Annotated in this window: 112 protein-coding genes and 2 tRNA genes (2 of these 114 only partly in view); 60 read left to right on the top strand and 54 right to left on the bottom strand. The window is 64.6% G+C overall.

What is annotated here, in order from left to right:
- Nucleotides 1-351, top strand: the 3' portion of a protein-coding gene (locus tag ACXYN8_RS12865) for a BLUF domain-containing protein (protein WP_458889853.1). The gene continues 42 nt to the left of window position 1, outside the view; 351 of the gene's 393 nt are visible here — the last part of the coding sequence; the start codon falls outside the window, past its left edge; its stop codon occupies nt 349-351.
- On the opposite strand, the gene ACXYN8_RS12860 is transcribed toward ACXYN8_RS12865, so the two are convergent.
- Genes ACXYN8_RS12860 through ACXYN8_RS12850 form a run of 3 tightly spaced genes read right to left on the bottom strand, consistent with a single transcriptional unit; the run spans nt 348 to nt 3060 of the window.
- Nucleotides 348-749: a nuclear transport factor 2 family protein gene (locus ACXYN8_RS12860; RefSeq protein WP_458889852.1), complete on the bottom strand. Its 402-nt coding sequence runs from the start codon at nt 747-749 to the stop codon at nt 348-350. The two genes, ACXYN8_RS12865 and ACXYN8_RS12860, sit on opposite strands and share 4 nt — an antisense overlap.
- Nucleotides 746-2365 carry an FMN-binding glutamate synthase family protein gene (locus tag ACXYN8_RS12855; protein WP_458889851.1) on the bottom strand — a complete coding sequence of 540 codons (1620 nt, stop codon included), beginning with the start codon at nt 2363-2365 and terminating at the stop codon, nt 746-748. Before ACXYN8_RS12855 ends, ACXYN8_RS12860 begins: the two co-directional genes overlap by 4 nt.
- Nucleotides 2362-3060: a dienelactone hydrolase family protein gene (locus ACXYN8_RS12850; protein WP_458889850.1), complete on the bottom strand. Its 699-nt coding sequence runs from the start codon at nt 3058-3060 to the stop codon at nt 2362-2364. Before ACXYN8_RS12850 ends, ACXYN8_RS12855 begins: the two co-directional genes overlap by 4 nt.
- Before the next feature lie 102 nt (nt 3061-3162).
- Between ACXYN8_RS12850 and ACXYN8_RS12845 the strand changes: the two genes are divergently transcribed.
- The 6 genes from ACXYN8_RS12845 (at nt 3163) to ACXYN8_RS12820 (ending at nt 9075) form a co-directional block, all read left to right on the top strand.
- Complete coding sequence (locus tag ACXYN8_RS12845) at nt 3163-3441, top strand: DUF6489 family protein (RefSeq protein WP_458889939.1); 279 nt, start codon at nt 3163-3165, stop codon at nt 3439-3441.
- An 18-nt stretch (nt 3442-3459) separates the two neighbouring features.
- Nucleotides 3460-4737 carry a tRNA uridine-5-carboxymethylaminomethyl(34) synthesis GTPase MnmE gene (gene mnmE / locus ACXYN8_RS12840; RefSeq protein ID WP_458889849.1) on the top strand — a complete coding sequence of 426 codons (1278 nt, stop codon included), beginning with the start codon at nt 3460-3462 and terminating at the stop codon, nt 4735-4737.
- A gap of 71 nt (nt 4738-4808) precedes the next feature.
- On the top strand, nt 4809-6662 hold the full coding sequence (gene mnmG / locus ACXYN8_RS12835) for a tRNA uridine-5-carboxymethylaminomethyl(34) synthesis enzyme MnmG (RefSeq protein ID WP_458889848.1): 1854 nt from the start codon (nt 4809-4811) through the stop codon (nt 6660-6662).
- Nucleotides 6659-7282 carry a 16S rRNA (guanine(527)-N(7))-methyltransferase RsmG gene (gene rsmG / locus ACXYN8_RS12830; protein WP_458889847.1) on the top strand — a complete coding sequence of 208 codons (624 nt, stop codon included), beginning with the start codon at nt 6659-6661 and terminating at the stop codon, nt 7280-7282. Before mnmG ends, rsmG begins: the two co-directional genes overlap by 4 nt.
- 9 nt (nt 7283-7291) lie before the next feature.
- The gene (locus tag ACXYN8_RS12825) at nt 7292-8080 is read left to right on the top strand and encodes a ParA family protein (RefSeq protein ID WP_458889846.1); all 789 of its coding nucleotides are present in this window, start codon (nt 7292-7294) and stop codon (nt 8078-8080) included.
- Nucleotides 8077-9075, top strand: a complete 999-nt coding sequence (locus ACXYN8_RS12820) for a ParB/RepB/Spo0J family partition protein (RefSeq protein WP_458889845.1) — start codon at nt 8077-8079, stop codon at nt 9073-9075. Before ACXYN8_RS12825 ends, ACXYN8_RS12820 begins: the two co-directional genes overlap by 4 nt.
- A 6-nt stretch (nt 9076-9081) precedes the next feature.
- On the opposite strand, the gene ACXYN8_RS12815 is transcribed toward ACXYN8_RS12820, so the two are convergent.
- Together ACXYN8_RS12815 and ACXYN8_RS12810 are read right to left on the bottom strand one after the other, a co-directional pair.
- Nucleotides 9082-9849, bottom strand: coding sequence for a glycine zipper 2TM domain-containing protein (locus ACXYN8_RS12815; protein ID WP_458889844.1), 768 nt, complete (start codon nt 9847-9849; stop codon nt 9082-9084).
- A gap of 126 nt (nt 9850-9975) precedes the next feature.
- Nucleotides 9976-10458 (bottom strand): GAF domain-containing protein, encoded by a 483-nt coding sequence (locus ACXYN8_RS12810; protein WP_458889843.1) that lies wholly within the window; start codon nt 10456-10458, stop codon nt 9976-9978.
- A 62-nt stretch (nt 10459-10520) separates the two neighbouring features.
- Between ACXYN8_RS12810 and ACXYN8_RS12805 the strand changes: the two genes are divergently transcribed.
- The gene (locus tag ACXYN8_RS12805) at nt 10521-11996 is read left to right on the top strand and encodes a PQQ-dependent sugar dehydrogenase (protein WP_458889842.1); all 1476 of its coding nucleotides are present in this window, start codon (nt 10521-10523) and stop codon (nt 11994-11996) included.
- Between the two features lie 3 nt (nt 11997-11999).
- On the opposite strand, the gene ACXYN8_RS12800 is transcribed toward ACXYN8_RS12805, so the two are convergent.
- On the bottom strand, nt 12000-12827 hold the full coding sequence (locus tag ACXYN8_RS12800) for an ATP-binding protein (RefSeq protein WP_458889841.1): 828 nt from the start codon (nt 12825-12827) through the stop codon (nt 12000-12002).
- Nucleotides 12824-14599 (bottom strand): acyl-CoA dehydrogenase, encoded by a 1776-nt coding sequence (locus ACXYN8_RS12795; protein WP_458889840.1) that lies wholly within the window; start codon nt 14597-14599, stop codon nt 12824-12826. Before ACXYN8_RS12795 ends, ACXYN8_RS12800 begins: the two co-directional genes overlap by 4 nt.
- A gap of 14 nt (nt 14600-14613) precedes the next feature.
- Here ACXYN8_RS12795 and ACXYN8_RS12790 point away from each other — a divergent pair, with 14 nt between their 5' ends.
- A complete protein-coding gene (locus tag ACXYN8_RS12790) occupies nt 14614-15552 on the top strand; it encodes an L-threonylcarbamoyladenylate synthase (protein WP_458889839.1) in 939 nt (312 codons plus the stop codon).
- A 2-nt stretch (nt 15553-15554) separates the two neighbouring features.
- Here ACXYN8_RS12790 and ACXYN8_RS12785 read toward each other — a convergent pair whose 3' ends face one another.
- The 6 genes from ACXYN8_RS12785 to ACXYN8_RS12760 form a co-directional block, all read right to left on the bottom strand.
- A complete protein-coding gene (locus ACXYN8_RS12785; RefSeq protein ID WP_458889838.1) occupies nt 15555-15890 on the bottom strand; it encodes a hypothetical protein in 336 nt (111 codons plus the stop codon).
- A 68-nt stretch (nt 15891-15958) separates the two neighbouring features.
- A complete protein-coding gene (locus ACXYN8_RS12780) occupies nt 15959-16723 on the bottom strand; it encodes a head GIN domain-containing protein (RefSeq protein WP_458889837.1) in 765 nt (254 codons plus the stop codon).
- A gap of 174 nt (nt 16724-16897) precedes the next feature.
- The gene (locus ACXYN8_RS12775) at nt 16898-17434 is read right to left on the bottom strand and encodes a CarD family transcriptional regulator (protein WP_458889836.1); all 537 of its coding nucleotides are present in this window, start codon (nt 17432-17434) and stop codon (nt 16898-16900) included.
- A gap of 278 nt (nt 17435-17712) precedes the next feature.
- Entirely contained in the window at nt 17713-18051 is a 339-nt protein-coding gene (gene fdxA, locus ACXYN8_RS12770) for a ferredoxin FdxA (protein ID WP_458889835.1), read from the bottom strand.
- Nucleotides 18048-18371 (bottom strand): RNA-binding S4 domain-containing protein, encoded by a 324-nt coding sequence (locus tag ACXYN8_RS12765; RefSeq protein WP_458889834.1) that lies wholly within the window; start codon nt 18369-18371, stop codon nt 18048-18050. The genes fdxA and ACXYN8_RS12765 overlap by 4 nt, the downstream gene beginning before the upstream one ends.
- A gap of 11 nt (nt 18372-18382) precedes the next feature.
- Nucleotides 18383-20989 carry a helicase-related protein gene (locus ACXYN8_RS12760; protein ID WP_458889833.1) on the bottom strand — a complete coding sequence of 869 codons (2607 nt, stop codon included), beginning with the start codon at nt 20987-20989 and terminating at the stop codon, nt 18383-18385.
- Between the two features lie 204 nt (nt 20990-21193).
- Between ACXYN8_RS12760 and ACXYN8_RS12755 the strand changes: the two genes are divergently transcribed.
- The 4 genes from ACXYN8_RS12755 to ACXYN8_RS12740 are packed head-to-tail and all read left to right on the top strand — an operon-like array spanning nt 21194 to nt 24908.
- A complete protein-coding gene (locus tag ACXYN8_RS12755) occupies nt 21194-22780 on the top strand; it encodes a peptidoglycan DD-metalloendopeptidase family protein (protein WP_458889832.1) in 1587 nt (528 codons plus the stop codon).
- 31 nt (nt 22781-22811) lie between these two features.
- Nucleotides 22812-23807: a porphobilinogen synthase gene (gene hemB / locus ACXYN8_RS12750; RefSeq protein WP_458889831.1), complete on the top strand. Its 996-nt coding sequence runs from the start codon at nt 22812-22814 to the stop codon at nt 23805-23807.
- Nucleotides 23800-24345: a GNAT family N-acetyltransferase gene (locus ACXYN8_RS12745; protein ID WP_458889830.1), complete on the top strand. Its 546-nt coding sequence runs from the start codon at nt 23800-23802 to the stop codon at nt 24343-24345. Before hemB ends, ACXYN8_RS12745 begins: the two co-directional genes overlap by 8 nt.
- Nucleotides 24342-24908, top strand: coding sequence for a gamma carbonic anhydrase family protein (locus ACXYN8_RS12740; RefSeq protein WP_458889829.1), 567 nt, complete (start codon nt 24342-24344; stop codon nt 24906-24908). Before ACXYN8_RS12745 ends, ACXYN8_RS12740 begins: the two co-directional genes overlap by 4 nt.
- 48 nt (nt 24909-24956) lie before the next feature.
- Here ACXYN8_RS12740 and ACXYN8_RS12735 read toward each other — a convergent pair whose 3' ends face one another.
- The 6 genes from ACXYN8_RS12735 to ACXYN8_RS12710 form a co-directional block, all read right to left on the bottom strand.
- Entirely contained in the window at nt 24957-26552 is a 1596-nt protein-coding gene (locus tag ACXYN8_RS12735) for a cisplatin damage response ATP-dependent DNA ligase (RefSeq protein ID WP_458889828.1), read from the bottom strand.
- Nucleotides 26553-26555: 3 nt separating this feature from the next.
- Nucleotides 26556-27065 carry an OmpA family protein gene (locus ACXYN8_RS12730; protein WP_458889827.1) on the bottom strand — a complete coding sequence of 170 codons (510 nt, stop codon included), beginning with the start codon at nt 27063-27065 and terminating at the stop codon, nt 26556-26558.
- Between the two features lie 5 nt (nt 27066-27070).
- Complete coding sequence (locus ACXYN8_RS12725) at nt 27071-27640, bottom strand: hypothetical protein (RefSeq protein ID WP_458889826.1); 570 nt, start codon at nt 27638-27640, stop codon at nt 27071-27073.
- A 63-nt stretch (nt 27641-27703) separates the two neighbouring features.
- Nucleotides 27704-28738 carry a ligase-associated DNA damage response exonuclease gene (locus tag ACXYN8_RS12720; RefSeq protein WP_458889825.1) on the bottom strand — a complete coding sequence of 345 codons (1035 nt, stop codon included), beginning with the start codon at nt 28736-28738 and terminating at the stop codon, nt 27704-27706.
- Between the two features lie 71 nt (nt 28739-28809).
- The gene (clpA, locus tag ACXYN8_RS12715; protein WP_458889824.1) at nt 28810-31191 is read right to left on the bottom strand and encodes an ATP-dependent Clp protease ATP-binding subunit ClpA; all 2382 of its coding nucleotides are present in this window, start codon (nt 31189-31191) and stop codon (nt 28810-28812) included.
- Nucleotides 31192-31347: 156 nt separating this feature from the next.
- Nucleotides 31348-31554: a DUF1192 domain-containing protein gene (locus tag ACXYN8_RS12710; protein WP_458889938.1), complete on the bottom strand. Its 207-nt coding sequence runs from the start codon at nt 31552-31554 to the stop codon at nt 31348-31350.
- 120 nt (nt 31555-31674) lie between these two features.
- Between ACXYN8_RS12710 and ACXYN8_RS12705 the strand changes: the two genes are divergently transcribed.
- A complete protein-coding gene (locus ACXYN8_RS12705; RefSeq protein WP_458889823.1) occupies nt 31675-32691 on the top strand; it encodes an NAD(P)H-quinone oxidoreductase in 1017 nt (338 codons plus the stop codon).
- 6 nt (nt 32692-32697) lie between these two features.
- On the opposite strand, the gene ACXYN8_RS12700 is transcribed toward ACXYN8_RS12705, so the two are convergent.
- Nucleotides 32698-33453: a hypothetical protein gene (locus tag ACXYN8_RS12700; protein ID WP_458889822.1), complete on the bottom strand. Its 756-nt coding sequence runs from the start codon at nt 33451-33453 to the stop codon at nt 32698-32700.
- A 176-nt stretch (nt 33454-33629) separates the two neighbouring features.
- Here ACXYN8_RS12700 and ACXYN8_RS12695 point away from each other — a divergent pair, with 176 nt between their 5' ends.
- Together ACXYN8_RS12695 and ACXYN8_RS12690 are read left to right on the top strand one after the other, a co-directional pair.
- The gene (locus tag ACXYN8_RS12695) at nt 33630-34334 is read left to right on the top strand and encodes a cell cycle transcriptional regulator TrcR (protein ID WP_458889821.1); all 705 of its coding nucleotides are present in this window, start codon (nt 33630-33632) and stop codon (nt 34332-34334) included.
- Nucleotides 34335-34410: 76 nt separating this feature from the next.
- The gene (locus tag ACXYN8_RS12690; protein WP_458889820.1) at nt 34411-36072 is read left to right on the top strand and encodes a long-chain-fatty-acid--CoA ligase; all 1662 of its coding nucleotides are present in this window, start codon (nt 34411-34413) and stop codon (nt 36070-36072) included.
- 7 nt (nt 36073-36079) lie between these two features.
- Here ACXYN8_RS12690 and ACXYN8_RS12685 read toward each other — a convergent pair whose 3' ends face one another.
- Together ACXYN8_RS12685 and ACXYN8_RS12680 are read right to left on the bottom strand one after the other, a co-directional pair.
- Nucleotides 36080-36487, bottom strand: a complete 408-nt coding sequence (locus ACXYN8_RS12685; RefSeq protein ID WP_458889819.1) for a bactofilin family protein — start codon at nt 36485-36487, stop codon at nt 36080-36082.
- Between the two features lies 1 nt (nt 36488).
- Nucleotides 36489-37625: a peptidoglycan DD-metalloendopeptidase family protein gene (locus tag ACXYN8_RS12680; RefSeq protein ID WP_458889818.1), complete on the bottom strand. Its 1137-nt coding sequence runs from the start codon at nt 37623-37625 to the stop codon at nt 36489-36491.
- 258 nt (nt 37626-37883) lie between these two features.
- Here ACXYN8_RS12680 and ACXYN8_RS12675 point away from each other — a divergent pair, with 258 nt between their 5' ends.
- From ACXYN8_RS12675 to wecC, 11 genes are all read left to right on the top strand, one after another.
- On the top strand, nt 37884-39161 hold the full coding sequence (locus tag ACXYN8_RS12675) for a glutamate-5-semialdehyde dehydrogenase (RefSeq protein WP_458889817.1): 1278 nt from the start codon (nt 37884-37886) through the stop codon (nt 39159-39161).
- Nucleotides 39162-39183: 22 nt separating this feature from the next.
- Nucleotides 39184-39852 (top strand): nicotinate-nucleotide adenylyltransferase, encoded by a 669-nt coding sequence (locus ACXYN8_RS12670; RefSeq protein WP_458889816.1) that lies wholly within the window; start codon nt 39184-39186, stop codon nt 39850-39852.
- 54 nt (nt 39853-39906) lie between these two features.
- A complete protein-coding gene (rsfS, locus tag ACXYN8_RS12665) occupies nt 39907-40326 on the top strand; it encodes a ribosome silencing factor (RefSeq protein ID WP_458889815.1) in 420 nt (139 codons plus the stop codon).
- A gap of 20 nt (nt 40327-40346) precedes the next feature.
- Complete coding sequence (locus tag ACXYN8_RS12660; protein WP_458889814.1) at nt 40347-40769, top strand: 23S rRNA (pseudouridine(1915)-N(3))-methyltransferase RlmH; 423 nt, start codon at nt 40347-40349, stop codon at nt 40767-40769.
- Between the two features lie 4 nt (nt 40770-40773).
- The gene (locus ACXYN8_RS12655; RefSeq protein ID WP_458889813.1) at nt 40774-41997 is read left to right on the top strand and encodes a murein hydrolase activator EnvC family protein; all 1224 of its coding nucleotides are present in this window, start codon (nt 40774-40776) and stop codon (nt 41995-41997) included.
- 75 nt (nt 41998-42072) lie between these two features.
- A complete protein-coding gene (locus ACXYN8_RS12650; protein WP_458889812.1) occupies nt 42073-43413 on the top strand; it encodes a S41 family peptidase in 1341 nt (446 codons plus the stop codon).
- An 8-nt stretch (nt 43414-43421) separates the two neighbouring features.
- Nucleotides 43422-43907 carry a disulfide bond formation protein B gene (locus ACXYN8_RS12645; RefSeq protein ID WP_458889811.1) on the top strand — a complete coding sequence of 162 codons (486 nt, stop codon included), beginning with the start codon at nt 43422-43424 and terminating at the stop codon, nt 43905-43907.
- A complete protein-coding gene (locus ACXYN8_RS12640) occupies nt 43904-44425 on the top strand; it encodes a demethoxyubiquinone hydroxylase family protein (protein WP_458889810.1) in 522 nt (173 codons plus the stop codon). Before ACXYN8_RS12645 ends, ACXYN8_RS12640 begins: the two co-directional genes overlap by 4 nt.
- Nucleotides 44426-44489: 64 nt before the next feature.
- Nucleotides 44490-45071: a hypothetical protein gene (locus tag ACXYN8_RS12635; RefSeq protein ID WP_458889809.1), complete on the top strand. Its 582-nt coding sequence runs from the start codon at nt 44490-44492 to the stop codon at nt 45069-45071.
- Between the two features lie 46 nt (nt 45072-45117).
- Nucleotides 45118-46254, top strand: a complete 1137-nt coding sequence (gene wecB, locus ACXYN8_RS12630) for a non-hydrolyzing UDP-N-acetylglucosamine 2-epimerase (RefSeq protein ID WP_458889808.1) — start codon at nt 45118-45120, stop codon at nt 46252-46254.
- 616 nt (nt 46255-46870) lie between these two features.
- On the top strand, nt 46871-48178 hold the full coding sequence (gene wecC, locus ACXYN8_RS12625; RefSeq protein ID WP_458889807.1) for a UDP-N-acetyl-D-mannosamine dehydrogenase: 1308 nt from the start codon (nt 46871-46873) through the stop codon (nt 48176-48178).
- Between the two features lies 1 nt (nt 48179).
- Here the strand turns inward: wecC and ACXYN8_RS12620 are convergent, their stop codons facing one another.
- The 4 genes from ACXYN8_RS12620 to ACXYN8_RS12605 form a co-directional block, all read right to left on the bottom strand.
- A complete protein-coding gene (locus ACXYN8_RS12620; protein WP_458889806.1) occupies nt 48180-48578 on the bottom strand; it encodes a GFA family protein in 399 nt (132 codons plus the stop codon).
- Nucleotides 48579-48640: 62 nt separating this feature from the next.
- On the bottom strand, nt 48641-49450 hold the full coding sequence (fabI, locus tag ACXYN8_RS12615) for an enoyl-ACP reductase FabI (protein ID WP_458889805.1): 810 nt from the start codon (nt 49448-49450) through the stop codon (nt 48641-48643).
- On the bottom strand, nt 49447-50469 hold the full coding sequence (locus ACXYN8_RS12610; RefSeq protein WP_458889804.1) for a YihY/virulence factor BrkB family protein: 1023 nt from the start codon (nt 50467-50469) through the stop codon (nt 49447-49449). Before ACXYN8_RS12610 ends, fabI begins: the two co-directional genes overlap by 4 nt.
- Nucleotides 50470-50510: 41 nt before the next feature.
- Nucleotides 50511-51485, bottom strand: a complete 975-nt coding sequence (locus tag ACXYN8_RS12605) for a DnaJ C-terminal domain-containing protein (protein WP_458889803.1) — start codon at nt 51483-51485, stop codon at nt 50511-50513.
- Between the two features lie 83 nt (nt 51486-51568).
- On the opposite strand from ACXYN8_RS12605, the gene pdxH reads away from it, so the two are divergent.
- Genes pdxH through ACXYN8_RS12590 form a run of 3 tightly spaced genes read left to right on the top strand, consistent with a single transcriptional unit; the run spans nt 51569 to nt 53921 of the window.
- A complete protein-coding gene (gene pdxH, locus ACXYN8_RS12600) occupies nt 51569-52171 on the top strand; it encodes a pyridoxamine 5'-phosphate oxidase (RefSeq protein WP_458889802.1) in 603 nt (200 codons plus the stop codon).
- Complete coding sequence (locus ACXYN8_RS12595) at nt 52144-53130, top strand: cation diffusion facilitator family transporter (RefSeq protein ID WP_458889801.1); 987 nt, start codon at nt 52144-52146, stop codon at nt 53128-53130. Before pdxH ends, ACXYN8_RS12595 begins: the two co-directional genes overlap by 28 nt.
- The gene (locus tag ACXYN8_RS12590) at nt 53127-53921 is read left to right on the top strand and encodes a PhzF family phenazine biosynthesis protein (RefSeq protein ID WP_458889800.1); all 795 of its coding nucleotides are present in this window, start codon (nt 53127-53129) and stop codon (nt 53919-53921) included. The genes ACXYN8_RS12595 and ACXYN8_RS12590 overlap by 4 nt, the downstream gene beginning before the upstream one ends.
- A gap of 48 nt (nt 53922-53969) precedes the next feature.
- Here ACXYN8_RS12590 and ACXYN8_RS12585 read toward each other — a convergent pair whose 3' ends face one another.
- On the bottom strand, nt 53970-55124 hold the full coding sequence (locus ACXYN8_RS12585; protein ID WP_458889799.1) for a serine hydrolase domain-containing protein: 1155 nt from the start codon (nt 55122-55124) through the stop codon (nt 53970-53972).
- A gap of 54 nt (nt 55125-55178) precedes the next feature.
- Here ACXYN8_RS12585 and ACXYN8_RS12580 point away from each other — a divergent pair, with 54 nt between their 5' ends.
- Nucleotides 55179-55532 carry a hypothetical protein gene (locus ACXYN8_RS12580; RefSeq protein WP_458889798.1) on the top strand — a complete coding sequence of 118 codons (354 nt, stop codon included), beginning with the start codon at nt 55179-55181 and terminating at the stop codon, nt 55530-55532.
- Here ACXYN8_RS12580 and mnmA read toward each other — a convergent pair.
- The gene (gene mnmA / locus ACXYN8_RS12575; RefSeq protein ID WP_458889937.1) at nt 55529-56698 is read right to left on the bottom strand and encodes a tRNA 2-thiouridine(34) synthase MnmA; all 1170 of its coding nucleotides are present in this window, start codon (nt 56696-56698) and stop codon (nt 55529-55531) included. The two genes, ACXYN8_RS12580 and mnmA, sit on opposite strands and share 4 nt — an antisense overlap.
- A gap of 153 nt (nt 56699-56851) precedes the next feature.
- On the opposite strand from mnmA, the gene ACXYN8_RS12570 reads away from it, so the two are divergent.
- The 7 genes from ACXYN8_RS12570 (at nt 56852) to ACXYN8_RS12540 (ending at nt 64628) form a co-directional block, all read left to right on the top strand.
- On the top strand, nt 56852-57166 hold the full coding sequence (locus ACXYN8_RS12570) for a hypothetical protein (RefSeq protein ID WP_458889797.1): 315 nt from the start codon (nt 56852-56854) through the stop codon (nt 57164-57166).
- On the top strand, nt 57163-57462 hold the full coding sequence (sciP, locus tag ACXYN8_RS12565; RefSeq protein ID WP_458889796.1) for a CtrA inhibitor SciP: 300 nt from the start codon (nt 57163-57165) through the stop codon (nt 57460-57462). The genes ACXYN8_RS12570 and sciP overlap by 4 nt, the downstream gene beginning before the upstream one ends.
- 172 nt (nt 57463-57634) lie before the next feature.
- Entirely contained in the window at nt 57635-57901 is a 267-nt protein-coding gene (locus ACXYN8_RS12560) for a GlsB/YeaQ/YmgE family stress response membrane protein (RefSeq protein ID WP_458889795.1), read from the top strand.
- A 266-nt stretch (nt 57902-58167) separates the two neighbouring features.
- Nucleotides 58168-59361: an efflux RND transporter periplasmic adaptor subunit gene (locus ACXYN8_RS12555; RefSeq protein ID WP_458889794.1), complete on the top strand. Its 1194-nt coding sequence runs from the start codon at nt 58168-58170 to the stop codon at nt 59359-59361.
- Between the two features lie 7 nt (nt 59362-59368).
- Nucleotides 59369-62824 (top strand): efflux RND transporter permease subunit, encoded by a 3456-nt coding sequence (locus tag ACXYN8_RS12550; RefSeq protein WP_458889793.1) that lies wholly within the window; start codon nt 59369-59371, stop codon nt 62822-62824.
- A 68-nt stretch (nt 62825-62892) separates the two neighbouring features.
- On the top strand, nt 62893-64101 hold the full coding sequence (locus ACXYN8_RS12545; RefSeq protein ID WP_458889936.1) for a DUF445 domain-containing protein: 1209 nt from the start codon (nt 62893-62895) through the stop codon (nt 64099-64101).
- Nucleotides 64098-64628 carry a GNAT family N-acetyltransferase gene (locus ACXYN8_RS12540; protein ID WP_458889792.1) on the top strand — a complete coding sequence of 177 codons (531 nt, stop codon included), beginning with the start codon at nt 64098-64100 and terminating at the stop codon, nt 64626-64628. Before ACXYN8_RS12545 ends, ACXYN8_RS12540 begins: the two co-directional genes overlap by 4 nt.
- Nucleotides 64629-64632: 4 nt before the next feature.
- On the opposite strand, the gene ACXYN8_RS12535 is transcribed toward ACXYN8_RS12540, so the two are convergent.
- The 4 genes from ACXYN8_RS12535 to sucC form a co-directional block, all read right to left on the bottom strand.
- Complete coding sequence (locus ACXYN8_RS12535; RefSeq protein ID WP_458889791.1) at nt 64633-65505, bottom strand: energy transducer TonB; 873 nt, start codon at nt 65503-65505, stop codon at nt 64633-64635.
- A gap of 99 nt (nt 65506-65604) precedes the next feature.
- On the bottom strand, nt 65605-66534 hold the full coding sequence (locus ACXYN8_RS12530; protein ID WP_458889790.1) for an electron transfer flavoprotein subunit alpha/FixB family protein: 930 nt from the start codon (nt 66532-66534) through the stop codon (nt 65605-65607).
- A gap of 31 nt (nt 66535-66565) precedes the next feature.
- Nucleotides 66566-67312: an electron transfer flavoprotein subunit beta/FixA family protein gene (locus tag ACXYN8_RS12525; protein WP_458889789.1), complete on the bottom strand. Its 747-nt coding sequence runs from the start codon at nt 67310-67312 to the stop codon at nt 66566-66568.
- 230 nt (nt 67313-67542) lie between these two features.
- Nucleotides 67543-68742, bottom strand: coding sequence for an ADP-forming succinate--CoA ligase subunit beta (gene sucC, locus ACXYN8_RS12520; RefSeq protein ID WP_458889788.1), 1200 nt, complete (start codon nt 68740-68742; stop codon nt 67543-67545).
- A 112-nt stretch (nt 68743-68854) separates the two neighbouring features.
- On the opposite strand from sucC, the gene ACXYN8_RS12515 reads away from it, so the two are divergent.
- Nucleotides 68855-69649, top strand: a complete 795-nt coding sequence (locus tag ACXYN8_RS12515; protein ID WP_458889787.1) for a 3'(2'),5'-bisphosphate nucleotidase CysQ — start codon at nt 68855-68857, stop codon at nt 69647-69649.
- A gap of 58 nt (nt 69650-69707) precedes the next feature.
- On the opposite strand, the gene ACXYN8_RS12510 is transcribed toward ACXYN8_RS12515, so the two are convergent.
- On the bottom strand, nt 69708-70394 hold the full coding sequence (locus ACXYN8_RS12510; RefSeq protein WP_458889786.1) for an OmpA family protein: 687 nt from the start codon (nt 70392-70394) through the stop codon (nt 69708-69710).
- 199 nt (nt 70395-70593) lie between these two features.
- On the opposite strand from ACXYN8_RS12510, the gene ACXYN8_RS12505 reads away from it, so the two are divergent.
- On the top strand, nt 70594-71892 hold the full coding sequence (locus ACXYN8_RS12505; protein WP_458889785.1) for a hemolysin family protein: 1299 nt from the start codon (nt 70594-70596) through the stop codon (nt 71890-71892).
- A 153-nt stretch (nt 71893-72045) separates the two neighbouring features.
- Here ACXYN8_RS12505 and ACXYN8_RS12500 read toward each other — a convergent pair whose 3' ends face one another.
- The 9 genes from ACXYN8_RS12500 to gpmA all read right to left on the bottom strand — a co-directional run bounded on the left by ACXYN8_RS12500 (nt 72046) and on the right by gpmA (nt 80572).
- Nucleotides 72046-72456 carry a DUF3035 domain-containing protein gene (locus ACXYN8_RS12500; RefSeq protein ID WP_458889935.1) on the bottom strand — a complete coding sequence of 137 codons (411 nt, stop codon included), beginning with the start codon at nt 72454-72456 and terminating at the stop codon, nt 72046-72048.
- 2 nt (nt 72457-72458) lie between these two features.
- On the bottom strand, nt 72459-72995 hold the full coding sequence (gene lspA / locus ACXYN8_RS12495) for a signal peptidase II (protein WP_458889784.1): 537 nt from the start codon (nt 72993-72995) through the stop codon (nt 72459-72461).
- Nucleotides 72992-75781 carry an isoleucine--tRNA ligase gene (ileS, locus tag ACXYN8_RS12490; protein WP_458889783.1) on the bottom strand — a complete coding sequence of 930 codons (2790 nt, stop codon included), beginning with the start codon at nt 75779-75781 and terminating at the stop codon, nt 72992-72994. The genes lspA and ileS overlap by 4 nt, the downstream gene beginning before the upstream one ends.
- Nucleotides 75782-75847: 66 nt before the next feature.
- A complete protein-coding gene (locus ACXYN8_RS12485) occupies nt 75848-76891 on the bottom strand; it encodes a glycerophosphodiester phosphodiesterase family protein (protein WP_458889782.1) in 1044 nt (347 codons plus the stop codon).
- The gene (locus ACXYN8_RS12480; RefSeq protein WP_458889781.1) at nt 76888-77814 is read right to left on the bottom strand and encodes a bifunctional riboflavin kinase/FAD synthetase; all 927 of its coding nucleotides are present in this window, start codon (nt 77812-77814) and stop codon (nt 76888-76890) included. The genes ACXYN8_RS12485 and ACXYN8_RS12480 overlap by 4 nt, the downstream gene beginning before the upstream one ends.
- Nucleotides 77814-78314: a dihydrofolate reductase gene (locus ACXYN8_RS12475; protein WP_458889780.1), complete on the bottom strand. Its 501-nt coding sequence runs from the start codon at nt 78312-78314 to the stop codon at nt 77814-77816. Before ACXYN8_RS12475 ends, ACXYN8_RS12480 begins: the two co-directional genes overlap by 1 nt.
- Nucleotides 78314-79378: a 5-(carboxyamino)imidazole ribonucleotide synthase gene (locus ACXYN8_RS12470; RefSeq protein WP_458889779.1), complete on the bottom strand. Its 1065-nt coding sequence runs from the start codon at nt 79376-79378 to the stop codon at nt 78314-78316. Before ACXYN8_RS12470 ends, ACXYN8_RS12475 begins: the two co-directional genes overlap by 1 nt.
- Complete coding sequence (purE, locus tag ACXYN8_RS12465; RefSeq protein WP_458889778.1) at nt 79378-79884, bottom strand: 5-(carboxyamino)imidazole ribonucleotide mutase; 507 nt, start codon at nt 79882-79884, stop codon at nt 79378-79380. Before purE ends, ACXYN8_RS12470 begins: the two co-directional genes overlap by 1 nt.
- Before the next feature lies 1 nt (nt 79885).
- Nucleotides 79886-80572, bottom strand: a complete 687-nt coding sequence (gene gpmA / locus ACXYN8_RS12460) for a 2,3-diphosphoglycerate-dependent phosphoglycerate mutase (protein WP_458889777.1) — start codon at nt 80570-80572, stop codon at nt 79886-79888.
- A gap of 307 nt (nt 80573-80879) precedes the next feature.
- On the opposite strand from gpmA, the gene ACXYN8_RS12455 reads away from it, so the two are divergent.
- From ACXYN8_RS12455 to ACXYN8_RS12445, 3 genes are all read left to right on the top strand, one after another.
- Nucleotides 80880-80954 (top strand) — tRNA-Thr (locus ACXYN8_RS12455).
- A gap of 80 nt (nt 80955-81034) precedes the next feature.
- Complete coding sequence (locus tag ACXYN8_RS12450) at nt 81035-81517, top strand: PH domain-containing protein (RefSeq protein WP_458889776.1); 483 nt, start codon at nt 81035-81037, stop codon at nt 81515-81517.
- 5 nt (nt 81518-81522) lie between these two features.
- Nucleotides 81523-83058, top strand: coding sequence for a PH domain-containing protein (locus ACXYN8_RS12445; protein ID WP_458889775.1), 1536 nt, complete (start codon nt 81523-81525; stop codon nt 83056-83058).
- A gap of 4 nt (nt 83059-83062) precedes the next feature.
- Here the strand turns inward: ACXYN8_RS12445 and ACXYN8_RS12440 are convergent, their stop codons facing one another.
- Nucleotides 83063-83362, bottom strand: a complete 300-nt coding sequence (locus ACXYN8_RS12440) for a GNAT family N-acetyltransferase (protein WP_458889774.1) — start codon at nt 83360-83362, stop codon at nt 83063-83065.
- A 53-nt stretch (nt 83363-83415) separates the two neighbouring features.
- On the opposite strand from ACXYN8_RS12440, the gene ACXYN8_RS12435 reads away from it, so the two are divergent.
- Both ACXYN8_RS12435 and ACXYN8_RS12430 read left to right on the top strand, forming a co-directional pair.
- On the top strand, nt 83416-84423 hold the full coding sequence (locus tag ACXYN8_RS12435; RefSeq protein ID WP_458889773.1) for a threonine aldolase family protein: 1008 nt from the start codon (nt 83416-83418) through the stop codon (nt 84421-84423).
- A complete protein-coding gene (locus tag ACXYN8_RS12430) occupies nt 84420-85340 on the top strand; it encodes a DMT family transporter (protein ID WP_458889772.1) in 921 nt (306 codons plus the stop codon). Before ACXYN8_RS12435 ends, ACXYN8_RS12430 begins: the two co-directional genes overlap by 4 nt.
- On the opposite strand, the gene ACXYN8_RS12425 is transcribed toward ACXYN8_RS12430, so the two are convergent.
- Nucleotides 85324-86106 carry a Rossmann-fold NAD(P)-binding domain-containing protein gene (locus ACXYN8_RS12425; RefSeq protein WP_458889771.1) on the bottom strand — a complete coding sequence of 261 codons (783 nt, stop codon included), beginning with the start codon at nt 86104-86106 and terminating at the stop codon, nt 85324-85326. The genes ACXYN8_RS12430 and ACXYN8_RS12425 overlap by 17 nt on opposite strands.
- 52 nt (nt 86107-86158) lie before the next feature.
- Between ACXYN8_RS12425 and pepN the strand changes: the two genes are divergently transcribed.
- The 11 genes from pepN (at nt 86159) to ACXYN8_RS12370 (ending at nt 97858) form a co-directional block, all read left to right on the top strand.
- A complete protein-coding gene (gene pepN / locus ACXYN8_RS12420; protein ID WP_458889770.1) occupies nt 86159-88789 on the top strand; it encodes an aminopeptidase N in 2631 nt (876 codons plus the stop codon).
- Nucleotides 88790-88832: 43 nt separating this feature from the next.
- Entirely contained in the window at nt 88833-89531 is a 699-nt protein-coding gene (gene pgeF / locus ACXYN8_RS12415; RefSeq protein WP_458889934.1) for a peptidoglycan editing factor PgeF, read from the top strand.
- A 185-nt stretch (nt 89532-89716) separates the two neighbouring features.
- Nucleotides 89717-90301: a ubiquinol-cytochrome c reductase iron-sulfur subunit gene (gene petA / locus ACXYN8_RS12410; protein ID WP_458889769.1), complete on the top strand. Its 585-nt coding sequence runs from the start codon at nt 89717-89719 to the stop codon at nt 90299-90301.
- A gap of 17 nt (nt 90302-90318) precedes the next feature.
- Complete coding sequence (locus ACXYN8_RS12405) at nt 90319-91608, top strand: cytochrome b (RefSeq protein ID WP_458889768.1); 1290 nt, start codon at nt 90319-90321, stop codon at nt 91606-91608.
- A 22-nt stretch (nt 91609-91630) separates the two neighbouring features.
- Complete coding sequence (locus ACXYN8_RS12400; RefSeq protein WP_458889767.1) at nt 91631-92497, top strand: cytochrome c1; 867 nt, start codon at nt 91631-91633, stop codon at nt 92495-92497.
- An 82-nt stretch (nt 92498-92579) separates the two neighbouring features.
- A complete protein-coding gene (locus ACXYN8_RS12395) occupies nt 92580-93116 on the top strand; it encodes an adenine phosphoribosyltransferase (RefSeq protein WP_458889766.1) in 537 nt (178 codons plus the stop codon).
- 126 nt (nt 93117-93242) lie between these two features.
- On the top strand, nt 93243-95102 hold the full coding sequence (locus ACXYN8_RS12390; RefSeq protein WP_458889765.1) for a cation:proton antiporter: 1860 nt from the start codon (nt 93243-93245) through the stop codon (nt 95100-95102).
- 17 nt (nt 95103-95119) lie between these two features.
- On the top strand, nt 95120-95755 hold the full coding sequence (locus ACXYN8_RS12385; protein ID WP_458889764.1) for an OmpA family protein: 636 nt from the start codon (nt 95120-95122) through the stop codon (nt 95753-95755).
- A gap of 66 nt (nt 95756-95821) precedes the next feature.
- A tRNA-Gly gene (locus ACXYN8_RS12380) sits at nt 95822-95895 on the top strand.
- Between the two features lie 37 nt (nt 95896-95932).
- Nucleotides 95933-96703, top strand: a complete 771-nt coding sequence (locus ACXYN8_RS12375; protein WP_458889763.1) for an SDR family NAD(P)-dependent oxidoreductase — start codon at nt 95933-95935, stop codon at nt 96701-96703.
- Nucleotides 96704-96712: 9 nt separating this feature from the next.
- A complete protein-coding gene (locus ACXYN8_RS12370; protein WP_458889762.1) occupies nt 96713-97858 on the top strand; it encodes a CaiB/BaiF CoA transferase family protein in 1146 nt (381 codons plus the stop codon).
- Here ACXYN8_RS12370 and ribB read toward each other — a convergent pair.
- From ribB to ACXYN8_RS12350, 4 genes are all read right to left on the bottom strand, one after another.
- Nucleotides 97855-99150, bottom strand: a complete 1296-nt coding sequence (gene ribB, locus ACXYN8_RS12365; RefSeq protein WP_458889761.1) for a 3,4-dihydroxy-2-butanone-4-phosphate synthase — start codon at nt 99148-99150, stop codon at nt 97855-97857. The genes ACXYN8_RS12370 and ribB overlap by 4 nt on opposite strands.
- Nucleotides 99151-99212: 62 nt before the next feature.
- Nucleotides 99213-99623, bottom strand: a complete 411-nt coding sequence (locus tag ACXYN8_RS12360) for a cytidine deaminase (RefSeq protein WP_458889760.1) — start codon at nt 99621-99623, stop codon at nt 99213-99215.
- Nucleotides 99620-100318 (bottom strand): glycoside hydrolase family 25 protein, encoded by a 699-nt coding sequence (locus ACXYN8_RS12355; RefSeq protein ID WP_458889759.1) that lies wholly within the window; start codon nt 100316-100318, stop codon nt 99620-99622. Before ACXYN8_RS12355 ends, ACXYN8_RS12360 begins: the two co-directional genes overlap by 4 nt.
- Nucleotide 100319: 1 nt before the next feature.
- Complete coding sequence (locus ACXYN8_RS12350; protein WP_458889758.1) at nt 100320-100805, bottom strand: UPF0262 family protein; 486 nt, start codon at nt 100803-100805, stop codon at nt 100320-100322.
- A gap of 133 nt (nt 100806-100938) precedes the next feature.
- On the opposite strand from ACXYN8_RS12350, the gene ACXYN8_RS12345 reads away from it, so the two are divergent.
- A complete protein-coding gene (locus ACXYN8_RS12345) occupies nt 100939-102450 on the top strand; it encodes a replicative DNA helicase (RefSeq protein ID WP_458889933.1) in 1512 nt (503 codons plus the stop codon).
- Here the strand turns inward: ACXYN8_RS12345 and ACXYN8_RS12340 are convergent, their stop codons facing one another.
- Nucleotides 102451-103674 carry a phospholipase D-like domain-containing protein gene (locus ACXYN8_RS12340; protein ID WP_458889757.1) on the bottom strand — a complete coding sequence of 408 codons (1224 nt, stop codon included), beginning with the start codon at nt 103672-103674 and terminating at the stop codon, nt 102451-102453. It lies immediately after the preceding gene.
- A gap of 111 nt (nt 103675-103785) precedes the next feature.
- On the opposite strand from ACXYN8_RS12340, the gene rpoZ reads away from it, so the two are divergent.
- The gene (rpoZ, locus tag ACXYN8_RS12335; protein ID WP_458889756.1) at nt 103786-104130 is read left to right on the top strand and encodes a DNA-directed RNA polymerase subunit omega; all 345 of its coding nucleotides are present in this window, start codon (nt 103786-103788) and stop codon (nt 104128-104130) included.
- A gap of 86 nt (nt 104131-104216) precedes the next feature.
- Nucleotides 104217-105296: a DUF3667 domain-containing protein gene (locus tag ACXYN8_RS12330; RefSeq protein WP_458889755.1), complete on the top strand. Its 1080-nt coding sequence runs from the start codon at nt 104217-104219 to the stop codon at nt 105294-105296.
- Between the two features lie 22 nt (nt 105297-105318).
- Here ACXYN8_RS12330 and ACXYN8_RS12325 read toward each other — a convergent pair whose 3' ends face one another.
- The 5 genes from ACXYN8_RS12325 to ACXYN8_RS12305 form a co-directional block, all read right to left on the bottom strand.
- The gene (locus tag ACXYN8_RS12325) at nt 105319-105552 is read right to left on the bottom strand and encodes a DUF3072 domain-containing protein (RefSeq protein WP_458889754.1); all 234 of its coding nucleotides are present in this window, start codon (nt 105550-105552) and stop codon (nt 105319-105321) included.
- A gap of 48 nt (nt 105553-105600) precedes the next feature.
- Nucleotides 105601-105993 carry a hypothetical protein gene (locus ACXYN8_RS12320; RefSeq protein ID WP_458889753.1) on the bottom strand — a complete coding sequence of 131 codons (393 nt, stop codon included), beginning with the start codon at nt 105991-105993 and terminating at the stop codon, nt 105601-105603.
- 73 nt (nt 105994-106066) lie between these two features.
- Nucleotides 106067-108037 carry an ATP-dependent zinc metalloprotease FtsH gene (ftsH, locus tag ACXYN8_RS12315; RefSeq protein WP_458889752.1) on the bottom strand — a complete coding sequence of 657 codons (1971 nt, stop codon included), beginning with the start codon at nt 108035-108037 and terminating at the stop codon, nt 106067-106069.
- A gap of 90 nt (nt 108038-108127) precedes the next feature.
- Entirely contained in the window at nt 108128-109255 is a 1128-nt protein-coding gene (locus ACXYN8_RS12310) for a M14 family metallopeptidase (protein WP_458889751.1), read from the bottom strand.
- Nucleotides 109252-109854, bottom strand: a complete 603-nt coding sequence (locus ACXYN8_RS12305; protein ID WP_458889750.1) for a DUF4136 domain-containing protein — start codon at nt 109852-109854, stop codon at nt 109252-109254. Before ACXYN8_RS12305 ends, ACXYN8_RS12310 begins: the two co-directional genes overlap by 4 nt.
- A 102-nt stretch (nt 109855-109956) precedes the next feature.
- Here ACXYN8_RS12305 and galE point away from each other — a divergent pair, with 102 nt between their 5' ends.
- On the top strand, nt 109957-110468 hold the beginning of the coding sequence (gene galE / locus ACXYN8_RS12300) for a UDP-glucose 4-epimerase GalE (RefSeq protein WP_458889749.1). 514 nt of this gene lie beyond the right edge of the window; 512 of the gene's 1026 nt are visible here — the first part of the coding sequence; the start codon lies at nt 109957-109959; the stop codon falls past the right edge of the window.

The following is a 110468-nucleotide window of genomic DNA, read 5'->3' as shown; positions in this document are numbered from 1 at the left end:
GGTCCGGAGGATATCGCGCGGATCGTCGAAACTGCGCAGCGTAACAATCCGCCGCGCGGGATCACGGGCTTCCTGCTCTATAACGGGCGCAACTTCATGCAGCTGCTGGAAGGCGAGCAGGGTTCGCTCCAGTCGCTCATGCTCAGTCTGACGCGCGATACGCGCCATCACGGCATCGTGCGGATAGAAGACATCGCGATCGAGGAGCGGCTGTTTCAGGACTGGAACATGCCGCACCTCAGCATGTCCGGCGACCTGTCCGAAAAACGCAGGGAAATCGACGCCATGCTGCCAGATAACCTTGATCCGCAGGTGCGGCGCACGGTGCTGAACTTTACGGCGCTGAGCTAGCTCTTCTGCTGGCGGTCGAGCTGGGCGGCCATCATTTCCCAGACCTTGTTCACTGCTTTCAGCGGGCGAACCATAACCTTGAAATCGCAGATCATGCCGTCGTCGTCGAACCGGATCAGGTCGATCCCGTTGACGTGCACGCCCTCCATCTCGGTTTCAAATTCGAGCAGCGCCTCGTTCCCGTCCACCAGTTCGCGAACATAGCGAAAGCTGTCGTTGCCGAGGGTCTGCCCCGCCGCACTCAGATAGGCGGTGACGATGGCGCGCCCGTGTTGCGGCTTATGCACGACCGGCGAGTGAAAGACTGCGTCTTCGTGAATGAACGCCGCCAGTTCGCCCGGCTGGTTGCCGTTCTCGACCGCCTGATGCCAGTTCGCCAGCCCCTTGTGCGCGCTCATGCAACCTCCCTGAAACTCTCGGCCTGCGCCGCTGCCCAGGCACGCGCGTAATGCGTTGCGCCCGCGTCATCCAGCAGCTGCCCCTTTTCCAGGAAACCGTAGATATTGTCGATGGTATCGGAACGCGCGGAGTTCTGGCGTTCCGAGATATGGCACGGCGCGATTTCCCACGGTGAATCGAGCCCCATCGCCACCACCATTTCGCGCAGGGCGTGGAGCGTATGTCGCTGGAACCGGGTCACGCGCTCCGCCTTGGTCGGCACCACCAGCCCGCGCTGCCGCGTGGCATCCTGCGTCGCGATTCCCGTCGGGCAGCGGTCCGTGTGGCACTGCATTGATTGCACGCAGCCCAGCGCGAACATGAAGGCGCGCCCGGCATTGCACCAGTCCGCGCCCAAACCGAGGTTCATCGCCATGCCCGCGCCCGAATGCACCTTTCCGGCCGCGGCAACCTTGATTTCGTCCTTCAGGCCGGTCCCGACCAATGCGTTGCGGACGAGGATCAGCCCTTCGCGCAGCGGCATGCCCACACGGTTGGAAAACTCGACCGGTGCCGCCCCGGTGCCGCCTTCGGCGCCGTCGACCACGATGTAGTCGAGCCGGATGCCGGTTTGCAGCATTGCTTTCATCACGGCGAAGACTTCGTGCGGTTTGCCGACGCACAACTTGATCCCGACGGGCTTGCCGCCCGACAGATCGCGCAGCTTTGCCGCCCATTCGAGCATTCCGATCGGCGTACCGAACGCCGAATGCGCAGGGGGTGAGATCACGTCGCGCCCCGGCGGTACGCCGCGGGTCTCGGCGATTTCCTGGGTCACCTTGGGTCCGGGCAATACGCCGCCATGACCGGGCTTGGCACCTTGGCTCAGCTTGATCTCGATCATCTTCACCTGATCGATGGTGGCAAGATCGGCGAACTTGGCAGGATCGAACTTGCCGTCCTCCGTACGGCAGCTGAAATATCCGCTGCCGATTTCCCATACGAGATCACCGCCATGCGCCCTATGATAGCGCGAGAGGCCGCCCTCGCCCGTGTCATGGTAGAAATTGCCGGCTGCGGCGCCCTTGTTCAACGCCATGATCGCATTGGCAGAGAGCGAGCCGAAACTCATCGCGGAAATATTCAGCAGGGAAGCCGAATAGGGCCTGGTGCACTGGCTCGTCCCTACATCGACCCGCCATTCGAGTGGTATGTCCTCCTTCGGCGCGATCGAATGGGCGAGCCACTCGTATTCGTCGGAATAGACGTCCAGTTCCGTGCCGAAGGGGTGCGAATCGAGCTGGCCCTTGGCCCGCGCGTAGACCAGGCTGCGCTCGTCGTGATTGAATGGCCGCCCCTCCAGATCGCCCTCGACGATATAGGCCCGCGCGAACGGGCGCAGATCTTCCATCAACCAGCGGATCCGTGCGATCAGCGGATAATTCCGCCGCAGCGAATGCTTGCGCTGGAAGAAGTCCCATACCGCGATGGCCAGCAGCGGGAGAGTGACGATCAGCCCCCACCGCAACCATGATATGGCGAGGAACAGCACGCTTATCGCCAGCAGCGCCAGCGGGATGCCGAAACGGACAGCCAGCGCGGCCGAATCGCGCCACTTCGCGCGGTTGTGGATCATCCCAGGTGCTCGGCGAAGAATGCGGCTGTGCGGCTGTCCGCCAAGGTTGCCGCCTCTTCGTCACGACGCTTGCCGAATTCGGTGGCGAAGCCATGATCGAGCCCCTCGTAATCGTGCAGAGTGACCTTGGGATGGTCGTCTAGCCCCTCGTTCATGGCTTTCTGCGTGTCCTTGTCCACGAAGCCATCCTCTGTCGGGATATGCAGCATCAGCGGGTGCGCAATGGCGTGCTTCTCGCCCAGCAGACCGTCGATGCCAACCCCGTAATAGCCGACCGTCGCATCGACATCCGTGCGCGCGGCCGTCATGTAGGCGAGCCGCCCACCGAGACAGTAACCGACTGCGCCGACTTTCTCGACGCCTTCGCTGGAGCGTATGAACTTGATCGCCGCTTCGATGTCCTTGATGCCCATGTCCTGATCGAACTCGCCCATCAGCTCCAGGCCGCGTTGCATTTCCGGTTCGACATCCGGGTCCAGTTCGATGCCTGGCTCCAGCCGCCAAAACAGGTCAGGTGCCACTGCGAGATAGCCGTCTTCCGCCAGTCGGTCGCACTTGCGGCGGATGCCGGCATTCACGCCGAAAATTTCCTGAATCACCACGATCGCCGCCTTGGGCGTGTCGGCGGGCCGCGCCACATAAGCGCTGAAGCTGGCTTCGTTGGACAGTGTCGGGACAGTGACGGTCTCGCTCATGGGTGATAATTCTCCGTAGTCAAAAGGGCTGCGCCTGCGATAGCGCTTGCCCGCAGGCGATGGCAAACCCACATGGGTCACAGCGGTAACGGAGAAAACGCGATGAAGGTCCATGTCGAAATCGATTGCTCGCCCGAAGAAGCGCGCCGCTTCATGGGACTGCCCGATGTGCAGAAGGCGAACGAGATCTATGTCGACCAGTTCGCCAAGGCGATGAAGGGCGTATCCAGCGTCGATCAGTTGCAGGATTATGCCAAGCAACTCGCGCCGATGGGTCAGGTCGGCCTCAATCTTTTCAAGAGTTTCATGGAAGCGGGCGCCAATAGCATGGCCGCCAGCGCGGCTTCGGCGGACAAGAAGAGCGGCGACAAGGACGACTGACTGTCGCCTTTGCGACCGATGGACGGGACCGATACGATATTCGCACTGTCCAGCGGTGCGCCCCCGGCAGCTATCGGCATCGTTCGCCTGAGCGGTCCGCGTGCGATCGCTGCGGCGCAGGCATTGGCAGGCGCTGCCATCGAACCACGGCGCGCCAGTCTACGGACGCTGCGTGCCGCCAATGGCGAGGTTCTGGACGAAGCGCTTGTGCTGGTATTTCCAGGCCCGGCCTCACCCACGGGGGAGGATTGCGCGGAGCTGCATTGCCACGGGGGCCGCGCTGTTATTGCAGCGGTGACGGCCGAACTGGCTCGGCACGACGGGTTACGCCAGGCGCGGGAGGGCGAGTTCACCCGTCGTGCCTTCACCAATGGGCGGCTGGACCTCGCAGAAGCCGAGGGCCTGTCCGATCTCCTGTTCGCCGAAACGGAACTCCAGCGGCGAGCAGCTATGGCCAATTCCGGCGGTCAGCTTTCCCGCCAGATCGAAGCGCGCCGTTCGGATGTGCTGCGCCTATCAGCGCTGGTGGAAGCAGCGCTCGATTTTTCGGACGAGGATGACGTTGGCGACTTGCCACCCGCCTTCACAGAATCGCTGCAGGACGTCGTCGCGGACATTGATGCCGTCCTAGCGCTCCCAGCGGCGGAACGTCTGCGCGACGGCTTCCGCGTCGTCCTGGCGGGTCCGCCAAACGTGGGAAAGTCTTCACTTTTCAACGCAATACTTGCGGATGATGCGGCTATCGTCTCCCCGACCCCCGGGACGACTCGAGATTTGATCGAGCGCTCGGTCGCCATCGGAGGTGTGCCTTTCACCTTCGTAGACAGCGCGGGGATGCGCGGCGATGTGGCGGACGAAATAGAAGGAGAAGGCGTGCGCCGCTCAGGGGACGCGATCGCGAACGCCGACTGCGTGCTGTGGCTGGGCGATCCCGCCGCACGCCCTGACAATGCCTGGCTGGTCGCTTCGAAGATCGATCTTGGGGATTCGCACAGTCAGGCCGAGTATCGCGTATCGTCCGTAACGGGTGAGGGTATTGCTGAGTTGGTCGACGCCCTGCGCAATTTCGCTCGCCAGTCATTTTCGGGTGCATCGCGTGGTTCGGTCAACACACGACAACGGGGTCTGCTCGTAGAGGCCCGCATTTGTTTGAACGAGGCCGCGTCGTCCTCAGACTTGCTCATCACCGGTGAATATCTTCGCTCGGCCCGGTCCGCATTCGACCGGGTTGTCGGCCGAGCGAGCACGGAGGACATGCTCGATACCCTTTTCGGTGGCTTCTGCATCGGCAAGTAGGCGCCGCATGTTTCACGTGAAACACCGCGAACTCCTTGAACCAAACAGCGCCGCGGGATAAGCGGCGGTCCATGCAGGATTTCGACGTCATTATCGTCGGCGGTGGCCACGCCGGGTGCGAAGCTGCGGCTGCAGCCGCGCGGATGGGTGTGAAAGTTGCACTGGTGACGTTCGACCGCTCGGCAATCGGCGCAATGAGCTGCAACCCCGCAATCGGCGGTCTCGGAAAAGGCCATCTCGTTCGCGAGGTTGATGCCTTCGATGGTTTGATCGCAAGGGCTGCTGACGATGCTGCTATCCACTATAGAATGCTCAATCGGTCGAAGGGCAGTGCCGTTTGGGGTCCACGCGTGCAAGCTGACCGCAAGTTGTTCAAAGCATCGATCCAGCGCCAGATGGCAGCGTTTGCGAACCTTTCGATCGCTGAAGGCGAGGCGTCTGCTCTCGTCTTAACGGGCGGTCGCGTAAGCGGGTTGGATCTCGCGGATGATACGCGAATCATGGGTCCGCGCGTCGTACTTTGCACGGGCACGTTCCTCGGCGGGAAGTTGTTTCGGGGTGAGGAGCGACTTGATGGCGGGCGTATTGGAGAGAATGCCGCGCATCGCCTGGCTCTCCAGTTACGCGATGACGCTGCCCTCCCCATCCGCCGGCTCAAGACAGGTACGCCGCCACGGCTTGATGGGCGAAGCATCAACTGGGCCGCGCTGGAGGAACAGGCGTCCGACAGCGACAGCTGGACAATGTCGCCACTCACAGGGAAGCGCCGCAACACCCAGCTCTTTTGCGCAATTACGCGCACGACAGAGCGTAGCCATGATGTGATACGGGCCAATCTTCATCGTTCGCCGTTGTTTACGGGAGCGATTGACGCCTCGGGTCCGCGTTATTGTCCGTCGATCGAGGACAAGATCGACCGCTTCGGGGATCGCGATGGGCATCAGGTTTTCCTCGAACCGGAGGGGCTTGATACGCCGCTGGTCTATCCGAACGGAATCAGCACTTCGCTTCCTACGGATGTGCAGCACGACATGTTGCGGGCCATGCCGGGGTTGGAGCGTGTTACGATGGCCGTTCCTGGCTACGCCGTAGAATACGACCATATCGATCCCCGCGCTCTCGACCGCACGTTGCAGGTCCGCGATATTCCCGGCCTGTATTGCGCTGGCCAAATCAATGGTACGACCGGTTACGAAGAGGCGGCGGCGCAAGGACTCCTCGCTGGACTTTCCGCGGCGGCAGCGGTCACTGGAAGCGAAGGACCGGCAATCGACCGGGCGAACAGCTACATGGCGGTGATGGTCGACGATTTGACGTTACAAGGTGTGTCTGAGCCATACCGAATGCTCACAGCACGGGCCGAATACCGACTTCGTCTGCGCGCAAACAACGCAACGAGCAGGCTTACACCAATCGCGATTGCCACCGGTTGTGTCGGTGCGGAACGGGCCGATTGGTTCGAGGAGCGCGACGCAGAGAGAACGAGCTGGATGGACGCGCTTGATCGCGAGGCCAGTGCGGGTGAACTCCAAGCCGAGGGATTGGCAATTAAGGATGGACCAAAGGCGCGCCTATTCGATTGGCTGCGTTACGAGCAGATCACCATCGAAAAGCTGCGAGCACTCCTTCCCCCGGAACTCGACGCCACATCATCGATCGGTGCTGAAATCGCGGAAGACGCTTTCTACGCACCCCACTTGCAGAGACAGGACGCCGAATTGCGCGACCTTCGCGCCAGCGAAATGCTGCGGCTAGCGTCCGAATTCGATTATGCTTCTGTACCAGGCCTCTCGAACGAAATGATTGAACGTCTGACCAGCGCTCGGCCAGAGACCTTGGCCGCTGCTGGCCGCGTGCCGGGCGTCACACCGGCGGCGCTCGCTGCGTTGCTCGTCCATGCACGCCGTCGGTTGGCAGCCGCATGATGATTGATGACGAGCAAAGTGCTGCTGCTTGGGTCGAGGAACACTTCGGTGTGCCAGCCGTACAAAAATTTGAGCAATTGCGGGACCTTCTAGAAGCCGAAAATCGTGACCAAAATTTGGTCGCCGCTGCGACCTTGTCGTCATTATGGCGGCGCCATTTCGTCGATAGTCTCCAACTGCTTTCTCATGTTTCACGTGAAACATCGCAAACTTGGCTCGATTTGGGGTCCGGGGCTGGCTTCCCTGGCTTGGCGGTTGCAATCGCACGCCCGGATATCACAGTCACCATGATCGAACCCCGCAGGCTCCGTTGCGAGTGGCTGGAGAGAGCGTCATCGGCTTTGGAATTGCCTAATACTTACGTTATTTGTGCAAAAGCGCAATCTGTCGCTCCGTTTCCTGCTACCGTCATCTCCGCACGAGCGTTGGCCGCTCTTCCTAAGATTATTGCTATGGCTCGCCCGTTTTCCACACCGGATACGATCTGGGTTTTGCCCAAGGGTCGCAAAGCGGAGCAGGAAGTGGCAGAATTGCCGAAGAAGCTACGCTCCATGTTTCACGTGGAACAGTCGATAACCGATCCGGATGCCGGAATCGTTGTCGGTAACCTTTACCGTTAGGACGGGCACATGATCACCATTGCAGTCGCGAACCAGAAGGGTGGAGTCGGAAAAACGACAACTGCCATCAATCTCGCCACCGCGATGGCGGCAACTGGCTGGAAGACCTTGCTTGTCGATCTCGACCCGCAAGGGAATGCCTCGACCGGTTTCGGTATCGACAAAAACGACCGCGAACGATCAACCTACGACGTGCTGGTCGACAACGCCTCGCTCGACAGTTGCAAGGTTCCGACGGACATCCCGCAGCTCGACATCGTTCCGGCGACCGTCGATCTCTCGGGCGCTGAAATCGAGCTTGTTTCGGTCGAGGAGCGCAGCCAGCGCCTGCGTCTTGCCCTTGAGAACCATGAGGGTCATGATGTTTGCCTGATCGATTGCCCGCCGTCGCTTGGCCTGCTTACGCTGAACGCCCTCTCGGCTGCCGATACGTTGCTGGTGCCTTTGCAGTGCGAGTTTTTCGCGCTCGAGGGGCTGAGTCAGTTGCTGAATACGGTCGAGCAGGTGCAGCAGCGTTTCAATCCCGACCTCGGCATCATCGGCATCGTGCTGACCATGTTCGACCGTCGGAACCGTCTGACCGACCAGGTCGCCGACGATGTGCGCGATTGCCTGGGCCAGCTGGTTTTCGACAGCGTCATCCCCCGCAACGTTCGCCTGTCGGAAGCGCCGAGCCACGGGATGCCGGCGCTGGTCTACGATCACAATTGCGCCGGAAGTCGCGCCTATATTGCGCTCGCGCGCGAGCTGATCACGCGCCTCCCCCCCGAAATTACCGCCCGAAGGAACGCCGCATGAGCGAGGAAGCCAAAACCAGCGAAGCGGCCAAGATCGAAAAGGCGCCCCCCCGCAGGAAGCTCGGTCGCGGCCTCGGGGCACTGCTCGGAGAAACACAGCGCGAAGAGCCGCTCGCAAGGAGCCATGGGCGTGAAACCGAGCTGGATCCCGCGGTCACTTTGGCGAAGTCCGGCACCGGCGGTGAGAAGACGACCGGTGACAGTGTTTCCCGCCTTTCGATTGCCGAAATTTCTCCGAATCCCGATCAGCCGCGCACGCACTTCGACGAAGATGCGCTGGTGGAACTCGCGGCGTCAATTGCTGCGCGCGGCGTCATCCAGCCCGTCATTGTCCGCCCGATGGCGGACGGGCGCTATCAGATTGTTGCGGGTGAGCGGCGTTGGCGCGCCGCTCAGAAAGCACAACTTCATGAAATTCCAGCCATTGTTCGTGATCTCGACACGCGCGAGGTGATGGCAATCGCGCTGATCGAGAACATTCAGCGCGAAGATCTGAATCCCGTGGAAGAGGCTCGTGCTTATCAGGCGCTGGCCGAGGTCGAAGAACTCACCCAGGCGGAAATCGCAAAGCTGGTCGACAAGTCGCGCAGCCACGTCGCGAACATGCAGCGCCTGCTTGGACTGCCCGAGGCGGTGCTCGATCATGTTGCGGCCGGTAAGCTGTCGATGGGCCACGCCCGCGCCTTGATCGGGCAAGAGGACGCGGTGGAACTGGCGGAACAGGCGGTGGCGAAGAACCTTTCGGTGCGCGACGTCGAAAAGCTCGTCCGCCGCGCGAAGAAAGGCGACGCTCCGCCCGCAACCCCGCCCCGTCCGCGCGATGCGACCAAGGATGCCGACATTGCCGCGGTGCAGAGCCACCTCGAGGATTTCCTCGGCATGGCGGTGCGGATCAACGCCGATGCGGACCCGCGCTCCGGCGCGCTGACAATCCGCTATCGCACGCTCGACCAGTTGGACCTGATTTGCCAGCGCCTCACCGGCGGAGCGATCTGATCTAGCTTACTTGCCTTTGACGTATTTCGTTGCGGGCGCGCTCTTCACGTAGCGTTGCGCCTTCACCGACTTGGAGACAGTTCGTTTCGCCGGAGGCGAAATGCTGCGCTGGGCGACCGGAACGTCCTCCCATATCTCCTCGGTGGTAACGATGGTCCGGCACTCGCTGTTGTGCTGGTGCCCCATCTGCATCGGCACCATCATCACCGGGGCCGCATAGCCGTATCCATGGCCATAACCTCCGCGATAGCTTGCCTCGTGCTGCGCGAGGTAGGATTCGCAATAGTCGTAGCCATCGCTCTCGTAATACCCGTCGCGCTGACTTTCGGAGGCCACCGCTGCGCCTGCAGCGGCGCCGACAGCCGCGCCGACGACTGTCCCAACCGTGCGGTTGCCACGCCCGGCGATTCGGTTTCCGGCGATTCCGCCGATCGCACCGCCAACAAGTGCGCCGCCCACCCCGCGCCTGCCGTCACGGCGTCCGCCAAAACTCTGATCGTAGCGACGGCGACATTCGGCGAGCCAGGCGTCACGCTCAGTCCCGCGACTGCCGTACGCATCCGCGTCACCATGATAGGTACCGCGCCACTCGCCTTCGTAGTGGTCGCCATCCTGCCATACACCGACCCATTCACCGTCGTATGGTCCATCGCCATGCCCTTCATAGGCTGGCTCCGCAGGATGATCGGGATGAGCCGCAGCTGCCATCGGTGTCGTGAAAAGCGCCGCACCCGCAAGCAATACTGTCGGGCGGCGAAGCGATGGAAGGGTCATGGGTTAGCTCGCGTTAGTTACCGTTAACGCCGAATTAGCCATGAGTTGGGCAGCAATGCCAGAGCGGAAAGCTCTGCCTCGCGGCCCCGTCCCGAAACGGGAAGCCGGCAATGCTCGATAGATCGCTCAGATACGGGCAGCGAGGATGGACGCGAGAGCCTCAATCCCTGCGGCATCTTCGCTCTCGAACCGCGCGAGGCTCGGACTGTCGCAGTCGATCACTGCAATGACCTCGCCATCGCGAATGATTGGCACGACGAGTTCGGATTGCGTGTCGCCATCGCACGCGATGTGGCCGGGAAAGGCATGGACGTCCGGCACAAGTTGGGTCGCACCGCTCTTTGCTGCCGCGCCGCATACGCCCTGCCCGACGGGGATGCGAATGCAGGCGGGTTTACCCACGAACGGCCCGAGCACCAGTTCCCCGTCGACCATGCGGTAGAAGCCCGTCCAATTGAGATCGGGCAGGAATTGCCACAGCAGCGCCGCGACATTCGCCATGTTGGCAACTCCATCCGGCTCGCCTTCCGTCAGTGCAGCGGCGGCATCGGTGAGCTGGCGGTACAGCTCGGGCTTGGGAAGGGTCTCGTCAGGGCGGAAATCGAACATGGCCCGCCCTCTAGCTCACCCGCCGCTTGTCTGCCAGCGCCGCGAGGCATAGGAAGCGAGGCATGAGCAAACGTCGCAAGATCCTCATCGGATTCCTCGCCCTTATCGTCATCATTGCCGGAGTGGTCTTCTGGATTACCCGCGGCGACACGGCCGAACTGGCAGTGGACGAGGTGGCGGGCACCGATCCCACGCTGACCCAGCCGCGCAGCGAGACGATCCCGACGGTCAATATTGCCGAGCCGGTGGGCTGGGCCGACGGTGAGGCGCCGCTGGCGGCTGACGGTCTCGAAGTAACGCGCTTTGCCGAAGGTCTCGATCACCCGCGCATCGTCTACACAATGCCCAATGGCGACGTGCTGGTGACGCTGACGAACCGCCCGGCGAGCGAGGGCGACGGCGGTATCGTCGACATGATCATGGGATGGCTTTTCGCCAAGGCCGGCGCGGGCGACCCGTCCCCCAACAAGCTGGTGCTGCTGCGCGATGCCGATGGGGATGGCCGTGCCGAAGTGAACCGCGTGCTGCGCGACGATCTCGATTCGCCCAGCGGCATCGCCTGGCGCGATGGAACGCTGTACATCGCGGAACACGATGCCTTGGTATCGTTCGCGTATGAAGAAGGCGCCGATACGCTGGAAGGCGAACCGACCAAGCTGATGGACCTTGCGCCGGGCGGCAATCACTGGATGCGGAACATCGCGATCGATCCGTCTGGTGAGGCGATTTACGTGGCGGTCGGTTCCGCCTCCAACATCGCCGAGAAGGGACTGGCGCTAGAAGAAGGGCGCGCGATGATCTGGGAATACGATCTCGCCTCCAAGCGGCAGAGCCCTTTCGCCACCGGTCTGCGCAATCCCAACGGCCTCGCCTTCAACCCGCAGACCGACGAATTGTGGACGACGGTGAACGAGCGCGACATGCTCGGTTCCGACCTCGTCCCCGACTATCTCACCAACGTGCCGATCGGCGCACAATACGGCTGGCCGTGGGTCTACTGGGGCGACAATGTCGATATGCGGGTGGACCCCGGCGAAAGCCCGATGCCGCGCTATTTGGTCGAATACACGCGCAAGCCCGAATACGCGCTGGGGCCGCACGTCGCAGCGCTGGGTCTGGCCTTCGCCCGGGAAGGCAATCGCATGGGCGCGCAATATGGCAGCGGTGCTTTCATCGCGCGGCACGGTTCGTGGAACCGCAAGCCTGCCTCAGGCTACGACGTGGTCTTCGTGCCGTTCGACAATCGCGGCAATCCGGTAGAGGGTTCGACGCCCGTGCCCATTCTGACGGGCTTCCTGACCGGTGCCGGGACCACGCGAGGGCGCCCGACCTGGGTGAGCTTCGCCAATGATGGCGCCTTGCTGGTGAGCGACGATACGGCCGGGATCATCTGGCGCGTGATCGCGCCGGGTGCCGAAGCTGCGCCGCGGATGGAGCGCGAAAGCTATCAATCGCTACCGCCGCGTCGCGAATTGCGCGGCGATCCTACGGCGGCGTTCGAGGAAGACTACGCGCGCGAAGTCAACGCCACCGACTAAGCGTCAGAGCGCCTTTCCGGCCCGGCCTGCGAGTTCGACGATATAGTGCCAGGCCACGCGACCTGAGCGCGCACCGCGCCGCTTGGCCCATTGCAACGCATCCTCAGGTGCGTAGGCGAGGCCGTGGCGCGCTGCATAGCCTTCCACGATTGCGAGATAGGTCGGCTGGTCGCAATTGTGGAATCCCAGCGAGAGACCGAAGCGGTCGGCGAGCGCAAGCTGGTCGTCCACAACGTCGCGGGGATTCACGGGATCGTCCTGTTCCGCCATGTGACGCTCGACGATGGCGCGCCGGTTGGATGTGACGGCAATGCGCGTGTTGGCAGGCCGCGCCGCGACCCCGCCGTCCAGCACGCTGCGAAGGCGCCGGGGTGCAGCATCCTCGCCAGCACCGAAGCCGAGATCGTCGATGAAGACGATGAAACTGCGCTCCACCTCCCCGAGTTGCGCGAACAGGCTGGGCAGACTGTCGAGATGGTCGCTGGCCAGCTGGATCAGCGCAATATCTCCAACACGGCGCATCTGAGCGTCTCTCACCGCCGCACGCAGGAGGGCCGACTTGCCCATCCCCCGAGCACCCCACAGCAGCATGTCGTGGGCTGCATGGCCCTGCGCGTGACGGGTGACATTGCTCGTAACAGCGGACTTGGCCTGCTCGATCCCGGCCAGAAGGTCGAGTTCCGGCGCCTCGATGGCCGCAACCGGTTCTCCGGTCTCGCCGTTCCAGCGGTAGGCTGGCGCATCCGTCCAGTCGGTCGCTGCGCCTTGTTCCGGCGCAAGGCGGCGAAGCGCCTCTGCGATATCGCGCAGCGCCTTCGCTTTGTCGCTCATCCCGCGAGTTCTTCGCTCGAAAGGGCGTAGAGGAGATCGGAGCCGCCTTTCGCCGCCTCGGCCAAGCCGAGCGCCTCAGGAACGATGTGCGTGCAGAAGTAACGCGTGGTGACCGGTTTGGTCTTCGCCAGCGCCGGAGCTGCGCCGGCGTCGACCGCCCTTGCCTGTCGGACTAGCTGCCAGCCAGCGACCGCCACGGCCACCATGGTGCAGAAGGGCACGCTTCCCGCCAGCTTGTCGTCGAGGCTCGCTTCGGTCACCATCCATGCGCCGATCGCCGCGCAGCTGTTCGCCAGTTCGACGAGTTGCGGATATTCTGCTGCCTCCCCTGCGATTTCATCCATCAACCGGGCGAAGGCGGCGCCCTGCTCGAAGCCGAGCTTGCGCGTAACGAGGTCGGCGGCCTGAATGCCATTCGTTCCTTCGTAGATCGGCGCTATGCGCGCGTCGCGATAGTGCTGTGCTGCGCCGGTTTCCTCGACGAAGCCCATGCCGCCGTGCACCTGCACACCGAGGCTGGCGACTTCGACGCCGATGTCTGTTCCCCAGGCCTTTATCAGCGGAACGCAGATTTCCGCCCGCTGCTGCGCTGCCTCGTCACCGAGTTGTCCGCGATCGACCAGACCTGCGGTGTAGTAGAGCAAGGCGCGGGCAGCTTCGGTCAGCGCGCGCATCCGCAACAGCATTCGGCGCACGTCGGGATGTTCTACGATCGCCACCGGCGTGCGATCCGCCGCACCGGCGCGCGCCGACTGCACGCGGTCGCGGGCATAGGCCATAGCCTGCTGGGTCGCGCGTTCCGCGATATGCACGCCCTGGTTGCCGACGTTGACGCGCGCAGAGTTCATCATCGTGAACATGGCCGCCAAACCGCGGTTCTCTGCCCCGACCAGTTCGCCCACGCATTCGTCATTGTCGCCATAGCTCATCACGCAGGTGGGCGAGGCGTTGATGCCAAGCTTGTGTTCGAGGCTGACGCAACGCAGGTCGTTATGCGCGCCCAGCGTCCCGTCGTCCTTCAGGTGATACTTCGGCACGACGAACAGCGAGATCCCGCGAGAGCCCTCGGGCGCCCCCGGAGTGCGCGCGAGGACGAGGTGAATGATGTTCTGCGCCAGCTGGTGCTCGCCCCAGGTGATGTAAATCTTCTGACCCTTGATCGACCACTTCCCCGCGTGCGCGCCTTCCGTGATCGGCGTGGCGGTGGTGCGCAGGGCACCGACGTCGCTGCCTGCCTGCGGCTCGGTCAGGTTCATGGTTCCGGACCACTTGCCGCTCACCAGATCGGGCAGGTAGCGCGCCTTCTGCTCCGCCGAACCGTGGTGATTTATCGCCTCGATCGATCCGACGGAGAGTATGGGTAACAAAGTGAACGCCATGTTCGCCGCGCCCAGATTTTCGAGCACGTTACACGACATGGTCCAGGGCATCCCCTGCCCGCCATATTCGGTCGGCCCGGAAATCGCGTTCCAGCCCTGCTCGACGTAATGAGCATAAGCCTCGGCAAAGCCATCGGGCAGGCGGACGACGCCATTCTCCAGCTTGGCGCCTTCCAGGTCGCCCGCGCGATTGAGCGGCGCGAATTCTCCGGCGGCGAACTGGCCAATCCCCTCGACGATGGCGGCTACCATGTCGCTGTCGGCCGAAGCGAAGCGTTCGTGCCCGGCCAGCTCCTCCATCCCCGCGTTCACTCCGATGGCCAGCAGCTGGTCGTCGATGGGCGGGGTGTAGGGCGTCATGTGCTTTTCCTTGGCTTTTGCGAGGGTCTGCATATAGCCCCCGCCCCATGGCGGACAAGCGCGCTACGGAAATGCTGGCAGGCGATGCAGGCGGACTGGCGCGTGCGGAGGCGATTCTGAGTCGCGGTGGCCTGGTCGCAGTCCCGACGGAGACAGTGTACGGCCTTGCCGCCCGCGCAGATGACAGCGCTGCCGTGGCCGGGATCTACGCTGCCAAGGGCCGACCGGACTTCAATCCGCTCATCGTCCATGTTGCAGGGCAGGAGCAGGCCGAGCGGTACGCCCACGTCGAAAGTCGCGCCGCGCGACTTTTGGACACTTTCTGGCCGGGGCCGCTGACGCTGGTTCTGCCGAGGCGAGAGGACGCGCAACTTGCACCGGCTGTCAGTGCCGCCCTGCCCACCATTGCCTTGCGCGCGCCGGCTCATCCGCTGATGCGGGCGCTGCTGGAACGCTGCGACTTCCCCCTCGCCGCGCCTTCCGCCAATCGCAGCGGGTTCATCAGCCCGACGACGCCGGAGCACGTTCTCTCCTCGCTCGACGGGCGGATCGATGCGGTGATCGATGGTGGTGCGTGTCGCCAAGGGTTGGAATCGACCATCGTCGCGCTTCGAGACAATGGATGGAGCCTGCTTCGCCCCGGCCCCATCGCCATGGGGGATCTCGTCAGGTTGCTGGGGGAGCCTGTGGAAGCGAGGGCAGGCATAGAGGCGCCCGGCCAGCTTGCCAGCCATTACGCACCGGGAAAGCCCGTTCGGCTCGACGCTCGCACGGCGCAAGACGGTGAGTATCTCATCGGTTTCGGGGAAGTTGCCGGCGATTGCACCTTGTCGCCGGACGGCGACCTCGGCGAAGCCGCCGCGCGGCTCTATGACTGTCTCCACAGCGCTGCGCGCGCACCGCAACCGCGCATTGCGGTCGCTCCGGTTCCGGAGAAAGGCGTCGGTGTGGCTATCAACGACCGCCTGCGCCGGGCTGCGGCCTGAGGTTATTCCGGCTCGCGCAGCGGCAGCGTCTGGCGCACTGCCTCGATCTCGCGACCGACCTCTGTGCGTTGCTCGCAGGCATCACGGTCGCCTTCGCGGCAATCCTCGTCGAGCTTCCAGTACTTGCGTTCCAGCTTGCCGAGCTTTTCTTCGCGCTTACGAAGTTCGCGGCCGCGATTCTCATCGGCTTCGGACTGGCTGGTGGTGGCGAGGTCGACAGCCTTGCCCGCGACCTTCACCGGGGCAGTGACGATATCGGCAGCCGTGCTGACGAGACAGCCCGACAGGGCGAAGCTCATCGCGCAGGCGAGCGGAGCGGCTAGGGAAAAGCGGGCCATGGATACCTCCTGACCCGCTTTTCAGCAGCTTGCAATGATCCGGCGATGAACCGCCCGCAGGTTGCGCCTTAGTCTTCCTTCGTCTCGACCGTCTTGCAGATCAGCTTGCCCGAACCCATCGAGGATACTTCGCAGGTGGCATCGCCCGTCACGCGGACGGTGCCCGATCCCATGATCGTCGCCTTGACCGTCCCGTCGCTGGCGAACCCGGCGTCTCCGGAACCCATGACGGAGACCTCTGCCCCGTCGACCTTGAGGTCGGCCATGTCAGCGGATCCGCTGCCGGCAACGGTCAGGTCGAGCTTCTTCGCCCGCCCGGCAGCTTTGTAACCGCCTGACCCAGCGATGGTGACATCGAGTTCATCGGCATCGACGCCCATCGTTTCGACGGAGCCCGATCCCGCGATCGTGACCGAGGAATCACCGCGCAGCCCTTCGGACCGCAGAGTTCCGCTGCCTGCCAGCACGACTTCACGCAGCGCCGGGATGGTCACGCGAACGACGCTCTTTTCGCTATCGTTCCACTTGCCCTTCACGCGAATGATGCCGAGCGTGTCCTGGTCGAGCGTGAAGCGCATCCTGTCTGTCGCGATTTCAGAGCCTTCGACCACGACCGTCAATTGGTCGCCTCTGCTGACTTCCACCCTGTCGGACGATGCGAGCACTATGCCGCTAGGTGTTGCGCTGGCGAAATCGAGTTCGGACAGCGGAACGCCCTCGTCATCGTTGATCGAGATATTGCTGTTACAACCTGCCAGCGCGCCTGCAGCGGCGAGACCGGCGACGGGAAGCAAGGCCTTGGCCAGCGCGGGAATGAAGCGGAACGGCTGCATGATGATCTCCTCCGTGTGTGTTGGAGATGTAATACAGCGCCACGCTGTCCGCAAGCGAGGTTCGTCGAGCGCCATCACGCGCTCGTCGATGGTGGTCAGAATCGTCCTCTTCGAAACGAAAAAGGGGCGGCCGTTCAGGCCACCCCTTCTGATATCGTTACGTGCGAAGTGCGCTCAGGCTTCTTCTTCGTCCGTATTGTAATATTGCGGCGCGTGGGTGCGCAGCACGTCGAGGATCTTTTCGAGCGCGGTCGGCTCGTCGGTCTTTTCCATCGCGGCGAGTTCGCGCGCCAGGCGGCTGGACGCAGCTTCGAAAATCTGACGTTCGGAATAGCTCTGCTCGGGCTGATCGTCGGGGCGGAACAGGTCGCGCGTCACTTCGGCAATCAGCACGATTTCGCCGGAGTTGATCTTCGCTTCGTATTCCTGTGCGCGACGGCTCCACATGGTCCGCTTGACTTTGGGCTTGCCCTTCAGCGTTTCCATCGCTTCCTTCAGCGTCTTGTCGCTGGAAAGCTTGCGCATACCGATCGCTTCGACCTTGTTCATGGGAACGCGCAGCGTCATGCGTTCCTTTTCGAAGCGGAGGACGTAGAGTTCCAGCTGCATACCGGCGATCTCTTCGTTCTGAAGTTCGATCACGCGGCCCACGCCGTGCTTGGGGTATACGACATAGTCGCCAACATCGAAGGCGAGGTCATTGCCAGCCATGTAAGATAGTCCTTTTCTCTCGGCAGTCACGGTCTGCCCGGCTGTCCGTGCCGCAATGCGCGAGCCCGGTGTTCCAGCCTGTGCAACCCTGCCTGATACGGCTTTTCTCTGCGCCGAAAACGCACGGGGCTAAACGCCGCCGCACCGCATTCGGCTTCGGTTGGTCCGTATTATAACAGATTCGCAACAAAATTGCCAGCGACGCGAAGATTCGCATCGCCAAGCGAGAATCGCGCCTTGCCGTAGGGTCAGGGGTCGTCGCAGCGACCCGGAAGAAACTAGTCGCCTTCGCCCGGTTCGGGGGAGAAGAACTTCTCGAACTTGCCTTCTTCGTCCTTGTGCTCGTCGGCGTCTGCCGGCGGAGCCTTGGACTGGGTGATGTTCGGCCATTCGGCGGAATACTTGGTGTTCAGCTCCAGCCACTTCTCGAGGTTGTCCTCGGTATCGGGCAGGATCGCTTCGGCCGGGCATTCCGGTTCGCAAACGCCGCAATCGATGCATTCGCTGGGGTTGATGACGAGCATGTTCTCGCCTTCGTAGAAACAATCGACCGGGCAGACCTCGACGCAGTCGGTGTACTTGCACTTGATGCAGGCATCGGTGACGACATAGGTCATTTCGGCAGGTCCTCTGTTTCCTCATGGGCCGTTGGTGGCCGCTCGGGCCGTGCTATGGCGGGTTTTGCCCCCGCGTCAAGTTCGAGGTAATGGGCGCGCGCTTCTGCCGGAGGGCCGCGCCGTTCAGGCAACGCCAGCAGTTCGATCACTACCACGCCGCTCTTCAACGGGAGCGTGAGCACATCGCCGACACACACTGGCTGGTTGCACCGCTCTACCCGCGCGCCGTTGCGGCGGATATGCCCTTCACCGACCCACTTCTGCGCAGAAGAGCGGCTGCGTGCGAAGCGCAGCATCCACAGCAGGCGGTCGATGCGCACACCCTCGGACGTCAGTTGTCCCCTTGCTTCAGCAGTTCGGCGAGACCGGCGAAGGCGGAATGTTCGGGGCGCGGCGAAGGCCGCTGTTCCCTGCGGTGATCCTGAGCCTTGGCGCGCGGTGGCTTTCCGGCAGGCTTGCGGCCCTTGCCCCTTTGGCCGTCGCGCTTGCCATCGTGCCGCTCCCGGTTAGGAGAGCCGGCACGCGGCGGCTTCCAGTTGAAACGCGCAGGGGCCGGCGGGCCGTAGGCACCTTCCGCCAGATCGCCGAGCGGCTGCGCTCGGAATCCCGCATCGCGCAGGAAGTGAAGCAGGTTCTCCTGCCGCAGTCCCACCGAGATACCGAGCGACAGATCGCCGACGAAGTCCTTGAGCGCACCCTTGCGTCGATCGTGCGCGGCACGGAGAATCTTCTCCGCCACGTCCACCCGCACGTATTGATCGCCCGCGCGCCGATACCCCGAAGGCGGGCGCCCGTCGCCCGGCTTGACCGATTGCATATCGGCGGCGAGCGGCCGATGGTCCGCGCCAATGGCGTACAGCAGCGCGCGCGGAGCAGGCTTGAGCAACGCCGGCACGAAAATATCGAGAGCACCGATCGCGATGCCGAGACGCCAGATGGCCTTGCGATGTTCGGCAGGCACATGGCCGAGGCCCGACGCGTCGCGCCGCACGAAGCCTGCACCCTCGATCACGGAATGCAGGAGCGCACGCACCTCGCCCGGTGTTTCTGCATTCTCAGCAGCGTCCTCCAGCGCACGCAGGGGCGCCAGCGAGGCGAGTTGCGCATCCAGCCATTGCTCCAGCGCCGCCTGCAGGGCGGAACGCTCCGCCTCGGGCACTGTCGCAGTGTCGGGCTCCAGCGTGACGAGGGGGCGCGAAGGGCTCTTGCCCGCGCTCAACGTCGCCAGCTTCTCGTCATCCCGGAATATCGCGCCATCGCGCAGGGTCAGGTCGTTCATTTGTTCTGTGGTCATCGATCTCGCCTTTATCGCCAGAAGGCGTGGCAGATGTTTCTCCGCCGCGGCAAGCAGCAATTTGCGGTCGGCGTGGCTGGCACGGTGATCTACGGTGAAGCGGAAGCCCTCCATCCGGCCGATTGCCTGGCCCTCAACCAGAACGTCGCCTTCTTCGGACAGCCGCACGTCGAGCAGGCGTGGGTCGCGGCCCAGCGTCTTCATCAGCACTGCGGTTCGGCGGTTGATGAACCGTTCCGCCAGCCGTGCGTGAAGTGCATCCGAAAGGCGGGCTTCCACCGCCCGCGCCCGCGCCGCCATCTCGTCGCGCGCGAGCACCCAGTCGGGTCGCTGCGCGGCGTAGGCCCAGTTGCGGATCGCGGCGATGCGGCCTTGCAGCGTGTCGATATCGCCCTGCACATTGTCGAGCTGAGCGATCCGACCCGCAATGAAATCCGCGCCGAGATAGCCGCCGCGCAGATCCTGCCACAGCCGCGCCACGAGCCGCGCGTGCTGATCGACGCCAAGCTGTCGAAAGTCAGGCAACTGACAAACCTGCCAGAATCTCTCGACCTGCTTGGAAGACGTCACGCTGCTGGCAGTTTCCGGCTCCTCCGCCAGCCGCTTTAGCACGGAGAGGTCGATGGCCTGAGGTGGGGTGCGCAGGCGCGGATCCTGCGGTGGACGTTCCAGGTCGGCAATAAGCCGCTCGAGCGAATCGAAGCGCGGTTCGGCCTCCCGCCAGTACAAGTGAGTCAGCGGGGCGAAGCGATGCTCCTCGATCGCGTAGATCTCTTCCTCGGTGAACTCGGCCTGCCCGCGACCGCCGCTCATGGTTCCGAAGCTGCCGTCGCGCTGGTGCCGCCCTGCCCGGCCCGCGATCTGCGCCATTTCCGCCGGCTCAAGCCGCCGCTGGCGATGGCCGTCGAACTTGCTCAGGCCAGCGAAAGCCACATGATGGACGTCGAGGTTGAGCCCCATGCCGATCGCGTCTGTGGCGACGATGTAGTCGACCTCGCCCGACTGGAACAGCTCCACCTGCTTGTTGCGCGTGGCGGGCGAAAGCGCGCCCATCACCACCGCAGCGCCGCCGCGGAAGCGCCGGAGCATCTCCGCCACGCCATAGACCTGCTCCGCCGAAAAGGCGACGATCGCGCTGCGCGGAGGCAAGCGCGACAGCTTGGCGGCACCGGCGTAGGTCAGGGTTGAAAAGCGCGGCCTTTCGATGATCTCGGCCCGCGGAAGCAGGGCGCGCACCAGCGGTTCCAGCGTGGCAGAGCCGAGCAGCATCGTCTCTTCCCGACCGCGCGTGTTGAGCAGACGGTCGGTGAAGATGTGTCCGCGTTCCGGGTTGGCGGCGAGCTGCGCTTCGTCCAGCGCGACGAAGGCCAGCGGACCATCCGGTCCCCCGCCAAGGCGCGGCATGGCCTCGGCGGTGCAGAGGAAATAGCGCGCACCGGGCGGTGCGATCCGCTCCTCCCCGGTGATGAGCGCGACCTGGCTTTCCCCCTTGATCGCGACGACCCGGTCGTAGACCTCCCGCGCGAGCAGGCGCAGCGGAAAGCCGATCGCCCCGCTCGAATGCGCGCACATCCGTTCGATCGCGAGATGGGTCTTGCCGGTGTTGGTCGGACCCAGGACGGCCTTGATCGTGCTGTCGCTCACACCTGCGATGTGGCACCTGCCCCGCGTCAGGGCAATGGCACGGTTTGCGTGACAGCCAGCTGTCCACCACTGGCCGCGCGGAAACGTCGGTTCGGCAATGGTTGACGAAAAATTCACTTTAATCCGGCAATGGCTTGGCACTATGTCCGGCGACGGATCGAAATTGAGCGGACGGCGATGGTTCGTCCGCAGGGGACAGACGCTTTGACGGCAATCGCCGATCTCGACGGCCCGATGGACTGCGACGCTCTGCGCACGCGGCTCGTGCGGCGGCGTTCGTTGCGCGAGCGGATCGGCGAATTGCGCCACGCGGCCTCCGACACTCTGAACGGCATCGACCTGGCGCCCGACCTCGCGCGCAATATCGGCAGCGCAACCTGGTGGCGCGGTGCTGGAACGCTGGTCGCGCTGTCGGCCGTGGCGTTGGCTTTTTGGCCTGATTTCTCTCCCGCGGAAGCCGCCCCGACCATGCGCGTCGACGAAGGCATCCGCGACGAGTTCCGCACCCAGATGATCATGCCCTTGGCCCTTGGCGCCGACAACGGCCGGCGGATGTCCGCAACCGCGCTGGTCAAGCCGCTCAAGTCCGCGCCCGAACGCCCGCGCCTCGAACTGGTGGCGACGCTGGCACAAGGTGACAGCTTCAGCCGTATGCTCCAGCGCGCAGGGCTGGGAAGCGAGGATGCGGACCGGGTCGAACAGCTTGTCGGGCGAGCCATGCCGGTAGAACAAATCTCCGACGGGACGCGCTTCGACATCGTGCTTGGCCGGCGCCCCTCACCCGGAGCGCCGCGTTCGCTCGAAAGCATAGCGTTTCGCGCCCGCTTCGATCTCGAACTGGGGCTGGAGCGGCGAGGCGGCGGGCTGGTGCTCGATCCCCGGCCGATCCGCGTCGACGCGACCCCGCTGCGGGTTCGCGCGAATGTCGGCAACAGCCTCTACCGGTCCGCCCGCGCGGCCGGCGCGCCATCGAGCGCGGTGCAGGAATTCCTGCGCACGCTGAGCAAGCACGTCAATCTCGACACCATCGCTGCCAGCGACACGTTCGACCTGGTGCTCGATTACAAGCGCGCCGAAACGGGCGAGGCGGAACCGGGCAAGTTGCTCTACGCCGGGCTGGAGCGCGGCGAGAAGCCACGCGCGCAATTGCTGCGCTGGGGCAAGGACGGGCAGTTCTACGAAGCCTCCGGCGTGGGCGAACGTCGTGGCGGCATGGTTGCGCCGGTACCGGGGCGCGTCAGCTCCAACTTCGGGATGCGCCGCCACCCGATCCTCGGTTATCGCCGGATGCACGCCGGAATGGACTTCAAGGCCGGCCACGGCACGCCGATCCACGCAGTGAGCGACGGGGTGGTGGCCAGCTCCGGTCGGGCGGGCGGCTGCGGCAATGCGGTGAAGCTGAACCACGGCAACGGTCTCCAGACCCGCTACTGCCATATGAGCCGCATGGCGGTGCGCGCCGGACAGGGCGTGCGTGCAGGACAAGTAATCGGCTATGTCGGCTCGACCGGTCTCTCCACCGGCGCCCATCTTCATTACGAGGTCTATCGGGGCGGACGGGCGATTAATCCCGCGTCGGTCACCTTCGTCCAGCGCGCGCAATTGGAAGGGGCGGAACTGCAAGCTTTCCGCAACCGCCTGACTCAACTCAAACAGATCGATCCGGGCGCCGCGCTGATCGACCTGAAACCGCGCGAGAATGCGCCTGCCGAGCCGGTGCGCGAAATCGACCGCGTGGACCGCCCCGACCTCGCCGCGCGCTACGACGCAACTGCCCTATCGCGCAATTGAAGCCGCCGGGCTTTTGCGGCAGGGATGCCGCATGACCGGCTCCTATCCCAACACCCGCCTCCGCCGTACCCGCGCCTCCGGCTGGAGCCGCGCGCTGCATCGCGAAAGCCTGCTGACGCCCGCCGACCTGATCTGGCCCCTGTTCGTGACCGGGGGAAAGGGATTTGAAGACCCGATCGCGACGCTTCCCGGCGTCTCGCGCTGGTCGGTGGACGGTATTGCGAAACAGGCGAAGCGCGCGGTCGGACTCGGCATTCCCTGCGTTGCGCTGTTTCCGAACACGCAGGCCGATCGCCGCAGCGACGACGGGGCAGAGGCGTTCAACCCCGACAATCTCATGTGCCGCGCCATCCGCGCTATCAAGGATGCCTGCGGCGAAGAACTCGGCGTGCTGACCGACGTCGCGCTCGACCCCTATACCAGTCACGGGCAGGACGGACTGCTCGACGCTACGGGCTATGTCGCCAATGACGATACCGTGGCCGTGCTCGTCGATCAGGCGATCAACCAGGCCGAAGCCGGAGCTGACATCATCGCTCCTTCGGACATGATGGATGGCCGTGTGCGCGCGATCCGCATGGCGCTGGAGATGAACGGCCATCCCAACGTGCAGATCATGGCCTACGCCGCCAAATACGCCAGCGCCTTCTACGGTCCGTTCCGCGATGCGGTCGGCAGCACCGGTGTGCTGAAGGGCGACAAGAAGACATACCAGATGGACCCGGCGAACCGGCGCGAGGCCTTGCGCGAAGTCGCGTTCGACATTGCCGAGGGTGCGGACAGCGTGATGGTGAAGCCCGGCCTCCCCTACCTCGACATCGTTCGCGACGTGGCGGTGCATTTCGACTTGCCGGTCTTCGCCTATCAGGTGAGCGGCGAATACGCGATGATCGAGGCTGCCGCAGCCGCCGGCGCGGGCGACCGCGACGCCCTGGTTCTTGAAACGCTGACCGCCTTCAAGCGTGCTGGCGCGAGCGGGGTGCTGACCTATCACGCGGCCCACGCCGCCCAGCTGCTCCATGGCTGAGGCCATCCGAATCGAGACCGAACGGCTGGTGCTGCGCGACTGGAGAGCCGATGACGCGGAGGACTTCCATCGGCTCGGCTCCGACCCGCAGGTCATGGCGACGCTTGGCCCGGTGATGAGCTATACAGAAACGGAACAATTGATTTCCCGCCTGCAGGATCGTGCGCGCGAAGACGGGCACTGCATGTGGGCGGCCGAACGTCGCACGGACGGTCGGGTGCTCGGCTTCATCGGCGTGCAGCGCGGGCGGGTCGCGCCTATCGAGGGCGAGCTGGAAATCGGATGGCGCCTTGCGCGCGATTGCTGGGGAGAAGGCTACGCCACCGAAGGCGCGCGCGCCACGCTCGACTGGCTGAACGCGCATCGCCCCGGCGAACGCGTCGTCGCAATTACCTCGCGCAGCAATACGCGCAGCCAGGGGGTCATGGCGCGTCTCGGCATGGTCCGCGATCCCGCGCGCGATTTCGAACACCCGAACGTGCCCGAAGACAGTGTGCTGCGCCCGCACGTCACCTTTGTGAAGGAGCCACCGCTATGAGCGTCCGCCGCCCCGGAGTGAACATCATCCCGATCCACGGCCATACGCCTCGCATCCACGACAGCGCCTTTATCGCGCCGGGGTGTACGATCGTCGGCAATGTCGAGATCGGCGCGGACAGTTCCATCTGGTACAATTGCGTTCTGCGGGCTGATGTCAGCCGCATCGTGATCGGCGAGCGCACCAATGTGCAGGATGGCAGCGTGCTTCATTGCGATCCCGAACGCCCCGGCGACCCGGACGGATCGCCGCTGCTAATCGGCGACGACGTGCTGATCGGCCACATGGCGATGGTTCACGGCTGCCGGATCGAGGATCGCGGCTTCGTCGGCCTCGGCGCGATTGCGATGAACAAGGCGGTCATCGGCTCCGACGCGATGCTTGCCGCGGGCGCGATGCTGACCGAAGGCAAGGTGATGGGCCCGCGCGAGTTGTGGGGCGGTCGCCCGGCTCGCAAGATGCGCGATCTCGACGACATGGCCATTGCGGGCATGCGGATGGGAGTTGCGCATTACGCGGAAAATGCGAAGGCCCACGCAAAGGCGATCGACGGGGCGCTATAGGCCAAACCAAGGCATGAATGTTGCGCGGCGCAACTTTACGGGTCTGCGCTAGTCCCGGATCAAAGCCCGCAAGGCATCTATCCGGTCCGCTTCGTGAACCGGCTTGTCCCAGCGTATGCGATGGATGCGGGGGAAGCGCATGGCGAGGCCGCTCTTGTGGCGCTTGCTTTCATGGACGCTGTCGAACGCGACTTCGAACACGAGGCTCTTGTCGGTTTCTCGCACCGGGCCGAAGCGATTGACCGTCTTCTGGCGTACGTGGCGATCGAGCTTCTTCAACTCTTCGTCTGTGAAGCCGGAGTAGGCCTTGCCCACCGGTAGCAGTTCCGCGCCCGCATCGGGGTCGCCATCCCAGCAACCGAAGGTGTAGTCGGAATAGAAGCTGCTGCGCTTCCCGCTGCCGCGCTGGGCATACATCAACACGCAGTCGACCAGCAGCGGATCGCGCTTCCACTTGTACCAGTAACCGACGCGCCGCCCGGCGATGTAGGGGCTGTCCTTGCGCTTCAGCATCAGCCCTTCGATTGCGTCGTCGCGACTGCCTTCGCGGATTTGCGCCAAGTGGTCGAAATCGCGCGCCTCGACCACCTTGCTGAGATCGAAGTGATTGTCCGGCAGGCGAGGCACGAACTGCTCGAGCGCCGCGCGGCGATCCGTCCATGCGAGCTCGCGCAGATCCTCGCCCTCGCGCAGCAGCATGTCGTAGAGCCTGACGAAGGCGGGACTTTCCGCAAGCATCTTCTTGCTGACGGTCTTGCGACCGAGCCGCTGCTGAAGCGCGTTGAAACTGGCCGCCCCGCCCTCCGCCCCGCCCTGCACTTCGCCGCGGACCAGCAGTTCGCCGTCGAGCACGCAGGGAATGTCGAGTGCGCCGACCATTTCGGGGAAGGTCGCGGAAATATCGTCGCCGCTGCGCGAATAGACGCGCGTTTCGCCGCCGGCGTGAACCATCTGCACGCGAATGCCGTCCCATTTCCATTCGGCCGCGTAGTCGGAGAGATCGACGACCGTTTCCTCCAGCGGATGCGCGAGCATGAAGGGGCGGAACGTCGGCATGTTCTGCGTATCGGGCGGTTCAGCGCCGTCGGCCGCCCAGGCGAACAATTCAGCATAGGGCGGCGAGAGGCCGTGCCAGTATTCCTCGACATCCTCGATTGTTACCTCGAACGCCTGAGAGAACGCGAGCTTGGCGAGGCGGCTGGAAACGCCGATCCGCATCGCGCCGGTTGCCAGCTTCAGCAGGGCATATCGGCCGCTGGAATCGAGCCGGTCGAGCAGGCGGGGCAACTCGCACATGACCGACACGCGCGTCATGGCCGACAGCGCCCCCACCGCTTCGCTGACCGTCGGTGACGGCGCGACCTCTCCCACCGGGTCCGGCCACAGCAGGCTGGCGGTTTCGGCCGTGTCGCCGACGAAATCGCGGCTCAGCGTCCACAGCACGGGGTCGACCCGTTCCTTCATGATGCTTCGGATTGTCGAGCTTTTTACCGCCTTGAAATCCAGCCCGTCGGTCAGTGCGGCAAGCGCCCAGCCGCGGTCAGGGTCCGGGGTCGCGCGCAGATAGTCCGCGACCAGCCGCAGCTTTTCGTTGCGGCTCGTCGTGTAGACCAGGCGGTCGATCAGGGCGGCGAAGGCTTCCATCGATCAGTTGGCAATCACCACTTCGACGCGGCGATTGCGTGCCATGCCCGCGTCGTTGTCCGCGCCTTCGGGCGTGAGGTTCTGCGCGACAGGACGATCTTCCCCGACGCCCTTGGTCGTCATCCGGTTGGCGGCGATGCTGCGGACGTCCTTTAGATAATCGCGCACTGCCATGGCGCGGCGTTCGGACAATCGCTGGTTGTAGGCATCGTTGCCCTTGCTGTCGGTGTGCCCTTCTATCGCGATGGTCTTCGTGTCGTCAGCGGCGATGAGCTGCGCCAGCTTGTCGAGCGTCGGGCGCGCGCTGGCACGAATTTCCGCCTTGTCGAAATCGAACAGGACATCGCCGGGCAGTGCCACGACCGTGCCGCGCGAGGTTTGCTCCGCGCCGAGTTCCGAACGCAGTTGTTCCACTTCGCTCAGCGTCGAATTGGTCACCGCGCTGCCGGTTGCAGCACTGCCCGTTGCAGCCTGCCGCAGCGTGCTGGTCGAGACCTGCCGCCCGTTGGACAAACTACTCAGTTTTTTTTTGAGCCGTCGTCGGAAAATGCAGCATCCCTGACCGGCAGGACCAGGCGAAAGCCGGGGTTCGACGTGTATTCGTTGCTGGTCTGGTTGCCGTTGTTGATCATCAGCGTCGCATCGGTTCCCTTGGGCAGCTCACCCAGGAACACGAGGTCAGCCTCGATCCGCTGGCCGGGCTGGATCGTCAGGTCCGAATTCGTCGGCGGGGCGGAAAGGTATAGCTTCTGCCCGTCACCGGTCACGATGTAGGTGTTGTTCTGGCTGTAGCTGTTGAGCTCGATCTCGCGGTCCCGGCCGTTGCTGATGATTGCATGGATGATCGTTTCCGACGGTTTCACCTGCAGCGAGGTCAGTTGCACGACCGTCTTGTTCGGATGCGCGACCTGTATGTCGAGCGGCATGGGCTCGCCCGCACCGAACAGCCGGGATGCTACGGATGGCCCCTCGGGCGTCATGTCGACCTCTTCCGTGCCCGCTTCTGCTTCCTCGTCGGTCTTGATCGATCCGCAGGCAGACAACGCCAGCGCCATCGTGGCCAGGAGCGGGACGGGTACGAATTTCATGGGCGAGCCTCCATTCCAGAGCTTTGAAACCGTCGATGATGCAGGTGGGTTCCGATCCACGCGTCAGTCGTCCTCGTCCTCATAGCCGACCATGGCCAACGCGCGAGCCCGGCGCTGGGTAAGCTGGCACCAGCGCAGTAGCGCATCCTCGCGACCATGCGTGATCCACGTCTCCTGCGCGCCGACTTCCTCGATGGTGCGGGTAAGTTCGTCCCAGTCGGCGTGGTCGGAGATAACCAGCGGCAATTCGACATTGCGCTGCCGGGCGCGCTGGCGCACGCGCATCCACCCGCTCGCCATGGCGGTGATCGGATCGGGCAGGCGGCGGCTCCAGCGGTCATTGAGCGCGCTGGGCGGGCAGACGACGACTGAGCCGCGCATGTCGTCCTTGGAATGATCGGCGACGAGCCGCAATTCGCCAAGGTCCACGCCGTGGTCCTGATAGAGGCGACACATCTTCTCCATCGCGCCGTGGAGGTAGATCGGCGCATCGTACCCCGCCGCGCGCAGTTCCGCGATGACGCGCTGTGCCTTGCCGAGGGCGTAAGCGCCGAGAAGCACGCAGCGTTCGGGATTCTCTTCCAGCGCGGTCAGCACCTTGCCGATCTCGTCCGCGATGGGCGGATGAGTGAACAGCGGCAGGCCAAAAGTCGCCTCGGTGATGAAGATATCGCAGGGCACCACTTCGAACGGCGGGCAGGTCGGATCGCCGCGGCGCTTGTAATCGCCGGTGCAGACGATCCGCTCGCCATTGTGTTCGAGCAGGATCTGCGCGCTGCCGAGGACGTGGCCGGCGGGGAAATAGGTTGCATCGACATTGCCGGGCAGGCGTATCGTTTCGCCGTATTCAACCGGGATTGCCCTGGTCGGGATCTCGCCGCTCTCGTCCTCGACCCCGGTGCGATAGCGCAGAGCCATGATTGCGAGCGTTTCCGGCGTGGCGTAGGTTTCGCCGTGGCCGCCGCGTGCGTGGTCAGCGTGGCCGTGAGTTACAAGGGCGCGATCCACGGCTCGGCTGGGATCGACCCAGCAGTCGGCAGGCACGACGTGAATGCCCCACGGTTCGGGGCGGATCCAGGAAAAGGGCGCGGCGGGCATGGGTGTGAAATGAAAAGGGGACCTCCCGCGTTCCCGCAGGACGTCCCCTTTCGTGTCGTCAGCGCCAGAGCTTAGCTGTCGCCACTGTCGGCCTTGTCCTTGCCGACTTGCGTGTCGGGAGCGGTTTTGCCCTTCTTCGCCGAAGGCTTCTTCTTAGGCTTGGTTTTCTTCGCCTTGGGCGGTGCAGGGGTCAGTTCGAAGGCGAGCTTGTTGTCCTTCACCTTCACGTTGACCTCGCCGCCATCGGCGAGCTTGCCGAACAGCAGTTCCTCCGCCAGCGGCTGCTTCACCTTCTCCTGGATCAGGCGCGCCATCGGCCGGGCGCCATAGAGCTTGTCATAGCCGCGCGTGCCCATCCATTCGCGCGCTTCGCCGTCGAACTGGATGTGAACGTTCTGTTCGGCCAGCTGCAGTTCGAGCTGGAGGATGAACTTGTCGACCACCCGGCTTACGGTGTCGCGGTTGAGATAGGTGAAAGGCACGACCGCATCGAGCCGGTTGCGGAATTCCGGCGAGAACATCCGCTTCACCGCTTCCTCGCTTGCGTCTTCCTTGCTCACATCGCCGAAACCGATGCCCTGCTTCGCCATGTCGGCGGCGCCGGCGTTGGTCGTCATGATCAGCACGACGTTGCGGAAATCGACCGTCTTGCCGTGGTGATCGGTCAGGCGACCGTTATCCATCACCTGCAGCAGGATGTTGAACAGGTCAGGGTGCGCCTTCTCGATTTCATCGAGCAGCAGGACACAATGAGGGTTCTGATCAACCGCATCGGTTAAAAGACCGCCCTGATCATAACCAACATAGCCCGGAGGCGCACCGATAAGGCGGCTGACACTGTGCCGTTCCATGTATTCGGACATGTCGAAGCGTTGAAGCTCGATTCCCATGATGCTGGCCAGCTGCCGCGCGACTTCCGTCTTGCCGACACCGGTGGGGCCGGAGAACAGGAAGCTGCCAATCGGCTTGTCCGGATCGCGCAGACCTGCCCGGCTCAGCTTCATCGCGGTCGACAGCTTCTGCACTGCCGCGTCCTGGCCGAACACCACGTGCTTCAGATCGCGCTCCAGATTTTCGAGAGCCTTCTTGTCGTCCTTGCTGACCGACTTCGGCGGGATGCGTGCCATCGTCGCGATCACGGCCTCGATCTCGCGCGCGGTGATGGTCTTGCGCCGCTTGCTGGGCGGCTTGAGCATCTGCATCGCGCCGACTTCATCGACCACGTCGATCGCCTTGTCCGGCAGCTTGCGGTCATTGATGTAGCGCGCGGACAGGTCCACCGCGGTGCGCAGGGCGTCCGGGGTGTAGCGGACCTTGTGGTGTTCCTCGAAAGCGCTCTTCAGCCCCTTGAGGATCTTGACCGTATCTTCGATCGTCGGCTCGTTGACGTCGATCTTCTGGAACCGGCGCAGCAGCGCGCGGTCCTTCTCGAAGTGGTTGCGGAATTCCTTGTAGGTGGTCGAACCGATGCAGCGGATCGCCCCGCTCGACAACGCGGGCTTCAGCAGGTTGGAGGCGTCCATTGCCCCGCCGCTGGTTGCGCCCGCGCCGATCACCGTGTGGATCTCGTCGATGAAGAGAATCGCATCGGGCATCCCTTCCAGTTCGTTCACGACCTGCTTCAGCCGCTCCTCGAAATCGCCGCGATAGCGGGTGCCGGCCAGCAGCGCGCCCATGTCGAGCGAGTAGATCACCGCATCGAGCAGCACTTCGGGCACGTCGCCTTCGACGATCTTGCGCGCGAGGCCTTCGGCAATGGCGGTCTTCCCGACTCCGGGATCGCCGACATAGAGCGGATTGTTCTTCGACCGGCGGCAAAGGATCTGCACCGTGCGATCGACTTCCGATCCGCGCCCGATCAGCGGGTCGATCTTGCCTTCTTCCGCGCGGGTGTTGAGGTTGACGCAGAACTGGTCGAGCGCGGTTTCCTTCTTGCCCTTCTCGGCGGTTTTTTCGTCGGCCGGGGCCTGCGCTTCTTCCGCGCCCTGCGGCCCGCGCGCCTCGATCTGGCTGCCGCCCTTGCCGATGCCATGCGAGATGAAGCTGACCGCATCCAGACGGCTCATGTCCTGCTGCTGCAGGAAGTAGACCGCATAGCTATCGCGTTCGGAGAACAGCGCGACGAGGACGTTCGCGCCGGTCACCGTGTCCTTGCCGCTCGACTGCACGTGCAGGATGGCGCGCTGGATCACCCGCTGGAAGCCCGCCGTGGGCTGCGGATCGCCGCCGTCCTCGGTCTTCAGCGACTGGTATTCCTGATCGAGATACTGCTTCACCACCTCGGCCAGTTCGCCCAACTCCACCCCGCAGGCGTTCAACACCTGCGCGGCATCCTCGTCCGCGATCAGCGCGAGCAGGAGATGCTCCAGCGTCGCGTATTCGTGGCTGCGTTCCGCCGCGTTGTTCAGCGCGGTGTGCAGCGTCTTTTCGAGGTTCTGGGCAAAACTTGGCATACGTCTGGTCCTATGAGTCCGCAGGCGGGGATCGGTCTGCGGGGGAGTATGGGCGTGCGCGATGAACGCCCGCGAAACCGGCGGAAATTGTCGTCTCGGTCGCCGGAAAAACGATATAGGAACGCCCCGCCGCGAATGTGAGGGGGCGCAAGACCATCAGTCGCCATCCCTTTGGCGAAACAGCGCCTCCGCCGCGTTGCGGTGGGCACTGGCCTTCGCGCGGTGCGCTTTCACACGCGCAATCTCCGCCTCGAGCAGCGCGATGCGCGCGTCGAGTTCGTCCTGCGAATAAGGGTCGAGCAATTCGGTGGCGAGCTTGCTCGCAGCATCGCCGCGCGGGCGTGGACGGTCATCTTCATCCATCGGTTCCGTCACTTCGCCAGCCGCGGCGCTTGCTGTCAATCCCGCCGTTGGCTAGTCCCCACCGCCAGCGGCGCGCGGTCGCTTTTGGGCAACAGTGCTGCGCGACCCGCGCGGGGGCTTATGACCGGGGGTAAAATGGGGCTGGAACTTCCTTCCACGATGCTGGCGATGGGCTTTGACGAGCCGGGCGGGCCCGAAGTCCTGCGACCAGAAGAGCTTCCGGTTCCGCGGCCCGGACCGGGCGAAGTCCTGCTCCAGGTGAGCCATGCGGGGGTCAACCGCCCCGACGTGATCCAGCGCCGCGGCGCCTATCCGCCGCCACCGGGCGCTTCCCCAATACCCGGACTCGAGCTTTCGGGCACGATCGTCGCGCTGGGCGCTGGCGTGGAGCCGGAGATGATGAACCGCCGCGTTTGCGCGCTGGTGCCCGGCGGCGGCTACGCGCAATACTGCATCGCCGATGCGCGCCATTGCCTGCCGGTGCCCGCTTCCATGCCGATGGAAGAGGCCGCCGCACTGCCCGAAACGCTTTTCACCGTGTGGCACAATGTCTTCCAGCGCGGCCTGGCGCGCGATGGCGAAACGATCCTCGTTCACGGCGGCACCAGCGGGATCGGCACCATGGCGATCATGCTGTGCAAGGCCTTCGACATGACCGTGATCGTGACCTGCGGCAGCGAGGCGAAATGCGATGCTGCACGCGAAATCGGCGCCGACCACGCTATCGACTACAAGGCGCAGGATTACGTCGAGGAGGTAAAGCGCATCACCGACGGGGCAGGCGTCGAACTGGTGCTCGACATGGTGGCGGGCGATTACGTCGCGCGGGACATGGCCTGCCTGATGCCGGACGGGCGACACGTCACCATCGCCGTGCAGGGCGGCTTCAAGGCGGAAATCAACATGGCGGAGGTCATGCAAAAGCGCCTCACCCTGACCGGATCGACACTCCGCCCGCGCTCCGGCGATTTCAAGGCGCTGCTGACGCAGGACATCAATCAGAACGCGTGGCCGCTGTTCGCCAGCGGAGAACTGCGCCCGGTGATGGACCGGATCTTCCCGATGGCGAAAGCCGCCGCCGCGCATCAGCGCATGGAAGCGGGCGACCACATCGGGAAGATCGTTTTGGCGATGTAGTTCGGCTTACCAGTCGCCCGAAGGTTCGCCGAAGTCGCTGTCGAAATCGTCGTCGTCGGACGGGTCGCTGCCTTCGGGGTCGTATCCCGAAGCCGCGCTGCCTTCCACATCGCTCGACGAGATATCGTTGGCTGCGATTTCGCTGCCGTCGGCGTCGTCCATGGCGGAATCGGTGCTGGCCCAGTCGCCCTGGTTGTCCTCGTTCCATTGCGCCTGTTTGGCCCATTCCTCGCTCGCAGCAGTCATGTCGCTGGCGAGAAGTTCCGCCTCCTGCACCTTGGACGGGTCGAGCAGCACTCCGGTGAGGCCGATCAGTTCGCCGATTGCGGCAACCTCGCGCGTGCCGGAGGAGCCGGACTTCATGGATCTGGTCAGCGCCTTCATCGCCTTGCGGACGGCCACGGTCAGCTTCCATTCGGATACGTACATATCCTCCTTGCCGACTTTCAGCTTGACCGCCGGCACGTCGATGGTGGTGTGGACGACCGACTTGCCGGCTTCCACCGCCTCGACGCGGAACGCGTATTGCGCCTGCTCCGACCCGTCGGGGCTGAGGATGGTGAAGGCAATCGTATCGTCGCTCGGCCGGCTGTGCTTGATGGAACTCGCCGCGGTGATGAAGCCGATCTGCGGGCGCGCGTCGATTTTGCCGAGCGCCGCGAGAACGTCTGCCTGCGGACGATCGAAGGATGTGTTGAAATCTTCCTCGCCCCCGCAGGCGGCCAGCAGGCCAGCCAGGAGCATGACGAACAGTTGGCGCATGGGCGCGTCTCCCTTCCCCTAGAACTGCACGCGTATAAGGCATAAGGAGTTACCCAAGCGTTGCTGGAGGCGGTGCGGGGCGAAAGACCTTGCCCAAAGCGCCGCCAGCGCCTACACCGCAAGGCGCAACGGCCGCTCCGAAAGGGGCGGCCCTTCTATTTTTACCGGAGATTCCCGTGGCCGACGAAACCCCGCTGATGCCGCACGCGACAGCCGCATGGCTGATCGACAACACCGCGCTTTCCTTCGAACAGATCGCCGAATTCTGCGGTCTGCACATCCTCGAAGTCCAGGCGATGGCGGACGACCTGGCAGGCGCGAAATACACCGGACGCGATCCGGTTCACGCGGGCGAGTTGAGCCATGTCGAGATCGAGAAGGGTCAGAACGACCCCGAATACCGCCTGCAGATGCAGCGTGCACCGGTCTCCGTCAGCCGCACCAAGGGCCCGCGCTACACGCCCGTGTCGAAGCGCCAGGACAAGCCCGACGGCATCGCGTGGCTGCTGCGCAATCACCCGGAAATCACCGACGCGCAGATCGGCAAGCTGATCGGCACGACGCGCAACACGATCAACGCCATCCGCGATCGCTCGCACTGGAACATCCAGAACATCCAGGCGAAGGACCCGGTCACGCTTGGCCTGTGCTCGCAGCGTGAACTCGACGCCGTCGTCGCCAAGGCCGCGAAGAAGGCCGGTATCGAGGAAACGCCTTCGGACGAGAAGGCGCTGGGCGGTTCGGACAAGGAACGCCTGATCGAGGAACTGCGGCGTGAGCGCCAGGACGCGGAAAAGGCTGCTGCCGAAGCCGCGCAGGAAGCCGAAGCCGCGGCATGGCTCGAAGCCCGCAAGGGCGAAGGCGACGCCGCAGGCTCCTGATAAGACTGCCGAAGCGAGGTGAGGGCGCAGGCGGTTTTGCTTGCGCCATCGCCGCGCCCCGCGCATGATTGCTGACATGGATGTCAGCAAAGCCGATTATCGTCACGCCTGCGCGTGGGACCTCGATCTCCCGCCCCTGACCCTGCCGGAGATGTTCCTGGCTTCGGCAGAGCGCACGCCGGACGCGCCGGCCGTCGACTTCATGGGGCGGCGCTTTACCTATCGCGAACTGGCCGATGCTGCGCGAAGCTTCGCCGCCGGATTGCAGGCCGCAGGCTTTGCCAAGGGCGATCGGATCGGCCTCTTTCTGCCCAATGTGCCGATGTACGTCGCCGCCTATTACGGCGCGCTGATGGCGGGCGCGGTGGTGGTCAATTTCTCTCCGCTCTACACAGCGGACGAGCTGTGCCAGCAGGTAGAGGATTCCGGGGCCAAGGCGCTCGTCACGCTCAACGTGCCCGCGCTGCTGCCCACCGCGCTCGATGTGCTCGACCGTTCCTCGCTGGAAACGCTGGTGGTGGGCCATCTGGCCAATGCGCTGCCCAAGGCGAAGGGACTGGCTCTGCGCCTGCTCGGGCGGAACAAGCTTTTCCCACTCCCGAAACGCGCCGACGTGCTGCGCTGGTCGGACATGCTCGGCGCAGGCGCGCCGCAGCCGGTCGCGCTCGACGCCGTGCAGGACATTGCGCTGCTGCAATATACCGGCGGCACGACGGGCGTGCCCAAGGGCGCCATGCTGACACATCAGAACCTCTCCGCCAATGCGCGTCAGGTGAATGCGATCGACCCGTGGAAGCACGATGCGGATGACGTGATTCTCGGCGTGCTGCCGCTGTTCCATGTCTTCGCCAACACCTGCGTGCTCAACCGCACCATGCTGAAAGGCGGGTGCATTGCCATGCTGCCGCGTTTCGATGCCAAGGACGCGCTCAAGACGCTGGCACGGGTCAAGGCAACCGCGCTTCCGGGCGTACCGACCATGTATCAGGCGCTGCTCGACCACCCGGACTTCGCTTCGACCGACTTTTCATCGCTGAAGATCTGCATTTCGGGCGGCGCACCGCTCAATGCGGTGCTGAAGGCGAAATTCGAGGCAGGCAGCGGAGCGCGACTGGTGGAAGGCTACGGTCTCACCGAAAGCTCCGGCGTGGTCAGCACCAATCCTTACGAGGCGGGCGATATGGCCGGCACCATCGGCCAAGTCCTGCCACGCACCGAAGTCCGCCTGCTCGACAAGGAAGACCCCACCCGTGCCGCGCCCGAAGGCGAGCCGGGCGAACTCGCCGTGCGCGGCCCGCAGATCATGCGCGGATACTGGAACCGGCCCGATGCCGATGCCAAGGTGGTGCAGGACGGCTGGTTACGCACCGGCGATGTCGCGCAGTGGGAGGAGCACGGCTTCCTCCGCATTGTCGACCGGATCAAGGACATGATCGCGGTCGGTGGCTTCAAGGTCTTTCCCAGCGAGGTCGAAAAGGCCGTCCAGCCGCATCCGGCAGTCAAGGAGGTGCTGGTGATCGGCGTGCCCGACGACTACCTCGGCGAGAGGCCACAGGCCTTCGTCACGCTCAACGACGAGGCGCACGATGTTACCGGCGATATGCTGCGCGACTGGGCGAACGGGCGGCTCGGCAAGCACGAGCGGCTTGCCGGCGTCACCATCCGTCAGGAATTGCCAAAGACGATGATCGGGAAGCTCGACCGCAAGACCCTGCGCGAACAGGAACTGCGCGGCTGAGCCTAAATCAGCTCGCGAGCGTCAGGTGCGCCTGGTCGTCGTCAGCCTTGGGCGATTGAGCTGCTGACCTGGCGCCGGGTTGCGCCTTGCGCGCACCGAAGCGGCCTTCGATCTGCGCGCCCTGTTCGACCGTCAGCGTGTCGTAGTTGACGTCGCCCTCGATCTGCGCGCTCTTGAGGATCACCAGTTCGCGCGAGACGACCGAGCCCTTGACCCGCCCTGCCAGCCGCGCGCTTTCCGCCACGACTGCGCCGTTGATCTCGCTCCCCTCGCCCTGGACGAGGTTGGAGCATTCGATATCGCCTTCGATCCGGCCATCGACATGAAGGTCGACCGATGCCGAGATATTGCCGGTGATCGTCACATCCGATCCAATCACGGAGAAGGTGGAGCCGCCTGCCATCGGTTTCGCCATCTTAGGCGCCGCCGCGCTGGGGAAGTCGTCGGGCTTCTTTGAGAACATTGGGGGCTGTCTCCAGGAAGGGACGCGGGTTCACCGCGCGTTCGTTGATCCGCACTTCAAAGTGCAGGTGCGGTCCGGTAGAGCGACCGGTGCTGCCGATCGCCCCAATCACCTCGGCAGCGTCGACCTTCTGACCGACCTTTGCATTGAAGCGCGACATATGGGCGTAGCGCGTCATGAGGCCGTTGCCGTGGCTGATCTCCACCGTGTTGCCATAGCCGGACTTGACGCCGACGAAGCTGACCCGGCCTGCTGCGGCGGCATGGATCGGGGCACCGCGCGGGCCGCGGAAATCGAGGCCTGAGTGCATCGCACCCCCGCCAGTGAAGGGATCGCGGCGGAAACCGAAGCCAGAGGAAATCGAGCGGATGTCGGCAGGCATGACCTGCGGGATGCCGGCAAGCCCACGCTCCAGCGCGTCCATCCGCGCGAGGCTGAGGCCCAGTCGCTCGAAGCGCGGATCGTCCAGCTCGAACTTTTCGAGCGGACCACCCTGCGCGCTGCCTGCGCTGCGGACGATGGCATCGGGATCGAGGCCCAGCTTGCGGATCGCCTGCGCGGCGCTGGCGGCGCGCGCATCGGCGAATCGGGTCAACCGCTCCACCAGAGCGAGCTGGCGGGCTTCGACCTTGGCGAGCGCGGCGGCCTCGGGAAGCGAGGCGCTGACCTTGTCGACCGTCTTCGCAGCTTCGCCGGTGCTGTCGGAATGGGTGGCGTCGCCCGTGATGTCGGCGGGCAGGGCTTCGACCATTTCCTCGATGAAGGCCTGCCGCTTTTCCAGATCGGTCGCGACGGCGTCGATATCGTGGCGATAGGCTGCCACCCGGCTTTCCGACTTGGCGACCTTGGCTTCACGCGCAAGCAGAGAGGCGGCTTCCGACGACGCCCGAACCTGCGCGATCGCCATACCGCCCATGCTCAGCGCCCAGACGAGCAGTGCGGCGGCAATACCGCCGGCTACGAGCATCTGCAATTTCGTGGTGATGGTAATGAAGCGGACCTGTCCCTGCGAGCGCATGAAGAATTCGCGCTCCGGAAACCAACGGGCAATGCGTTGCCCAAGCCGGACCTTGCTGGCTGTATGCGTCAAAAATTAAGTCCCCACGACCCGTTATGTGTGCCGCGGGCCTAGGGAGCGAAGATTAACAGGGCAAACTAACGCGGGGTTATATTGGGTGAGTTGAGTGAGTCCCGGGATGAATCGTTTCATTTGCAAGAATCTCGGGAACGATCAGCCCGCTTGCGCATTTGCAGCGGCTCGGGTCCCGATTCGTTCCTCCCTCCCCCACGGAAAAATGGCGGAATACTGCGGCTGACAAGCTGGCGCAGGGATGTTACGCTCGCGCGTATGGCTACACAGATACAAACTCACACCGACGACAAATCTCAACTGATACAGGCGCTTGGCAAGGCCGGGCGGGCAGCGCAGCGCCAGCTTGCGCGGCTTGGCAGCGATGCCAAGGCCAAGGGGCTGCTGGCGGCTGCCGACCGCATCGAGGCATCGCAGGAAGAGATTCTCGCCGCCAATGCAACGGACATGGCCGCAGGCGAGGCGAAAGGATTGACCGGGGCTCTGCTGGATCGGCTGAAGCTCGACGAAGGCCGCATCGCCGCCATCGCCGACGCGGTGCGGCAGGTCGCTACGCTGGATGACCCGGTCGGCCAGGTCATCGAGCGGACCTCGCGCCCCAACGGCCTCGAACTGTCGCGCGTTCGGGTTCCGATCGGGCTCATCGGCATCATCTACGAAAGCCGCCCCAACGTCACCGTCGATGCGGCCGCGCTCTGCGTTCGGTCGGGCAATGCGGCGCTGCTGCGGGGCGGTAGCGAAGCGGTGCATTCGAACACCGCGCTCGCCAAGGCGTTCGGCGAAGGGCTGGCGGAGGCTGGCCTGCCTGCCGAAGCCGCGCAGCTGGTTCCGGACCAGGACCGCGCGCTGGTTGGCGATATGCTGAAGGCAAGCGGCCTCATCGACATGATCGTGCCACGCGGGGGCAAGAGCCTGGTCGAGCGCGTTCAGAAAGACGCGCGCGTCCCGGTGCTCGCTCACCTCGACGGCATATGCCACACCTATGTCCACGCGGCGGCCGACGCGGAAATGGCGCGGGAAATCGCACTCAACGCCAAGATGCGGCGCACCGGCATTTGCGGGGCGATGGAAACGCTGCTGATCGACGAAAGCTTCGGCGAAGGTGCGGCGGTGGTGGGCGCTTTGCTCGACAGCGGCTGCGCCCTGCGCGGCGATGCAGGCGCGCAAGCGCTCGATCCGAGAATCAGTGCGGCAGCCAATGACGATTGGGACACGGAATATCTCGACGCGATCCTCTCGGTGAAGACCGTCGCCGGAATGGACGAAGCGCTGGCGCACATAGCCGAGCACAGTTCGGGTCACACCGATGCCATCGTGACGTCGGATGACGACGCGGCGGAGCGATTCCTTGCCGAAGTCGACAGCGCCATCGTGATGCGCAACGCTTCCAGCCAGTTCGCCGATGGTGGGGAATTCGGCCTCGGCGCGGAGATCGGCATTGCGACCGGACGGCTCCACGCGCGCGGACCGGTCGCGCTGGAAGGGCTGACCACCTACAAGTGGCAGGTCCGCGGCACCGGCCAGACGCGCCCTTGAGCAGCCGTGTGAGCACACGCCGGTGAGAACCGCGCCGCCGCGCCGGGTCGGCCTGCTCGGCGGCAGTTTCAACCCCGCGCATGGCGGGCACCGACGCATCTCGCTCTTCGCCCTACGTGCGCTGGGGCTGGACGAGGTGTGGTGGCTGGTTTCGCCCGGCAATCCGCTGAAACCGCGTGACGGCATGGCACCGCTGGGCGCGCGGGTCCGCTCTGCGCGCAAGCAGGCCCGACGCGCACCGATCCGCGTCTCCGCGATCGAGCGCGAGCTGGGCTCGCCCTATACGGTGGACACGCTCAAGGCCGTGAAGCGCCGCTTCCCGCGCACCGACTTCGTCTGGCTGATGGGATCGGACAATCTTGCTCAGTTTCACCGCTGGCGAGACTGGCGCGGGATCGCCCGCACCATGCCGATTGCGGTCATCGCCCGTCCGGGCTATGATGCCCGTGCTGCAGCGAGCCCCGCCGCGGCCTGGATGCGCCGCTACCGGATCGACGCCGCCAGTTTTCGCCACTCCGGCAAGTGGAGCGCCCCTGCGCTGATTGCACTGCGTTTCGACCCCGATCCGCGCTCGGCGACGGCCATCCGTCGCGCCGATCCCGATTGGGCCGCACGCCATACCGGCTCGCCGGTCCGCGACCAGCTGACGCGCTCGCTCATCCCACATTCAAATCTGGGGACACAGGCATGACTGCCTGCCGGTTCGCCAGCTTGACATGCGGACCACGGAGCCCAGATCCTTTTCATGAACGCCAGAGCATCCATGCCCATCGATAACGCCAATTCCATCGTCAACGTCCCGCCCGCAGATGCCGGCACGGATTCGGACGCGCTGCACAAACTCGTGCTCGAAAGCCTCGACGACGATCAGGCGCAGGACATCGTCTCGGTCCCGCTCGCGGGCAAAAGCTCGATTGCCGATCACATGGTGATCGCCACTGGCCGCTCCACGCGGCAGGTTGCGGCGATGGCCAGCAAGCTGGCGGAGCGGGTCAAGCACGCGGGCTTCGGCAGTGCGCGCGTCGAAGGCCTGCCGGCCGCCGACTGGGTGCTGATCGACGCTGGCGACGTGGTCGTCCACCTGTTCCGCCCCGAAGTCCGCAGCTTCTACAATCTGGAGCGGATGTGGGGCTTCGGCGAGGGCGCCGCCGCCGGCAACGCCTGACGTCGCTGGGGAGGGCGGTCATGCTCCTCCACATCGTGGCGCGTGGAAAAATAGCGCGCTCGCCAGAGGCCGAGCTGCTGGAGCGGTACGAGACGCGCATCGGCTGGCCATTCAAGCATACAGAACTGCCGGAAAGTGGCGGCAGGATCCCCGATTCGCTGCGCCCGGCGAAGACGGTCCTGCTCGACGAACGCGGGCGCGACTATTCCTCGGAGGCCTTGGCCGGACATCTCAGCCGCTGGCGCGACAACGGCGTGCGTGAGGCGCGTTTCATTATCGGCGCTGCCGACGGCCATGCCGAAGCCGAACGGGCAGAGGCGGACCTGCTGCTGTCCTTCGGCAAGGCGACCTGGCCGCACCTGATGGTTCGCGCGATGCTGGCCGAACAACTCTATCGCGCGACGACGATCATTGCCGGGCATCCCTATCATAGGGCAGGGTAGGGCCATGACGCCACGCTTGCCCGCCATCCTGTTGTTTTCGGTAACCCTTGCCGGTTTCGCCGCGTTCGGCCCGCCGGTATTGGGGCAGCGTAGCGCAGGCTACACTGACGCTGCGCAGTCGCGGGCCGCGCTCGACCGGGCGCTCGCCCAGCAGAGCAGCGCGGCAAAGCGGGCAGAGACGCTAGAACGCCGTGCCCGCTCCGCCACGCAGACGGCGCAGAAGACCACGCAGGAAGCCGCCGCAATCGCCGCCCGCATCCAGCAGAGCGAAGCAGGGCTCGCGGTGGCAGAGGCCCGCATGGGACTCATCGCTGGGCAGCAGCGCGCGATCCGCACCCGCATGGCGAAGCGACAGAAGCCGGTCGTCGGGCTGACCGCCGCGTTGCAACGGTTCGCCCGCCGCCCCGCCGCGCTGTCGGTGTTCCGGCCCGGGTCGGTCAAGGATGCCGTCTATCTGCGCGTCATGCTCGCCAACGCCGCACCCGAAGTCGCACGCCGCACCGCCGATCTGCGCGCCGATCTCGACCGCAGCCGTGCGCTCCAGCGAGAGGCGCAGCAGGCGATCGAAGTCCTGCGCACGGGGGAGGGCGAACTTGCGCAGCGCCAGCAGCAGCTTGCCGCGCTCGCGACGAAGCAGCGGCTGGCGGCGCGCGATCTGGCCGGCACTGCCGGGCGGGAATCGGAGCGGGCGCTCGCGCTTGCGGAAGAGGCGCGCGACCTGGACGCGCTGGTGGACAGGCTCGACGAGGCGGGCGAATTGCGCGAACGGCTAGCCGCTTTGCCCGGCCCCGTGCTGCGGCCCGCGCAACCGCAACGTGCCGTCACTGCCGAGGTGGCGCCGCTTCGCAGCGCTGACCGGGGCGCTCCACGCCCTTACCGCGCTCCCGTCGATGGACGAACGCTCGCTGGGTTCGGCGCCATTGCGGACACGGGCTTGCTGAGCGAGGGTGTGGTGCTCGCCCCGCGTCCCGGCGCGCAGATCGTTACGCCGGGCGCAGGCCGCGTCGCCTTTGCCGGGCCCTACCGCGGATACGGGCGCATCGTGATTGTCGACCACGGCGGCGGCTGGGTCAGCCTTATCACCGGAATGGTTCGCGTCGATGTCGAGGTTGGCGAAAATCTGGTTTCCGGCTCGCCACTTGGCGTCGCCGCGCCGGACCGCCCGGCCGTGGCACTGGAGCTTCGCCGGAATGGCGAGCCGGTCAATCCGCTCGACTATATCGGCTGAACTGCGTCTCCTCATGCAAGCTGGCGTTAAGCGGAGGGGCGCTATAGGCTCGCACCAAGGACAAAAGGACTGCGCATGAAATTTGCTTCGACGATTCGCGCGGCGGCTCTGGTGACCGCTGTGGCGATCCTCCCCGTAACCACCGCCAGCATGGCTGCGGTGGACGGGCGCACCAGTCCGGAATTCGCCAAGCTCTTCGCAGTCTACCAGCGTATCAAGTCGAGCTATGTCGAAGACGTCGAAGACGACAAGCTCGTGCGCGGCGCGATCGACGGGATGCTCGCATCGCTCGATCCGCATTCCGGCTATCTGGATGGCAGCGCGCTGCAGCGGCTCGAAACCATGATCGACGGAAATTACCAGGGTCTCGGCATCTCGGTGACGATGGAAGACGGCGCGGTGAAGATCATCTCCCCGATGCGCGGCAGTCCGGCGGAGAAGGCCGGGCTGAAGGCGGGCGATTTCATCACCCATCTCGACGGCAAGTTGATCTATGGCCTCGACCTCGACGAGGCGGTGGCCCAGATGCGCGGCGAAGCGGGCAGCTCGATCGAGCTGACCATCGTGCGCCCCGGCCGCGATGAACCCTTCGATGCCGTCGTGACCCGCAGCGTGATCGAGCTGGAGCCGGTGACCTACGAATTGCAGACCGGCAAGATCGGCGTCGTAACCGTCAACGAGTTCTCCCGCGATGTCGGACGCGATGTCTACGATGCGGTTACCGCGATGAAGAAGCAGGCCGCAGGACGTCTCAACGGGCTCGTGCTCGACCTGCGCTCCAACCCCGGCGGCTCGCTTGATGAGGCCGTGGCGCTGTCCGACCTGTTCCTGTCCGATGGGCAGATCGTGTCGCAGCGCGGGCGCACGCGGGGTGAGGCGATCTATTACGAATCCGAAACCGTCTATCGCGGCGATGTCGCGTCCGATGTGCCGATGATCGTGCTGATCGACGCCGGTTCTGCGTCCGCATCGGAAATCGTCGCCGGCGCCTTGCAGGATCGCCAGCGCGCGATCATCATGGGCGAACGCAGCTTCGGCAAGGGTAGCGTGCAGACGCTGCTGCCGCTGACCCGCGACAGCGCACTCAAGCTGACGACCGCGCTCTACTACACGCCTTCGGGCCGGGCTGTGCAGGAAGGCGGCATCAAGCCCGATATCACCGTGCCGCAGCTGTCCGATCCCGACGCCGCGAAGCGCGCCAAGTTCAGCTACCGCGAAAGCGATCTGCGTGGTCACCTGATCAACGAACTCGCTCTCGAAGACAAGGATCTGGAAAGCGACAACAAGGACGACCCGCGCTTCACCCAGACCGCCGAGGATCTGGAGAAGCAGGGGATCGAGGACTTCCAGCTGCATTACGCGCTGGAAACCCTGCGTCGCGGCAGCACCGTCGCTGTCGCCCGCCGCCCCAACTGAGGCAGACGATGCGCGCGGATCCGAACCTGCGGCTGGCCCATGCTCTCGCCGTGGCCCTGCCTGCGCTGCTGCTGGGCGGAGCCTATGTTTCGCAATACGGATTTGGCCTGCATCCATGCGAGATGTGCTGGTGGCAGCGCTGGCCGCACTTCGCGGCTGTGGCGCTGGCCCTGGTAGGCTACGTCCTGAAGCCGCGCTGGCTTTTCGTCGCGCTTGCCGCGGGCGGTATATTGACCTCCGGCCTTATCGGCGGCTTTCACGCGGGCGTCGAATACGGCTGGTGGGAAGGGCTGACCTCCTGTTCCACCACTGCCGCGCCGGCACCCGGCGCAGACCCGATGGACGCGATCATGAACGCCCCGCTGATCCGCTGCGATGTCGCGCCGTGGTCCCTGTTCGGCATCAGCCTCGCTGGCTGGAATTTCCTCGTATCGACGCTTGGTGCGCTGGCGATCTTCACACTGCTCGCCAAACGTGACAGGGTCGCGAAATGACTGACTCAAGACGCGAAGCGATGATACGGGTCGACCAGGCAGGCGAATTCGGTGCGAGCCGTATCTACGCCGGCCAGCTTGCCGTGATGGGCGATCGTGGCCCGCACTCGACCGAAATCCGCGCCATGCAGGCGCAGGAGGAACGGCATCGCGAACAGTTCGACGCGCTGCTTACCCGGCGGGGCATCCGCCCGACCGCGTTGCATCCGTTCTGGAACGTCGCCGGCTATGCGCTCGGCGCGGGAACGGCGTTGCTTGGCCCGGAAGCGGCGATGGCCTGCACCGCCGCGATCGAGACCGAGATCGACGAGCATTACTCGCAGCAGCTCGACGCGCTGGAGGCCGATGGCGACGATCCCGAGCTTGCCGACATGATCCGCGAATTCCGTGACGACGAGCGTGAGCATCGCGATGCGGCCCTTGCCGCGGGGGCGGAACGCGCGCCCGCCTATGCGCTGCTTTCCGGCGCGATCCGGCTTGGCTGCCGTCTAGCCATCCGCCTCTCGGAACGGGTCTGACGCTTCAGCCGCAGTTCACCGCCGCCGGAGCTTATCGGCGGCTTATTCGTTGCAAGAGATGATCATGAAAACGCTCCTTCCCGTACTCGCCACTCTCGCGCTGACCGCACCTGTCACTGCCTTCGGGCAGGAGGCCGCGCTCGAAGCGGGCAGCACGGACAGCGACTATACCGTCAACCAGCTGATCATCTACGGCGACGACGAATGTCCGCAGTCGACCGGCAACGAGATCGTGGTCTGTGCCCGTAAGTCCGAGAACGAGCGCTATCGCATCCCTGAAAACCTGCGCCTCAGCGGCGATCCGGCGAACGAAAGCTGGACCAAGCGCGTGCTCAGCTACGAAACCAACAGCCCTTACGGCCAGTACGCCTGTACGCCCGTTGGCGCGACCGGCGCGGCGGGCTGCACGGCGGAGCTGATCGACCAGGCGTTCGAGGAACGCGCCACCGGCCAGAACGTCCGTTTCAGCCAGCTGATCGAGGAAGCGCGGGCGGAGCGTCTCTCGGAAATCGATGAGCGCACGGCTGAAGAGCAGGAGCGGGTCGAACAGATCGAACGTGAATACATGGAACGGATCGAGCGGGAACAGCAGTCCGAAGCCGATGCCGCCGATGCCGAACCGCTGCCCAGCCCGACTCAGCCGTAAGCCGCGCACAACCGCGATTTAACGCTTTTGCGCTAGGGGCGTTGGCATGAGCCAGCCCATACGCATCCTCACCGTCTTCGGCACGCGCCCCGAAGCGATCAAGCTCTTCCCGCTGTGCCACGCGCTGGCCGACGACTCGCGCTTCGACAGCCGCGTCTGCGTGACCGGGCAGCATCGCGGGATGCTCGACCAGGTGCTGGAGATTGCCGGGCTTGTGCCGGACCACGATCTCGACGTCATGCAGCCGGATCAGACGCTCGATGCGCTGACCGCGCGGCTGCTTACCGGGATCGGCGCGGTGATCGACGAGGAGCAGCCCGACTGGGTGGTGGTGCAAGGCGACACGGCGACAGCGATGGCAGGCGCGATGGCGGCCTATTACCGCAAGATCCGCGTGTGCCATGTCGAGGCCGGGCTTCGCAGCGGCAATATCTACCATCCCTGGCCCGAGGAAGTGAACCGCAAGGTCATCGGCAGCATCGCCGCGCTCCACTTTGCGCCGACCGAGACTTCGGCAGCGGCATTGCGGGCGGAGAATATCGACGCAGCCACAGTCCACGTCACAGGCAACACGGTGATCGACGCGCTGCACTGGGTCACGGCGAAGATCGAACGCGAACCCGCGCTGGCGAGCGGCCTTGCCGATCTCGAGGCGCGCTTCGCAGGCAAGCGCATCATCGGCGTCACCAGTCACCGGCGCGAGAATTTTGGCGGCGGGATGGAGGGGATCGCCTCGGCCATCCGCCAGCTCGCCGCGCGCGAGGATGTGGCGGCGATCTTCCCCGTCCATCTCAACCCCAATGTCCGCAAGGTGATGAACTCCACGCTGGAGGGGCTGGACAATGTCGCGCTGATCGAGCCGCTTGACTATCCGCACTTTGCCCGCCTGCTCGACATCGCGACGCTGATGCTGACCGACAGCGGCGGCGTGCAGGAAGAAGCCCCCGCGCTCGGAAAGCCGGTGCTGGTAATGCGCGAAACCACCGAGCGGCCGGAGGGCGTCGCAGCAGGCACCGCGAAACTGGTTGGCACCGACCCCGCCACCATTGTCAGCGAGGCCAGCCGTCTCCTAGACGACGCGGAGGCCTACGAAGCCATGGCCCGCGCGCACAACCCGTTCGGTGATGGGAAGAGTTCAGGCCGGATCGCGGATTTGCTGGCCGGAAATGTGCGCGGCAGTTAGTCTCATTCGTATAGGCGGTAGGGCAGCCAAATCGTGTCGAGCGTTTTGAGGAGAACATTGATGAAACCGATAATCGCTATTTTGCTCCCGTTGGCTGAAATTATTACGTACGCTCCGGGAGATAATGGGCCGTTCACCGAAAACGCTTGGGTATGTCACTTTGAAAATGCCCAATCGTGTGTCGGGAAAGATTGCAGCGTTGTGATGAACCGAGGTCCAGTCATTCTTTCCCATCGTGAGATGACTATATCTCGGTGCAATTCAGACGAGCGTCAATGTCGGCTTTATCGAGCCAGAATATCCTCGAAGTATGAGCAAACGACTTTTGATGCTTATGAATTCTCAGGCGATCATTATCTATATCTTCTCCAAAAGAACCTTGATTTTACCGAGATTATGAGAAGCGGGAACCGAGAGGTATTTGGAAACGGAAAATGCGAAGAAATGCTCACTCCACCGTCAATTTACGTTCCTATTAAATAGTTTGAGATCGGTAGTGGGGTGGGCCAGTCGAACTCTTTTGGATTTTCGTCCAGCCCCGCTCCATCGTTACCGCTAAATTTACCTCTCCCTGCCATGCCCGCATCCGAAGAAATCGCATTCGGGAAGTGAGCGTATGAAAGGGCAGAACGCCCCCCAGGTCTGCGTCGTCGGGCTCGGTTATATCGGGTTGCCCACCGCGGCAGTCATCGCGCGCGCCGGGATGCCGGTTCACGGCGTCGATATCACGCAGGAGGTTGTCGACACGATCAACCGCGGCGCGATCCATATCGAGGAGGTCGATCTGGAGGCGCTGGTGCAGGGGGTCGTGCAGCGCGGGCTGCTCAAAGCCTCGACCGACGTGGCTGAAGCGGACGTGTTCGTCATCGCCGTGCCCACGCCTTTCGCGAAGGACGGCAAGCACACGCCCGACATCTCTTATGTCCTTGCGGCGGCGGAGAATGTCGCGCCGGTGCTGAAGGCTGGCGATACGATCATCCTTGAATCCACCTCGCCCGTCGGCACGACCGAGCAGATGCGCGACCTCATCGCAAAGAAGCGCCCCGATTTGAAGGTGCCGGGCCTGTGCGAAGGCACGCCTGACATTGCCATCGCCTATTGCCCGGAGCGGGTGCTGCCCGGTCGAATCATTGAGGAACTGACGAACAACGACCGCTCGATCGGCGGGATCACGCCGCGCTGTGCGCGAAAGGCGCTGTCCTTTTACAAAAGGTTCGTGCGCGGCGCCTGCGTCACCACCGATGCCCGCAGCGCGGAAATGACCAAGCTGGTCGAAAACGCCTATCGCGACGTCAACATCGCCTTCGCCAACGAATTGTCAGTCATCGCGGATGCGATGGACCTCGACGTGTGGGAAGTCATCAAGCTCGCCAACCGCCATCCGCGCGTGAATATCCTGACGCCGGGGCCAGGCGTGGGCGGGCACTGCATCGCGGTGGATCCGTGGTTCATCGTCAACGGCGCGCCGGAGCATTCGCCGCTGATCCGCACCGCGCGCGGCGTCAACGACAACAAGATCCGCCACGTGATCGCTCGAGCGACCGAGCTGGTCGAAGCGCATCCGGGATCGAAGATCGCCTGTCTCGGCCTCGCATTCAAAGCGAATATCGACGATCTGCGAGAGTCACCGGCCCGGCTCGTTGCGGCAACATTGGCTCGCCAGTTCGGTGAACGGGTGTCCGTGGTCGAACCTTATATTTCGGAGCTTCCCCGCGAGTTCGCGGAGACAGGTGCCGGTCTGACCGATATCGACAGCGCGCTAGAAGATTGCGACGTCTTCATCGTCCTCGTCGATCACGACGTGTTCAAATCCGTCCCCTTGCAGGAACGGATGCGGAAGGCGGTCTACGATACGCGCGGCATCTGGCCCGACCAGCCGAGCGCCGCGGTGGTCGAGGACGAGCTTATCCGCAAGCTCGCCTGACCTACTGGCTGGGGTAGCGTTCGAACTCCGGCAGATCGCCGAGGGTTTGCATCCAGCTACGCCGTTCGGCCGTCTGGATCTGCGCTTGCGGTGTCACGGCGTCTGGATCATCCAGTGTGACCGACTGAACGTCTACCACGCCCGGCAGAGTCTTTTCGTTGATGAAGAACAGCGGCGTGCCGCACGTGCCGCAGAACTGTCGCTGCGAACCGGCGTGCGATTCGTAGCTTTGCGGCTCACCCTTCGTGATGCGGAAATTGTCGGTCGGTATCGCCAGCCATGCGACCATGGGCGACCCGCTCGCCATCTGGCAGTCGCGGCAATGGCACAGCGCATGGTGCACCGCCGCGCCTTCGACCTCGTAACGCACCGCGCCGCAGCGACATCCACCCTGTGCCATCATCATCTCCTGTCAGGTTCCGCATGGAACATAGAGGAAACATAGGCACGAGGAAAGCGCGTTCAGCCCAGTGCGATATCCGGCGCGTCTTCCTGCTTCATGCCGACCACATGGTAACCCGCATCCACATGATGCGTTTCGCCCGTCACGCCCGACGACAGGTCGGAGAGGAAATACAGGCCCGATCCGCCGACGTCCTCGATCGTGACATTGCGGCGCAGCGGGGAGTTCAGCTCGTTCCACTTCAGGATGTAACGGAAGTCACCGATGCCGCTCGCCGCCAGCGTCTTGATCGGTCCGGCGCTGATCGCGTTCACGCGAATGCCGTCGGGGCCGAGATCATTGGCAAGGTACTGCACGCTGGTTTCCAGCGCGGCCTTGGCGACACCCATGACGTTGTAATGCGGGATGACCTTTTCGGCGCCGTAATAGGTCAGCGTCAGTATGCTGCCACCTTCGCGCATCATCGCACTCGCCCGCTTCGCCACGGCGACCAGCGAGTATGCGGAGATGTTCATCGTCATCAGGAAATTGTCGAGGCTGGTGTCGAGATATTTGCCCCGCAGCTCGTTCTTGTCCGAAAATCCGATGGCATGGACGACGAAATCGATCGTTTCCCAGCGTGACTTGAGCGTGTCGAACGCTGCATCGAGCCTGCCCATGTCGGACACGTCGCAATCGAACAGGAAATCGCTGTCCAGTTGCGCGGCCAGCGGCTCGACCCGCTTGCGCAGTGCATCGCCCTGGTAGGAGAATGCGAGCTCCGCCCCGTGTTCGTGCAGCTTCTTCGCGATGCCCCAGGCAAGCGACTTGTCGTTCGCCAGCCCCATGATCAGGCCACGCTTGCCCTGCATCAAACCCGTCTTCGTCATTCCCCGCCTCCTTCTGCGGACACTTCCCTGCGGCGCTTGGCGCGCGCGCGATCGTCCCACTGGCCGAGGACGTTCTCTTCCTCTTCCGGCGTGACGGCGAGCGCGGCGTTAAGCTCAGCACCGATCACCATCCCTAAGCCGACCAGCCAGAAAAAGAAAAGCGCGATCATGATGCCCGACAGCGCACCGTAGGTGAGATCGTAGGCGAAGAAATTGCGGAGCACCATTGGCAGGGCCGTCGTCACCGCCAGCCACCACAGCGTGGTCAGCAGCGCGCCCGGCCACTTGGGATAGCGCCGCTTGCGATAGGCGCTGGGGGTCAGTGTGTAGAACAGCAGGTAGATGGAGCCGAACAGGCCGAGCGCGGGGACGATGCGCGAGATCGACAGCATGCTGAGCGCATCCGCGAACCACGGCACCTGCGCCTCGATCAGCTGTTGCACCGCCCCGATCAGAACCTGCGCGATCAGCGAGACGAGCAGCATGACGACCGCGCCCACGATCAGGCCCGCGGACAGCAGGCGATAGGTCCAGAAAGCCCGCGTCGCCCGTGTGCCGTATGCGCGGCGCAGGATGTCGCGCACGGATTCGATCAGGCTGCCCACCGTCCACAAACCAACCGCGCCACCAGCCCACAGGAACCAGCCGCTGCGCGCATCGATCACGTCGCGGGCAACCGGCTCGATCACGTTGGCGACGACCGGCGGCAAGGCGAACAGGATGGCGTTGATGGATGCGGCGCGCTCCCCTTCCTCACCGATGGCGGAAAAGATCGCAGCCCCGGTGATGAAGAAGGGGAAGATCGCGATCAGCGCAAGATAGGCGAGATTGCCTGCGTGGATCATCCCGTCGTTGAAGGCGCCCACGATGACCCGCTTGGCGATTTCAAACGCCCGCTTCACGAACGGCTTGTCGGCCGCGTTTTCCGCGTGAAGGCGCAGCGCGTCGAGGCGACGTTGTTCGGGGGAGAGGGAGCGGACCTCGCGTTCTTCGCTTTGAGGGAGGTCTGCTTCGCTCATGCCGTCCTTGCCGTAGCCGCTTTCGGTGTCGTGACGGGAGATCAGACCCCCAGCTCGCCGCGAGGATTGCGGTCGTCTGTCCAACCCTCCAGCGCCTTGGCAAGTTCCGAGACATCGTCCGGCAGGTTGATCTCGAGCGTGACGAGCTGGTCGCCGCGCGTGCCGGATTTGGCAGTGAAGCCCTTGCCTTTCAGGCGCATCACCGTCCCGCCGCTGGTGCCGGGCTTGATCGTCAGCATGACCGGGCCGTCGACCGTCGGAACCTTGACCTTCGCACCGGCGACCGCCTCGCTCAATGTCACTGGCAGGTCGAGCCGCACGTCATTGCCCTCGCGGCGAAAGAAGGGATGTTTTTCCACCGCTATCGTCACGATGGCATCGCCCGCGCCGCCGGGGCCGGGTTCGCCCTTGCCCTTTAGCCGCATCTGCGTGCCGTCTTCGACGCCCGCGGGCAGTTTCAGATCGATAGTCTTGCCGTCGCCCAGCGTAATGCGCTGATCGATGCGCGCGGCAGCATCGAGAAACGGGACCTTGAGGCGGTACTGGATATTGGCGCCCTTGGCCGGGGGGCGCCGCGTCTGTTCGAACCCGCCGCCCATCGGCCCTGCACGGCTGCGCGAGGCACCGCCGCCGAACAGCCCTTCGAAAATGTCGCCGAGGTCCGGGCCGCCATCGCCGCCGCCGAAGCCCTGGAAATCTTCTGCCGTGTAATTGCGGCCGCCTGCACCGGGGCGAAAGCCGCCGCCCGTGCCGGAACGCCCGCCACCGCCGCCCATGCCGAAGGGCATCCGCGGATTGCCATCCTCGTCGATCTCGCCGCGGTCGTATTGCGCGCGCTTCGCCTTGTCGGAAAGAAGGTCGTAGGCGTTGGTGACCTTCCCGAACCTGTCCGTGGCTGCGGGATTGTCCTTGTTACGGTCGGGATGAAGCTCCTTCGCGAGTTTGCGATAGGCGCTCTTGATGTCCTTCTCCGTTGCGCTGCGCGCGACGCCCAGGGTTGCGTAAGGATCGGCCATGGCGTGTTAGCTAGGCACGACAGTGGCAAGTGGCAAGCGGGAGGGTTCCCTCGTTTTGCCGGTGGGGCTAGGAGACAGGGGCGATGGACCACGAAAGCGCAATTCCCGACTCCGACCCGATGGGTCTTTTTGACGCCTGGTTTGCCGAAGCCGAGGCGAGCGAGCCGAACGATCCCAACGCCATGGCGCTGGCAACGGCGACGCCTGCGGGTGCGCCTTCTGTGCGCATGGTGCTGCTGAAGGGCAAAGATGCCGACGGCTTCGTGTTCTATACTAATGCCGAGAGCCGCAAGGGCGAGGAAATCCGCGCCAACATGCAAGCCGCGCTTTTGTTTCACTGGAAGAGCCTGCGCCGCCAGATCCGCATCGAAGGCCCGCTGGAAGAAGTGAGCGCAACCATGGCGGATGCGTATTTCCATTCGCGCCCGCGCAAATCGCAGATCGCGTCCGCCGCCAGCGACCAGTCGCGTCCGCTTGCCGAGCGAGACACCTACTTCGCGCGTGTTGCCGCGATCGAGGCCGCGCATCCCGAAGGCGACATACCGCGACCGTCCCACTGGACCGGATTTCGCGTTCGTCCCACGGCGATAGAGTTCTGGCTCGACCGGCCTGGCCGAATGCACGACCGCCGCCGGTTCACCCGCACCGCCGAAGGAGCGTGGTCGAACACGCTGCTCTATCCGTGACCGCCACGACGACTTCCGGCGCTGACAGGCGCGCGGCGCTTACCCGCAGCGCAGCCTTCGCTTCCATCGCTGTGGCCGTGCTGCTGGTGTCGCTCAAGAGCTGGGCGGCGTGGAAGACCGGTTCCACCGCCATGCTCGGCAGCCTTGCCGATTCGGCGCTCGACCTAATCGCCAGCCTGACGACGCTGGTGGGCGTGTGGATCGCGGCCATGCCGGCGGACGAGGATCACCGTTTCGGCCATGGCAAGGCGGAGGCGCTGGCCGCCATCGTGCAGGTCATGCTGATCGTGCTGTCGGCCGGGGGCATCGCCTTTCGCTCCATCGGCCAGTTGTTCGGCAATGCCCAGACCTCCGCTGCGCAGGAAGGCATACTCGTCTCGGTCATCGCGATTGTCGCCACCTTCGCGCTGATCGGCTGGCAGCGCTATGTCATTGCGCGCACCCGTTCCGTGGCCATCGCGACGGACAATGTGCATTACCAGTCCGACCTGCTGCTCAATCTCGCCGTGATCGCAGCGCTGGTGCTGGACCAGTATCTCGGCCTATCTAAGGCGGACCCGCTGTTCGGCCTCGGCATCGCCGCCTGGCTCCTGTGGGGCGCATGGCGCGGCGCGAGCGAGGCGATCGACCACCTGATGGACCGCGAATGGCCGGAAGATAAGCGCCTCGCCTTCGTTGCGGCGGCGGCGAAGCACGACGAACTGTCGAACCTGCACGATTTGCGAACCCGCACCAGCGGCGGGCGCGATTTCGTGCAGTTCCACGTCGATATGCCCCCGCATATGTCGGTCGGCGAAGCGCACGACATCATCGAGCGGGTCGAGCATGATTTGTGCCGCCAGTTTCCCGACATGGAGCTGCTGATCCATATCGACCCGGAAGGTCATGTCGACGAGCCGGACAATCCGCTGGTCGAGAAAGACGAATTCAAGGCGCTGAAGGAGCAGGGTTCCGAATGAGCATTCCTTATCCCTACTGGCACGTCGACGCCTTTGCCGACCGTCCTTTCAAGGGCAACCAGGCGGCGGTCATGCCGCTGGACGAATGGCTTGCCGATGATGTGCTGCTCGCAATCGCCGAGGAAAACAACTTCGCCGAAACCGCGTTTCTCGTGCGGGACGAAAGCGGAGAGGCGGACTGGGAATTGCGCTGGTTCACCCCGGCAATGGAAATCCGCCTGTGCGGCCACGCCACGCTGGCGAGCGGTCACGTGCTGTTGCAGCGCGACGGTGGGGAGCGCGTGACCTTCCGCACGCGCAAGGCCGGCGTTCTCGAAGTGCGGCGGCTTGGCGATGGATACGAGCTGGCGCTGCCCGCTATTCCGACGACCCGGGGGGAATGGCCCGAAGCGGCTGCGTTACTCGGTGCGGAGCCGGAAGAGGTCCATCGCAATCCCGACCGCTACAATATCTTCCTGTTCGAAAACGAAGCGCAGGTCCGGGCGCTCGATCCCGATCTGCGCGGTCTGGGTGCGCTGGGTGATGACCAGTTCATCTGCACCGCGCCGGGCGAGAAGTTCGACGTGGTCAGCCGCGTTTTCGTGCCCGGTGGCGGGGTGGACGAGGACAGCGTCACCGGCTCCGCCCATGCAGCGCTGACGCCGTTCTGGGCCGACCGGCTCGGTCGCGACAGCTTCACCGCGCATCAGGCCAGCGCGCGCGGGGGCGACTTGCAGCTCCGGCTGGAGGGCGAACGCGCCTGGCTGGGCGGACAATGCGTGACCGTGGTCGAGGGCAGCTTCTACTTCTGATTTAGAGCAGGGCCGCGCCTTCGCAACGGAGCGGCTCAGGCACCCCGCCTATCGCTCCGGATAGAGTGCGACGATTTCCGCCAGATCCGCCACCAGCGGACCGCGCAAGGCATCGTCGCTCTTGCCCAAGCGCACCACGGTGAGCCGCTGGTCGGGGGACACCAGAACATATTGTCCGAGATGGCCCACCGCCGCAAACAGCGTCGACGGCCCCTGTTCCGGGAAAAGCACTTGGTCGTCGCCTCGCTCTTGATTGGCGACGTTGAGCCAGGTCTGTCCGCCGTAATCGGGCGCGCGCGGCGAGCTTTGCGTCATGAACTCGATCCAGCCGCGCGGAACCAGCTGCGCGCCCCGGTGCGAGCCCTTGTGGCGCAGGAATTCGCCGAATTTCGCCCAGTCGCGCGCATCGGCATGGATCAGGCTGCCGCCGATCATCGTTCCGCTGGCGTCGTACTCGGGCGTGGCGGAATCCATCCCCAGCGGTTCGAACAGGCGTGCGCGCAGGAAATCGTCGACCGCGCGGCGGCGCTGGTCGGGCGTGCCGTCCGGAGCGAGAACGCGCGCGGCCACGTCGGCAAGGATGACGGTGGTGGCGGTGGAATATTCGAACACCCGCCCGGGTCGCGATTCGAGCGGCTGCTCTTCCGCCCAGGCGGCCATGTCGTCGCGTCCATCGAGGAACAACATCCGCACTTCGGACGACCGGTAGATGGGATCGCCCGCTTCCGTGTGGCGCAGGCCGGAGCGCATCTGGAGCAATTGCCTCAGCGTGATCTCTCCGCGCGGATCGCCTTGCCGCTGCCATTTGGGAATGGGCGGCGTGCGGTCGAGCGAGAGCTTGCCGTCCGCCACGAGCATTCCGATCATCACCGCGGTGACGGTCTTCGCCATCGACCAGCTGATGAACCGCGTCTCGGCGTCGTAATCTTCACCATAGCGTTCGGCGGCGATTTCACCTTCGTACATGATGACGAGAGCGCGGGTTTCTCCGATCCCTTCAGGGTCGTCGAACAACGCATCGATCGCCCGGCCAAGCTGGTCGCGCGGCGCACCGGCCTTGTCGGTGATGGCCGCAAGCGAAGCTTCGCTCGGCGGGGGTGGCCCATCCGGCGCAGCGTCTCCGCAGGAGGTCAGGAGAAGCGCCGCCGAGGTCAGGGCTGGCAGCAGGACGCGCGAGGCGATAGGGGGGCGGGGCGGCGGCATGGTGCGCCGTATTCTCGCAGAGTGGGGCGAATGGCAACCGCAGGCAGACGCAAAATGACGCGCAGCGCTGGCTCCAAGCGAGCCGGAAGGCGCAGCAACCGGCCTCTGTGGCTGGCGGCGCTTGTTCTGGCCGTCGTGGCCGGCGTGCTGTTCTGGTACCGTGCTCCGCTTACCGGCTTCACCCAGACCGGCGCGTCCTATGGTGCGCGGGTGGCCTGTGCCTGCCGCTTCGTCGGCGGACGGGCGCTTGAGGACTGCCGCAAGGACTTCGAGAGCGGCATGGAACTCGCGATCCTGAGCGAAGATGCCGACGAGAAGAGCGTCACCGTGTCATTCCCGCTGCTAGCCAGCCAGACCGCGACGTATCACGAAGGTTATGGCTGCGTGCTGGAGGAATGGGACAGCTAGGTGATTTCGGCAGGCTCGGTCGTGTCGATCCACCCGCCGCCGACCACGCGCTCCCCAGCGTAAATCACCGCGGCCTGCCCCGGCGCAACCCCAAACTCCGGCGCGGCGAAGTGCAGGGTCACTGCGCGGCCGTCACCCAGCGCGCCCTCGATAGTCACCGACACCGGCTTCGCGAGCGAACGAACCTTTGCGGTCAATCCGTCTGATCGATCGGCTCCGATCAAGTTCGTTTCGATAATGCGCGCGCTACCGACACCTAGCAACCGCTTCGGACCCACCTTCACCTCGCGACGGTCGGAGTCCAGGCCGATGACGTAGAGCGGTTCGGGTTGCCCGCCGATGTCGAGGCCACGGCGCTGACCCACGGTGTAATGAATGATCCCCTCGTGCCGCCCCAGCTCCTCGCCGGTCTCGGCATGGACGATCGCTCCGCCCACGATACCTTCGGGGCGGACTTTGCCGATGATCTTGGCGTAGTCTCTGTCTGGCACGAAGCAGATGTCCTGGCTGTCGGGCTTGCCCGCGACGCGCAGCCCCGCCGCCTCCGCCAGATCTCGCACCTGCGTCTTGGGCAGCCCGCCGAGCGGGAAGCGCAGATAGGCAAGCTGCTCGTCCGTGGTGCCGTAGAGGAAGTAGGACTGGTCCCGCGCCGGATCGAGCGCGCGGTGCAGCTCCACGCCTCCCTGGGCATTGACGACGCGGCGGACATAATGGCCGGTGGCGAGGCAGTCCGCGCCAAGTTCGCGTGCCATGCGCAGCAGGTCGTTGAACTTCGGACCCATGTTGCAACGAATGCAGGGGATGGGCGTGCGACCTGCAAGATAATCGTCCGCGAACTGTTCGACCACTTCGTCGCGAAACGCACTTTCATGGTCGATCACGTAATGCGCGATGCCAAGCCGCTCGGCCACGGCCTGTGCGTCACGTATGTCGTCCCCCGCGCAGCAGGCACCCTTGCGGCCCGTCGCCGCGCCGTAGTCGTAGAGCTGCAGCGTGATGCCGATCACTTCCGCGCCGGACTGCGCCGCAAGCGCCGCGACGACCGAGGAATCCACCCCGCCCGACATGGCGACGACGATCCGGCACTCATGCGCGGGGCGCGGCAGGTCGAACAGCGCGGCGGCATCGGGCGCGCGTGCGGCGTCGAGGGTTTCAGCGGTATTCATGACGGTGGCGCGCATACACGCTTCGCCCGGTCCCGTCGACATGGCGCTACGTTCCAACCCTGGACGGGTCTTAACACCGCGTCCACCATCACTAATATCCGGTGAAACGACGCTTTACCTGATCTTGACGGATGGGCCGATATACCCACCGTCATGTTGGAAGAGACCTTCCCCTTTGTGGCGCCGGACGATGGCGAGCAGGCACCCCTGCGCACGCTCGGCTGGGCCGAATTGCGTGCCCGGCTGGGCGCGGCGCACGAGCTGCGCGGCCTGCTGGCGGCCGGCGACGACCCCGCTCTGACAAGCGAGCGCGGTCGGTTCGACGTGGACAACACACGTCGCGCCGTGGCGCAGCGGGAAGGCAAACTTTCTGTTAACCATGAACTTTCAGCGAATGGCAAAGCCGCTCCGGCCAGTTCCGAAGCGCACGATATGCCAGCTGCCGATGCCGACCGAGGACGCCAATGATCGAGAACCAGAAAATAAGGCCTGCGCAAGTGATCGGCCCTCTCGGCGAGCCGCTGACGCTGGAGGATCTGCCCTCGCCCACGACCAAGCGCTGGGTGGTGCGTCGCAAGGCGGAGGTCGTCGCGGCGGTCAATGGCGGCCTGCTGACGATCGACGAAGTGCTCGAACGCTACGGCCTGACGCTGGAAGAATTCGCCTCGTGGCAGCGCGCGGTCGACCGTTCGGGAATGCAGGGCCTGCGCGTCACGCGCATCCAGCACTACCGCGATCTTTACGAGCGGCAACTCAAGTACTGACCCGATGACAAGTTGGGAGCCGTCGCACCCGCACTTGCGCCTATGGCAAGCGGGGAACGATTCGGCTCATCGCTCGCTCCTGAGCTACCTCCCATGAAAAAGGGGGAACCGTCTGCCTGACTGGCCCGTTATGGGCTCACCGGGTCGGCGGGAATGAACAGGAGGAAGTACAATGGGTTGGATTATTGCAATTGTTGTCGGCGGTGTCGCTGGCTGGCTCGCAAGCATGGTGATGAATCGCGATGCCTCGATGGGCATCATCTGGAACATCATCGTCGGTATTATCGGCGCGCTGATCGGCAACGCCCTGCTGGCGCCGCTGCTCGGCTTCGGCGGAAGCATCCAGACGTTCGATCTCGGCGCATTCGTGATCGCCATTCTCGGCGCGATCATTCTGCTTGCGATCGTGAACCTGGTTCAGCGCGGCCGCGTTCGCTAAACCCCTCACAATCTAACGCGAAAGGCGGTGGCCCATGGGGCTGCCGCCTTTTTCGTATGTGCTCGGGTCCTCGCAATGTCGCTCGTCGCGAAGATATGCCGCTGGTAGAACCCGCGATTGCCTCAAAATCCTGCGCCGCCTATGGAGTGCGACGAGTTCGCTGGAACCATGAGCATTAGAAGGCTTGTTTCCGGTGATGTAGGTGGCTAACACACCTGTCAGGCCTCGGGACGGGCCATCTGAAGGGGTATTCGAGGCTCTCCGCGATGAATTACGAAACTTCTGTTCAGCCCGACGCGGGCACGATGGATCGTTCGGATCTGTCCGGCGAGATCCGGGAAGAACGTTCGGTTGCGCGCTGGAAATGGCCGCTGATCGCCATCGCGGTGCTTATCATCGCCGCGGTGATCTATGCGATCGCGACCGGCGGCGCGGAAGAGGACACGAGCGCCCTCGACAACCAAGTGCCCGTCGTCAGCGTGATCAAGCCGGGGCGCACCACCATCGATGGAGAGATCGAAGCAAGCGGCTCGCTCGCTGCAAGGCGTGAGATCCAGGTCGGCGTAGTGGGCGAAGGCGGCCGCGTGGTTTCGGTTGCGGTGGATGCCGGCAGCTGGGTCAACCAGGGGCAGGTGCTCGTCTCGATCGATCGTTCGGTGCAGAACCAGCAGCTTGCCAGCGCGCAGGCGCAAATCGGCGTCGCGCAGGCCGATCTCAATCTGGCTCAGGCCAATCTCGAACGCGCGCTCAAGCTGGTGGAGCGGGGCTTCATCAGCCAGGCCGATATCGACCGGCTGACTGCGACCCGCGACGCGGCCCGTTCCCGCGTGCAGGTGGCGCGCGCCTCGGTTGGCGAATTGCAGGCCCGCAATGCGCGACTGAATATCTACGCGCCGTCCTCGGGACTGGTGCTCTCGCGCAGTGTCGAAGTCGGTCAGGTGGTCAGCGCCGGCAGCCCGCCGCTCTTCACCATCGCCCGCGGTGGCGAGATGGAGATGCTGGCGCAGGTCGGCGAAAGCGATCTCGCCAAGCTCAGCACCGGCGTCGCGGCGGAGGTGATTCCCGTAGGCACCGAGCGGACGTTTACCGGACAGGTCTGGCAGCTCGCGCCCACGATCAGCGAAACCGATCGTCAGGGCACGGCGCGGATCGCGCTTGCCTACGACCGCGCGCTGCGCCCCGGCGGCTTCGCGACCGCGAAGATCAAGAGCGGTACGATGACCGCTCCGATCCTGCCCGAAAGCGCCGTACTGTCTGACGCGCAGGGCTCATTCGTCTATGTCGTGACCAATGACAGCAAGGCCGAACTGCGCCGCGTGACGCTGGGCACGGTGACCGCGGCTGGGATCGTCGTCGCCGAAGGACTGAACGGTAACGAGCAGGTCGTGCTGCGCGCCGGTGGCTTCCTCAACGATGGCGAGGCCGTGCAGGTCGGCAAGGTGGAAAACAGCGGGCGCTGATACGGCGATGAACCTCAACAACATCTCTGCCTGGTCGATCCGCAACCCCGTCATCCCCCTGGTGATGTTCACGGCGCTGCTGCTGGCGGGCCTGCTCAGCTTCATCCGGATGGACGTGGTCAACACGCCGGACATCGACCTGCCTTCGGTCATCGTCAATATCTCGCAGCCCGGCGCCGCGCCGACCGAGATCGAGAACCAGATCACGCAGAACGTCGAGTCTGCGGTCCGCTCCATCAACGGGGTGAAGAACATCGTTTCGACCGCGGGAGAGGGCTACTCCCAGACCTTCGTGGAATTCGAAGTGGGCATCGAGGTCAACGATGCCGTGAACGAGGTCACCAACGCCATCGCACAGGCGCGCGGCGGCCTCCCCGAAGGGATTTTGGAACCCCGCGTCCAGAAGGTCGAAGTCAACGGCGGCGGTTTCCTGGGCATTTACGCCATCGAAGCCAACGACATGACGATCGAACAGCTCAGCTGGTTCATCGACGATACCGTGGCCAAGCGAATGCTCGCGATCGAGGGCATGGCGGAGGTCAATCGCTTCGGCGGAGTCGATCGCGAAATCGTGGTGACGCTGGATCTCGCGCGCATGCAGGCGCTCGGCATCACCGCGAGCCAGATCAATGGCATCCTGCGACAGGCGAACGTCGATGCTGCCGGCGGCGAAGCCGAGGTCGGCGGGACGGTGCAGTCGGTGCGCGTGCTCGGCAACACCGACAGCGCCTTCGAACTGGCGAACCGGCAGATCCAGCTGGGCGGAGGGCGCACCGTCCGCCTCGCCGAGATTGCCACCGTGCGCGATGGCTATTCGGAAAAGACCTCGATCAGCCGCTTGCGCGACCGCGAGGTGGTGAACTTCGCCATGTCGCGCGCACGCGGCGCGTCCGACGTGACGGTGTGGGAGCAGGTGCAGGAAGTCATTACCGCCCTGGAAGCCGAGAATCCAGGCGTCCGCTTCATCCCGCTGACCGATTCCGTCCGCTATACCGAAGGCCAGTACGAAAGCTCCATCGCCGCGATGATCGAAGGCGCCATTCTCGCCGTGGTCGTGGTGTTCTTCTTCCTGCGCGACTGGCGCGCGACCGTCATCTCGGCAATTGCCATTCCGCTGTCCGCCATTCCGACGTTCTGGTTCATGGACCTGCTGGGGTTCAATTTGAACTTCCTGTCGCTGCTCGCCCTCGGCCTGGTGGCCGGGGTGCTGGTCGACGATGCGATCGTGGAGATCGAGAACATCGTGCGCCATATGCGCATGGGCAAGACGGCCTATCAGGCCAGTATCGACGCGGCCGACGAAATCGGCCTTGCCGTCGTCGCGACGTCCTTCTGCATCGTTGCCGTGTTCCTGCCGGTTGGCCTTATGCCGGGCATCTCGGGCCAGTTCTTCCGCAACTTCGGCATTACGGTCGTCGTCTCCGTGCTGATGAGCCTTGCCGTCGCACGTCTGATAACGCCGATGGTCGCGGCCTATTTCCTGAAGGCGAAGGGCCATGCCGAACACGGCGAAGGCCCGATGATGGACCGCTACATGGCGTTGCTGAACTGGACGCTCGACCGCTCCAACATGGCGCAGCGGCGCGCGGACCTGCCCGGTCCGAAACGGCGTTGGCTTTACATCATCGCCACGATCGTCACGCTGATACTCATCCTCGCGGTGTCCGGCGGGGTGGTCTTCGGGGCGTTTTCCGCACTCTCGTCGCTCGGCTTCCCCGATGGCCTGATCGACACCGGCCCGGACCGGCCGTTCGTCGCGGCCTTCGCCGAGAAGGTGCTATCGATCGTCAAGCTGGGCATCGTTCTGGCGGCCGGCTTCGCTGGCATCGTGTTGCTGTTCCTGCTCCTGTCCTTTGCGACACGCGCATTCGGACAGCGATTGCACCAGACTTGGCGCTATCTGGCGGCACGCTTCTTCGATCATCGCGTGTGGATGCTGGGCATCGGCTATTTCGCCTTCCTGCTGACAGTCCTGCTCTTCACCAACACTCCGTTCCAGTTCCAGCCCGACATCAACGACGATGGCGCGCGGGTCGAGATCGAGATGACGCCCGGCACCTCGCTGGAAACGACCGAGCGGGTATCTCGCCGCGTCGCGAACATCCTGTGGGAGCAGCAGGAGACGGAACGCGCGCTCGAACGTATTCGCGAAGGCGAAGCGACGATCTACATCGGGCTAAAGCCGGATCGCGAGCGGACCTCGATCGAATACACGCGCGCACTGGCGCCGGTGATGGCGCAGATCCCGGACGCGCGCGTCCGCTTCCAGTCGCAGAACGGCGGCGGCGGCGGTACCGGACGCGACATCTCGATCATGCTGGCCGGGTCCGATCCCGAAGTTCTCAACGCAACCGCCAATACGCTGGTGGACCAGATGCGCGAACTCGACACGCTGGTCGCGCCGCGCGTCAGCGCCGATCTATCGCGCCCAGAGCTGATCATCCGCCCGCGTGAGGAGCTTGCCGCAAGCCTTGGCGTCACGACCGTCGCGATCAGCCAGGCAATCCGCATCGCGACCATTGGCGAAATCGACCAGAATGCCGCCAAGTTTTCGCTCTCGGACAGGCAGGTGCCGATCCGCGTCAGGCTGTCGAAGAGCTCGCGCGAGGACATCGCGACGATCGAGAACCTGCCGGTGCCCACCTCTAGCGGCGGATCCGTGCCGCTGGGCCGTGTGGCCGACATTACCTTCGGTGCCGGTCCGACCGCGATCGAACGGTACAACCAGAACCGTCGCGTTCTGATCGGCGCGGACCTTGCTGCCGGCGTACTGCAGGGCAATGCGATGGAGCAAATCAACGCGCTCCCCGCGCTTGCCGAACTGCCGCAGGGCGTCATTCGCGACCAGGTGGGTCAGGAACAGGCGCAGGCCGAACTGGTGGTCAATTTCCAGGTCGCGCTGGTCGCCGGCATCCTGCTGGTCTTCGCGGTGCTCGTGCTGCTCTACAAGCGGCTGATGAGCCCGCTGGTGAACATGTGCTCGCTCGCGCTGGCGCCGCTGGGCGGTATCTTGCTGGTCTGGATGGTGGGGCAGCCGATTTCCATGCCAGTGCTGATCGGCATTCTCATGCTGCTCGGCATCGTGTCGAAGAACTCGATCCTGCTGATCGACTTCGCGATCGAGGCCATGGCGCATGGCGCGAACAAGTTCGATGCGATCATGGATGCCGGGCACAAGCGCGCGCAGCCGATCGTTATGACCACGGTGGCCATGACCGCGGGCATGGTGCCGACCGCAATTTCGCTTTCGGGCGACGGCGCATGGCGCGCTCCGATGGGTACGGTGGTGATCGGCGGCTTGATCGTCTCCACCCTGCTCACGCTGCTGATCGTGCCGGCGGGCTTCAGCCTGGCCGACAGTTTCGAGCGGCGGATCGGACCGTGGATGCGCGAGCGGATGCTCACCTACAGGCCGGGTGATGAAAATCGCCCGATCGCGGGCAGCGTCGAACCGGCCGAGTGAAGGGGCGCCTCCCCAGCGGAGCGGCAGCTATCACCGCCAATCCCCTTTTGGCAGACCGCGCGCGACGTATGCGCATCGTTGCCACGGGCCTGCTGCTGGCGATGGCGGTGCTGTTCTTCATCGCCCGGCGCTTTGCCGAGGTGCATCCCGCCTGGGGCTTCGCGGAAGCCTTCGCCGAGGCTGCCATGGTCGGTGGCCTCGCTGACTGGTTCGCCGTGACCGCGCTGTTCCGCCGCCCGCTTGGCCTCCCGATCCCGCACACTGCCATCATTCCGGAGAACAAGGACCGCATCGCCGACACGATGGCGGCTTTTCTGCAGGAAAACTTCCTGACGCCGCAGGTCGTGGCTCGCCGGATGCACAACATGAACCTCGCCGCTGCCGCAGGCGAGTTCCTGACAGACCCTGCGCGCGAGGCGGGAACGCGCATCCGCAGCGGGGCGAGCCAGCTCTTCGCCGATATTCTCGAATCGCTCGACCCGGAACACATGGGCGGGCAGGTCCGGGCCGGGCTGAAGGCGCAACTCGCAAAGCTGGAAGTCGCGCCGTTGCTCGGCCGGATGCTCAGTGCCGCGATAGCCGACAACCGTCATTTGCCGCTGCTCGACAGCTTCATCCGCTGGGCCGCGCTGACGCTGGAGGACAACGAAGACCTCGTGCGCGACATCATCCACGCCCGCGCCAACGCGCTGGTGCGCTGGACGGGTCTCGACGAACGGCTCGCCAATTCGGTGCTCGACGGGCTCTACAAGCTGCTGGCCGAGACGCTGGTGATGCCGAACCACCCCTTGCGAGCAAAGGCGCAGGAGGCGCTGGACAAGCTGGCGCACGATCTCGTGCATGACGTAGAAACCCGCGCGAAGGTGGAGCGGCTCAAGCTCGAACTGATCGAAAATCCCGCTCTCGCCGAATGGTGGCAGGGCGTGTGGGAGCGGCTGCGCAAGGGTATGCTGGAAGCTGCGCGCAATCCCCAGGGTATGCTTGGCGGGCAGATCGGGGAAAGCCTTTCTGAACTCGGCAAGACGTTGCAGGCCGATACGCGCCTGCAATCGATGATCAACCGCTTCGCCCGCCGCACCGCAGTCGGCATATCGAGCCGCTACGGCGGGCAGATTGTGCGACTCGTTTCGGAAACCGTGCGCCGCTGGGATGCGCGCACCGTCACGGACCGGATCGAGGGCGCGGTCGGGCGCGACCTGCAATTCATCCGCGTCAACGGGACGCTGGTCGGCGGGCTGGTCGGCCTGACCATCCACACGCTGACAGTGGTGGTATGACAGGCGCGCAGGCTTTCCTTACGACCGAACGGCTTGAATTGTGGAAGCCGGTCGCGAGCGACATCGCGGAAATGTTCGCCATCATGCAGAACCCTGTCACCGGCAGGTTTCTCGGAAACACGAGCGATCCGGCAGAACACTTCACCCGTTTCCAGCGCAATGCGGGAAGCTGGCCGATATTCGGTTACGGCATGCTGATGCTGCGCGAAAAAGGTCGGGCAAGGTTGCTCGGCAATTGCGGCATCTTCCACAGCTGGCGCGGGCTGGGCGAGGATTTCGACAATCGTGCGGAGGCGGGCTGGATCCTGGCCGCCGAGGCCGCGGGCAAGGGCTACGCCAGCGAGGCGATGCGCGCAGTCTACGACTGGTTCGATGCCGAACACGGCCTTGCGACGGTGTGCATGATCGCGCCGGAAAATGCCGGGTCGATCAACGTGGCGCACAAACTGGGTTTTGCCGAAACACGCCGGACGACGTTGGCCGATGGCGATGACGTTGTCCTGTTCGAACGTTCGGCACCCGAATAGGTTGCTAAATACCTTGGTAGAGAATGCTGGTCAAGTAATACGACCTCATGGGCTGTCCATCCGCATCGATTGCAGGTTCGAATTCCGCCTTGCGCATCTCGTCGCAGGCAGTTGACTGGTGATAATCGATGCGGCCGTGGACCTGCAACACGCAGTCGCTGACGCTGCCGTCAGCCTCGACCATTACGCGCATGTCCAAGGTCGCCTGCTCTCCTGCTCGCAGAGCGGTTCTCGGATAACGTTCGACGATTTCCCCTGTGATTTTGGCAAGGTCTTTTGGCTGGGCGTAGCGCGTGACCGTGAGATGCCGTTCCAGGTCGAGCCCCCAGGCCCGCACGAGATCCTGCGTGCAGGTGTTGAGCGCGGCGATTGCCGGGCCGAGCGTGCCCGTTCGCAGGATGACTTCGCGCGAGCCTTGCTTTGCGGTGATAAAGTCGATCCGCTCTGCGTCGGCCTTGTCGAATGCGGGCAGCGTCGTGCCCTGCCAGGGATTTTCGCCTCGCTCGTGTTCGATCAAGGCAACCGAACTGAAGATCAGTGCTGCGCCGTAATCGTTGAACGTGCCAAGGGAAGGGCGCGTTTTCCGGCTCGGATCAGCATCGCCCATGGACAGGATGACATCGCGGCCCTTGTTGAATTGCGCGAAACCCGGACCGGCCATGATCAGGCCAGCCAATTCGGAAGGATAGGTCTGCCGGAAGAACAGGATATGCTTGTTGTCCCCCTCACCAAATACGCGGAAGAGCATGCAATTGTCCTCCGCGAACTCGAGACGCCAGTTCGAACTGGGCGAAAGTTCCAGCGGCTCCGCGCTGGCCGGCGCGGTGATGGTCAGTGCGGCCAGAGCGGCACCAAGCGAAAGAAACCTGATCTTCATGACTTGTAGTCTATCGACTGCAATTCGTTCGGCAAGAGCAAGAAAAAGGCCCCGAACCTTCGTCCGGGGCCTTCGAAATTACGATTTGACGACTTCGGCTCAGAGCTTCTCGGTCAATTCCGGCACGATCTTGAACAGATCGCCGACCAGGCCGATGTCCGCGACCTGGAAAATCGGCGCGTCTTCGTCCTTGTTGATGGCGATGATGGTCTTGGAATCCTTCATGCCCGCAAGGTGCTGGATCGCGCCCGAAATGCCGATGGCAATGTAGACTTCCGGCGCGACGATCTTGCCGGTCTGGCCGACCTGGTAGTCGTTGGGGACGTAGCCCGCATCGACCGCCGCGCGCGATGCGCCGACTCCCGCGTCGAGCTTGTCCGCCAGCGGGATGATGTATTCCTGGAAAGTCTCGGCATCCTTCAGCGCCCGGCCACCGGACACGATGACCTTGGCGCTGGTCAGTTCGGGTCGCTCGCTCTTGGCGATTTCCGCGCCTTCGAAGCTGGAAAGACCTGCATCACCCGGACCCGAAGCGTCTTCGATCGATGCCGAGCCGCCTTCCGGTTCCGCCTTGTCGAAAGCCGTCCCGCGCACGGTGATCACCAGCTTTGCATCGGAGCTTTCGACCGTCGCGATGGCATTGCCGGCGTAGATCGGACGGGTGAAGGTCTTGTCGCCTTCGACAGAGAGAATGTCCGAGATCTGCATCACGTCCAGCAGCGCGGCGACGCGCGGCGCGATGTTCTTGCCGGTGGTGGTGGCCGGCGCGACGAAGGCGTCGTAGCCGTCCATCAGGCCCGCAACCAGCGGCGCGACGTTTTCGGCAAGGCCATGGCCGTATGCCGCGTCGTCCGCCTTCAGCACCTTGGAAACGCCCGCGATCTTCGCTGCCGCTTCTGCAGCGCCGCCGCAGTCATGGCCCGCGACCAGCGCGGTTACGTCGCCCAGCTTGGCCGCCGCGGTGACGGCCGCAAGCGTCGCGTCCTTGACCGAGGCATTGTCGTGTTCGACCCAAACGAGAGTGTTCATTTCGTCTATCCTTCCTTGAGCACGCGGCCGCTTACGCGATCCCGAGCGCCTTGATCTTCGCCACCAGAGCGTCGACGTCCGCGACCTTCTCGCCCGCCTGGCGAACCGTCGGTTCTGCCACATGGGTCGTGGTCAGGCGCGCCGTGGTATCGACACCGAAGTCGGCGGGCGTCTTCATGGCGAGCGGCTTGCTCTTTGCCTTCATGATGTTGGGCAGCGAGGCGTAGCGCGGCTCGTTCAGGCGAAGGTCGGTGGTGACGATGGCAGGCATCGCGAGCTTGACCGTTTCCAGACCGCCGTCGATTTCGCGCTTAACGGTAACGTAGTCGCCATCGATCGAGACGGTGTTCGCGAAGGTGCCCTGCGGACGGCCCATCAGCGCGGCGAGCATCTGGCCGGTCTGGTTGGCGTCGTCGTCGATCGCCTGCTTGCCCAGAATGACGAGGCCGGGCTGCTCTTCTTCGGCGATCGCCTTCAGGATCTTGGCGACGGCGAGCGGTTCGACCACGTCGTCCGTTTCCACCAGGATCGCGCGATCGGCGCCCATGGCGAGAGCGGTGCGCAGCGTTTCCTGCGCCTTGGCCGGGCCGACGGATACGGCGATGATTTCCTCTGCCTTGCCCGCTTCCTTCAGGCGGATGGCTTCCTCGACGGCGATTTCGTCGAACGGGTTCATGCTCATCTTGACGTTGGCGAGATCGATGCCCGAGCCGTCGGCCTTGACCCGCGGCTTCACGTTGTAGTCGATCACCCGCTTGACGGGGACGAGGATTTTCATCGGCTTTCCTTCCAGTCGCGTTCCGTTGGCGCCCTGCTACCTTGCGTTTACGTAAACGTCAAGTTGTGGGGCGAGTCCATACTCTCTCAATCCGGCCCTCTCCCTTGCGTTCCGAAGGGGCGAGGTCAACCGGCTTTTGGTGCCGCAACTGAAAAAGGGGTACGGAGCTCTGTCGAGCGCCGCACCCCTCAAAAATCATGCCAGCGGTTTGCCGCGGGGCGGCATCGCGATCAGGCGGCCTTCTTGACCTCGGCCACGATCTTGCGCGCGGCGTCGCCAAGGTCGTCGGCAGGGACGATCGGCAGGCCGGAATTGGCCAGGATGTCCTTGCCCTTCTCGACATTGGTGCCTTCGAGGCGGACGACCAGCGGGACTGAGAGGTTCACGTCCTTCGCCGCTTGCACGATGCCGTCGGCAATTACATCGCATTTCATGATCCCGCCGAAGATGTTGACGAGGATGCCTTCCACCGCCGGGTCCTTCAGGATGATCTTGAACGCCGCCGTCACCTTCTCGGTCGTGGCGCCGCCGCCAACGTCGAGGAAGTTGGCCGGGAACGCGCCGTTCAGCTTGATGATGTCCATCGTCGCCATGGCGAGGCCCGCGCCGTTGACCATGCAGCCGATGTTGCCATCCAGCTTGATGTAGGCGAGGTCGTATTCGCTCGCTTCGACTTCCGCCGGGTCTTCCTCGGTCTCGTCGCGCATCGCCTCGACGTCCTTGTGGCGATAGAGCGCATTGCCATCGATGCTCATCTTGGTGTCGAGCACCAGCAGCTTGCCATCCTTGGTTTCCACCAGCGGATTGATCTCGAGCATTTCGCAGTCGAGATCGATGAAAGCGTCGTAGAGCTGCTTCGAAAGCTTCTGCGCCTGCTTGTTGAGGTCGCCCGAAAGCTTCAGCGCAAAGGCCACGGCACGGCCGTGATGCGGCATGAAGCCGGTTGCCGGGTCGATGGTGATGGTGGTGATCTTTTCGGGCGTGTTGTGCGCCACGTCCTCGATATCCATGCCGCCTTCGGTCGACACGATCATGGCGAGCCGTCCGGTGGCGCGATCGACCAGCAGCGAGAGGTAATATTCGGATTCGATATCGACGCCATCGGTGACGTAGAGGCGGTTGACCTGCTTGCCCGCATCGCCCGTCTGGATTGTGACGAGGGTGTTGCCGAGCATTTCCTCGGCATCCTTCTTCACGTCGTCGATCGACTTGGCGAGGCGGACGCCGCCCTTGGCGTCGGCGCCAAGCTCCGCGAACTTGCCCTTGCCACGGCCGCCGGCATGGATCTGCGCCTTCACGACATAGAGCGGGCCGGGAAGCTGTTTGGCGCCTTCGACGGCTTCTTCGACCGACATGGCAGGGTGGCCGGCGGGGATGCCGATACCGTATTTCGCGAGCAGTTCCTTGGCCTGGTATTCGTGAAGGTTCATCGCGTCGTCGCTTTCGCTTGCAAGATTCGAAGAAGAGGGTTTCGCGCTGCGCCTTGGCATACCCTGCCGCGCTTGAAAAGTGCCGCGGCGGCGCGCATGGGCCGGGGCGAGCATGATCGACCAGAAACGCCTCGAATCCATCGTCCGCGAAGCCGGTCGAATGGCGCTCTCGCGCTGGCCGGGCGATGGGCATACGGTGGCAAACTGGGAGAAGTCTCCGGGCAGCCCGGTGTGCGAGGCGGATCTGGAAGTCGACGCCTTCCTCAAGCGCGAACTCGCCGCGCTGCTGCCGGCGGCGGGATGGCTTTCCGAAGAGACGGCGGATTCGACCGCGCGGCTGGAGCGCGGGCTGTGCTGGTCGGTCGATCCGATCGACGGGACGCGCGACTATCTGCGCGGCCGCCCCGGCTGGGCCATTTCGGTCGCGCTTGTGAGCGAGCGGCGCCCGCTGATCGGGATGCTGTTCGCGCCGGTCGCGGGCGAGTTCTGGCAGGCGACGGCAGGGCAGGGCGCCACGCGCGACGGTGCGAGGCTGCGGGTGGCGAAGCGGGATGAGCTGGCTGGCGCGCGCGTTCCCGCCGACTCGCTTCCGGCTGCCGACCGCATCCTCGCCATGGTGGACAAGCCCAACTCGATCGCCCTTCGCATCGCCAAGGTGGCGGCGGCAGAGGCGGACATCGTCGCCACGTTGCGCTGGGGCTACGAGTGGGACATCGCGGCGGCCACGCTGATCGCGCGCGAGGCGGGGGCGTCCGTTTCCGATGCGCTGGGTGCGCCGCTCAGCTACAATAAGCGCGATCCGCGGATGCTGGGCCTGTTGGTCAGCGCACCGGGCATTCATCCTGCCGCCGTCGCGCATCTGGCGGAGCGCGCAGCGACGGCGCAGGCGAACAAACCGCCGCTCTAGATGCAAGAAGGGGCGCCCCCGCAGGGACGCCCCTTTTCATTCGTCGTTCGCTGCGAAATCAGCGGGCAGCGTTCACGTCTTCCTGGCTGATCGGCGTGATCTTGATTTCCACGCGGCGGTTCAGCGGCTCGTTGATGTTGTCGCCGGTCTTCACGCGCAGATATTCGTACTGCTCGCCATAGCCCTGCGTCGCGATGCGGGCGCGCGAGACGCCGCGCGATACCAGGTAGTTGGCAACGGCTTCAGCGCGCTGCACCGAAAGCTGCTGGTTGAGCGCGGTGGAACCGGTCGTGTCGGTGAAGCCGTACACGTCGATCAGGCTGTTGGGATACTTGATCAGGCTCTGCGCGACCGTGTCGAGCGTGGTCTGGAAGCCAGCGTTGATCGTCGCGGAACCGGTGGCGAAGGTCACGCCGTCCGGCAGACGGACGAGGATGGCTTCCTGGTCGCCGAGTTCTTCCACATCGACGCCCGAGCCGGCAGTCTGTTCGTCCAGTTCCTTGATCTGGTTGTCGAACTGCTTGCCGATCACGGCACCGGCCGTGCCGCCGATGCCCGCGCCGACGATGCGTGCGGTCTTGCCGCCAACCACGTCGCCAAGCAGGTAGCCGAGCGTACCGCCGACCACTGCGCCGATGCCGGTGCGTGCGATCTTCTGTTCGCCGGTGTTGGGATCGGTGACGCAGGCAGTGGTCATGCCGGCCAGCGAAATCATGGCGATACCAGTCATCAAAGTGCGTTTCATGTGGGGGTCCTCCTAGACCATTCGTTTTATTTATTGCTTCGGGCAGCGGCTTGCGCCCGCATCAATGCAGTTATGTCCCACAACGCCGCTGCGGGGCTGCCTGTTCCCGAACGAGACTGTCCCGAGATCAATAAAGTCTACTTTTCGCGGAAAGCACTCTTTCCTTCGCGAGCGCCGCACGATCTGCTAGCGCCAGGGCGTGGCACCGTTTCCCTGGACCGATATCGTCATCATCGCCGGCTTGATCCTGCTCAACGGGGTCTTTGCCATGTCCGAACTCGCGATCGTTTCTGCGCGGACCGCGCAGTTGCGGATGGAGGCCGACAAGGGCAGCGGCGCGGCGAACACGGCGCTGGCGCTGGCGGCGGATCCCGGCAAGTTCCTGTCCACCGTGCAGATCGGCATCACGCTGATCGGTATCATTGCGGGCGCATATTCCGGAGCGAGCCTCGGAGGACCGCTGGGCGAACGGCTGGTCTGGCTGGGTCTTCCCCCCGAATACGGCGAAATCGGCGGCTTCGTGCTCGCGATCGTGCTGACGACCTATTTCAGCCTCGTGGTGGGCGAACTTGTCCCCAAGCAGCTGGCCCTGCGGCTGGCGCCGCCCATCGCCATCGTCATGGCGCGCCCGATGGCCCTGCTGGCGCGCATCGCCGCACCCTTCGTCTGGCTGCTCAATCGCAGCTCGTCGGCGCTGGTCCATCTGCTGGGCATCCGCACCAAGGGGGAACAGGGGCTTTCCGCCGAAGAGCTGCACATGATCTTCGCCGAAGCGACCCGGACCGGTGCGATCGAGGAGGAAAGCCGCGCCCTGCTTTCGGGCGTGATGAAACTCGCCGACCGTCCGGTGCGCGAGTTGATGACTCCGCGCACGGAAATCGATTCGATCGACGTCGCGTCGGACGAAGCGGAAATCCGCCGCGCGATCGAGGAAAGCCCGCACTCCCTGCTGCCCGTGGTGGACGGCTCTCCCGACAATGTCATCGGCGTGGTCAAGGTGCGCGAAGTCCTTGCCGCCATGCTTGCCGGAACGCCGGTCGATCTTCGGGCGCTGGCGAACAAGCCCGCCATCGTGCCTGACCAGCTCGACGCCATGGACGCGCTGGAGGACTTGCAGGAATCGGGCGTCGGCATGGCGATGGTGCATGACGAATACGGACACCTCGACGGGATCGTGACGCCCGCGGACCTGCTCGAAGCGCTCGTCGGAACGTTCGCCAGCCACCAGGACGAAGGCGACGGCCCGATGCTGACGGAACGGGCCGACGGTACGCTGCTGATCTCGGGTGCCATGCCCGCAGACGCTCTGGGCGAGCGGCTGGGTATCGACCTGCCCGAACAGCGCGAATTCGCGACCGCAGCCGGCTACGTGTTGCACGTCCTCAAGGAACTGCCGGTGGAAGGCGACAGCTTCACCGAGCAAGGCTGGCGCTTCGAGATTGTCGACATGGACGGGCGTCGGATCGACAAACTGCTGGTCGGTGAGGCCGAGGATTAGCGCGTAATTACGAAGGGCGGTTCGACCCTTCGATCTCAGGCGCTGACCTTTCCGTTACGCTGCGAGGCCTCGGCGAGCGCGCGCTTGCGCTCGCGGTCCCCTAGGCAGGGACCGACGTTTGTCGTCGGCGGTAAACTTAACGCTTGAGGTCGTTCAGACGCCGGCAGCAGCGCGGGCGTACTGACCGTCGCCTTCAGGGGCGGAGATGATGTCGCGGGTGACCGCGCCCTTGGCGACGGTGTTGGTCGCGACATCGCCGACCTGGCTGCGGATGCCGGGGGCCGCTTCGCCCGCGCGATCGATCGCGCTGGTTTCCACGCCGCTGCGCTGTGCCGGGCCGCCGAACAGTGCGTCGAGCGCTTGGTCGGATGCGGCACCTTCGGACGGGCGCGGCGCGCCGGGAGCGGGCGGGACCAGTTCGAAGTCGGGCGGAACCACCAGCGGAGCCTGCCGCTGCACGGCGAATTCGTCCGGCCGTTCGCGGCCCAGGATTCCGGTCGAGCCGCAGGCGGAAAGCATCGCGCTCGTGGCGAGCAGCAGGGTGAGATGGATCGTCTTACGCATCATCAATTCTCCGCAAGGCCGGCGTCGGCCCGCTGTTGGTCATGGTTGCCGTCCTTCTCGCGAACGAACAGCGATCGGGCAAGGATAATCACCACGCCGATGGTTATGGCGGCGTCGGCAACGTTGAAGATCATGAAGGGCCGCAGCTCCCCGATGTGGAAATCGGCATAGTCGAGCACGTAGCCATAGCTGACCCGGTCGACGATATTGCCCAGCGCCCCGCCGAGGATCAGGCCGAGGCCAATGATGTCGCCGCGTGCCTTTTCGCGCAGCATCCACACCAAGACGACCAGCGCGATCAACCCGGTGACGAGGATCAGGCCCCAGCGCATCTCCGTGCTGGTCGCCTGAAACATTCCGAGCGAAACGCCGTAATTGTGCACCCGCGTCAGGTCGAAGAACGGCAGCAGGTCGATCGTCTCGTGCAGCTTCATGCCGAGATCGACGTCGACGATCTTCTTGACCCACTGGTCGATCACGAAAACCAGCGCGGCCAGCGCCAGTCCGATCAGCCGGTTGCGGGTAAGCACGCCGCTCATGCCACCACGTCCTCGCACCGCGCGCACAGCTCGCCGTCTTCCTCGACTTCGGGAAGCAGGCGCCAGCAACGGCCGCATTTGTGGTCGGTGGAGCGGGTCACGGTCACCTCGTCGCCCTGCCCACGCACGACTGACGCGGTGATGAACAGTTCGGCGAGGTCTTCGTCCGTGAAGCCTTCCGGCACGGCCGAGGCGGGCACGGTGACGTGCGCTTCGTTGCTGGAGCGGATGGTCTTTTCGCGCCGCAGCGGCTCTATCGCCTCGGTCACCCGTTCACGCAATTCGCGCAGCTTCGCCCATTTGGCCATGTCCGCTCCGACGCGCGGGACGCTCGGCCATTCGAGCAGATGAACGCTGCCGCCCTGCTCGCCGTCTGCGGGATAGCGCGTCTGCCACACTTCCTCGGCGGTGTAGACCAGCACCGGCGCGGCGTAGCGGACCAGCGCGTGGAAGATCAGGTCGAGCACGGTGCGATAGGCATTGCGCTTCGTGCTTTCCGGCCCGTCGCAATAGAGGCTGTCCTTGCGGATATCGAAGAAGAAGGCCGAGAGGTCTTCGTTCGCGAAATCGACCAGCAGGCGGGTGTAGGCGTTGAAGTCGTAATTCTCCGCCGCGTGGCGCAGCTTGTCGTCGAGCTCGGCCAGCAGGGCGAGCGCGTAGACCTCCAGCTCCGGGATCTCGCCCGTATCACTCATGTCGCCGATAAAACCGTCGAGCGCGCCGAGCAAATAGCGGAAGGTATTGCGCAACTTGCGATACTGGTCGCCGACGCCCTTCAGGATTTCGTCACCGATGCGGTGATCCTCGGTGAAATCGACGCTCAGCGCCCACAGGCGGATGATGTCCGCGCCGTATTGTTCCATCACCTTGATCGGATCGACCGTGTTGCCGAGGCTCTTGGACATCTTGCGTCCGTCGCTCGCCATGGTGAAGCCGTGGGTTAGCAGCGTGTCGAAGGGCGCGCGGCCGCGCGTGGCGCAGCTTTCCAGCAGGCTCGCCTGGAACCAGCCGCGATGCTGGTCGCTGCCTTCGAGGTAGAGATCGGCGGGCCATTGCAGGTCCGGCCAGCGCCCGCTTTCGAGGACGAAGGCATGGGTGCTGCCCGAATCGAACCAGACGTCGAGAATGTCGGTGACCATCTCGTATTCGTCCGCCGTGTGATCGGGGCCGAGATATTCCGCCTTGCGGCTTTCGTCCCACGCATCGATGCCCTCTTCGCGCACCGCCGCCACAACTCGTGCATTCACGGCGGCGTCCTGAAGGTAGGAGCCATCGGCCCGCACGAAGATCGTCATCGGCACGCCCCATGCCCGCTGGCGGGAGAGCACCCAGTCGGGCCGCCCTTCCACCATCGATCCGAGCCGGTTGCGGCCCTTTTCCGGGATGAAGCGCGTGTCCGCGATGGCTGTGACCGCGCGTTCACGCAGAGTGCCGCCGCCGTCCAGTTCGCGGTCCATCGGCACGAACCACTGCGGGGTGCAGCGGAAGATGACCTTGGCCTTGGAACGCCAGCTATGCGGGTAGGAATGCTGGTAATCCTCGCTCGCGGCGAGCAGCGCGCCTGCTTCGCGCAGGTCCGAACAGATCGGGCCTTCGGGCGAATTGAACGGCTTGTTGATGACGCTGCGGCGCCGATCGTCGTTGCCGCCCAGCCATTCCCAGTCGTCGCGGTAGAGGCCGTTGTCCTGGACCGCGAATTGCGGGGTGAAGCCGTGCGCCTTGCACAGGTCGAAATCGTCCTCGCCATGATCGGGCGCCATGTGGACGAGGCCGGTGCCGCTGTCTGTGGTGACGAAATCGCCCGGTAGGAAGGGGCGCGGCTTGGCGTAGAACCCGCCGAGATGGTGCATCGGGTGGCGCGCGACGGTTCCGGCGAGGTCGGAGCCTTTGACCTCACGCATTGGAACAAGAGCGCCAATCCGACCTTCCGCCGCACCGAGTAACTCCAGCGCTATCAGGAATTGGCGACCGTCGTCATCGCGTTTTCGGCAAAGGCGATACTCAATTTCCGGCCCATAAGCCAAAGCCTGATTGACCGGGATCGTCCACGGCGTGGTCGTCCAGATCACCGCGTGGGCGCCGACCAGTTCCTCGATTGGCGATTCGGTAATTTCGAATGCCACGTCGATCTGGGTCGAGGTGATGTCCTCGTATTCGACCTCGGCTTCGGCCAGCGCGGTTTCCTCGACCGGGGACCACATCACCGGCTTCGATCCGCGGTAGAGATTGCCGCTTTCCACGAACTTCATCAGCTCGGCAACGATGGTCGCTTCGCTGTCGAACTGCATGGTGAGGTAGGGATTGTCCCAGTCCGCCATGATGCCGAGGCGCTTCAGCTGTTCGCGTTGCACGTCGACCCAGTGTTGGGCGTAGGCGCGGCATTCGGCGCGGAATTCGCGTGCCGGAACCCCGTTCTTGTCGCGCTTCTTCTTGCGATACTGTTCCTCGACCTTCCACTCGATCGGCAGGCCGTGGCAATCCCAGCCGGGAACGTAAGGCGCGTCCTTGCCGAGCAGGTTCTGCGTGCGGCAGACCATGTCCTTCAGCGTGTGGTTCAGCGCATGGCCGATGTGCATGTCGCCATTGGCGTAGGGTGGGCCGTCGTGGAAAATGAACTTATCGCGCCCCGCGCGTGCCTCGCGCAGCTTGGCGTACAGGTCCATGTCCTGCCAGCGCGCCTGTATGGCCGGCTCCTTCTGCGGCAGGCCGGCCTTCATCGGAAAGTCGGTCTTCGGCAGGAAGACGGTGTCGCGGTAGTCGCGTTTGGTTTGTTCAGCGTCGCTCATAATGCCCAATTCAGCTTTGGCAGCGCCGTTAGAGCAAAGCGACCACCGGATAAAGCCCGTTGCCCTTTAGCGGTTGCGCCGCGCTGCATGGACGGCGCGTGCCGCCTCCAGCTGCGCCTCGCTGCGCTTGTCGGTGGAGGGGAACAGCGCGGGGCTGATGCTCCACATGTCGTCGACCCACAGGAAGCCGTTGTAGCTCGCGGGCACTTCGCCCAGTTGCTCGGGCAGAGTGATGCCCGAGAGATCGCTCGTGCCGCCGGGCGCAACCATCACGATGCGCGCGCCGACATCCTCCATCCGCGCGATGGCGCGGTTGGGCCAGCCGGGCAGGCCCTGCGCGTCAAGTGGGACGATCAGCGTGTTGCCTTCACAGGCCGACGGCGTGATGCCGATCCAGCCCCACACGCGATAAGCGGAATCGCATTCTGCGGCGCGCTCGGCGCTGAACACCCAGGCTTCGGGCAGCAATTCGCGCATCCGGGCGACTGGCCCCGCTTCGTCAGGCGCGAAGAAGCCATCGCTGCGTCGCACCGGGTCGCGTCGCGCGGCCTTCAGTTCCGCTACCAGCGCGTCGGCCAGAGCAGGGTCGCTGCCGGACAGGCGGAACATCAGCGGCTTGCGCTCGGCCCGCGCAAAAAGTTCGTCCATGCTCGCAATCGCGCCGACGCCTTCGCCCCGCAGCGGGTAGGTCTTGCCCCCATCGGGCGTGTAGCGATAGCCTGCATCGAGCGCCTTCAGTTCGGCCAGCGTCAGGTCGGAAACCGCGCCCTCGCCATCGGTCAGGCATTCGAGCGGCACGTCGGGGAACGCGACCACGCGGTTATCGGCGGTGCGCGCCACATCCACCTCGACCATCGCCGCGCCGCGCGCCTTGGCTTCCTCCAGCGCGGCGACGCTGCCGGGAATGAAGCGGTGGAGCAGCGGCTCGATCTCAGCGATATTGCATGTCGCGTCGGCAGCAGGGTCGGCCGGCAGCTGCGCCATTGCCCGATGCGCCACCAGCTTCACCTTGCCCGCAGGCGCATCGGCGATCCAGCTGGCGTTGAGGAAGGTCAGCAGCAGGAACGCGAGCGCGACTACGAAGCCGATACGATAGAGCCAGCGCTTCACGCGAGCAGCGCCTTCGCCTGTTCGCAATCCCGGTCCATCTGCGTGACCAGCGCATCGAGATCGTCGAACTTCGCTTCGGGCCGCAGGAAATGGTGGAAGGCGACTTCGATCTCCTGCCCGTAAAGGTCTCCGGAGAAGTCGAAGAAGTAGGGCTCGAGCAGCTCCTTGGGCGGTTCGAACTGGGGGCGCACGCCCACGTTGGCCGCGCCTTTCAGCAGCTCCCCGGTCGCGAGGATGCGGCCCGTGACGGCGTAGATGCCGAACTTCGGGCGCAGATATTGCTCCAGCGTCAGGTTCGCGGTGGGGTAGCCTATGGTGCGCCCGCGCTTGTCGCCATGCTCGACGATGCCACGCACCGCGAAGGGGCGGGTCAGCAATCGTGCCGCTTCCCGGGGATCACCGTCGCGAAGCGCTGCACGAACCCGGCTGGAGGATACAGCCTCGCCCCCTTCCATAACGGGGGCCACGGTGCGGTGGGCGAGGCCCATGCCGCCACCGAGTTCGCCCAACAGCCCGACATTGCCCGCCGCGCCCTTGCCAAAGGTGAAATCCTCGCCCGTCACCACGCCGTGCGCGCCGAACCGTTCGACGAGGATGCGGGTAATGAATTCCTCCGCGCTGGTGCCCGACAACTCGGCGTCGAAGTGGAACACCAGCATCGCGGTCGCCCCGGCGGCGAGGTAGAGTTCCTGCCGCTGTTCCAGCGTGGTGAGGCGGAACGGCGGGACATCGGGCTTGAAGAAGCGGACGGGGTGGGGATCGAAGGTCGCGATGATGCTCGGGCGGCCTTCTTGGTGTGCCCAGCGAATCGCCTCCCCCGCCACCGCCTGATGGCCGAGGTGGAAGCCGTCGAAATTCCCCAGCGCGATGATCGCGCCGCGCAAGGGGCCGGGCAGCGCCGCGCGATGATCGAGCCAGCGCATCAGGCGGCATCTTCTTCATGGTAGCGGCGCAGGGTGACGAAGCTGTAGGCGGGGGTATCGCCCGCCGCCTCGCAGTCTTCACGCGCGACGACTTCCCATTCGCTGCCGAGCGGGGGCATGAAGACATCACCGTCGAATTCGGCATGGACTTCGGTCAACTCGACCTGCGTCGCGATGGGCAGGAAGACGTCGTAGATTGCCGCCCCGCCGACGACGCAGATGTCGCCGTCGCCCGCCATCGCCAGCGCCTCCTCGACCGAGCGGGCAAGTTCGGCGCCGGTCGAATCCCAGCGCTCGCGCCGGGTGAGCACGATGTGGCGGCGGCCGGGCAGCAGTCCGGGCAGGCTCTCGAAGGTCTTGCGGCCCATGATCATCGGCTTGCCCATGGTCAGCGCCTTGAACCGCCTGAGATCATCGGAAATGTGCCAGGGCAGCTGGCCGTTCTTGCCAATCGCGCCATTGGTTGCGCGGGCATAGATGCAGGTGATGTCGCGGGCCATCAGTTGGTCGCAGGCGGCCCGAGCCGAGTGACATGGCCCATCTTGCGCCCCTCGCGCACTTCGGACTTGCCATAAAGATGGAGGTGGTTGGCAGGATCGCGCAGCAGCTCGACCGCCTGTTCGACATCGTCTCCGATCAGGTTTCGCATCACCATCTGCGGCGCGATCGAGGCTGTGTCGCCCAGCGGCAGGCCGCAGATCGCGCGGATATGGTTCTCGAACTGGCTGGTGACCGCGCCCTCCACCGTCCAGTGGCCGGAATTGTGCACGCGCGGCGCCATTTCGTTGAACACCGGCCCCTCCGCCGTGGCGAAGAATTCCAGCGTCAGCACACCGACATAGGCGAACTGTTCCGCCACCTGCGAAGCGAGTGCGCGGGCAGGCTTCAGCTGCGAGAGAATCGCATTGCAGGCGGGCAGGGTGGAGCTGGCGAGCATTCCGCCGGTGTGGTCGTTCTGCGTCGAATCCCAGAAGCGGATCTCGCCGTCATGCCCGCGCACGAGGATGACGGAGAACTCTGCCTCGAACTCCACGAAGCCTTCGTAGACCATCGCCGCCTGCGGCAGCGCGAGCGCGGCGGCTTCCTCCGTGCTGCGAAAGCGCCACTGGCCCTTGCCGTCGTATCCGTCGCGGCAGGTCTTAAGGATGCCGGGCGTGCCGATCCGGGCCATGGCGGCCGCCAGGTCGTCGCGCGAATTGACCTCGGCGAAAGGGGCAGGCGAGCCGCCCATCGAGGCAACGAAGCGCTTTTCCGAAAGCCGGTCCTGCGCCCAGCCGAGCGCGTTGGCCGTGGGAAACAGCTTGTCGGCAATCGGTTCGAGCGGCGCGGCAGGCACGTTCTCGAATTCATAGGTAATCACGTCGCACGTCCCGGCAAAGCGGGCGAGCGCATCGCCATCGTGCCAGTCGGCGCAGGTGAAATGCGCGGCGACCTCTGCCGCGACGCTGTCTTCCTCCGGCGCGAAGATATGGCACGAGTAGCCCAGCTGAGCGGAGGCAAGGGCCATCATCCGGCCCAGCTGGCCGCCGCCGAGGATGCCGATGGTGCTGCCCGGCTCCAGCATCAGTCGACCGGACGCTCCGCCACCGCATCGGTGCGTTTCTGGCGATAATCCACCAGTCGCTGCGCCAGCGCGGGGTCGTTCAGCGCGAGGATCGAGGCGGCGAGGATGCCCGCATTGGTCGCGCCCGCCTCGCCAATCGCCAGCGTGCCGGTCGGAACACCCGCGGGCATCTGCACGATGGAGAGCAGGCTGTCCCAGCCCGACAACGCCTTCGATTTCACCGGCACGCCCAGCACGGGCAAATGGGTGAGTGCCGCGATCATGCCGGGCAGATGTGCCGCTCCGCCCGCGCCAGCTATGACGACCTGGAAGCCTTCTTCATGTGCGCGCTTGCCGAATTCGTGCAGGCGGTCGGGCGTGCGGTGGGCCGAGACGATCCGCGCTTCGTATGCGACGCCCAGTTCCTCCAGCGCTTCGGCCGCGCATTTCATGGTCGACCAGTCGGACTGGCTGCCCATGACGATGGCAACCGGTGTGGCTTCCTGTTGTTTGGCCCCCTCGGCCATGTCAGCGGTCCTTCAGGTAGTAGCGTTCGCCCGGCTGCATCGCGTCGTCGAACTCGTAGACGATCGGCTGGCCGGTCGGAATCTCGAGGCCGGTGATATCCTCGTCCGAAATGCCGGAAAGGTGCTTCACCAGCGCGCGCAGCGAATTGCCGTGGGCGCTGACGATCACCGTCTCGCCCGCTTCCAGCTGCGGCACGATGGCGCTCTGATAATATGGCAGCACGCGCTCGATCGTGAGCTTGAGGCTTTCGGTGCGCGGCACGGTGATGTCGGCGTAGCGCGGATCGGCGGACAGGTCGAATTCGCTGCCTTCGTCCATTTCGGGCGGCGGCACGTCGAAGCTGCGGCGCCAGACATGCACTTGTTCGTCACCGTGCTTCTCGCGCGTCTGCTGCTTGTCGAGGCCGGTGAGACCGCCATAATGCCGCTCGTTCAGGCGCCAGTCCTTGGTTTCGGGAATCCACAACCGCCCCGCCTCGTAAAGCGCGAGGTGCAGCGTGCGGATCGCGCGGGTCTGCAGGCTGGTGAAGGCAACGGTTGGGAGCAGTCCCTTGTCGCGAAGCAGCGTACCGGCCGCGCTCGCTTCCTCCACGCCCTTGTCGGTCAGGTCGACGTCCCACCATCCGGTGAAGCGGTTTTCCAGGTTCCACTGGCTCTGGCCGTGGCGGACGAGGATGAGGGTCGGCAAGGGGTCGGCCTCCTGTTTGGTCGCGAGCGCGACGCCCTAGCGTTCGGGCCCGGTTTTGGGAAGGTGTTGAGTCGCACTGTCCGCGCCCCCCAATTCGCGGGCCTGAGCCTTGCGACGCCGCAGGTTCTCTCGCAGCTTGACGGCCAGCCGTTCCTCGCGCGTCATTTTGTCTTCGGGTTTTGACATTATCGAAATCTCTTGCCGTCATAGCGGCTGCGGCTCAAGCATTGCTTGACATTGCAGGCGCCCGCGACAATAGGCCGCGCCCGTCCGCAGGCGTTGCCAACAGGCAGCCGGCCATCCGGATGCTGCTGTAGCTCAGTGGTAGAGCGCACCCTTGGTAAGGGTGAGGTCGGGAGTTCAATCCTCCCCAGCAGCACCATCGTTTCTCTGCCCGACAGTTCCATTGGACGAGCGCGATTTCGCTTGTCGGGAAGCGGTGTGTTGCTAATCTAACGCACCATGAGCGATAGCCCTCCCACCGAAGATACCGAGCTGACGCCGGTCGATCCGCGTTACAAGAACATGCTGCGGCTGGTTGTGGTGCTCTGGGCACTGCCGCTGATCGCGGCCGCGATCGCTGCGGAGGTCGCCGGGGTGTTGCCGCTGGGCGTGGTGATCGTACCCGTGGCGCTGCTGCTGGGGTGGACGATCCTTCGCCTGCCGCTGCGGCGCTACAATGCGCGCGGTTACACAATGGGCACCGACCGGCTGCGGACGGTGCGCGGATTGCTGTTTCGCAGCGATACGGTGGTCCCGTTCGGGCGGGTCCAGCATCTCGACGTGCATCAGGGTCCGCTGGAGCGCGCCTTCGGGCTGGCCACGCTGGTGCTGCACACGGCGGGCAATCACAATGCCTCCGTCGCCCAGCCCGGCTTGCGGCACGACGATGCCATTGCGATGCGCGAGGCTATCCGCGGCCATATCAAGCGCCAGACGCTCTGACGCCGATGTCAGAGATGGACGAACACGCGACGGGCGAACCCCAGCGGACGCACCCGCTGGGCCTGCTCGTCAACGCGCTGCGCGGCGCGAGCAATGCGATCGTTCCGATCATCGCGATCGCGTTCGGTGGCGACAACTGGGGTCTGACCGGTGGACTGGCGGGCCTCGCCATGCTGGGCGTGGTGGCGCTGGTGGGCCTCGGCTCCTTCCTCAAATGGTATCGCCTGACCTACACCATCAATGCCGAAGACATCCGGGTGGAGAGCGGCGTCCTGTCGCGACAGGCACGTTCCGTCCCGTACGAGCGGATCCAGGATGTCAGCCTCGAACAGAAGTTGCTGGCGCGCGTTTTCGGGCTGGCGGAGGTCAAGTTCGAAACTGGCGCGGGCGGCGGCGAGGATATCGCGCTCGCATGGCTGACCGTCAGCGAGGGGGAGCGGATGCGCGAACTCGTTCGCGACCGGCGCGACGCGGAAACCGTCGCAGCGCCGGCTGGCGCCGCTTCGGTTCAGAATATGCCGGACGTGGCGATGGACGCGCCCATCTTCACCATGTCGCCCGCTAGGATCGCGACCTTCGGGATGTTCGAGTTCTCGCTCGTCGTGCTCGCCGTTCTGGTCGGCGTGGCGCAGCAGTACGATTTCCTTATCCCGTGGGACCGCCTCCCGTTCGACGGGCTGGACGATATGCTCGAAGACCGCAGTCGCCGCGCCTTTGCCGCGGCTGACTGGGCCTTTGCGCTGACCTCGCTCGTCACGGGGCTGGGCGGATTGATCCTGCTGGGCATCGCGACCGGAATCGTGCGCACGATGGTGCGCGAATGGGGCTTCAGGCTCGACCGTACGCCCAAGGGCTTTCGCCGCCGCCGCGGCCTGACGACGCTGACCGACGTGGTGCTGCCCGCCCACCGGGTACAGGCCGCGATCGTCGGCAGTGGGTGGATACGGCGCATGTTCGGCTGGCATGGCCTGAAGTTCGTCAGCCTGGCGCAGGACACTTCCGGCTCCTCGAGCCACGCGGTCGCTCCGTTCGCGAAGCTCTCGGAAATCTGGCCGATCGCGCAGGAGGCGCAGATCATGCCACCAGACGAAGATCTCGAATGGCAAAGGCCGAACATCTGGCGCTGGCTGAGCGAATCGGTGCTGCTGGGCGCCGTGCTCGGCCTCGTCGCGCTGGGCTTGTCGATCAGCGGTGTGGGATTTGCCTGGATGCCGCTCGCGCTGGTCGGCGTCGCTGTTCTGATGGCGGCGGGCAATGCGCTCGCGTGGTCATGGCACCGTCACGCCATCGACGAGGCGCAGGTGTACACGCGCACGGGCTGGTTCAAGCCGCGTCTCACCATCGCGCCGCGCATGAAATTGCAAACAGCGGAGATCACGAGCGGCCCGTTCGGACGATTGTTCGGCTATTGCGACATTCACTTCGGGCTCGCCGGCGGAAGCTTCGCCATTACCGGAGCGTTGCCGGAGGAAGCGGAGACGATCCGCGCCGCCGTGGTGGACACGATTGCGGCAGTCGATTTCTCGGACCTGCCGCAATAGCGCGTCAGGCGCGCAGATCCGCCCAGTCGGGATGCTCGTCGAACTTGCCATCGACGTAGGAGCAGCGCGGCACGATCTTGAAGCCCTGTTCGCGCGCGTCGGCAATCAGGCGATCGACCAGCTTGCCGGCGACGCCCTGGCCGCCGATGGGCCGCGGCACCACAGTATGCGTGGCGACCCGCACCGAATCGTCGCCGCCCTGCGGTTCCCACTCCAGATACCCGGTCTCGCTCGCGCCCTCGACATTGGCGACATACTTGCCGCCCTGTCCCTGAACGTGATGAGTGATGGTGACGTCGGCCATGCAATTTCGCTCCTTCTTGCGCTCAACGCCGCGATGGCTAAGGGCGTTCCAGCATGAGCGCCGATCGCCAGTTTCTTTCAGACAACGCAGCCCCGGTGCATCCGCGCCTATGGCAGGCGATGCACGATGCGGACGCGGTGGACGCGCCGTATGATGGCGATGCGCTGTCGCGGCGGCTGGACGATGCCTTCGCTACCTTGTTCGGGCGCGAATGCACCGTGTTGTGGGTGGCGACCGGGACGGCGGCGAACTGCCTTGCGCTCGCCAGCATGGTGCCGCCGCACGGCGCGGTCGTGTGCCACCGGGAAGCGCATATCGAGATGGACGAAGGCGGTGCGCCGGGCTTCTTCCTTCACGGCGCCAAGCTGCTGCTGGCCGATGGCGAGGGCGCGAAGATCACGCCGCAGGCGGTGCGCGCGGTCATCGACCCGATCCGTGACGATGTGCACCAGGTCCCGCCCGCCGCGATCAGCGTGACGCAGGCGAGCGAATACGGGCGCTGCTATCTGCCGGAAGAACTGGATGCGATAGGCGCGCTGGCAGGGGAACGCGGCCTTGGCTTCCACGTAGACGGCGCACGTTTCGGCAATGCGGTGGCGCATCTCGGCTGCTCGCCCGCGGCTGCTGCCGGTCCGGCGGACGCGCTCAGCTTCGGCTGCGTCAAGAACGGCGCGATGAACGCCGAAGCCATCGTCTTCTTCGACCGCGCGCTGGCCGATGTCGCGCATTACCGCCGAAAGCGCGCCGGGCATTTGCAGAGCAAGGGCCGCTACCTCGCGGCGCAATTGCTCGCCATGCTGGATGGCGACCTGTGGCTGGAAAATGCGCGCGCTGCCAATGCCGCTGCCGCCGCCCTGTCGCAGCACGCTGGCGAACGGCTGATGCACCCGGTCGAGGCGAACGAGGTCTTCATGCGCCTGACCGCGGCGGAGCGTGCGCGCCTTCGTGAACAGGGGTTCGGCTTTTACGACTGGGGCAGCGATGCCGCCCGCTTCGTCGCCAACTGGGCCACGCCGATCGAGGCGGCGCAGGCACTCGGCCGGGCGATCGGATCGCTGTGAGCGAAACCCCTCCGCACGCTCTGCTTCGCCCTGCCATTGCAGTGCCGTTCCTTGTCACGGCGCTGATCTGGGGCAGCACCTGGTTCGTCATCACGACCCAGATTTCGCAGGCTACCGCACTCTGGTCCGTAACCTGGCGCTTTGCGCTGGCGACACCGGCGATGTTCGTTCTTGCGATGGTGCTGCGTCATAAGCTGGCCATGAGCCCCGCCGCCCATCGCCTTGCGATATTGATGGGGCTGTTCCAGTTCTGCGGGAATTACGTCTTCGTTTACAATGCGGAACAGCATCTGACGTCCGGCATCGTCGCACTGCTGATCGGCATGATGCTCGTGCCCAATGCTATACTGGGGCGATTGCTTCTGGGCGAAGACATTACCCGGCGCTTCATGTTCGGCAGCTTCGTCGCTCTCGCCGGGATCACGCTCCTGCTGGTCAATGAGGCGCAGGCGGCGCCGCTCGGCGGCAATGTCGCACTCGGCACGGTGCTGGCGCTGGTGGCGATGCTGGCAGCCTCCATTGCCAATGTTATCCAGGCCAATCCGACCGGCAAGTCGGTGCCGCTTGTGACGTTGCTGGCATGGTCGATGCTCTACGGCACGCTGATCGACGGGGCGCTCGCCGCCGTGCTCGAAGGGCCTCCGATTTTCCCGAAAGCATCTGCCTTCTGGCTCGGCACGGCATGGCTGGCGCTGGCAGGATCGGTCGTAACCTTTCCGCTCTACTACAATCTGGTGCGGCAGCTCGGCGCAGGCCGCGCCGCTTACAACGGCGTGATGGTGGTGGTGATCGCGATGGTCATTTCCACCCTGTTCGAAGGTTACCGTTGGACTCCGCTCGCGGTTGCAGGCGCGATCCTTGCCATCATCGGGCTGGTCATCGCCCTGCGCGCCAAACAGATCAAAGCAGGCTCCTGAGCCCTTCGCGATAGGTCGGATAGCGCGGGTTCCAGCCCAGCACCCGCTTGGCCCTGGTGTTTGCGACGCGGCGGTTCTCCGCATAGAAGCCGCGCGCCATCGGGCTGAGGTTCGCTTCCTCCAGCGTCTGCATCGGCGGCGGTGATACCCCCAACAGGCGGCAGGCCTCTTCCGTCACGCAATTGTTGCTGGCGGGCAGATCGTCGGAAAGGTTGTAAGCGCCGGGCGGTGCATCGCTGGTCAGCGCCGCGATCACGCCGCTGGCAATATCCTCGACATGGATGCGGCTGAACACCTGCCCCGGCAGATCGATCCGCCGCGCCTCGCCCGCTCGCACCCGGTCGAGCGCGCTGCGCCCCGGCCCGTAAATCCCCGGCAGGCGGAACACCCTGCTGCCCAGTTCCAGCCACTTCGCGTCCGCCTCGCTGCGGGCAGAGCGTCGTCCGGTGCCGGTCGGGCTGGCCTCGTCCACCCACGCGCCGTTCGCGTCCCCGTAGACGCCGGTGGAGGAAAGGTAGCCGTACCACGCCCGACCGAAGTCGCGGCCATAGGATGCGAGCGCCGGGTCGAGGCCGCTGGCCCGATCGGGCGGCACGCTGGAGAGAACGTGAGTCGCTCTGCCGAGCGCGCCCCGCACCGCATCGGCGTCCGCGAATTGCACATCGCCGTCGCTGCCGGTTGCGGAAACGTCCCAGTCCAGCGCCGTCACCTTTTCCGCGATGCGTTTCGCGGTGTAGCCGAGCCCGAAAATGAACAAATGCGCCATGTCCGCGTTCTAGCGGTTGGACCCGCCCACCACACACCCTAAATCGAGCACCATGGACATTATTCGCAATCCCGAGATGGCCGATGCGGCCGCCGAGCCTCACGACCCGCCCGTCATCCGGCGCGAGGATTATCGCCCGTTTCCGTGGATTGTCCCGCATGTGAGGCTGGAATTCGACCTCGACCTCGACAGGACACGCGTCACATCGCGGCTCACGGTCGCCCGCAATGCCAAGGCCGACGGATCGCCGACGATCCGCCTCAATGGCGATGGCCTGACGCCGCTGGCGGTCGAAATTGACGATCAGCCCGCTGCCGACTGGACCATGGACGGCAACGATCTGGTCATCCCGCTGTCGGGCGATGCCCATGACATCCGCATCGTCACCGAAATCGCGCCGAGCGATAACAGCCAGCTGATGGGGCTTTACGCATCGGGCGGAATGCTCTGCACGCAATGCGAGGCGGAGGGGTTCCGCCGCATCACTTTCTTCCCCGACCGGCCCGACGTGCTCAGCACCTACACGGTGCGGATGAGCGGTCCGAAGGCGCAGTTCCCGATTCTGCTGTGCAACGGCAACGAGACGGCGACGGGCGAAGGGCACGACGGCATCCACTGGGCCGAATGGCACGATCCGTGGCCCAAGCCGAGCTACCTCTTCGCGCTGGTCGCGGGCGACCTGGTCGCCAATCGCGACAGCTTCACCACCATGAGCGGCCGCGAGGTCGACCTCGCCATCTGGGTGCGTGACGGCGATCTCGAGCGCACGCATCACGCGATGGATTCGCTGAAGCGCAGCATGACGTGGGACGAAGAAACATTCGGGCGCGAATACGACCTCGACGTCTTCAACATCGTCGCGGTGAGCGATTTCAACATGGGGGCGATGGAGAACAAGGGCCTCAACGTCTTCAACACGAAATACGTGCTGGCCGACGTGGAGACTGCCACCGATGCCGATTTCGACGCGGTGGAAGGCGTCATCGCGCACGAATACTTCCACAATTGGTCGGGCAACCGCGTGACCTGCCGCGACTGGTTCCAGCTGAGCCTGAAGGAAGGCTTCACCGTGCTGCGAGACCAGCTCTTCTCGCAGGACATGGGCAGCGCGCCGGTCAAGCGGATCGAGGATGTGCGCGTGTTGCGCGCGGCGCAGTTCCCCGAAGACAGCGGACCGCTCGCCCACCCGATCCGGCCCGACAGCTTCCGCGAGATCAGCAATTTCTACACGGCCACGGTGTATAACAAGGGTGCCGAGGTCATTCGCATGATGCGCACCCTCGCCGGAGAGGACGCTTTCCGAAAAGGCACCGACCTCTATTTCGACCGCCACGATGGCGAGGCCGCGACTTGCGAGGACTTCATCAGCGCGATCGAGGATGGCGCCGGCCTGGATCTCGAGCAATTCCGCCGGTGGTACAGTCAGGCAGGCACGCCGAAGGTGGCCGTTCGCGTGTCGCATGACGGCGATGTGGCGACGCTGCACCTGTCGCAGACGGTTCCGCCGACGCCCGGCCAGCCCGACAAGCAGCCGATGCCGATCCCGCTGAAGATCGCCTTGTTCGACCGCGAAACCGGGCGACATGATGGTGAACGACTGGTCACGCTCGACACAGCTGAAGCGAGCTTGAGCTTCGACGGATTCCCTTCCGAACCGGTCCTGTCCATAAATCGCGGCTTTTCCGCGCCGGTATCCATTCTCCGCGACCTGTCGGACGACGACCTGGTCTTTCTGGCCGCGCATGACGACGATTCCTTCGCACGCTACGAAGCCTTGCAGGACCTCGCGACGCGGTATCTGGTCGCGGCATCTACCGGCGCGCTGGACGAGACGCGTCGCGCTTCGGGCCGCGAGGCGCTGCGCACGGCGCTGGCCGCCGTCATCGCGGACGATCGGATCGACGATCTGATGCGCGGCGAACTGCTCGCCCTGCCGAGCCAGTCCTATATTGCCGAACAGATCGACCGTTCCGACCCTGCGGCCATCCATGCCGAGCGGGAAGCGCTGAAGGCCTGGCTGGGCGTGGCACTGCAACAGGAACTGCATGGTCTTTACGACCGCGCGGAGAAGGTGCCGTTCTCGCACTCGCTGGAGACGAAGGGCGCGCGCAAGCTGAAGGCCCAGGTGCTTGGCTTCGCGGCAGCGAGCGACCCGGCCAAGGCCGCGGAGCTTGCAGCGTATCAATACGACCGGGCCGACAACATGACCGACCGCCAGTCCGCCTTGTCGGCGCTGGCGGGGCTCGACCATCCGGCGCGCGAGGAAAAGCTGGCCGACTTCCACCAGCGCTTTACCGACAACGCGCTGGTCATCGACAAGTGGTTCATGACGCAAGCTTTCTCGCTCCACCCCGACGTGCTGGAACAGGTAAAGGCGCTGGCCAACCATCCCGACTTCACTTTGCGCAATCCGAACCGCGTGCGCTCGCTATACATGGCGTTTGCGGGCAATCCGCACGGCTTCCATGCCGCCGATGGGGAAGGCTATCGCATGATTGCCGATCTCATCCTCGCGCTCGATCCGATCAATGCGCAAACGGCGGCGCGATTCGTCATTCCGCTTGGCCGCTGGAAGCGGCTGGAACCCCATCGTTCGGCCCTGATGAAGGCCCAGCTGGAGCGGCTGGCCGCAGTGAAGCTGTCGCGCGACACGTCAGAGCAGGTCACACGCTCGCTTGGCTGAAGCGCTCACCTCGCCAGTTCTCGAAGCTGTCCCGCACGGCTTCATGACGCGTACCGGCGGCGTTTCGACCGGTGCCGTCGCGGGTCTCCAATGCGGGTTCGGCGCCGATGACGATGCCGCAGCCGTGGAGGAGAACAGGCGGATCGCTGCCGAAACCGTGCTGCCGGGCGCAGCACTGGTCACCGTCTATCAGGTTCACTCCCCTGATGTCGTGGTAGTGTCCGGGCCGATCAGCCTCGACGACCGCCCGCGCGCGGATGCGCTGGTCACAGACCGGTCGGACCTGCTGCTCGGCATCGTCACCGCCGATTGCGCGCCCGTTCTCTTCGCCGATCACAAGGCAGGGGTCGTCGGCGCCGCCCATGCCGGCTGGCGCGGCGCGGTGGACGGCGTGATCGACAACACGGTCGCCGCCATGCGGAGCCTCGGCGCGCGGCCCGAACGCATCGTTGCCGCCGTCGGCCCGTGTATCGCGCAGGCGAGTTACGAAGTCGGCGAGGATATGCGGGCCGAGTTCTCGCCCCAAGACCATGCATTCTTCGCACCCGCGCGCGCGGGTCATTACCAGTTCGACCTCGAAGGCTATGTCGCCGCGCTGTGCGCGCGCGCAGGCGTCGGGGCGGTCGATCGTCTCGGTCGCGACACTTATGCCGATCCGGAACGCTTCTATTCCTACCGCCGCGCCACCCATCGCGCAGAGGCCAATTACGGTCGCCAGCTTTCGCTGATCGGGTTGCGCTGAAGCGCAAGGAACTTGCCAAAAACACGGTTGGCACGCGGGTCTTTCGCAGCTATCAGCGCGCGCAAAGCGAGACCGGCGGGGGTTTTCAGGGCACCTGCTGCAATGGTCGCGAGGGGCTCCCTGCATACGCGATCTCAAAGGCACAATCCCGCCCGTCCGGGCTGGTATGAGGCAAGGCAAGTTTGATGGCAGACACCACTGCAAACACGATTCCTGATACGCGCGACGATACCGTCGCCGTGGACGGCGAAGGCGCGCGCCGCCGCGACTTCCTGACCATCGCGGCGGTTTCCGCTGCCGGGGTCGGCGGCCTGACCATCCTGTATCCGCTGGTCAGCCAGATGGCGCCGTCGGCCGACGTGCTTGCCGAAAGCAGCACCGAAGTGGACATCAGCGCGATCGAGCCGGGGCAGGCGATCAAGGCCGTGTTCCGCAAGCAGCCGTTGTTCGTGCGTCACCTGACGCCGCAGGAAATCGCCGCTGCCGATGCGACGCCCGCATCCAGCCTGCGCGATCCGGAATCGCTCGAAGACCGCACGAAGGAAGGCCACAAGGCGATCCTCGTCACCATGGGCGTTTGTACCCATCTCGGCTGCGTGCCGCTGGGCGCTGCCGAAGGCGAGATCAAGGGCGAATTCGGCGGCTATTTCTGCCCGTGCCACGGCTCGCACTACGACACGGCCGCGCGCATCCGCAAAGGCCCGGCACCGACCAACCTGGTAGTGCCCGACTATGAATTCACCTCCGACACCGTGATCCGCGTCGGCTGAGGAGCAAGAGACACACCATGAGCTTTCCCTGGGCCAGAGAATACAAGCCGGCCAACGGCCTGACCAAGTTCCTCGACGAGAAACTGCCGCTGCCGCGCTTCGTGTATAACGCGGTCGGTGCCGGCTATCCGGTGCCGCGCAATCTCAACTACATGTGGAACTTCGGCGTTCTCGCCGGCTTCTGCCTGATGCTGCAGATCGTCACCGGCGTGGTGCTGGCGATGCATTATGCGCCCAACGCGCTGGTCGCCTTCGATTCGACCGAGCACATCATGCGCGACGTCAACTGGGGCTGGCTGATGCGCTATGCCCACGCCAATGGCGCGAGCTTCTTCTTCATCGTCGTCTACATGCACATTTTCCGCGGCCTGTTCTATTCGAGCTACAAGGCCCCGCGCGAGATGATCTGGCTGCTCGGCGTCGTGATCTTCCTCCTTATGATGGCAACCGCCTTCATGGGTTACGTCCTTCCCTGGGGCCAGATGAGCTTCTGGGGTGCCAAGGTGATCACCGGCCTGTTTGGCGCGATCCCGCTGGTGGGCGAGCCGTTGCAGATCTGGCTGCTCGGCGGTTACGCGCCGGACAACGCCGCGCTCAACCGCTTCTTCAGCCTGCACTTCCTGCTGCCCTTCGTTATTGCCGGGGTCGTCATCCTGCACATCTGGGCGCTGCATATTCCGGGCTCTTCGAACCCGACCGGCGTCGAGGTGAAGAGCGAAAGCGACACCGTGCCCTTCCACCCGTATTACACGGCGAAGGACGGCTTCGGACTGGGCGTGTTCCTGATCCTCTATTGCGCGTTCGTGTTCTTCATGCCGAACATGCTGGGCCACCCGGACAACTACATTCCGGCCAACCCGCTCTCGACTCCGGCGCTGATCGTGCCCGAATGGTATTTCTATCCGTTCTACGCGATCCTGCGTGCCTTCACCTTCGACTTCATCCTGCCGGCCAAGCTGTGGGGCGTGCTCGCGATGTTCAGCGCGATCCTGGTGTGGTTCTTCCTGCCCTGGCTGGACCGCTCGCCGGTGCGCAGCGGCCACTACCGCCCGCTGTTCAAGATCTTCTACATCATCCTGCTGGTCGACATGGCGGCGCTGTTCTACCTCGGCGGCGCGCACGCCGAAGAGCCGTACATCATGCTCAGCCAGCTCGCGACGGCGTATTACTTCCTGCACTTCCTCGTGATCCTGCCGATCGTCTCCTCGATCGAAAAGCCGGATCCGCTGCCCCGTTCGATCACCGATGCGGTGCTTCATTCGGACAAGAAGCCGGTGCTGGGCGAAAACGCGACACCCGCGGTCTAAGGCGACAAGGAAAGAACCCCACATGATCCGCATTATTGGATTTTTCGTCGGCCTGGGCTTTACGCTCGTCGTGCTGATCGCCTTCTTCGCCGGGGTCGGCCCCGCGTTCGGGGAGCTGGCCAAGTACGGCCAGTTCGTCGCGCCGACGGCGGAGCACGAGTTCCACAAGTATCCGCGCGAAGCCCGCGTGCCGACCGATGGCGTATTCGCGCATTGGGACCAGCAGCAGCTGCAGCGCGGCTACAAGGTGTACAAGGAAGTGTGCTCGGCCTGTCACTCGCTGCGGCACGTCGCCATCCGCGACCTGCATCAGCTGGGCTACACCGAGAACCAGGTGAAGGCCGAAGCCGCAACCTGGACCGTGCCGGGCGTCGATCCGAACACGGGCGAGGCGACCACGCGTCCCGGCCTGCCGACGGATTACTTCCCGTCGCCCTATCCCAACGACATCGCCGCGCGCGCTGCGAACAACAACGCGATCCCGCCCGACCTGTCGCTGATCACCAAGGCGCGTCACGACGGCACGAACTACGTCTATTCGCTGCTGACCGGCTATCAGGAAGCTCCGGCGGAACTGGCGGAGGAATTCCCCGAATTCACCACGCCGGACGGGCTGCATTACAACCCGTATTTCCACAGCCTCAACATCGCGATGGCCCCGCCGCTGACTTCAACCGGTCAGGTGACCTTCGATGACGGCACCGACGCTTCGGTCGACCAGATGGCGAACGACGTAGCGGCCTTCCTGCAGTGGGCGGGGGAGCCGACGCTGGTGAAGCGCAAGCAGACCGGCTTCTGGTTCATGGGCTTCCTGCTTTTCGCGACGATCCTCGCATGGTTTGCCAAGAAGCAGGTATGGTCCAATGTGAAGCCGCGCCGGGACGACTGATCGCCCTTCCTGTGAAATTTGCGAAACGCCCCTGCGCCCAACCGGCGTCAGGGGCGTTCTGCTTTGCAGTGAAGAGGCGCGCATGACCCCCGAAGAGCTGAAGGCACTGGTCCGCACCGTGCCGGATTTCCCGGCACCCGGTATCCAGTTCCGCGACATAACGACCCTGCTCGGCCACGGTCCCGGGCTTGCCGCGACCATCGAGCATCTCTCCACCAGTGCACGCGATTTCGGTGCGGAGGCGGTCGCCGGAATGGAAGCGCGCGGCTTCATCTTCGGCGCAGCGGTGGCCGCGCGGCTCGGCATCGGCTTCGTGCCCGTGCGCAAACCCGGCAAGCTCCCGATCGCCACCATCACCGAGGAATATGCGCTCGAGTACGGCAGCGACCGGCTGGAAATGGACCCCGATGCCATTGCCGACGGACAGCGCGTCGTGATGGTAGACGACCTGATTGCAACTGGCGGCACGGCCTTGGCCGCCGCATCGCTTCTTCGCCGCGCCGGCGGGGACGTTGCCGGCGCCTGCTTCGTCATCGATTTGCCGGATCTCGGCGGGGCGCAGCGGCTTCGTGACGACGGCCTGGCCGTATCCGCGCTGATGGATTTTCCCGGCCACTGAACACACTTACAGCGTGTTTGCGGGATAGAACGCCGCCCTCGCGCATTTGCCAACCATACGCCGGATGTGTCACCATCGGGCCGAAGGACATTTTGCGTCCGAACGAGGGGCAGACAGACACTTATCATGGAAAGCCAGGCACTCGTCATTGCACTGGTCGGCGTACTGGGCATCGGCGCGCAGTGGATCGCCTGGCGTACGGGTTGGCCCGCAATCGTCCTGATGCTCTTCGCGGGCTTCATGGCCGGTCCGGTGCTGGGCGTGATGAACCCGCGCGAAGCGTTCGGCGGAATGCTCGAACCGATGGTCTCGATCGGCGTCGCGTTGATCCTGTTCGAAGGTGGGCTGAGCCTCGACTATCGCGAACTGAAGAACTCGGGCGACGGCGTGCTGCGGCTAGTGGTGCTCGGCGTTCCCTTCGGCTGGCTGTTCGGTTCGCTCGCCTGCTATTATATTGCCGGGCTCAACTGGCCGGTCGCCATTCTCTTTGCAGGTATTCTGGTCGTGACGGGCCCCACCGTCGTGCTGCCGCTGCTCCGCCAGAGCGCGGTGCAGCAACGGCCCGCAGCGATTCTCAAATGGGAAGCCATCGTCAACGACCCCGTCGGCGCGCTGTGCGCCGTGGTCGCCTATGAATATTTCCGCAAGCTGGCGGAATCGCCCGGCGCCTCGGTGGTCGAAGTGGTTCCGCCGCTGATCATCGCTGCGCTGCTTTCGGGAGCCATCGGCTACGCTGCGGCGCGCGTCATCGCCTGGAGCTTCCCGCGGGGCTTCGTGCCGGAATTCCTGAAGGTACCGGTGCTGCTGGTGGCAGTGGTCGGCGTCTTCGTCATGTGCAACACGATCGAGCACGAGGCGGGTCTCGTCGCGGTTACCGTTATGGGCATCGCGCTGGCCAACATGCACGTTGCCAGCCTCCGCTCCATCCATCCGTTCAAGCAGAATATCGCCGTGCTGCTGGTTTCGGGCATCTTCATCCTGCTGTCCGCCTCGCTCGATTTCGAACAGCTGCGCAATTTCGAATGGCGCTTCGGCGTGTTCCTGCTCGCCCTGCTGTTCCTCGTTCGCCCGGCGACGATCCTCATCAGCCTGCTGTTCAGCTCGGTACCGTGGAACGAGCGGCTGTTCCTCGCCTGGATCGCGCCGCGCGGGATCGTGCTGGTCGCCATTTCCGGCCTGTTCGCACTGCGCCTCAACGAACTGGGCTATCAGGACGGCAACATCCTCATCGGGTTGAGCTTCGCCGTCGTGGTGGCAACCATCATGGCCAGCGGTTTCACCGTCGACATTGTCGCCCGCCTGCTCAAGGTGAAGGGCGAGACGCGGCCCGGACTGCTGATCGTCGGCTCCACTCCGTGGACGGTCGCGCTGGCGCGGCAGCTCCACCAGCTCGATACCCCGGTGATGATCGTCGATTCGAGCTGGCAACGCCTCGCCGCCGCGCGGCGCGAGGGGCTGCCGACCTATCATGGAGAAATCCTCAACGAAGCGACCGAGCACAACCTCGACCTCACCCCGTTCCAGGTCCTCGTGGCCGCGACCGAGAACGAAGCGTACAACGCGCTGGTCTGCAGCGAATTCGCACCGGAAATAGGCACCGATTCCGTCTATCAGCTGGGCGAGCCGGGTGACGATGACGATCACCGTTCGCTCCCGTCCAGCCTGCGCGGGCGCGCCCTGTTCACCGAAGGCCTGGGGGTCGAGGACCTGCAGGAGCGCGAGGCCGAGGGCTGGCGGTTCCGCAAGACGCGCCTGTCCGAACGCTACGATTTCAGCAAGGCGCAGGAAAACCTGCCGGAGCGCGCGCATCTGCTGCTGATCCTTCGCCCCACTGGCAGGATGCGCTTCTTCACCCACGCCGCCGCGCCAGAGCCGCGCGAAGGCGACATCATAATTTCCTATTCCCCGCCGCAGATCGAAACGCAGGAAGAGCGCGCCAGCCGCAAGGCAGCCAGGGGCGACCGTGCGAAACCCGAACCGGCATGATCCAGCAAGGCCCGACCATGACACGCAATCTCGTCATCCCATCACTTCTCTCGCTCGCGATGCTCGCCGGCTGCGGCGGATCGGAGAGCGAGCCGGCACCGCCGCCGCAGGAGCCTGCGGAGGATGCCGCGACGATTGGTGCCGATGGTAGCGGCGATGGCTCGATCATGCGCTCCGACATCGACGAAACGCCGATCGTCGAGCCGGAGCCGGAACCCATCCGCCTGACGCTTTCCTTTGCCGATGGCGGCAGCACGTTGACGGACACTGTGAAGGAACGGCTGACCGAACTCGCTCCGCGCATCGATGCAGAGCAGGGCTGGCCGATCATCATTCGTGGCCATAGCGACGCGGACGGCAGCGGGGATGCGAACACCCGCGTCTCGCAGCGGCGGGCGCAGGCGGTGGCCGACTTCCTCGTCGAGCAGGGCGTGGATGAGGCCAGCATCACCGTGATCGCGTTCGGTGCGCAGAATCCGAAGCAGCCCAATGCCCTGCCGGACGGCTCACCGAACGAGGCCGGTCGCAAGGCAAATCGCCGCGTGGAACTGACCTACGCGCCCGAAGGCTGGCAGCCGGAGGAAGCGGATACGGACGAGGATCTCGGCATGCCGGCGGAAGCGTCTCGTTCCGAAGCTTCGCAATCCGGTTGACGAACCCCTGCGCGCGGTGGCAAGCGCAGCCTCGCTTTTCCGGCGGCCGCATCGGCTGCCTCACGGGCGGGTATAGCATAGTGGTAATGCTCCAGCCTTCCAAGCTGGCTAGAGGGGTTCGATTCCCCTTACCCGCTCCAGACTTTCACCTCTGACAAAGCGCGGGGACAAACACCTATGCAGATCGAGAACATGGCCGCCATCGTCACCGGCGGCGCGTCGGGCCTTGGCGGAGCGACTGCGGCGCGGCTTGCCGAAAAGGGCGCGAAGGTCACCATTTTCGATCTTAATGAGGACAAGGGCGTCGAACACGCCAAGGCCATCGGCGGTCGCTTTGCCAAGGTCGACGTCAGCAGCAACGACGCCGTCGCCGCTGCTATCGCGGAGGCGGAGGAAGCGCACGGGGTCGCGCGCATCCTGATCAGCTGCGCCGGTTTCGCACCCGCGGTGAAGACCGTGGATCGCGACAACAATCCGCACGATCTCGAACTTTTCCGCAAGACGCTCGAAGTGAACCTGCTGGGCACCTTCAACGTGCTGTCGAAATTCGCCGCTCGGCTGATTCCCGCGGAACCCCTGCCCGGCAAGGACGGCGAACGCGGGGTGGCGATCAATACCGCTTCCGTTGCGGCCTACGAAGGCCAGATGGGGCAAGCCGCCTACTCTGCGTCGAAGGGCGGCGTGGTCGGCATGATGCTGCCCATCGCGCGCGACCTCGCCCGCTTCGGCATCCGCGTGAACACCATCGCGCCCGGCATCTTCCTCACGCCGCTGATGCTCGGCCTGCCCGAAGCGGCGCAGGAATCGCTCGGTCAGCAGGTGCCTTTCCCCAGCCGGCTCGGCCAGCCGGAGGAATATGCGCATCTGGTGGAAAGCATCATCACCAACCCGATGATCAACGGCGAATCGATCCGCATCGATGGCGCGATCCGAATGGCACCGCGGTAAGGCGCGCCGATGCCGGGCCCGCTCCACGGACTGCGCATCGTAGAATTTGCCGGCATCGGGCCGGGGCCGTTCTGCGGCATGATGCTGGCCGATCACGGCGCGGAAGTCATCCGCATCGACCGTGCCAGCGGCACGCGCGGCGGATCGCAACCGATCACCACGAAGGACGTGCTGGCCCGCGGGCGCAAGTCCATAGCGCTCAACCTGAAGGACGAGGCTGGCGTGGCTCTGGCGCGCCGGATCTGCGCGACCGCCGATGGGCTGGTCGAGGGCTTTCGCCCCGGCGTGATGGAGCGGCTGGGTCTTGGCCCTGACGTCCTTCTCTCCGACAATCCGAAGCTCGTTTACGGCCGCATGACGGGCTGGGGCCAGACCGGCCCGTATGCTGCTTATGCCGGGCACGACATCAACTACATCGCACTGGCCGGTGCGCTGGCCCATTTCGGTCGCGCAGGCGGCAAACCGACGCCGCCGATCAACATGGTCGGAGATTTCGGCGGCGGCGGCATGATGCTCGCCTTCGGCATGGTCAGCGCCCTGCTGAACGTGGCGCGTGGCGGCGACGGGCAGGTGATCGACGCCGCCATGACCGACGGGACGGCGGTGTTGATGGGTATGCTGCACGGCATGAAGAACATGGGCGTCTGGTCGGAAGATCTTGGCGCCAACATGCTCGATACCGGCGCGCATTTCTACGACACCTACGAAACGGCGGACGGCAGGTTCGTCTCCATCGGTAGCATCGAGCCGCAATTCTATGCCGAGCTGCGCCAGCTGGTCGGGCTGGACGATACCGCCTTCGACGCTCAGCACGACCGCGGGCAGTGGGACACGCTGAAGGAGCGGCTGGCCGAAATCTTTCTGACGAAGACGCGGGCCGAATGGGACGCGCTGCTCGAACACACCGACGTCTGCTACGCACCCGTCCTGACCATGAGCGAGGCGGCGGAGCATCCCCACAATGTCGCGCGCGGCACATTCGTCAGCGTTGCCGGCGATACGCAACCAGCGCCTGCGCCGCGCTATTCCGGCACAACTACGGGCGCGCCTGCGCCTGCGCCGATGCCGGGCGCACAGACGGACGAAGTGCTGGCTTCGCTGGATTTGTCGGCAGACGAGATCGCCGCCCTGCGCGACAGCGGCGCGCTCGGTTAGTCGGCGAAGGGCCGTTCACCCACGATCGACAGGTCGTAACCTTCGAGCGCAACCAGCGACTGGTGCGAATTGGTGATCAGCATCATCTCGTGCACCCCGAGTTCGGCGAGGATCTGGGCGCCAAGACCGTAGTCGCGCAGCTCGTCCATATCGGGCTTGGGCACCTTGCCCGCCTTCATCTCGAGATAGCTGGTCCACTGGGCGGAACGCGCGCGGTTGAGAATTACGATGACGCCCGCGCCTTCTTCCGCGATCATCCGCATCGAGGTTTCGAGCACGCCGGAGCGCGGATCGTCCGCGCCCAGGCAGTCGTTGAACAGGTCGAGAGTGTGCATCCGCACCAGGGTCGGCTTGCCCGGATCGACATGACCCAGCGTCAGCGCCATCGTTTCCTCGCCGGTCGCATTGTTGAGGAAGCTGCGCACGGTCCATTCGCCCGCGTGGCGAGTCTTCAGGCGGGTTTGCGCCGCCTCCACGACCAGCCGGTCGTGCTTGCGGCGATAGGCGATCAGGTCACGGATCGTGCCGATCTTCATGTTGTGCTGCCGCGCGAAACCAACGAGATCGTCGAGCCGGGCCATCGTGCCGTCGTCGTTCATGATCTCGCAGATCACGCCCGAAGGGTTGAGACCGGCGAGGCGCGATATGTCGACCGAGGCTTCCGTATGCCCGGCGCGGATCAGCACGCCGCCTTCGCGCGCGACCAGCGGGAAGACGTGGCCCGGCGTCACGAGATCGCCTGCACCCTTGCTCGAGTCCACGGCCACGCTGACGGTGCGCGCACGGTCGGCGGCGGAGATGCCGGTGGTCACGCCTTCGCGTGCCTCGATGGAGGTGGTGAACGCGGTTTCGTGGCGCGTGCGATTGTTGCGGCTCATGAGCTCGAGACCGAGCGTTTCGACCCGCGACTTGGTGAGCGTGAGGCAGATCAGCCCGCGCCCGTGGGTCGCCATGAAATTGATTGCGGCAGGGGTCGCCATCTGCGCTGGGATGATGAGATCGCCTTCGTTCTCGCGGTCCTCGTCATCGACAAGGATGTACATCCGGCCATTGCGCGCTTCCTCGATGATCTCCTCGATCCCGACGATCACGGGCTGGTCGTCGCTGTCTGACAGGAACCGTTCGATCTTCGCAAGCGTGTCGCTGGTCGGGTTCCAGCCATCCTCGGTGCAGTCGCGCAGCGTGTTGGCGTGGAGGCCGGCAGCACGGGCAAGGGCAGAGCGGGACATGGTGCCGTCAGCCACGAGCTGGCGAACCTTTGCAATCGTCGAGTCGGCAGTGAGTGCGTTCATGGAGCGCGAGCTATCACCGCGATGTGACGTTCGCAACCGGCAATGCACACTGAAATGTGATTTCAGCCGAGGGCGTCGGGTCCGAAAGCTTCCGGCAGCAAGTCCGACAGGCGCAGATCGCGCACTTCGTCCGGTCCGACACAGTGAACGACGGGGTCCGTCCCGCCGAGCGCCGCCAATTCGTACAGCACCTGTCGGCATCGCCCGCATGGCGTGATCGTACCTTCGCCCGACCCGGTAACGGCCACCGCGACCAGCCCCCCGCGCCGCCCCGCCGCCATGGCGCTGCCGACTGCCACGGTTTCCGCGCACAGCGTCATCCCGTAACTTGCATTCTCGACATTGCAGCCGGTCACCACCGCGCCATCGTCGAACAGCAATGCGGCGCCGACATGAAAGCGCGAATAGGGGGCATAGGCCTGCGCCTGCGCCGCGCGGGCCGCTGCTATCAGCTCGTCGCGCGACACGCTCATGGCTGCACCACCAGCCAGCGCAGCGCATGGTCGCTCGCCTCGCTGCGCAGGCGGGAATTGGCGGTCCAGATTGCCCAAGGGCGCTTGGCATAGGTCGGGGCGAAGCGGTCCTGCGATACCCACAGGTTGCGCCCCATGCGCGCGGCGACATGGTGCTGCGCCTCGAAGCTGCGAGAGAGTTTGAGCACGGCGGGTTTGCCGACGTGCATTTCCACCTGGTTGAGAAAGGTCATGAGTTCGCTCTCCACTGCCGCTTCGCTGACGTTGCCCTCGCACGCCTCGCCGCCCTGGTCGAGTTCGATCGCGGGCGGCAGCAGGCTTGCGTCGCGCGGCACCACGGTGACGAAATTGGCCGCCTGCGTCTCCGCCGGGGCGCAGGGATCGAAGCGATGCACTGCGCCCACCTGCAACCCGGCTGCCTTGGCGGCGGCGAGGTTGCGGGTGAATTGCGTGTCCTGCCGCCGCGCCCCGTCGCTTGCCTCGAGATAGGCAAATTCCCCGCCGGTCGCACGGACCTGATTGAAGTTCATCAGCCCGTCCTGCTCACCGGCGAGCACACCTTGCAGCGGATACTGGTCGCGCGGGGGGATCCAGTGGGTAACGTGCCACCACGCCCAGCCGCCTGCGACCAGGGCCGCCAGCAGCAGGAATCCGAAGACATAGCGCACCCAGCGCGGTTTGCTCTTGCGCCCCATCTCAGCCCTTGATGTGGAGCACGCAGATCAGGGTGAACAGCCGCCGCGCGGTGGGGAAATCGGTTTCCACCTTCCCCTCCAGCCGTTCGAGCAGCAGCTCCGCCGCATGGTCGTGGACCCCGCGCCGCGCCATGTCGATCGTCTCGATCTCCGACGCGGTCGCCTTGCGGATCGCCTGGTAATAGGAATCGCAGATCGCGAAATATTCGCGGATCGGGCGGCGGAATCGTGCGAGGCCGAGGATGATCGTTTCCACCGGATCGCCGCCCTTTTCGGCTGCGATCTGCAGCATCAGCCGCCCGTCGGGGACCGAGAGCTTCAGGTGCCAGGGACCGTCCATGCCCTTGTCCGCCGGGCGTACCGGGCGAAAGACGTTATCCTCGATCAGGTCGAAGATCGCCACGCGCCGTTCCTGCTCGATATCGGCGTTGCGCCATATGATGGTCGCCTCGTCGAGTTCGATATGGGCGATGCGATGATCGGGCATGGCGCCGCTTTCGCAAGCCGCGCCGCATAAGCCAAGGGCTTTCCCACAGACCTGTCCGCGGCTTCGCGGATTTCGGCCCTTGCCCCGCGTCGCCGCGCCCACCATTGTGCGGCCCGTGTCCGATACAGATGTCATGATCCGCCCCGGCGAGAGCGCCGCGGCCAGCGCCGGCGATTCGCCCGCAGGCCGCGCCCTGCCCGCCAATCTCGATGCGGAAGCGGCCTTCCTCGGCGCGGTTCTGATCGACAATCGGGTGCTGGAGGAACTCACCACCCCGATTCGCAGCGACCACTTCTTCGAACCCCTGCACCAGCGGATCTTCGAACGCATCGTCACCCTGATCGATCGCGGCGCGATCGTGACGCCGGTAACGCTAAAGCCCTATTTCGAAGCGGACGAGGCGCTGAAGCAGGTCGGCGGGACGTCCTATCTAGCGCAGTTGACCGCCGACGGGCAGGGTCTGCTCGCCCCGCGCGAACTGTCGCAGCAGATCTACGACCTCGCCCTTCTGCGCGAACTGGTCAGCGTCGGGCGCGGACTGGTGGAAGGCGCGCTCGACACCAGCGTGGACGTGGCGCCGATGGATCAGGTGGCGCGGGCCGAGGCGGACCTGTTCCGCGTTGCCGAGGGCGCCTCCACCGGAAGCGAGGCCTCCAGCTTCCGCGACGCCTCGCTCGCCGCGATCAAGATGGCCGAAGCCGCGATGAATTCGGGCGGCGGGCTGTCGGGCAAGACGACCGGACTCGATTCGATCGACCACAAGACCGCGGGCCTGCACAATTCGGACCTCATCATCCTTGCCGGGCGTCCGGGCATGGGCAAGACCTCGCTCGCCACCAACATCGCCTTCAATTGCGCCGAAAAACATCTCGAATGGCAGCGGGACGGGGGCGAGTTCAATTACGGCGCGCCGGTCGCCTTCTTCAGCCTCGAAATGAGCGCCGATCAGCTCGCTACCCGCGTGCTGGCCGAACAGGCGGAAATTTCGTCCGAGTCACTGCGTAGCGGCAAACTCAGTCGGGAAGATTTCCAGAAGCTGTCCTACGCCAGCCAGCGGCTGGCCGAGCTGCCGCTTTATATCGACGACACGCCGGCGCTTTCCATAGCCGGCCTGCGGACGCGCGCGCGGCGGATGAAGCGGCGGCACGACATCGGGCTGATCGTGGTCGACTATCTGCAGCTGTTGCAAGGTTCGGGCCGCGCCAACGACAACCGCGTGAACGAGATTTCGGAAATCAGCCGCGGGCTCAAGACGCTAGCGAAGGAACTCGCCGTTCCGGTGATCGCGCTTTCGCAGCTCAGCCGCGCGGTCGAACAGCGCGATGACAAGCGCCCCATGCTTTCCGACCTGCGCGAATCGGGCAGTATCGAGCAGGATGCCGACATGGTGTGGTTCATCTTCCGAGCCGACTATTACCACGAGGCGATTCGCCCCGAGATGCCGACCGAAACCTCATCTCCGGACCTTCAGGAGAAATATCGCATCTGGGAAGAACGCTATCTGGAACTGCGCAACAAGGCGACGCTGATCGTCGCCAAGCAGCGCCATGGTTCCACCGGCAATGTCCCGCTGCATTTCCAGGCGGAAATCACCAAGTTCACCTCGCCCAACTTCAAGGACTACTCGGACTACGGTTACGAGTGATCAGAGGCCGAGGTTGAGCCTGCGGCTGACGGTATAGTCGACCACCGACACGAGGAACCACGACAGGTTCCAGCGGATACGGTTCAACAGCGTCGCCTGGCTGCGATGGTATTCGCGCGTGATTCGCTTCGATGCGGGCAGGTGCAGGGCGATGAATTCGCGCATCCGTTCCGCCAGCGCGGCATCCTCGATCCGCAGCATCAGCTCCAGGTTGATGTACAAGCTTCGCATGTCGAAATTGGCGCTGCCGACATAGACTGCGTCGTCCACGACGATCAGCTTCATGTGCAGCTTGCACGGCTCGAATTCGTAGAGTTCCGCACCCTTGCGAAGCAGGTAGTTGTAGAGTGAGCGGGTGGCGCCGAGCGTAGCGTTGTTGTCGGACTTGCCCGCCATGATCAGCCGCGCCTCGCCCTTTTCCGCGATGCGTCCGATGCGGCGGGTGAGCCTGCGCGAGGGCGAGAAATAGGCCATGACCATGTCGAGCCGCCTGCCCTCGACCAGATCCTTGCTCACGCAGCGCGCCCAGCTCGACAGCCCGCGCGTCGGGCCGCCGATCAGCAGCTGCACACGGCCATCGCCCGGATCCCATTCGCGCACGCGGCGCCGGATGTCGCGAAACTGTGCCTTGGGGTGTGCGGCCCATTCCTCCAGTTCGTCGTACCATTCGCCGAGCCGGTCGACCGCTTCCCCCTGAATGACGAGGCCCAGGTCGTGCCAACCATTGTCCTGCGGCGCGGCGAAGTAGCTATCCTCGACGTTGAAACCACCGATCATCGCGCGCTTGCCATCGACCAGCACGATCTTCTGGTGGTTGCGGATCAGGTAGCGGCGGCTCCACTTGGCGCTGAAGACGCAGTAATGCGCCCCCGCGTCGCGCAACCGAGAGAAAAAGGCCTCGTCCGCATCGGCGCCGAAACCGTCGACGATCAGGTGAACGTCCACCCCACGCTCCGCTGCGGCGACCAGCGCATCGCGAACGCGCCTGCCGGTATCGTCGTCGCTGAAGATGTAGAAGCACATCCGGATGCGAATGGTGGCATTCTCCAGCAGATCGCACAGCGTTTTCAGCCGGTCGCGGCCAGAGGGGAGAAAGCGCAGTTGCTGGCCCTGAGCGGCGATCTCGAACGGCGCGGCGTCGTGAAAGCCCGTGCTCCCGGAATGTTGTTCGCAAGGGTCTGCGGCCTTGGCCGCCGGGGCCGGCGCGGGGGGTGTGCTCTCCATCGCGAACCGGCTTAGACCGCCCGCCTCGCCCGCGCAAATCCTTGACTCTCGCGGGGGCGCGGCCTAGTTGCCCGTCCTTTCCGACAACCTTTTTGCCTATCGGAGTGCCCTATGGCGCGCGTTACCGTCGAAGATTGCGTCGACAAAGTCCCGAACCGTTTCGATCTCGTCCTGCTTGCCGCACAGCGTGCGCGCGAGATTTCCGGCGGTGCCGAGCTGACGATCGACCGCGATCGCGACAAGAACCCGGTCGTGGCCCTGCGCGAGATCGCCGAACAGACGATCAAGCCGGACGAGGTCAAGGAAACGCTGGTCCAGTCGCTTCAGACCGTCCTGCCTGACGACGATGACGAAGAAGACGAAATCGGCTCGCTCAGCCAGTCGGCCGAAGCGCTTCGCATCACGGCGGCCGCTCCGGCCCGTTCGACCTCGATCGGGGCCGACTACGACGGCTGATTCTCCGGGGCACGCGCTGCTCCGTTGCTGAAAAACATGGCTTCCTGATGCCTCGTCTCGCCGTTAAAGCGGCGGGCGGAGGGCTCATGACCGATATTACCGATGCATTCGGAACGGCGACCGAAGGCGGTCTCATCGCGCGTGCGATCGAGCAAGAGGGCAACCCCGGCGCCGCGGCTGTGACGGACACGGGGCACTTCGCCGAAGGCCGGTGCCTCAACTGCGGAACCGAACTGGTCGGCAGCCACTGCCACGCCTGCGGCCAGGAGGCGCACCTCCATCGTACGCTCGGCGCGTTCCTGCACGACCTGCTGCACGGCGTATTGCATTTCGAAGGCAAGATATGGACCACGCTGCCCATGCTGGTGCGGCGTCCGGGCGAACTGACCCGCCGCTATATCGATGGGGAGCGCAGGAAGTTCGTTTCACCCATGGCGCTTTTCCTGTTCGGCGTCTTCCTGATGTTCGCCGTGTTCCAGCTCGTCGGCCTGACCGCACCGGTCGATATCGAACCGTCCAGCACCATGGTGCGCGAAAACTTCGAGCGCACCGTCGAGCAGGCGGAGAGCGATCGCGATACGATTGCGGCAGAGCTCTCAGCGATGCCCGCCGACGATCCTGGCCGGGCGGCAAAGGCGGACGATCTGGCCGCAGCGAACGAAGCGGTGGACGGGCTCCATAAGGCTCAGGATTTGGGTCTCGGAAATTCGGGTTTCACGGCCGCGACTGGCGAGGCCCAGAGCTTCATCGGCAAGCTGGCGAAGAAATGGGACGAGAACCCCAGCCTGATGCTCTACAAATTGCAGGCCAATTCCTACAAGTTCAGCTGGCTGCTGATCCCGCTGTCGATCCCCTTCGTCTGGGTCCTGTTCGCGTGGCGGCGCCGCTTCAAGGCTTACGATCACGCGATTTTCGTGACCTATTCGCTCAGTTTCATGACGCTGCTGTTCATCACAGCGTCGCTGCTTACCGCGGTACCGGGGCTATGGTGGGTTGCGCTGACGCTGATGGTGCTCGTGCCGCCGGTCCACATCTACAAGCAGTTGCGGGGCGCGTACTCGCTGTCGCGCCCCTCCGCCTTCTGGCGGCTGTGCGCCCTTTCGATCTTCATCTGGATCGTCGTGACGCTGTTCCTGCAGATCCTGCTGATGCTCGGCGCGGTCTAGCTGCCGACACGGGGCGGGCGACCTACTGGCCGCGACCGGTCGCTTGCTGCAGCGCGTCGATCCGCTTCGAGGCTTCGGCCTTGGTCAGCGTCTCGTCATAGGCTTCGCTCTGGTGCGCTTCCTCGCTCAGCGTCTTGAGGTAACTTGCCTGCGCGCCGGTCATCTTTTCATCGCCGGTCGTCCAGTCGTCTGGGTCCTTCTCCGCATTCGTGACGGGTTCGGACTTCGGGGCATGGGTCGGGGTCGTGCTGCTCATCGGGTAACTCCTTTCCCGATCAACGGCCATGTTCCTGCAATGTTCCTGTCAGTTGCAAGGATATTCGCGGATCAGCGCGGCGCGCCATGCCGCGGTCAATGTCGCCTTGCGGCGCTGCGCCTCGGGCACACGACCTAGCATCGCAATGACCTGGTCGGCATCCATGCCCTTCTTCCTCTCAGCCGCGGACACGCAATAGACAGGCGTGCCTTTCTTCGTCGCAGCCTCGTTCTCGGCTTTCACGACAGTCGCCGCTGCCTTGAGCTGGGCCATGCGCGGGCGGGTGCGCTTGTCGAAAAGGGCTTTCATGCCTTTCGACTGAAGCTCTTTCGCATCGAGGTAGAATTCCTGCGCGTTCACATCGCCCGGACCTGCCATGGCCGTTGCCGGTATTGCGCCGACTGTCGCCGCCGCTGCCGATGCCAAGAGATATGCACGCATAACAAAAGCCCCCTCCGTTGCCGAAGGGGGCTTTGTTCGATTTCTGAGATGAACCGAAGATTAGCTGGGCAGATCAGCCCGGCTGCGGCGAGGCATCGCCGCTCGGCTTGCCGCCGGAGAAACGCTTGCCAGCCTTGGGGATTGCGGAACCGACCACCGGGCGAAGCGCCGGGCCGCTCGGCTGGTCGGGCCGTTCGATCGTGCCGTTGTCCAGCAGGTGAGTGATTTCCTCACCGGTCAGCGTCTCGTACTCGAGTAGGGCCTGCGCGAGCAGGTGGAGCTTGTCCTCCTGTTCGGTCAGCACTTCGGTCGCGCGTTTCAGGCCCGATTCGACCAGTTCCTTGATCTCGGCGTCGATCAGCTTGTTCGTCTCGGCCCCGGCCATGGTGCGCTGGGTCTGACCCATGCCGAGATAGCCTTCCTGGCTCGATTCGTACTGCAACGGTCCGAGCTTGTCGGACATGCCCCACTTGGTGACCATGTTCCGGGCGAGGTCGGTGGCATACTGGATGTCGCCGCTCGCGCCGCTCGAAACCTTGTTGTGACCAAAGATGATTTCCTCGGCCACGCGGCCGCCCATGGCGACAGCGAGGTTCGCGTGCATCTTGTCGCGGTGGTACGAGTAGTTGTCGCGTTCCGGCAGGCGCATGACCATGCCCAGCGCGCGGCCACGCGGAATGATCGTTGCCTTGTGGATCGGGTCCGACGCCGGTTCGTTCACGCTGACCAGCGCATGGCCGGCTTCGTGATAGGCGGTCATCTTCTTCTCGTCGTCGGTCATGACCATGGAGCGACGTTCGGCGCCCATCATGACCTTGTCCTTGGCGTCCTCGAATTCCTGCATCGCGACGAGGCGCTTGTTGCGGCGCGCGGCCAGCAGCGCCGCCTCGTTGACGAGGTTGGCGAGATCCGCCCCGGAGAAGCCGGGCGTGCCGCGGGCGATGGTGCGGCTGTTGACGTCGGGCGCCAGCGGCACCTTCTTCATGTGCACTTCGAGGATACGCTCACGCCCGTCGATGTCGGGCACCGGCACCACGACCTGGCGGTCGAAGCGTCCCGGCCGCAGCAGTGCCGGGTCGAGCACGTCGGGCCGGTTGGTGGCGGCGACGATGATGATACCTTCGTTCGCTTCGAACCCGTCCATCTCGACCAGCAACTGGTTGAGCGTTTGTTCGCGCTCGTCGTTGGAGTTGCCGAGGCCATGGCCACGCGAGCGGCCGACCGCGTCGATTTCGTCGATGAAGACGATGCAGGGCGCGTTCTTCTTCGCCTGTTCGAACATGTCGCGCACGCGGCTTGCGCCGACGCCGACGAACATCTCGACGAAGTCGGAGCCGGAGATGGTGAAGAACGGCACGCCCGCCTCACCCGCGATCGCACGGGCGAGCAGCGTCTTGCCGGTACCGGGCGAGCCGACCAGGAGCGCGCCCTTGGGTATCTGACCGCCGAGCTTCGAAAAGCGCTGCGGGTCCTTGAGGAATTCCACGACTTCCTCCAGCTCCTCGCGCGCTTCGTCGATGCCTGCGACGTCGGCAAAGGTGACGCGGCCCGATTTCTCGGTCAGCATCTTGGCCTTGGACTTGCCGAAGCCCATCGCGCCGCCTGCGCCGCCGCCCTTCTGCACCTGTCGCAGCGCGAAGAACGCAATGCCGAGGATAAGGATGAACGGCAGGGTCTGGACGAGGATGTAGAGCAGCACATTGCCCTGTTCCGTCGGCGCGCCCGAGAACTTGACGCCGTTCTCTTCCAGCAGTCCGGGCAGGCTGGTGTCGCCCGGAACCGGCGTGGTGGCGAAGGTCTTGTCATTGGTGAAGGTGCCGGTGATCCGGTCTTCCGCGATCTGCACTTCGCTGATCGACCCGCTGGCGACCTGCGCGCGGAAATCGGAATAGGGAATCTCGGTCGAGGCTTGCTGCCCCGTGTTGCCGACCAGCGACACCACCAGCAGCAGCGCGAGGAAGATGCCGCCCCACACCATCAGGCTCTTGAGCCAGGGCTGCGGTCCGCCGTTTTCTGGACCTTGCGGCTGATCGTCGTCGTTCATCGGGAATCCCATCCTTTCAACACGAGCAATGTAGGCACGACCGGGTGAATGGCAAGATAACGCCGGACCGCGCCTGCCCCGACATTGGTCCTAGTTGTCGTCGAGCCATTCCAGCAGGCTGGCGAGGCAATCGCGCGCCAGCATCTTGCTGCGTTCCGGGCTCCAGCCCTGTTCGGCGTCGGGCCAGTCGTCATTGTCCTTGAACGGCATTTCCAGCGTCATCGAACAGGCCCCGAACCGCTCTGCCAGCTGGTTGGTGCTCATCGAGAGGTTGGCCGTACCCGGCTTCGACACGGGATAGCCCTTCGCGGTCTGGAAGTCGGGCGTGCGCCGTTCCAAGATCGCCTTGTAGCGGTTGAATTGCTGGCCCAGTTCGTCGGTCCAGGACGGAATGCCCTCGAAACCGGCGAGGAAGACGGCGGCAATGGCTTCGTCGCCATGCACGTCGATCGCGAAATCGACGCCGGTTTCGTCCATCGCATTGCGGATCGCGAGGACTTCAGGCGACTCTTCCGCCGTCGGCGTGTGCCATTCTCGGTTGAGGTTGACGCCCTTTGCATTGGTTCGCAAATGGCCCCTGCGCGAACCATCGGGGTTGCAATTCGGTACGATGTGGAAGGTGCATTTGCTCCGCAGCGCGCGGGCGAGGGCGTCGGCAGGATCGGTCAGGCATTCCAGCGCGCCTTCCATCCACCATTCCGCCATCGATTCGCCGGGATGCTGGCGGGCGTAGAGCCACACGCTCGTCTCGCCGGTGCCCATCGTCAGGCAGTCGAGCGGTTGGCCGTCCAGCGTTTCGCCGAGCGAGCGGTAGGAGACGCCTTCGCAGGCGGCAGCTTCGGCGACGAGGTCGTGATGACGCTCCATCGAATAGGGCGCGAAGTAGGCGAACCACGCGATGTCGCTTGCGGGTGTGTAACGGATGGTCAGCTTGCCGGCGCTCTTGTCGTAAGTGCTTTCCGCCCGGGCCCAGTATTCGCGGTCTTCGGATACGCAGGCGCGGTAATCGGGCCAGCCTGCTGGATAAGCGCTGTCGGCCAGCCCTTCGATCACCAGCTCCAGCTCGCGACCCGCCGCGCCCGAAACGCGGAAGTGGAACCATTGCTTGAAGTCGGACTGGTGGTCCTTGCGAATGGCGAGGCGCGCGCTGGCACCGTCGATGGAAAGAACGTCGATATTGCCGCTGTCGAAGGCGGCGTTCACCTGGATGTCTGTCATTCGACGGAGATAGTCTCTCCGTTCTCTCCCGGCCAGTCTTCAAACAGAGCATCCGCCAGCCGGGCGGCATTTGCGCGGGGATCGGCAAGCTCGCCATCGGCGCGCGTCGCGAAGCTGGAGCGACCCTCCCACAAGGCCGAACGGGTGGCGCGGTCGCGAATCGTCACGCCCAGTTCGCTGCTGAGAATTTCCGGCGGCGGACCAGACAGATCGATGCCGAGGCCAAGGCCCACGCCCGAACCGTAGGTGCCGGTCGATCCGCCGACGCCGACGCTTACCGGCCCGCGATCCCGGCCAGCGCGCTCGGTAAAGCTTTCCAGCCGGACTTCGGCGACCTGCGCGCTGGTGGCGTTGCTCGTCACCGTATAGCCGAGCTGCGCGAGTTCCGCCGCCACCGCATCGCGATAAGCCGCGAACAGCAGGCTGTCGCCTTCTCCGCCGGGGGCGGCCACGACCGCGATCGTTCCACTGCCGATCGGCGCACCGGCGGGGTCTACGAAGCGGGTCACCTGCACCGGCGTGGTGTATTGCGAGGACGAGGCGCAGGCGGCAAGGCTGGTGCCCGCGGCGCATAGAAGGAAAAGGGCGGATTTCATCATGACGGAATGCTCTCTATTTTCAGCAATTTGCGCGGATGCTACGCTTGGCCGATTGCATGAGCTATTAACCGTTTGTCTGCCGCTGCGTTCCGGGGAAGCTGTATGAGCGAATTGACCAGAAATCCCGTGTTGGTGACCGGGGGGGCGGGCTACATCGGCAGCCATGCGGTTCTGGCCCTGCGCGACGCAGGCTGGCCGGTCGCCGTGATCGACAATCTGGTCACCGGGTTCCGCTTCGCCGTGCCGGACGATGTGCCCTTCTACGAAGGCGACATCGCCGACGATGCGCTTCTCGCGCGGATCGTTGCCGAGCAGGGCATCGGTGCGATCATGCACTTCGCGGGATCGGTGGTGGTGCCCGATTCGGTGGCCGACCCGCTCGCATATTACGAGAACAACACGGTCCGCAGCCGGGCGCTGATCGCTTCCGCCGTGCGCGGCGGAGTGAAGCACTTCATCTTTTCCTCGACCGCTGCGACCTACGGCGTGCCGCAGGTAGAGCGCGTGGCCGAGGATACGCCGACCGTGCCGATCAATCCCTATGGCTGGTCGAAACTGATGACCGAGCGGATGCTGGCGGATACCGCCCATGCGCACGATCTCAATTACGGGGT

This window comes from Altererythrobacter sp. CAU 1778, assembly GCF_054482795.1.
Note: the sequence above shows the minus strand (reverse complement) of the source record. Positions and strands in the feature narration are given on the sequence as shown.

Bases quoted from the DNA above. Each gene is read 5' to 3' on its own strand.
- ACXYN8_RS12860 (WP_458889852.1), bottom strand. From the start codon at position 749: ATGAGCGCGCACAAGGGGCTGGCGAACTGGCATCAGGCGGTCGAGAAC.
- ACXYN8_RS12855 (WP_458889851.1), bottom strand. From the start codon at position 2,365: ATGATCCACAACCGCGCGAAGTGGCGCGATTCGGCCGCGCTGGCTGTC.
- ACXYN8_RS12850 (WP_458889850.1), bottom strand. From the start codon at position 3,060: ATGAGCGAGACCGTCACTGTCCCGACACTGTCCAACGAAGCCAGCTTC.
- ACXYN8_RS12845 (WP_458889939.1), top strand. From the start codon at position 3,163: ATGAAGGTCCATGTCGAAATCGATTGCTCGCCCGAAGAAGCGCGCCGC.
- mnmE (WP_458889849.1), top strand. From the start codon at position 3,460: ATGGACGGGACCGATACGATATTCGCACTGTCCAGCGGTGCGCCCCCG.
- mnmG (WP_458889848.1), top strand. From the start codon at position 4,809: ATGCAGGATTTCGACGTCATTATCGTCGGCGGTGGCCACGCCGGGTGC.
- rsmG (WP_458889847.1), top strand. From the start codon at position 6,659: ATGATGATTGATGACGAGCAAAGTGCTGCTGCTTGGGTCGAGGAACAC.
- ACXYN8_RS12825 (WP_458889846.1), top strand. From the start codon at position 7,292: ATGATCACCATTGCAGTCGCGAACCAGAAGGGTGGAGTCGGAAAAACG.
- ACXYN8_RS12820 (WP_458889845.1), top strand. From the start codon at position 8,077: ATGAGCGAGGAAGCCAAAACCAGCGAAGCGGCCAAGATCGAAAAGGCG.
- ACXYN8_RS12815 (WP_458889844.1), bottom strand. From the start codon at position 9,849: ATGACCCTTCCATCGCTTCGCCGCCCGACAGTATTGCTTGCGGGTGCG.
- ACXYN8_RS12810 (WP_458889843.1), bottom strand. From the start codon at position 10,458: ATGTTCGATTTCCGCCCTGACGAGACCCTTCCCAAGCCCGAGCTGTAC.
- ACXYN8_RS12805 (WP_458889842.1), top strand. From the start codon at position 10,521: ATGAGCAAACGTCGCAAGATCCTCATCGGATTCCTCGCCCTTATCGTC.
- ACXYN8_RS12800 (WP_458889841.1), bottom strand. From the start codon at position 12,827: ATGAGCGACAAAGCGAAGGCGCTGCGCGATATCGCAGAGGCGCTTCGC.
- ACXYN8_RS12795 (WP_458889840.1), bottom strand. From the start codon at position 14,599: ATGCAGACCCTCGCAAAAGCCAAGGAAAAGCACATGACGCCCTACACC.
- ACXYN8_RS12790 (WP_458889839.1), top strand. From the start codon at position 14,614: ATGGCGGACAAGCGCGCTACGGAAATGCTGGCAGGCGATGCAGGCGGA.
- ACXYN8_RS12785 (WP_458889838.1), bottom strand. From the start codon at position 15,890: ATGGCCCGCTTTTCCCTAGCCGCTCCGCTCGCCTGCGCGATGAGCTTC.
- ACXYN8_RS12780 (WP_458889837.1), bottom strand. From the start codon at position 16,723: ATGCAGCCGTTCCGCTTCATTCCCGCGCTGGCCAAGGCCTTGCTTCCC.
- ACXYN8_RS12775 (WP_458889836.1), bottom strand. From the start codon at position 17,434: ATGGCTGGCAATGACCTCGCCTTCGATGTTGGCGACTATGTCGTATAC.
- fdxA (WP_458889835.1), bottom strand. From the start codon at position 18,051: ATGACCTATGTCGTCACCGATGCCTGCATCAAGTGCAAGTACACCGAC.
- hemB (WP_458889831.1), top strand. From the start codon at position 22,812: ATGACCGGCTCCTATCCCAACACCCGCCTCCGCCGTACCCGCGCCTCC.
- ACXYN8_RS12745 (WP_458889830.1), top strand. From the start codon at position 23,800: ATGGCTGAGGCCATCCGAATCGAGACCGAACGGCTGGTGCTGCGCGAC.
- ACXYN8_RS12740 (WP_458889829.1), top strand. From the start codon at position 24,342: ATGAGCGTCCGCCGCCCCGGAGTGAACATCATCCCGATCCACGGCCAT.
- ACXYN8_RS12735 (WP_458889828.1), bottom strand. From the start codon at position 26,552: ATGGAAGCCTTCGCCGCCCTGATCGACCGCCTGGTCTACACGACGAGC.
- ACXYN8_RS12725 (WP_458889826.1), bottom strand. From the start codon at position 27,640: ATGAAATTCGTACCCGTCCCGCTCCTGGCCACGATGGCGCTGGCGTTG.
- ACXYN8_RS12720 (WP_458889825.1), bottom strand. From the start codon at position 28,738: ATGCCCGCCGCGCCCTTTTCCTGGATCCGCCCCGAACCGTGGGGCATT.
- clpA (WP_458889824.1), bottom strand. From the start codon at position 31,191: ATGCCAAGTTTTGCCCAGAACCTCGAAAAGACGCTGCACACCGCGCTG.
- ACXYN8_RS12710 (WP_458889938.1), bottom strand. From the start codon at position 31,554: ATGGATGAAGATGACCGTCCACGCCCGCGCGGCGATGCTGCGAGCAAG.
- ACXYN8_RS12705 (WP_458889823.1), top strand. From the start codon at position 31,675: ATGACCGGGGGTAAAATGGGGCTGGAACTTCCTTCCACGATGCTGGCG.
- ACXYN8_RS12700 (WP_458889822.1), bottom strand. From the start codon at position 33,453: ATGCGCCAACTGTTCGTCATGCTCCTGGCTGGCCTGCTGGCCGCCTGC.
- ACXYN8_RS12690 (WP_458889820.1), top strand. From the start codon at position 34,411: ATGGATGTCAGCAAAGCCGATTATCGTCACGCCTGCGCGTGGGACCTC.
- ACXYN8_RS12685 (WP_458889819.1), bottom strand. From the start codon at position 36,487: ATGGCGAAACCGATGGCAGGCGGCTCCACCTTCTCCGTGATTGGATCG.
- ACXYN8_RS12675 (WP_458889817.1), top strand. From the start codon at position 37,884: ATGGCTACACAGATACAAACTCACACCGACGACAAATCTCAACTGATA.
- rsfS (WP_458889815.1), top strand. From the start codon at position 39,907: ATGAACGCCAGAGCATCCATGCCCATCGATAACGCCAATTCCATCGTC.
- ACXYN8_RS12660 (WP_458889814.1), top strand. From the start codon at position 40,347: ATGCTCCTCCACATCGTGGCGCGTGGAAAAATAGCGCGCTCGCCAGAG.
- ACXYN8_RS12655 (WP_458889813.1), top strand. From the start codon at position 40,774: ATGACGCCACGCTTGCCCGCCATCCTGTTGTTTTCGGTAACCCTTGCC.
- ACXYN8_RS12650 (WP_458889812.1), top strand. From the start codon at position 42,073: ATGAAATTTGCTTCGACGATTCGCGCGGCGGCTCTGGTGACCGCTGTG.
- ACXYN8_RS12645 (WP_458889811.1), top strand. From the start codon at position 43,422: ATGCGCGCGGATCCGAACCTGCGGCTGGCCCATGCTCTCGCCGTGGCC.
- ACXYN8_RS12640 (WP_458889810.1), top strand. From the start codon at position 43,904: ATGACTGACTCAAGACGCGAAGCGATGATACGGGTCGACCAGGCAGGC.
- ACXYN8_RS12635 (WP_458889809.1), top strand. From the start codon at position 44,490: ATGAAAACGCTCCTTCCCGTACTCGCCACTCTCGCGCTGACCGCACCT.
- wecB (WP_458889808.1), top strand. From the start codon at position 45,118: ATGAGCCAGCCCATACGCATCCTCACCGTCTTCGGCACGCGCCCCGAA.
- wecC (WP_458889807.1), top strand. From the start codon at position 46,871: ATGAAAGGGCAGAACGCCCCCCAGGTCTGCGTCGTCGGGCTCGGTTAT.
- ACXYN8_RS12620 (WP_458889806.1), bottom strand. From the start codon at position 48,578: ATGGCACAGGGTGGATGTCGCTGCGGCGCGGTGCGTTACGAGGTCGAA.
- fabI (WP_458889805.1), bottom strand. From the start codon at position 49,450: ATGACGAAGACGGGTTTGATGCAGGGCAAGCGTGGCCTGATCATGGGG.
- ACXYN8_RS12610 (WP_458889804.1), bottom strand. From the start codon at position 50,469: ATGAGCGAAGCAGACCTCCCTCAAAGCGAAGAACGCGAGGTCCGCTCC.
- ACXYN8_RS12605 (WP_458889803.1), bottom strand. From the start codon at position 51,485: ATGGCCGATCCTTACGCAACCCTGGGCGTCGCGCGCAGCGCAACGGAG.
- pdxH (WP_458889802.1), top strand. From the start codon at position 51,569: ATGGACCACGAAAGCGCAATTCCCGACTCCGACCCGATGGGTCTTTTT.
- ACXYN8_RS12590 (WP_458889800.1), top strand. From the start codon at position 53,127: ATGAGCATTCCTTATCCCTACTGGCACGTCGACGCCTTTGCCGACCGT.
- ACXYN8_RS12585 (WP_458889799.1), bottom strand. From the start codon at position 55,124: ATGCCGCCGCCCCGCCCCCCTATCGCCTCGCGCGTCCTGCTGCCAGCC.
- ACXYN8_RS12580 (WP_458889798.1), top strand. From the start codon at position 55,179: ATGACGCGCAGCGCTGGCTCCAAGCGAGCCGGAAGGCGCAGCAACCGG.
- mnmA (WP_458889937.1), bottom strand. From the start codon at position 56,698: ATGAATACCGCTGAAACCCTCGACGCCGCACGCGCGCCCGATGCCGCC.
- ACXYN8_RS12570 (WP_458889797.1), top strand. From the start codon at position 56,852: ATGTTGGAAGAGACCTTCCCCTTTGTGGCGCCGGACGATGGCGAGCAG.
- sciP (WP_458889796.1), top strand. From the start codon at position 57,163: ATGATCGAGAACCAGAAAATAAGGCCTGCGCAAGTGATCGGCCCTCTC.
- ACXYN8_RS12560 (WP_458889795.1), top strand. From the start codon at position 57,635: ATGGGTTGGATTATTGCAATTGTTGTCGGCGGTGTCGCTGGCTGGCTC.
- ACXYN8_RS12555 (WP_458889794.1), top strand. From the start codon at position 58,168: ATGAATTACGAAACTTCTGTTCAGCCCGACGCGGGCACGATGGATCGT.
- ACXYN8_RS12550 (WP_458889793.1), top strand. From the start codon at position 59,369: ATGAACCTCAACAACATCTCTGCCTGGTCGATCCGCAACCCCGTCATC.
- ACXYN8_RS12545 (WP_458889936.1), top strand. From the start codon at position 62,893: ATGCGCATCGTTGCCACGGGCCTGCTGCTGGCGATGGCGGTGCTGTTC.
- ACXYN8_RS12540 (WP_458889792.1), top strand. From the start codon at position 64,098: ATGACAGGCGCGCAGGCTTTCCTTACGACCGAACGGCTTGAATTGTGG.
- ACXYN8_RS12535 (WP_458889791.1), bottom strand. From the start codon at position 65,505: ATGAAGATCAGGTTTCTTTCGCTTGGTGCCGCTCTGGCCGCACTGACC.
- ACXYN8_RS12530 (WP_458889790.1), bottom strand. From the start codon at position 66,534: ATGAACACTCTCGTTTGGGTCGAACACGACAATGCCTCGGTCAAGGAC.
- ACXYN8_RS12525 (WP_458889789.1), bottom strand. From the start codon at position 67,312: ATGAAAATCCTCGTCCCCGTCAAGCGGGTGATCGACTACAACGTGAAG.
- sucC (WP_458889788.1), bottom strand. From the start codon at position 68,742: ATGAACCTTCACGAATACCAGGCCAAGGAACTGCTCGCGAAATACGGT.
- ACXYN8_RS12515 (WP_458889787.1), top strand. From the start codon at position 68,855: ATGATCGACCAGAAACGCCTCGAATCCATCGTCCGCGAAGCCGGTCGA.
- ACXYN8_RS12510 (WP_458889786.1), bottom strand. From the start codon at position 70,394: ATGAAACGCACTTTGATGACTGGTATCGCCATGATTTCGCTGGCCGGC.
- ACXYN8_RS12500 (WP_458889935.1), bottom strand. From the start codon at position 72,456: ATGCGTAAGACGATCCATCTCACCCTGCTGCTCGCCACGAGCGCGATG.
- lspA (WP_458889784.1), bottom strand. From the start codon at position 72,995: ATGAGCGGCGTGCTTACCCGCAACCGGCTGATCGGACTGGCGCTGGCC.
- ileS (WP_458889783.1), bottom strand. From the start codon at position 75,781: ATGAGCGACGCTGAACAAACCAAACGCGACTACCGCGACACCGTCTTC.
- ACXYN8_RS12480 (WP_458889781.1), bottom strand. From the start codon at position 77,814: ATGCGCTGGCTCGATCATCGCGCGGCGCTGCCCGGCCCCTTGCGCGGC.
- ACXYN8_RS12475 (WP_458889780.1), bottom strand. From the start codon at position 78,314: ATGGCCCGCGACATCACCTGCATCTATGCCCGCGCAACCAATGGCGCG.
- ACXYN8_RS12470 (WP_458889779.1), bottom strand. From the start codon at position 79,378: ATGCTGGAGCCGGGCAGCACCATCGGCATCCTCGGCGGCGGCCAGCTG.
- purE (WP_458889778.1), bottom strand. From the start codon at position 79,884: ATGGCCGAGGGGGCCAAACAACAGGAAGCCACACCGGTTGCCATCGTC.
- ACXYN8_RS12450 (WP_458889776.1), top strand. From the start codon at position 81,035: ATGAGCGATAGCCCTCCCACCGAAGATACCGAGCTGACGCCGGTCGAT.
- ACXYN8_RS12445 (WP_458889775.1), top strand. From the start codon at position 81,523: ATGTCAGAGATGGACGAACACGCGACGGGCGAACCCCAGCGGACGCAC.
- ACXYN8_RS12440 (WP_458889774.1), bottom strand. From the start codon at position 83,362: ATGGCCGACGTCACCATCACTCATCACGTTCAGGGACAGGGCGGCAAG.
- ACXYN8_RS12435 (WP_458889773.1), top strand. From the start codon at position 83,416: ATGAGCGCCGATCGCCAGTTTCTTTCAGACAACGCAGCCCCGGTGCAT.
- ACXYN8_RS12425 (WP_458889771.1), bottom strand. From the start codon at position 86,106: ATGGCGCATTTGTTCATTTTCGGGCTCGGCTACACCGCGAAACGCATC.
- pepN (WP_458889770.1), top strand. From the start codon at position 86,159: ATGGACATTATTCGCAATCCCGAGATGGCCGATGCGGCCGCCGAGCCT.
- pgeF (WP_458889934.1), top strand. From the start codon at position 88,833: ATGACGCGTACCGGCGGCGTTTCGACCGGTGCCGTCGCGGGTCTCCAA.
- petA (WP_458889769.1), top strand. From the start codon at position 89,717: ATGGCAGACACCACTGCAAACACGATTCCTGATACGCGCGACGATACC.
- ACXYN8_RS12405 (WP_458889768.1), top strand. From the start codon at position 90,319: ATGAGCTTTCCCTGGGCCAGAGAATACAAGCCGGCCAACGGCCTGACC.
- ACXYN8_RS12400 (WP_458889767.1), top strand. From the start codon at position 91,631: ATGATCCGCATTATTGGATTTTTCGTCGGCCTGGGCTTTACGCTCGTC.
- ACXYN8_RS12395 (WP_458889766.1), top strand. From the start codon at position 92,580: ATGACCCCCGAAGAGCTGAAGGCACTGGTCCGCACCGTGCCGGATTTC.
- ACXYN8_RS12390 (WP_458889765.1), top strand. From the start codon at position 93,243: ATGGAAAGCCAGGCACTCGTCATTGCACTGGTCGGCGTACTGGGCATC.
- ACXYN8_RS12385 (WP_458889764.1), top strand. From the start codon at position 95,120: ATGACACGCAATCTCGTCATCCCATCACTTCTCTCGCTCGCGATGCTC.
- ACXYN8_RS12375 (WP_458889763.1), top strand. From the start codon at position 95,933: ATGCAGATCGAGAACATGGCCGCCATCGTCACCGGCGGCGCGTCGGGC.
- ACXYN8_RS12370 (WP_458889762.1), top strand. From the start codon at position 96,713: ATGCCGGGCCCGCTCCACGGACTGCGCATCGTAGAATTTGCCGGCATC.
- ribB (WP_458889761.1), bottom strand. From the start codon at position 99,150: ATGAACGCACTCACTGCCGACTCGACGATTGCAAAGGTTCGCCAGCTC.
- ACXYN8_RS12360 (WP_458889760.1), bottom strand. From the start codon at position 99,623: ATGAGCGTGTCGCGCGACGAGCTGATAGCAGCGGCCCGCGCGGCGCAG.
- ACXYN8_RS12355 (WP_458889759.1), bottom strand. From the start codon at position 100,318: ATGGGGCGCAAGAGCAAACCGCGCTGGGTGCGCTATGTCTTCGGATTC.
- ACXYN8_RS12350 (WP_458889758.1), bottom strand. From the start codon at position 100,805: ATGCCCGATCATCGCATCGCCCATATCGAACTCGACGAGGCGACCATC.
- ACXYN8_RS12345 (WP_458889933.1), top strand. From the start codon at position 100,939: ATGATCCGCCCCGGCGAGAGCGCCGCGGCCAGCGCCGGCGATTCGCCC.
- ACXYN8_RS12340 (WP_458889757.1), bottom strand. From the start codon at position 103,674: ATGGAGAGCACACCCCCCGCGCCGGCCCCGGCGGCCAAGGCCGCAGAC.
- rpoZ (WP_458889756.1), top strand. From the start codon at position 103,786: ATGGCGCGCGTTACCGTCGAAGATTGCGTCGACAAAGTCCCGAACCGT.
- ACXYN8_RS12330 (WP_458889755.1), top strand. From the start codon at position 104,217: ATGACCGATATTACCGATGCATTCGGAACGGCGACCGAAGGCGGTCTC.
- ACXYN8_RS12325 (WP_458889754.1), bottom strand. From the start codon at position 105,552: ATGAGCAGCACGACCCCGACCCATGCCCCGAAGTCCGAACCCGTCACG.
- ACXYN8_RS12320 (WP_458889753.1), bottom strand. From the start codon at position 105,993: ATGCGTGCATATCTCTTGGCATCGGCAGCGGCGGCGACAGTCGGCGCA.
- ftsH (WP_458889752.1), bottom strand. From the start codon at position 108,037: ATGAACGACGACGATCAGCCGCAAGGTCCAGAAAACGGCGGACCGCAG.
- ACXYN8_RS12310 (WP_458889751.1), bottom strand. From the start codon at position 109,255: ATGACAGACATCCAGGTGAACGCCGCCTTCGACAGCGGCAATATCGAC.
- ACXYN8_RS12305 (WP_458889750.1), bottom strand. From the start codon at position 109,854: ATGATGAAATCCGCCCTTTTCCTTCTATGCGCCGCGGGCACCAGCCTT.